The organism is Pediococcus acidilactici DSM 20284 (assembly GCF_000146325.1).
GTDB lineage: Bacteria > Bacillota > Bacilli > Lactobacillales > Lactobacillaceae > Pediococcus > Pediococcus acidilactici.
Window position 1 is genome coordinate 1,749,545 of sequence record NZ_GL397067.1, and the last position, 115,343, is coordinate 1,864,887.

A 115,343-nucleotide genomic window follows, 5' to 3' on the forward strand; every position below is an offset into this window, starting at 1 on the left:
TTAATAAATCCCTTTTGGGCGTATTTACTGATATTATCCGGATCGGTAATTAAGTTATTATATTTTCGTTTGGAAATCATTCCGTTATCCAGCAAGTACCGCCAAAATGAGCCCATTTTTTTGCCAAACATTTTAGCCGGTACATTATCACTTTTTCCGTTGTTAACCGCCCGAATCGTCAATACCCGGTTGTCCAAACTATCATCCTTAATAAAGGATTGTGGCAAAATGTGGTCAACATCGTAATCGTTCAACTTATCTAGACTAATAGTGTCGCCAGTATAAACATCCCGGCCTAATTGGGTAAAGTACAGGTAGTACTTATCCGATAAAACGTGCTTATTTTCCTTGAATTCAGCTAGTTCAGCAGTTAACCCCGCGTCTACAACTTCTTCGGCGCTTTCATAAAGTTTTTCCAAGGTCCGCAAACGGCTTTGCGTCCGTTGGGGGTTCGCCGCGGCTTCACGGGTAAACTCAATCGCAATTTTTTCAGGTGGGTTACCCACTGCTTTTTCAATATCTTGGACAACCTTCACCACTTGACGGATTGCCTTCTTATTTTGTGGTGAAGTGTACGCATCCCCCAAAATGTTTTCAATATTCTCCCAAACATTATCCGGGTCGTTGCCCTCAAATTGCTTTTCGTTGGCCTGTTGAATCAGTGCCGCAAATTCTGGACGACTTTGAATTTGCATGAAGTTTCCGGTCGAACGCCACATTTCGTCTAAAATTGAGTATCCTTCCGCGTTCTTTAGCCCAGTTAAGAGCTTCTTGGAAAGCCGACCCCATCCTTTGTAACGTTTAGCCACCAGTTGTTGAATCTGCTTTTCAGATAGCCAACCCAGGGCTTGTAATTTTGCCTTGAAGATTCCCCGATCCTCAAAAATTGTCGACCATTCCACGATTTGTTCTAAGTCCTCTTGAAATTGCGGATCATTTACCCGCTCCCCAAACATATTTTTGAAATCAATATAAGTTGATAGACTTGATAAAAATTTCTTTGGATCGGCTAATCCGCCCACGGTAGGCGCGGTTGCGGCTTTCTTCTTGGTAACGTAGTAATTTTGGAGCGCTTTAATGGAAACCGTTTTTTGTTGCTTAAACAAGTCATTATAAACGTCTTGCTTATCCTTAAGTGACAAATGCCGCCCATTAATTTTCAAATTGTTCAGTTCATTAAGCACCACAAATTTTTGATAAATCATACTTTCCGCAGGTAAGACATCTTCGCCAAAAAGATACGTATCTTTGGTAGTCATCCGCCGAATAAATCGGTTTGCGGATTCCATCCGGTCAACTTTTTCATCAAAATTCCATGGTGTAATTGGACCGGCAGCCTTTCGCTTCATCCACGCAAACACGTTTTCTCCGTTTTGTGCTTGTTCTTCCGGCGTTACCAACGGGCCCACGTAATACGGGATCTTAAAGGCAATCAATTCGTCTAGTTTGTAAGGAGCATCTTTACGGCGCTTAACGTTTGGATTCGGCTCCGCCAAAAATGGATAGTATTTAGATTGCTTTTCAATAATTTGGTCGAGCTCCTGTTGATGCAGTTGATGAGGGATTGCCCCATTTTGCCCAGTCCGTTGCTTAGGCATGAACTGGTCTAGCTGAATTAAACGTTTAATTTCTTTTGCATCCGGCGAATCATCTAAGTTCTTTTCCACAGCCTTATAGAAATCATCTTGGTTCTGGGTCTTATCGTCCGTTTTACCGACGTAGGCCGTGTACGTTTCCTTCAGTGCTTTTGCTTTCTTAGCATCCGGATGATTCTCAATCACCTTTTTCAATAATCCTAAATGGTGATGGTGGTTTTCATATTTTTCAACCATCGCCGCGGACAACGAATTACCATCCTTCGTAATTTCATTTAGTGAAAACCAGTTATGTAGTCTTTGCAAAAGATCAATAATTTCCAAACGATTTTCATCTAAATCACCCGTGAATTCTTCTAATTTATCATCCGCCCCCTCGTCGTTTAACTTCAAGGACCAGTCCGCGTCCGTTTCAACTTGGAGGAGCACGTCAAGCTTGAACTTATAGTTCAAAATCGCGTTAACAAACTGCGTAACGATCTTCTTGTTTTCGCTCTGTAACGCCTTGTTGCTTGCGGGAAGCAGCATCATCTTCACTAGTTGCTTTTTCTTATCCATTTTATAGATGGTTGTGCTGCTAAGAACATCCTTAACATCCGCCACTTGTGCTAAATCAAAGGCCAGCTCATTATCAGGAACAATTTCCGCGTAAAGTTGGTTTAACTGGTCAAACAAAGTATCCAGTTCGATGTTTTCTACTTTAAACGACCGCATCGGCGTTCCGTTTAAGAAGTTTCCACGGTATTTAATAATGTGATGGACTGCTAAATAAATTTCCCGAAAATCAAACTTCCGATCTTTCTCCATCAATGCTTTTCGCAAATGGTAAATCGTGGGATATTCCTCATAGAATTGATAATCTTTCCGTTCTGGGAATAAAAGTGAGCCTTGAAAAGACTTCTTTGGATCCAAATTTGACCGGTTCGATTCTTTTAACCGGGCCAAAAAGGTGGGGTCCACCTCGGCAAGGTGCGCATCAAAAATTTCATTTAATAAATTGATCCGCCACCGGCGCCGGGATAACCTCCGCCGCGTAGTCCGAAAACCACGCCGATCCGCCGCCGTTTTGCCCTCTTCAAAGAGGCGTACCCCAATTGCCGTCTTTCCTTTAACTCGAATGGGTTGGTTATTTTCGTCAACTGCCGCAAAGCCAATTGATGACGTCCCGATATCGAGACCAAGGTTATACTTTCTGTCACCCATGTAAAATTCCTCCTCAACGTTATTAATCTCACTATATCGTTTTTCCCCCGATTACTCAACGCATTTTAAGCGGTTTCAACGTTATTAAATTAAACTTTTGCGTACCTTGCAGTTTTGCTTGAGTATGCTAGAATTAACTAAATTATTAGCACTAAATTCATCAATCCGGGGGGAGGATTTTACCATGAAAAAAATTGCGTCAATCGCTATCTTAGCAGTCTTACCATTAACCTTGGCAAGTTGTGGCAACCATTCTACTTCTAACTCTGATACATCTTCTAATTCTAGCAAGACCGAAAAGGTGGCCAAGTCATCAAGTAAGTCGTCTGCTAGCAAGGACGCTAAATCAAGTTCAGCTGATAAAGCAACTAGCTCATCAGCTAGCGCAAACTCTTCAAAAGACTCGACTAACTCTAACTCTAGCTCTAATTCTAATTCCGCTTCTTCTTCAACAAGTTCGGCTACCGACTCAAGTAGTTCTGCAGATAATCAAATGTCCCGCAGCGACTTAACGAAGGCAGAAAAGAAGAATGGCAACCGGCCCCTTGCTGACGAGAAAATTCAAAACGAACAAGCAGCAGTTGCCCTTCTAACTGAAAAATATGGTAATCAAAATTGGAAAGTGGCCTTTAGTTCCATTGGCAAGTCTTCACCAATTTATTTCCACATTACCTCCCCTAAACACGGTTCTTACTACGTTTACGCAAATGGTGACGTGCAAAGCGCGGACGGGGACCTTTCCAACCACCAAATCGTTAACAAATAACTAACACCGCACTTTAGGCAAATTAAAAACGAGCGCATTGGCCAAAAGTTGGGGAGTTTGCAAGCACTAACCTAAAAGCGACCATTATTATGTCTAAATTTGGCATAATAATGGTCGCTTTTAGGTTAAGCGGGACAAACTAGCTTTTGGTGTGTCGACCCTAGTAGAATCAACCCGCCAAAAGGAGCTTTCCGTTTTTTCGCAGTCTCTCGCTTTATTTATCACGTTACTTAATTGCTTGGGCTACCGCAGCTTGTACAGCATCCCTTTCTATTTCAATTAGTGCGACCCGGGTTTCAATTACCTTAATATCCATCGTAATTTCCCGAGTTAATCCTGGAGTTGCTAGTTTTGGTTCAAAGAATGCTTTGAATTCGGCTAGGCGCGTCGAGGTTTGGAAAATCCCCGCAATCACCGTAATGTAGGTGGCAAATTCCATGTCACCGCCCACCGTGTCTTCGAGCCATTGCCATTCGTCACGAATCCAGTTCCATGCCGAGCCTTGCCCTTGAGGGTTAGCCAATACGCCACGGAACCACGCTCGCAAGTCTTGCGGCTTAATTACTTGCGCATTTTCAAACTGTTGAACTAGTTGTTGAATCAATGGTAAGGATGGTGTGGCCGTAAGCGCCTGGCAAAGGTCACTCTTGTAGCTCGCATCGCTTGTCCGTTGATATTCTTTAAGCAACCGGGCAAAAAGCTCAGGGCTACCGAAATGTTCGACTTCATTCCGAATTACTAAGGAACGAATTGCGGCCGGTAGTTTTGGCAGCTGTGCTTCGTTTTCTTCAAATAGCTGATGGGCTTGTGCGGTAACTGCTGGATTTTCAGCGTACAAAGCCGCCTTCAATACCATCGGACGCATCAACTGGTCGTCGTTGGTTTCACTAGCCGCCGCTTGCCAGCCTAACCGTTGGGCCGGTGCTTGACTTAATTCACCAAAGAACTTCTTAAGTTGCTTTTCTGCTGAGCTTTGCGGAGCAACGAACTTCTTTAAATCATTTGCCACCCGGTATAACATTTCCGTTACGAGCGCAGAATCGGTTTTCGCAAATCGTGGTAATAAGGGCACAATCTCCGCGTAGGAAATTTGCTTGCCTTCCGCCAACAAACGCAGGTCTTGCAATAGTTGAAGCTGGTCGATCGCGGTCAATTGCTCCCAATCAGCTAAAATATCATCTAATAACCGTTGGTCGTAGCGCACGATGAAATGCGAACTGTTGCCCACGTTCAAACGGAACGGTTGTTGGTTTCGATCCCGTAAGTCTTGGTAATTTCCTAAATTCAAGGTCTTCGTCTGTAGTAAGGCCGGAACCTCTGCGTAGTTCCCGTTCAACGGAATCTGCCATTGGCGTTGTTGAGCTTGTCCTTCACCAATGAAGAATTGTTGTTGTTCAAGTACCAGGTCACCATTTTCAACTTGGACGGTCACCACTGGGTATCCCGGTTGATCTAGCCACGTATGCATGATGTCACCAATTGGCATGTTCGCAGCTTCCCCGAGGGCTTGCCACAAATCGTTTCCGATAGCATTTCCGTACTGGTGGCTTGCAAAGTATTTTTGCAAGCCTTGACGGAGAGCGTCGTCGCCAATCAAAGCGCGGACCATTACCAGCATCCGGGCTCCCTTTGCATAAACGATGGCTCCGTCAAAGAGGGCGTCAATTTCGGCTGGATCGTTAACTTGGACGTGCACGGATTGCACTCCGTCCGTAGCATCCCGTTGTAAAGCTGCGCCTGCTTCAGAATTTTGGAACAATTCCCAAATTTGCCAATCGGGTTCCAAAGCGTCAACGGCCACGTATTCCATCATGTTGGCAAAACTTTCGTTTAACCAAAGGTCGTCCCACCATTGCATGGTTACTAAGTCACCAAACCACTGGTGCGCTAATTCGTGAGCAATTACCGTAGCCACCACCTGTTTAGTACGTAGAGTGGTGTTCTTTGGATCGAGCAAAAGGTAAGCTTCCCGGTAAGTTACCAAGCCCCAGTTTTCCATTGCTCCGGCTGAAAAGTCTGGCAAGGCTAGTTGCCATGAATGCGGTAATGGATACGGAGTTTGGTAGAAGTCTTCGTAAAATTCAATCGCTCGTTTGGCAATATCCAAAGCAAAATCTAACTCTTGCGGCTGATGAGCCTTGGTGGCGAAAACGCCCACTTGGACGCCGCTCTTAGTTTTAGTTTGCTTACTTTGCAAATCACCAAAGGCAAACGCGATTAAGTACGTAGACATTTTTACCGTACGTTCAAAATAATGATAGCCATCCTCGACCTTAGTTTCTGGCATGTTGCTCAATACCACTTCGCCAGGATGTTCGTCGAACTTAATGGCTAAATCAAAGGTGGCCTTGGCTTCCGGCTCGTCCACGCACGGAAAGGCTTGCCGCGCAAAGGTGGTCTCAAACTGGGTGCCCACTAAATGCTTGGTTTCCCCATTCACTTCGTAATATGACGGATAAATCCCCATCATCGTGTCGGTTAACTTGGTGGTGTATTTGATTTCCAAAGTTACCGTTCCGGTGTGCGGTAATTTAACGTGAATTGCTTCCGCGGCTTGATCAATGGTAAAATCGCCTGCCGTACCATCTACCCGTAGTTCTTCGATTTGTAGATCCTTTTGATGGATGTCAATTTGGGAACTTAACGCCTCCCCGGTAATAGTGGTCGTTCCCTTAATTTCCTTTGTTTCCCGACTAATTGCTAATTTAATTTGGTAATTAGTTGGGTGAAATTTAGTGTAAAATCGTTCAATATTCGCCATGCTGCTCCTCCTATTTTGCCCAGCGCTTATAAATCAACGCCCTTATCTTCTGGCAAATTCTTTAAATTAACCAAATGGTGGAAAAACACAAAGATTACGCAACCGAAAATTACTAGCAAAATAAATGCTAACTGACTCCCCGCACTTACGTTTTGCGCGTGGGTGTAGCCTGGGCGTTTAACCGATCCCATCAATAGCGCTAAGACAGTCGTTCCGATTGCTCCGGTAACCTGTTGTCCCGTATTATACAACGCGTTAGCATCGTTTTGAAATTCTTTGTCAATATGTTTTAGCCCGTATGCGACCGAATTTCCAAACGCCATCGAGCGGCCAATCGCGAAAATTAAGTAAGCAATCGTGATTCCAACCACTCCTAATTGAGGTCCCCAGCACATTAAGCCAACCAACGCCAACGTAAACAAAATGTCTCCGATATACAAGGGCACTTTTCCGCCAAACCGATCCAACAGCCAGCCGTACAATGGTTGTCCAAATCCGTTAAATAAACTCCCCGGCAGTAAGATTAGCCCACCAACTAGCGAAGTCGCTTGAAAAACATCCTGCACGTAATTAGGTAACAGGAAGTTAATCCCTACGTTTGCAAATTGCAACATTATATATGGTAGAAAACTGTATAAAAAGGCTGGTTGCTTAAAAACTTGTAGTGAAAATAAAGCTTTCGTTGCAGTGTGCGAGCGTTTAACAAATAGTATAGTTAAGCCAATGCTGACGATCAGCAACCCTACAAAAGTACCCAATTGCATTTCTCCGAGGGCGTTCAATCCAACAATTAAACTAACTAACGCTATCCCCAACAAAAGAAACCGGGTCCAGTCAAATGCGTAGTGCTGGTCAGTAGGCGCGTACTGCTTGATGACTTTCATGCCAAGCAACATCAGCACTAACGCAACGGGTAAAGTTGACCAAAAAATCATTCGCCAACTATTAAAAGCAACTACCGCCCCGCCAAACGTGGGCCCGAGTGCCGGTGCAATCAAAATAATCAAGTTTGCCATTCCAATGTAAGTCCCCAATTTATGCTGGGGCACTACGTCTAGAATAATGTTGACCATCAGGGGCGTGCATAGTCCCACACATCCTGCCTGAATTAACCGCCCGGCTAACAAAACCCAAAAGTTAGTCGCTAGCCCACAAATCAAGTCACCGCTGCTAAATAAGATTGCCGCGGCGGTAAACAACTGCCGGTTGGTAAACCGACGTTTCATGTAAGCCGACGTTAACATTACTAAGGCAGCCATCAATAAGTATCCGGCGGTCACCCACTGAACCGTGTTGAGGGGGACGTGAAACTCCTTCATTAAAGCTGGGAAAGTTACGTTCATTGAGGTTTCCGTCAAAATTCCCATAAAGGACATCAACGCCACTACCGCCACCACAATCATCGGGTTGGTGTGCCGCGTATTTTGTGCTTCCATATTTTTCTTCCTCTCTTATTTTCATCAAACGTGCTTCTACCATAATGAAAATAATTCAGGAAAATGTCAAATCCGTAATGAAAAATCCAGTTCGTTTTCACAAACAAAATATTTTACTCATAAAATATAAAACGCCAAGAATCATGTTAATGAATTCTTGGCGTACTGGGGGACATTCTAGTTGGTTAAAATTTATACGTTAGCCAACGCTTGGTCGATTGCTTGACTACCGCTGCTCATCATAAATACTTTTTTAACAGTATTCGGCTGTTTCAAAACGTCTGCTAGAACCCTTGCCACGTCTGGAATTGGGTTAGTCTTTTGTGGGAGCTCTTTTCCGATGTAAATTTGGCCGGTTCCCGCTTCTTCAGTCAAACTAGTTGGCTGAACAATGGTGTAATCCAAATCGGTGTCATGAACGAGGTAGTTGTCCGCAAAGAACTTAGCGGTTGTGTAATCCAAGAGGTCTGCCAAACCGCCTTCGTGCCACTTACGTTCCGATTCCAATGTGTATAGCGAACTCAGCATGACGTAACGCTTAATGCCTAATTTTTCGGCCGCTTGCATAGTTTTAACCGCGCCCATCGCATCAGTTTGCAACAAGTCGGCGCCTCGCGAACCAGCAGTGAAGTAAACGGCGTCGCTCCCCTTCATTAAGTCGGCGATCGCGTCTACCCCGTCATGCAAATCAAGCTTTACCGCGTTCACGTGATCCATCTCAACAACGTTTTCAGGATGCCGCGCTCCAGCAACCACTTCGTTACCATCCGCAACTAAATTCTTAATTAAGGCGGTAGCAACCCGTCCAGAGCCGCCCGCAATAAATATCTTTGCCATTCTCCGTTCCTCCTAGCTAATGTAAATAAACTTTTTGGCCCTTAGCCCTATACTAACTGACTTTTTGTAAGCGTTCAAGAGTTATCACTTATCTATTAATTTCCTTTGTAATATTTTTGCACGGTAAATATTGAGGAATTTATTACCGAACTAGCATAGAAATATTATTTCGGTGGTACATGTACCGCATTCGTATCAATTCAATAATCCACCTTATCTCCTTTTAAAAAATACAAAAAAACCACCTATCATCCGGATTAACCGGGATAAGGTGGTTTTCGTTTATATTCAGTTTATTCCCATTCCACAGTTGCCGGCGGCTTGGACGTAATGTCGTACACTACACGGTTAACGTGGTCAACTTCGTTTACGATTCGCACCGAAATTTTTTGGAGTACATCCCATGGGATCCGCGCGAAGTCGGCGGTCATTCCATCAATTGAGTTAACTGCACGAATTCCGACTGTATAGTCGTAAGTCCGGCCGTCACCCATTACCCCAACGCTGCGAATTCCTGGTAAGACGGTGAAGTATTGCCAAATGTCACGATCTAAGCCAGCGTTTTTGATTTCTTCACGTAAAATCAAGTCACTATCGCGAACGATTTGCAATTTATCTTCGGTAATTTCACCTAGCACCCGAATTCCTAGACCAGGGCCAGGGAAAGGTTGCCGCCAAACTAAATCTTCTGGCATTCCCAACTTTTCACCTAAGTCACGCGCTTCATCCTTGAACAAGGTCCGAAGTGGTTCGATTAGTTCAAAGTGCATGTCTTCTGGCAATCCACCCACGTTATGATGGGATTTGATTGTTTGCGCAGTATCCGTTCCACTTTCGATTACGTCAGTGTAAAGGGTACCTTGAGCCAAGAAATCAATCCCCTTAAGTTTTTGAGCTTCGTCATTGAAGACTTCGATAAATTCGTTACCGATGATCTTCCGTTTTTGTTCAGGATCAGTAACTCCGGCTAACTTGCTCAAGAAGCGGTCTTGTGCGTCAACCTTGATAATGTTCAAGCCGAATTTGCCTTCTAGGCTATCCATAACTTGCTTTGCTTCACCTTTACGTAACAAACCATGATCCACAAAGATACATACTAGTTGATCACCAATTGCTTTGTTCAGCAATACGCCGACAACGCTTGAGTCGACCCCACCAGAAAGTCCTAAGAGTACTTTACGGTCGCCAACTTCTTCGCGAATCTTTTCCACTTGCATGTCAATGAAGTCGTTCATTGACCAATTTGCTTGAGCTTGACAAACATCAAAGGCAAAGTGCCGTAAAATATCGTTACCATATTGCGTATTCCGCACTTCCGCGTGGAATTGAACGCCGTAAAATTTCCGGTCGTCATCCGCCATGGAAGCGATTGGGCAATTTGCGCTAGTAGCTACCGTCTTAAAACCGGCTGGAACTTCACGAACCAAGTCACCGTGGCTCATCCAAACCGTTTGAGTAGCTGGCAAGCCTTTAAACAATGCCGCCTGGTCATCAGTTACGTTAATGTCTGCGTGGCCGTATTCCCGGTTATCCGCAGATTCAACCCGACCGCCCAAATTGTAGGCCATCAATTGCATTCCGTAACAAATCCCCAAAATTGGAATTCCTAATTGATAAATTTCAGGATCAACTCGAAAAGCATCGTCATCATAAACACTGTTCGGTCCCCCGGAGAAAATAATTCCCTTAGGATTAATCTGCTTAATTTCTTCCGCAGTGATTTTATGAGAAAGAAGCTCTGAGTAAACCCCAAATTCACGGATTCTGCGCGTAATCAATTGGTTGTATTGACTACCAAAATCCAAAACAATGATTTTATCAAAATTTGATAAATCTGTGTTCGCCAAGTCCTTCACCTCATCTTTTCATTCTTATCCTCTATCATACAGGAAAATTGTGAAAAACCATAGCCCTATCACTTAGATAGTTTTACTGGAAGGGCTCTCACCGCCAGTTTTTGTGGAAAAATTTTCCCAGGCGGGACGTTTTAGTTTCAGTAATCGCATGGCGTTAAAAATCACCACCAGGATACTAACTTCGTGGAAAAACATCCCGCTTGCCATATTTACCCAGCCTAAACTAACTCCTAACATCAGCAGCGCCACCGTACCAACCGCAATTCCCACGTTTTCCATCATGTTACGCAGCGTTGCTTGAGCAATTTGCCGCGCAAAAACGACGTTCTTAAAATCAGGATTAATCAGCACCACGTCCGAAGTTTCAATCGCGACGTCGGTGCCGCTCCCCATCGCGATTCCAACCGCTGCTTGGGCGATTGCGGGACTATCGTTAATTCCATCGCCAACGAATAGCACTGGTTGACCGCTTGCTTGGAGTTCCTTCAAAAACTGGGCCTTTTCGTTAGGCAACTGACCTGCTTTAACCTGGGTGATTCCCACGGTATGCGCAACGGACTGGGCAACCTTTAGTTGATCACCGGTCACCATCCACTGGTTCGTCACTCCGGTTTGGCGAAGTTGTTTAAGTGCGCTAGCTACGCCGGGTCGGACTTGGTCGGATAAGCCCATTGTCAACACTAAAGCACCGTCTACGATCATTAAAATTACCGATTGCCCATTTTCCCGCAGTTTTTGTAAATCAGCAGTCTGTTTATTAGAAAGTTTTTGGGCACTTGGTTCTAAAATCCGCGGGCTTCCCAATTTCACTTGGTGACCATGCCAAGTGGCGGTAACCCCGATTCCTTTAACGGTGGTGATTGCGATATCATGGTTTTGCACAGGCTGACCCGTTCGTTGTTCATAAAATTCCACAACGGCCACTGCCAAAGGGTGGTTAGTTTGCTTTTCTAATTGGGCCGCCACTGCTAGCCAATCTTGTTGTGAATACTGATAGAAGCTCTGGACGGTCGGTTTACCAGTGGTAATCGTCCCGGTTTTATCCATGAGGATGGTACGCACCTTGGCCAGTTGATCAATGACCTGACCGCCCTTAATCAAGATGCCGCTTTGCGCTCCCCGGCCAATTCCCGCGACGTTGGATACCGGTGTCCCAATTACTAACGCTCCCGGACACGCCAGCACCAAAATTGTAATCGCCAACCGGAAGTCTTGCGTAACTAACTGTGTTAAGAGCGCTAACACTAAAACCAGTGGCGTGTAGTACCGGGCAAACTGATCAATAAAACGGCTTACCGGCGCCTGATTGTCTTGAGCTTCCTCCACGAGCTCAATTATTTTGCCAAACGTGGTTTCTTCCCCAACTTTTTGGGCTTCAACCACCATTTGTCCGTTTTCCACAATTGTACCTGTGTATACTTGATCCGTGGGCGTTTTATTAACCACCCGCGCTTCACCAGTAATGGCCGCTTCGTCGACGGCAGCCGTCCCGGTAACCACCCGCCCGTCAACTGGAACTTGGTCACCAATCCGCACTAATAACTGGTCGCCTACCTCAACATCGTCAATTGCTACCGTGCGGGTTTGTCCTTCGCTCACTAAGAGTGCTTGTGTCGGCTGCATTTCCGTTAGGTTAGCTAACGCCCGGTGAGTCTGCTTTAAAGTACGGCGCTCTAAGTAATTACCTAGACCAAATAAAAAAGTGACCATCGCCGCTTCTTCTAGTTCCCCAATGATTAAAGCTCCTAGCACGGCAATGCTTACTAACAATTCAATGCTGGCCATCCGGGCACGTAACGCGCCGATTGCTTTCAACAGGATCGGCATCCCCGCTACCAACGTTGCTATGCCATACGCCATCCCAGCTGCTTCTGGGAAACTTCCACTATGATGCAGCAGCCATCCCACGGCGGTTAATAGCGCAGCCACCCCGAGCAGAGGGTTAGCAAACCTTGTGAACCAGCGTTGCATTTTAATCATCTTCATCGTCCTCTTCCAAACCTTCGCGCGGTTCTTTTCCCAAACGAGCCTGTAATTTTTGTGAAGCCCGGTCAAATTGTCCGTTAAGCTCAATTAAGTAGTTCGCTAAGGGAAACTTACTTTCTTGGTTAGCCAGCGCAACGGCGCGTTGAATAAACATCAAACTAGTTTGGCAATCTGCTACTAACCCCGCCAATATAGCTTCCGTCGAGTAATACTTAATCCGCGGATCTTCAGTAAGCATACTGTATTCGCTAAATTCTGCGGTGACGGAAGCGGGCTTTTCCCCTACCGCACGAAGCTGGTCGCCTAATTGCACGATATCATGGTTTAACGTTGCCTGTAACTGTAGCAAATATTCCCGGTCGGCAAAGTAGCTTGGCCCCTTAACGTACCAAGCAGCTTGCACCAATTTATTGGTCAACACGCGTAAATTTGCCAAAACATGGTCCGCCATCGCCCCCGCGGTTGGTTGGTGGTGGTCGATTTCAGCTTGCTTTTGCTCTGCTAAATAACGTTCCTCAATTGATTTTGCCATTACTCAATAACCTCCTTGGTTTTCACGCTTTTTACCTGATATCCTAGTTCTTCAACGGTCCGTTTTAAATCCGCACTATCTAACCGATCATCAACGAGCGCCTTAACTTTGCTAGCGTTAAAAAGTACTTTAACGTTTTGGACCCCCGCCAATTTAGTGAGGGCGCCTTGAATTTTCGTCATGCAACTTGGGCAAGTTAACGTATCTAATTGCAGAATAACCTTAGTCATTTTATATTTCCTCCTTGCTTTGATATATTAAGCATAGAAGTACCCGACCTTTTTGAAATTGACCTTGGTCAAGTTTTGACAAAAAAATTTGCACTTCACTAATGAAACAAAGGAGAAACATAATGGCCACCCTCGTTAATGCGCACCATTGCGTGCCCTTAGTACCGATTTTTAAAAACTTAACCCCCGCTCAAAGCCAGCAAATTGAGGCAATCGTTCGCCATCGTCACGTCCCGGCCCAACAAATTCTTTATCAAGCCGGGGACGCTGTTGACGCCTTGACCATCGTTGCCAAGGGACAAGTTAAGGTGGTTCGACTCGCAGAAAACGGTAAGGAACATCTGCTTTACCTGCTCCAAAGCGGTGACATCAACGGGGAAGCAGCCCTTTTCAACCAACTTGAGCACCATTCCACGGCGACAACTTTAACCCCGACCACCGTGTGCACGATTGCGCGGGCGGATTTTCAACAGCTTCTAACCCGCAATCCTCAAATTGCCGTGAACGTGATGAACACCCTGGGCAACCGGATATTGTCGCTCGAAGCTCAAGCCACCAAGACTAATACAGAATCGGTTGCTGAACGACTTGCCGATTACCTCGTCGAAACTTCTGCTAGTTTGCAAGCCAATCCTTTCACCCTGCCGCTCAAAAATAAGGACTTAGCCACCTTGTTAGGAACCACGCCGGAAACCATTAGCCGTTATCTAAAACGTTGGGAAAGCCACCATTTGGTTAAAAAGCTTCCTGGACACCAGTTACAAATTCTTGATGCCGCCGGCTTAACGCTAATTGAATAAGTTATTTTTAGTTATCCAATCACCAATTCATCAAACTAGCGCTTAAAAGATGACGTTTTTAATTAAAATAAAAAAGGACCATTTCAGAATCTAAAATTCCTGAAACGGTCCTTTAATTTAAAACACCAAAAACTAATTCATCTCACTCAATTAAGCTTGTTCAATTTTTTCTTTCCCGTTAAAAACATCTTCATTGAACATGTCACTTCGTTTGGCAGTCACCAATCCGGCTAGGATACTATCGTTAACGTTCACTAACGTCCGACCCATATCGATAATCGGATCAATTGCCAAAACAATTCCCATGATGCCAACCGGTAAATTCAACGTTCCTAAGACAATTAGGGCGGCAAAGGTCGCGCCGCCACCTGAGCCAGCCACCCCAAAGGATGAAATGGTGACGATAATAATCAACGTTAAAATAAATTTAACCGATACGATGTTGATTCCCACTACCGGAGCCGTGATCGACGCAATCATGGCTGGGTAAATTCCTGCACATCCGTTTTGTCCAATACTGAGCCCTAAACTAGCAGAAAAATCTGCGATGGCCTTATTAATCCCCAGTTGCTTAGTTTGTACTTCGACGTTCATTGGCAACGTTCCCGCGCTGTTACGCGAAGTAAACGCAAAGATCAGAGTTGGCCACACTTTTTTGTAGTACTCAATCGGGTTGGTATGCGTTAATAATAAAATAACGGTATGGACTACCAACACCAACAACAATGCCACGTAGACCGCCACAATAAAGTACGCTAAACTTACGATGGTTTTAATACTATTCACCGCAATTGTCTTTGCCATCAAAGAAAAGATTCCGTACGGAGTTAAATTGATGACGAGACGAACCATTCTGGATATTAATTTATCTAGAATATCGGTGCCCCGTTCGAAGGCAAGTGCGTCGTTGGGATAGTGTTCTTTTAACCATATATACGCTAACCCAACAATTAGTGAAAAAATCACTACCGCAATCGTGCTGGTTGCCCGCGTTCCGGCAAGGTCTTCAAAAATGTTTTGTGGTAAGAAACTTACAATTTTTTGCGGAACCGTTAATTCTGATAATGCGTGTTGGTGTTGTTGTAAAAAGGCCAGATTGTCTTTAGAGGCGGTCCCCTTTACAAACGACGCTCCTTGCAAGTTAAAAGCGATCACGGTAATTACCCCAATAAATGCCGCAATTGCCGTAGTTGTTAATAACACCGTTAGCACGTTTCTCGCGATCTTCCCCAGATTCTTAGTGTCTCCTAGCTTGGTGAACGCGCTGATTAACGATATTACGATTAGTGGAATTACCAGCATTTGTAATAACGAAATGTAGCCATTCCCCACAATTCCAATCCAATCAACTGCTGTAGCAACAACTTTACTTGTTGATCCAAAAATTGCTTGGGTGATTGCTCCAAAACTTAATCCTAAAACCAAGCCAATCAAAACTAACTTATTGAAGCTTACGTTCTTTCGTTGTAATAAAGCTAAAACAAGCAGGATCACGCCAGCAATCCCCACGGTTGCCCAAATCATCAAATCATTCATAAATCTTCATTCCCTCTTATTAATTATGGTATTACATGCATTTTTATCACTAACCATCATTAACAAGATTGACCACCACGATGTTTACCTAGTAGTTTAACTAATCTTTCATTCACCATAATTTTTCTTCCTAACTAAAAAGAGTTGGGATCTATTCAAATAGACCCCAACCCCTTTTGCACGTCAAAAAAATTATATAGAAGGTGTGTTGATGATCAATATGAATTGCCCTTAAGATCCAAATAAGCTGGTTCGCTAACAAATAAGGGAATCCATAATTTGATCACTTATTCATTAGACTGATATCAAACAACAACACATCTTCATAATAGTTAACTCCTCGTGGTATTTTTAGTAAGTGTATCACCATCATTCCAAAAAGAAAAGCATTTAGTACTGCCTTATTTACTATCCGTACTTGATTAGCTTTCCCATTTGCTAACATAAGCCTTTATCCATTGGTCGTATTAAGGCATTAGCAACTAAGCTAATCAGCCTTTCCTAGTCCAAGCCATCCTCTTGTTCTTCCGGACTTTTAGACAACTCAATTTATGCGCCTTAACTAAAAATCGACCAGTATGCCAAATTCAGGCACACTGATCAATTGGGGTTAAGCAAAACTAACTTTTTAGCACACGTTTGAGCTCTATTAAAGCCAATCGCAACAAGTTAGCCTCCTAATTTTTTAAAACGAATTTTTCCTTCGTTTCTTACGTAGAACGGCGCCTACACGCGCACTAAGATGTTGTCCATCACGTGCCCCTCCGTTTTGTGTAGAATCATATCGGCTCTAAAACGGGTTGGCAAAATGTATTCTTTTAAATTTTTCAAATCGATATCGCGCCAAATTTTTTTAGCGTAGGCAAAGGCTTCTTCCCGTGGCATCTGGGCGTACTGGTAGTAATAATTGCTCGGATCGTGGAATGCCGTATCCAATAACACGCCGAACCGTTCCAGGAACCATTTTTCAATCAAGTCCGCTTCCGCATCCACGTAAATCGACCAATCGAAAAAGTCGCTAACGTAAATCGTTTCGTTAGCCGGTAATTGGAGTACGTTAATGCCTTCCACAATTAAAATATCTGGCTGATCAATTACGTCATATTCATCCTTGATGACGTCATAAACTTGGTGTGAATACTTCGGCACCTTGATCTGTTTTTGGCCCGTTTTCACCGCGTTTAAAAAGTGGATTAATTCCTTCATGTTGTAACTTTCAGGAAATCCCTTCCGACTCATTAAATGACGCCGCTTTAATTCAGCATTAGGGTATAAAAAGCCATCCGTAGTAATCAACTGGGTCTTTAAATCGCTAAACCAGTTGCTTAACAACACTTGCAATAGGCGCGCAGTGGTGCTTTTACCTACCGCTACGCTTCCCGAAATTCCTACAATAAACGGCGTTTTTTTAACTGGAATCTGTAAAAAGTCCAGTTTATCGCGGTTCCATTTTTCAAAATCAGCGTACTTCTTCTGCAGTAACCGTACCAGTGGAACGTAAACGTCCTGGACGTCCTCTAAGGAAATCCGGTCGTTAAGCGCCTTAATGTCGGCTAATTGCTGCTGAGTCAGCGGTAATTCTGCCCGATTTGATAAATTTTGCCACGCGGTGCGGTCAAACGTGAAATATCCTTGTGCCTGCATGATTACTAAATCCTCGTCTTCGATTAATTCCTTAACTATTCCGATTCAGCGATGGACTGTTGAATATCTCGCACGTCACTAGCTTGATGTTTCATAAATTCGGAGTCCTTAATCGGTAAACTCAAGTCAATCCCGTCCAGTATCTGCCAGGAAAGTTTCACTTGATCAGCCCTAAAATCTAATAAATGACCGCCGAATTGGTGTTGGTCGTCGATGAAATGCAAATGCATTCCGGCCACGCTCGCTCCGTGGAATAGTTTCGGACTATAGTATCCCACAACGGTTCCCTTAATGTTTTGTGCATCAAAGATTTGTTGCTTCGCAGCGGTCTCGCTCAACGTTGGGTAAGGGCGCTGTTGGCCTTTAACCACCCGGGTTTGCACCCGGGAGAAGAGTCCGCTAATTTTAATTGCCACAAATGTATTTTGGTATGACAATTCTTTAGCTAATGTCGCATCTACTTCGGCCATTTCGATTTCTGGTAAAACCACGTGTCCCTCAAAATCCGCTTGGTTAACGTCGGCAAAGGGTAACATGGCTTCGGGTTCTAAAATGCGAACACTCCCGTCAGCTAGGGCTTGGTAAGCAACCCCATCTAAAATAATGACTTCGCCATCAAGACCTTCCGCAGTCCCAATCCCAAAATCACCGTGTTCTAATAATGCTTCGGCAGTCAAAGTTCCGCCGAAAAGACCGTCTACTAACATTGCTAACGTGCCGTGTTGAAATAATTTTGCCATCTGCAATCCCCCCTTTTTTACAAATATTTTATAGTTGATCTGGTAGCAAGGATTGGCCCAACTTAACGTTATCTCGATAATCAACCGGAATGTCGACCACTACCGGTCCCTTCGTTTGAAACGCTTCGTCCAGTTTCTTTCCTAGATCTGCTGGTCCATCAACTCGCAAGCCCTTGGCACCATAACTTTCAGCCAGTTTAACAAAGTCAACCGGACCAAAGTTTACTCCCGCAGCTTTGCCATATTTCAATTCTTCTTGGAACTTAACCATGTCATAATGCCCATCGTTCCAGATAATGTGCACAATATCTAGATTTTCCCGAACGGCCGTTTCCAATTCTTGCGCGGAGAACAGGAAGCCCCCGTCTCCAGAAACGGAAACTGATTTGTGACCCGGACGTAACAACGCCGCTGAAATTGCCCATGGCAAGGCAACTCCAAGGGTTTGCATTCCGTTACTAAATAAGAGGTGCCGTGGTTGGTAACTTCTAAAGTGCCGTGCCATCCAAATATAAAAGCTTCCCACGTCAACTGAAACGGTCATTTCATCGTCGACCCGGTACTGCAGCGCTGAAATTAGTGATAACGGATGAATTCGTTGGGTATCCGATTCCGCTTCGGGCGGTAAGTCCTGTTGATTTTGTTGTTCGCGTAACTGCTCTAAGTACTGCTCTCCGTCGTTACTAATTTGGTAACCCGCGAGGTGCGGTGTTAAGAGGTTAATGGTTTGGGCAATGTCGCCCACTAGTTCTTTTTCGGGTTCAAAGTTGTGGTCGATTTCGGATGGTGAATCGTCGATTACGAGAATCTTGCCATCCCCTTCCGCATTCCAGTTCCGCGGTTCGTATTCGATGGCATCGTATCCGACCGTAATAACCAAATCACTGTGTTTCAACAACTTATCCCCAGGTTGGTTGCGGAAAAGTCCGACCCGCCCGTAGAAATGGTCTTCTAAATCATGGGAAATAATTCCCGCGCCTTGGAAAGTTTCCACAACTGGCAAATCAGATTCCTTAACTAACTGCCGTACCGCTTGGGTAACTTCTGGCGATGACGCCCGCATCCCTAGCAATAGTACGGGAAGTTGGGCGTTTTTAATGGCTTCCGCCAGTTTCTTAATTTCATCAGGGCTTGCTGGCCCTAAAATGGGCTTCTTCAAGGGTTGAATTGGCCGGGTGCTAACTGGTGCGTTCACCACGTCTTGTGGAAAACTCACAAAACTTGCCCCTTGTTTAGAAGATTCCGCAGCCCGGTAGGCATTTGCCAAAACTTCTGAAATGTTTTCTGGTTCCTGCACTTCCACACTGTACTTGGTAATTGGTTCAAACAAATCCGCGTTGCGCATGCTTTGGTGCGTTAGTCTCAAAAGGTCGTTACGGGGAACTTGCCCACCGATAGCTAATACCGGATCCCCTTCCGCCGTCGCGGTAACTAATCCGGTAGCTAAATTTCCCACTCCGGGGCCGGAGGTGGTTAAAACCACCCCCGGTTTTCCGGTAATCCGGCCAACCGCTGCCGCCATAAAGGCCGCATTTTGTTCGTGCCGGGTAATAATTAACCGGGGCTTCCGGGCCCGATTAGAATGCTCTAACTGTTCGAATAACAAGTCAATTTTGGCACCTGGAATCCCAAAAATATATTCCACATCATGGTTAATGAGACTGTCCAGAATCGAATCCGCTCCCGTGTAACTGCTTTGAATCATCTTTTTCCTCCTTAGGGGATCTTGAAAGTGTTTACATAACTACTATATCAGAATTTAACTACCATGGATCGGGTAAATATTACTTTTTGCACTCCTTGCAACTTGATTCCCATTATCCATCGTTTGCTGTGCATAACTTAATTAATTGTTTGGTATAACGACTCGGGGATTTTAGCAATTAACGGACTAAGTTGTCCCTTGGCTACTACTAATAAACGATGCATTGCCCGTGAACAAATGGTGTATAACAACTGTTCGTCGCGGTGACTTTGATAATTTTCCACGTTGGCATCCCAAACAATCACTGAATCAAATTCCAGTCCCTTAGCTAGGAAGGATGGCACTACTAAAGTTCCTTCCACAAGTCGTTGATTTTCCGTGCGAATTAAAGTTACCTTTTCTCCAGCGGCCTGTAACTGCTCCGTGATTTGCTCACATTCTGCTAAACTACGACCAATAATTGCGGTAGTTTCGTGGTCTTGGCGGTCCCGTTCTAACTGGGCTTGGACCGTCTTAAGCATGGTAGCTTGATCTTGGGTAACGGCAACCCGGGGTAATTCGCCTTGGCGGTTGAACGCTTCGATTGCTTCGCCCTCTTCCAAAATCTCCTTCGTGAAGTCCGTAATTGGTTGCGTCGAACGGTACGACTTCGCCAACTGAACTACCTTAGTCTTTTCTGGATCAAACATGGTCGAAAGTTCTGCCAAAAGGGTTTTACTGGTTTCGTTTGCGTAAATTGATTGGTTCAAATCCCCTAGCAAAGTAAACTTAGCCTTCGGGAAGTTATACCGCAGATAAGCTAGTTGAAAGGCATTGTAATCTTGGATTTCATCGATAAACACGTAGCGCATCGAACGGTCGCCCCGTTTACCAGTAATTAAATCATAGAGGTACAGGTACGCTGACGTATCCACCATCGTTAATTGCCGATTTTTAAGATTTTCCACTAGTTTTTCCACATGGGCCTGCCACTGTGCTTCGGTAACCCCGATTTTTTCTAACTTATACCACTTTGGCAAAGTCCGAAGCATGTGGACGTACTGCGCGTTAATACTCAAGAAGCGGTTCCGCATAATTGCGTTCCGAACCGGTTTTAACTCTTTAACCACAATTTGCCGAGCTAAAAACTTAAATTCTTCGTCATTGTCCTTGAATTCGCGAGGTTTATTCTTAAACAACTCGTGAATTTCTTCTTGGCTTAAGTTTTGCACCGCTTCTTCTACCCATTTCGTCCGTAGTTCGCTCCCAACCTTTTGGTTAAGCATGCGAATTAAGGTCTCTCGAGTTCCGTCGATCCGGTTACTTAAGCTATAAGTGTCGTTAAACGAATAGTAGATTTCCTTAATCTTTTCCCTGCTAGCGAACGGTTTTTCCTTGAACATGATATTTCTAAACCGCATGCCGCCCTTCCCAAGGTGCTGTGCATAACGGGTTAGGGCTTTAAAGAATTGCAAACTACCTTTAAATTGGTCGATTTTTCGTTCTGCGTCAGTAAGCTGCTTATCAAACCGTTGTTGTAAGTTTTCCACATCTAAGTTAGGAATCCGCCGCCGGGCAAATTGGTAATAGGTCATCTGCACCATGTTTTGTTCCCCTAATTCAGGTAACACTTGGTCCACATAGTCGTTAAACAACTGGTTTGGCGAGAACATAATCACTTGTCCTGCCGTCAATTTTCCCCGATAACGGTATAACAAGAACGCAACTCGTTGTAAAATTGCCGCCGTTTTTCCTGAACCAGCCGCCCCTTGCACAAATAAAAGGTCCGCGGACGTATTCCGGATAATTTGGTTTTGTTCGCGTTGAATGGTGGAAACGATGCTCTTCATCTTTACGTCCGACTGTGAACCTAAAGCGTTCAATAACATTTGATCGCCAATCGTTTCGTCAGTATCGTAAACCGAAATCAACTTACCGTCTTCAATCGTAAACTGGCGCTTCAACTTTAAATCCACGGATTGTTGCCCATCTGGGGTTGCGTACTCCACGTGGCCCATTTTGCCATCGTAGTAAACACTTGAAATTGGCGCACGCCAATCGTAAATCAAAAAGTGGTCCGGAGTATCCGAAAAAGAGCCCAGTCCGATGTAGATGGTCTCGTCATTTTTCTCGCCCTCTTCGTGGAAGTCAATCCGGGCGAAGTAAGGCCGTTTTTGCATTTGTTTAAGTGTTTTAATTCGTTTGGTTGCGTGTTGCCAACTATTCTCGCGCTCTTCGAGCAACTGCTGTTGTTGGCGAATTGAAATTGCCGTGTCCATCATTCCTGAATAACTGGAAGTATTGATTCGGACATCGTTATAAAAATTATCTTGGATTGCTCCGCGATCATTTTCGGCATTCTTAGCATCTTTTTGGGCCTTATCCATAGCAATGTCTACCTTATCTAAGACCTCTGCTAAATGTTTTTCTTCATATTTAAAAATTTCGTCTGCCAATATGTTTCACCTCTCGGTTTTGTTAGACATAAATTTTACTCCTTTTTATGCGTTTTCACAAAGATTTAAGTCATTTTGGAAATTTAATTTATGATAGAATGGTTGAGGTTTTACAAAAAATAAGGAAGGACAGAAGCTGATGAAACAACTAAAGCTGTACTTTGTTCGTCACGGACAAACCATTTTTAATAAGTACAATCGGATGCAAGGCTGGTCCGACTCACCCTTAACTGAAAAAGGGTACGCAGACGCCCACCAAGCTGGCGTTCGACTAAGCGATACTAAGTTCGACGCGGTGTACGCTTCGGATACCACCCGAGCAATGAACACTGCCCGCGCCATTTTAGCTGAAAACAAGCACACTACCGCTGAAATCCAAGCAAAAACCGAATTTCGAGAAGAATTTTACGGTTATTTTGAAGGCAACGATTCTGCCCAAACTTGGTTTGAAGTTTTGATGCCGATTTCTGGAAAACGCTCGTTCCACGAATTTCTCGAAGAACGCCCGATTGCGGAAACTAAAGACGCTATTAAAGCGGCCGATCCTTTCCACGATGCGGAAAATAACGCCGAATTTTGGGAAAGAATCAACCGTGGATTTAACGACTTGCTAGCGACCGCTAACGATGGCGATCAAATCCTCATCGTCAGTCACGGAACGACAATCCGTTCCATCGCAGCTAAAGCAGATCCTGAACTAGACATCACTTGGGGTCCTAAAAATGGCAGCATTACCCGTTTTACCCTTGATGAAGATGGAATTCATTTAATCGAATATAACAATTAAGATAGTAGAATTGAGATTTAAAATTTACATAGGAGAGACGTAAGAATGGAAAATTCACCTTTAGATGCAAAAAAAAGGTACATTAGCTGGCCGGTCGTTGCTCTGATGGACTTTGTTACCGTAATTGGCTTTGACGATTTAATTTACAATTTTCATAACCAAGGTTTAGCAATTGTTTCTACCTGGGTTTTGATGATTCTGCTTTTTGTTTGGCCATATGAAATGATGGTTGGCCAACTAGGCGGAACTTTCAACGAAGACGGTGGCGGATTAGCTTCCTGGGTTCGCGCAACTAACGGGGACCTTGCCGGATACATCGTGGCCTTCTTCTACTGGATTGCGGGATTACCATACGTAGTCGACGTTGCTAACTCCGTGGTAGTTTCAATTAGTTGGTTAGTTAAGGGTAACGGGGATTTACAATCCTACATGCCCACGATTGCCTTTGCCCTCTTCACCGCGGTGGTCTTTTTAGTTTTCATTTGGTTCCAGCACTTTTTCCGCAACCGCTCGTTGGAGATTCTCAGTACTTTAGGCGGCGGGGCCATGTTTGTAATGACGATTCTTTTCGTGGTAATGACGGTTGCCGCCCTAATGCATGGTCGTCACATTGCTACCCAGCCCTTTAATGCGAGGGCCTTCATCCCTAAAATTGATGGACACTTCCTATCTACCTTTGGGTTATTAATTTTCGCGATTAACGGTGCCGAACTTGCCGCACCATACGTTAAGGAAATGAAAGACGGTAAACGGGACTTTCCGAAAGCCATGATGATGCTCCTATTAATGACGATTTTTCTCACCGTCTTTGGTTCGTTCTCGTTGGCGGTGTTCTTTAACGCCCACCATCTTCCTTACGATTTGAAAATGAACGGTTCCTACTACGCCTTCCAAGCGTTAGGGAAGGAATTTGGAATTGGGGACACCCTCATGTACATCTTTGCGGTGAGTCAAGCCCTTTACATGTTTGCCCAATTGGCGGTTATTTTAGACGCCAGCACCCGGATTTTCTTGTCTGACGTCGCAATGAAGTACTTGCCTAAATCACTAGGTAAACTAAATAGCGACGGTTTGCCAATCAATGGGTACTGGTTAACCACTGGAATCGTTTCGCTGGTACTCTTCCTCAGTAACTGGCTACCAAGTATTAACGACATGTTCAACTGGCTTTTGAACATCAACGGGATTGTTTCGCCATTCGTAACTAGTTTTGTCTTCTTTGCCTTCATGCGCATTCGGCAAAAGAGTAAAGAATTCCATAGTGATTACGTCTTCATTAAAAACGACGTTCTTGCTTGGTTAGTGGGAGCATGGTGCTTTGTAATCACCATCGTATTTTCACTGTTAGGGGTTCGTCCAACCGACGCGACGCCAGGAACTGCTTTATACGACAAGGAATTAGCGTTGAACATCATCATTCCGGTAATTTTCATTGCCCTATCCGCGTTGCTTCCTTACATGGCGTGGGTAGAACGTAACCACTTGAAGAAGACTTCCCGGGCTTCCTACCCATTTGCAATCTTAACTTTCATTGTGGGCGCTTATCTAGTAATTAAGGGCCACTACAGTGCTGACGTTTGGTCTGGCGTGATTGCTTGGGGAATTATCGTGGTCGCTACCTTAGCGGTTTACTTCCTCTTCTTTAACATCTTTAGAAAATCATTTAAGAAAGCATAGATTCATGAAAACAGTTAACTATTACTTTGTACGGCACGGGCAAACCCTCTTCAATCGGTACCGCCATTTACAGGGTTGGTCTGATTCGCCGCTTACCGAAAAAGGGGTGCACGACGCCCAACAAGCAGGCGACTTCTTAGCGGACGTGGATTTTGCCCACGCGTATTGTTCAGATACTACTCGGGCAATCAAAACGGCCCGGTTCATTAACCAGCGAAATCACCACCCGTTACCCGAAAAAACCATCGAACCAATCGCAGCTTTTCGGGAACAATTCTTTGGTTATTTCGAAGGTGCTAATTCGGTAGAAACTGAATTTAAACTTTATCAACAACATTCCACAATTGAACCAACCCTTAACGCCATGACCGCTTTACATGGCATTAAGGCAGCCATCGACGTGTGGAAAAACGTGGATCCGTTCCACGATGCCGAAAGCTACACGGAAATCACCACCCGTTTGCAACAAGGTTTGGATTACACCTTTGACCAAGCTAACGATGGTGATAACGTGTTGGTGGTATCGCACGGAACTTTGATTCGAATTTTGACGTCCATGTTCAACCCAGAAATTGACGTGTCCCATAGCCCCCGCAACGGGAGTGTTACCAAATTAAAATTGAGGGGCCAAGATGGAGTGGTGGAATATTTTGGCAGAGTGTCCCCAGCCCCGGGTAACTCGTGAGGATTAATTGAGAAGTAGACCTAATTGTCTCGACAATTAGGTCTACTTTTTAGTTAACCGGAACGAGTTGGGGCTGGGTACACATTTCGACTAGGTTGCATATCCAACTTTTGTCCCACTCTCATTTTCTTATTACGACAGAGAAATTCGCGTGGTTCACCCCATAAAATGCTTATTTTTCTACCCCCGCCTAATCCATGATATAATTATATAAACGTTTTCAATAATTTGGAGGCCATTCTTATATGAACGAAGAAATCAATGAAGAACCAATTATTATTGCCGGTCTAGAACTTCCTGGCGTTAACCTGGATTACGCCATGGCAGAACTTAAGTCGTTAGCATCTGCTAACCACATGAGGGTGATGGACCAGCTTACCCAAAAATTAGAACGGCCTAATGCCGCAACCTATTTTGGAAAAGGAAAAATTGAAGAACTGACCCAAGTAGCTGCGGCTCGCGAAGTCGAAACCCTGGTGGTTAATGACGAATTAACCCCCAGTCAGCTTAGTAACTTAGAAAAGGAAACCCAGTTACGAGTCATCGACCGCACCGGTTTGATTTTAGAAATCTTTGCTAACCGGGCTCGTTCAAAAGAGGCCCGTCTCCAAGTTGAACTTGCCAAGTTGCAATATCAGCTTCCCCGCTTGCGGACTAGCGCTACCCAGCGACTTGACCAACAAACTGCCGGAAATACCGGCGGTGGATTTACTAACCGGGGTGCCGGTGAAACTAAGCTAGAATTAAACCGGCGGACGATTCGTAACCGAATCAACCACATCAACCAGGAACTTAAGGAAATGTCCACTTCGGCCAACGTGCAACGCCAGCGTCGGGATAAAAAGGACATCCCTAGCGTAGCCTTGGTTGGGTACACCAATACTGGAAAGTCAACCACGATGAATGGTTTAATCAGTATGTACGGCCGCAATGAAGACAAGCAAGTTTTCGAAAAAGACATGCTGTTTGCCACCTTGGACACTAGTGTGCGCAAACTAACCTTCCCAGACCAAAAAGAACTGATTCTTAGCGATACGGTTGGGTTTGTCAGCAATTTGCCACACCAGTTGGTAAAGGCCTTTCGTTCCACCCTATCGGAAGCTGCTAAAGCGGACCTCCTTGTACAAGTTGTGGACGTATCCGACCCGCATTACCGGGATACGATAACCCGTTCGCCCGAGCGCCTTCCATCTGGCCTTTATCGATCGAAACAATCCCGCCCCGAATAATTTCCGCAATCATGGCTGATTCAAACACCGTTAGCGCCAAAATTGAAGATGGCAAGATTCCCAACCGAATTCCCAAGTTAGGCAATCCAAAGTAAACGAAGAAGAACATTAACAAGAGGGGCAAGTTTCGGATTACGTCAATCACCACTCCCACCAACGCTGACAAGTAGCGTACGTTAAGGTAACGGATTAGTCCCAGTATTCCACCGAGCACGTAGCTAAAAATAATCGAAATCACCGAAACTTCAATAGTTATCCACAGTCCCTTTAACAAGAACGCTAAATTTACCGCGGAATAGGCTTCCATAAATGCGTGCATTAGGCGACACCTCGATTCGTCCGTTTTTCTAGGTACCGCATGTAGTAACTTAGCGGCATCGTGATAATGAGATACAATACTCCCACTACTAGATAAGAGTTAATCGTGTCAAAGGTGGTGGAGGCAATGTCGTTACCCACATACATCAGGTCAAATCCAGCCACGAAAGCTAACACTGACGAATTCTTAACTAGGTTAATAAATTGGTTTCCTAAAGGTGGAATCACAATCTTAAAGGCCTGGGGCAAAACAATGTAACGCATCGCTTGGCTAAACGTCATTCCGTTTGACCGGGCCGCTTCCATTTGCCCCCCGCTTACCGATTGGATTCCCGCCCGCACCGTTTCGGCAATGAAAGCCGAAGTGTAGATGGTCAATCCAATGGTACCAGCGGTAAAACCGTTTACCGCGGGGACATACCGTGGAATCACAATGTAAAAGAACATGGTCACTACCAGTAGCGGAATGTTTCGAACCACTTCCACATAAATGCGGCCAATGGTCCGTGCTAACCGACTAGGCAAAACTTCCATGATGGCAAACAGCGATCCGATTACTAAACTAAAAAATAACGCAATCAAACTACAAAGTAGCGTCTGTCCCAGTCCGCTAAAGAGCTCCGCACTATGATTAGTTAAAATATTAATCATCGTTCCACCTCCCGGTAATTAAATCCAGGAATATCGCCAAACCATTTCTTGATGAGTCGGTTATACTCCCCGTTTGCGATAATCTCTTCCAACGCTTGGTTAAGGTGTTTTTTCAACGCCGGTTGGTTTTGGTTAATGGCAATTCCGTAAGGTTCCTTAGTGAACGCCTTTCCGACCACTTTAAATTGGGGATTATCAACCGCCATTCCAAATAAAATACCGTTATCCGTAGTTAAAGCCGCTCCCTGCCCGGATTTTAGTGCCGTAAGGGCTTGAGCATAGTCTTGCAACTGAATTACCTGTGCTTTAGGGGCAAATTTTTTAACGTTGCTGACCGAATTAGCACCAACCACCCCAATCACTTTGGTACCCGGATGGTTTAGATCCTTTACGCTATGAATCTTACTATCTTTAGGAACTAACAGGGATTGTCCGGCATCAAAATAGGAGTCTGAAAAATCAACTACTTTTTGCCGGTCCTTAGTGATCGTCATCGTCGCAATCACTGCATCCAAATTGCCATTCTTCAGCAGTGGAATCCGCGTTTGGCTAGTTACTTGAACAAACTCGGCCCGCGCATCCTTTCCCAACATCTGCTTCGTCAGCGCTTTAGCAATGTCAATATCAAACCCCTTAATCTGGGAGTCCTTTACGTCCATTAACCCAAACAACTTGGTATCGGCCTTTACCCCCCAAGTGAGGGTTTTAGTTTGCTGGGCGGTTTGCCAAGCGTCACGTTGTTTAGCTTCTTGCTTTGTACAACCACCTAGAATGCCCAGAAAAAGTACGGCTGTCAGTCCCAAGAAAAGCATTTTAAACCTTCTACGCATGGGGACCACCTCCTAGTGTTTGATAATCTTGCTGAGAAATTGGCGTGCCCGTTCGTTAGATGGTTGCCCGTCAAAGAATTCTTCCTTGCGGTCGTCTTCGAGGATCCGACCACCATCCATGAAAATCACCCGGTCCCCCACTTCACGAGCAAAGCCCATTTCGTGAGTCACCACTACCATGGTCATGGCGGAATCGCGGGCAATTTGCTTCATAACGTTTAAAACATCATCGATCATTTCAGGATCGAGCGCGGACGTTGGCTCATCAAATAAAATACATTTAGGCTGCATCGCTAAACTACGGGCAATCGCAATACGTTGTTTTTGCCCCCCTGATAGCATGGCAGGCATGCTGTCTGCCTTTTCAGCTAGCCCAACCCGGTCCAGCAGTTCCATTGCTAGTTGGCGGTTCTGCTCTTCAGGTCGTTTAAGCACGACCCGGGGAGCTAGCATAATGTTCTCTAAAACAGACTTGTTATCGTACAAGTTAAAATGTTGGAAAACCATTCCCACTTCTCGGCGAATTTTGTTGATATTGGTTTGGCGGTTGGCCAAGTCAAATCCGTTGACAATTAATTGACCACCGTCAATACTTTCTAATCCGTTAATGGTTCGAATCAAGGTGCTTTTTCCTGAACCAGACGGTCCAATCAATACCACCGTTTCTCCCTTTTCGATCGTTAGATTAACGTCGGTTAGGGCATGAAACTTACCGTAATACTTTTCCACATTATGAAATTCGATCATCGACATCTTGATCCCTCCGTTTCCATTTACCCGATTACATTAACGAAAGATTAAAATTAGATAAATTTTTGGTTATATTGACTATACTGGACAAAAAAAGACCTGTCAAAGTAAATACATTGACAGGTCTTAATAATTTATCATCAAATCACTTCGAAAGTGAGGTTTGGCGCCGTTTATAAGCAATATTAATTTTTAAGCGGTATGGTTCATTTTCCACAATCATTCCAGAGCGACCGCGTACTTTCTTTTCGCCACCAATTAAAAACGCGTTTGCTAAATACAAGTGGTTTTCAGCTTTAGCGGCTTGGTAACTGGATAAGCCCACCTTGGTAATTTCGCCCACTGGAACGGCCTCCATTTGGTTCATTCCAGCTACCACAGTGGGTTTGCCAGCAACGAGTTGGACTTCCGCATACGGGATCGCCACTCCCAAGTCGCCGATTGCGTACGTTTCGGTTTGCTGAGCAGGCATTTCTGCCCGTAATTCTTCGTCAGTCCGGCCCCCATAATCCATGAAGACCATCCCTGATTGAATCATCTTTTCCGCAATTTGTTCAATATTTTTTTGTTGGCGCGCAGATGAAACGATCGTGGCGGGTAACAGGGCCTTCTGGTCGAAAACTCCGCCTGGACTAGCAACTTGGCGGCTTTGTCGTTCTACCCGCGTAAGGCGGCGTCGGAATTCTTCTTTTTCCCGCACTTCTTCTGGCGTGCCCCCAATGTATTTTTCTAAAATTGGGGAAATATCAAACGGAGCCTGCTTATTAGTGAAATAGTAATAAATGTTCATAATTGAGAAATACAAGAAAATCAAAAAGATTGCTAATAGCAGTAATCCTCTTGTATATGCGCCATTTTGGATAAAGCGAATCCCAATGTATAACAAATACCAATTCCCTACAAAGGCTGTGATAGTGTAAATTTGGTTCTTCAACTTACTCTTAACACTAATCATGCCCATGTAATGACTTACTAATGTTAGAAATGAAATCACGTTTATCCCCCCTTATTGACCTGTATTAGTATCAGTGGTCGTGGCCTTTTGGACGGCAGCCTGTTGGTTAGTATCCTGCTGCGAACTTGCTTGCCCTTGCGATGCAGCAGCTCCTGATCCTGAACTTGCATCTCCGGAACTATCCGTCGTGGTCTGGTCCTCATCATTTGCCCCACTAGAGGCCTTATCATTGCCAGTCGAATCCTTAGTCGTTTTCGAAGAAGAATTGTCTTGAGTTTGATCATCAGTTGGTTGTGAAGTTTCCCCACTGCTTGAAGTATCTTCACTCGGCTTGCTGCTTTCTTCAGAACTCGATGACGACTCTTCCGATTTATCTTTAGAATGTTCATCGTCGCTTGAAGGTTTCTTTTCTGGTTCACTGCTTTCAACTACTTTTGAAGAACGCACCGGCGCTCCTTCAGAAGTGTTGGTAGCTTTATTAACAATTACGTTTGTCGCACTTAGCGCAATTATCATCGTCACGATGGCAATCGGCGTTAAAAAAGGTGGTGTTCTGTATGCCATTCTATCTCCCTCCATATTTCCAAACGTTAGCATACCAAAAAAACGCGCTCAGGTAAGCAAAACTCCCCCAAGTTTGCAATAACTTTAATATTTTATCTGATAAAGTTAACATTTAACTTATCCACACTATGCGTGAACTTTTTTTGCACACTCTGCACAGATCCCATATAACTCAAAATGGTGTCCGGTAATCTCAGCACCCGGTAACTGGTCGCTAAAAAAACTCAACGGACACATTTTTAATTCCTGCACTTTTCCACACTGGTTGCAAATAAAGTGATGGTGATGTGCATGCTGCTCGTTACAGTCCAGTTTTACTTCTGTTTTTCCGTCATTTTCGTTTTGATTTTCTTCCACAATTCCTAGTGCCGCAAATTCCTTAACGTTTCGGTAAATCGTGTTATGACTCATCTTAGGAAATTGTAGCCGCATCAAGCGGTCTAATTCGGTTAATTCCAAATACCGATCACCGCTTTGCGCAAGCAACTCTAATAAACTCTGCCGCTGACGCGTAATTTTATAGCCGTTCGCTTTTAAAATTTTAACCGCAATTGCAATTGGACTTTTATCCACAGTTTGCCACCTCGTAAATAGTAATTATTACGCTTTACATTAACATATTTAGGGGCGCATTTAAACGTCCAAAGTTTGCTTTTTGACCTGCAAATAAAATGCGTCAAGTTTTTGCTTAGTAGCCTGCCAATCGTCGTTATCAATCACGGTTGCCTTTCCTTGTAGTTCACTTGGCAATTCCATATCTCGGCGATACTCAGGGCTGTTAATTCTTTTAGTGATTGAATCCATACTATCCCCACGCTTTAACAGCCTTTGCTTCAATGTAGCTTCTTTTTGCACCCGCAAAAACAAAATTTCCACTTGGTCACCCAATTTTTGCTGGTAAGTAATTGCCCCGGCCGTGTCTAACACAATGCAAGCAATCGGGTTCTTTTGCCACGCCTGGGTGAGCCCTTCGTAGGAAGAGCCGTACCGGTAGTGAGCGTACTGAACTTGTTCCAAATAATGATTTTGGTCGAACGAATCCGCCGTTTCAAAATAATAGTCCACCCCTTGCTTTTCATTAGTCCTTTGGGGGCGGGTGGTGTGCGTGATCACCTTCACAACGCCATAACGTTGGTTAAGATAGTCTGCTACCGTGGTTTTCCCCGAACCCGTAGGCCCCGCTATTACAATAATCTTATTCATTTCCCTTACTCCAAGCTTAAATATTTGCATTTTTGTTTAAAATGTTGTAAATTAAGGTATCGTATCAATTGGAAGCGCTTTTCCCGCTTCTAAAATTCATGATTTAGGAGGTTTATCATTATGCAATTTAAAAAGTACAGCACAGCTTGGTACAGTATCGCACTTGATACTGAAAAGCAGGTTTTTATCGCTAATGATAAAGCCCAACCAGAGTTTCAAGCTACAGGCGTAACGATTGAAGAAGCAATTCAAAATCTTCAAAGCCTCGAAGAAAATTCATTCAGCAAGTTAGCATAACTTAACTCTTAAAAAGCTTTATCAAATGCAAGTAAGGAGGCCATGACCCGCGATGTCATGGCCTCTTTTTTGTTTGCTTTGCGCGCGCCCAATTTTTATTACTATTGTTCTGCTTTCCGAATATATTGGTCCGCGTTATCTAACGCCTGCTTTAAGTTTAGGTAGGTTAGCCGCTTTCTAGCAGCTGCGTAATCAAGCCACGCCGCCATGCTAATTTCTTCCTTCTGCAATCGAACTACCGTATCTTCAGGAACCTTTGCCGTAAATAGGGTCACTTTCTTGTCATTTTCGCCAACTCGATAATTTAAAACGTCGTAAAAACGATCGTCGACCGTGGCGATAATCCCAGTCTCCTCCCTAATCTCCCGCTCGGCGGCTTCAAGAGCCGATTCCGTATTTTCTAAATGTCCTTTAGGGAATCCCCAAAAACCGCTCGTAGCGCTTTTTAGCAATAAGTAATACGGCTCTTTTGCCCGCATTTGGTAAACTACTGCTCCGCCATCCAATTCTAAAGCCATCGTCATTCCTCCGTTTTTTGCTTACTTTTTTAATTATACCAGTCTCTAATTGCACTAGTTTAGCAAATTTAATCTAGGTGGATTTCTTGATTTTCGTTGACAGTATTAACTTCATCCCGTATTATTAGAAAAACATTAGAGAGGAAGTGGCGTATGCAACTAAAACATAATATTTTTCGTAAAGAATCACTAGCTAATTATCTGAAGGTAGATTCTCAATTTGAAAAAACGCTGGGTGCTAAAGACCTCTTAGCCCTCGGAATCGGGGCAGTAATCGGTACCGGAATTTTCATTCTCCCCGGCACCGTGGCAGCGTTAAAAGCTGGTCCCTCAATCACCCTATCATTTGTGATTGCCGCCTTGGTTTGTGCTCTAGCAGGAATGTGTTACGCAGAGTTTGCCGCCTCGATTCCCGTGGCGGGCAGCGCCTACTCCTACGGAACCATTATTTACGGGGAACTGCTCGGCTGGTTATTAGGTTGGGCGTTAATTCTAGAGTACGTACTGGCCGTCGCGGCGGTTTCCACCGGGTGGTCTGCTTACTTTGGTTCCTTAATTAAGGGATTTGGCGGCCACCTCCCTGCAGCAATTGCCGGGCCATTTGATCCCCAGCATGGGACTTATATTAATTTGTTTGCGGTAATCATTGTGCTTTTAATTGGCTTTCTATTAAACCGTGGTTTTAAGTCTTCAATCCGCATTAACAACTTAATGGTTTTCGTTAAAATTGCAATTATTTTAATTTTTATCGGCGTGGGTATTTTTTACGTTAAACCCAGCAACTGGCAACCATACTTTCCATTTGGGATTCATGGAACCTTAGCTGGCGCATCCACCGTCTTCTTTGCTTATTTAGGATTCGACACCGTTTCGGCATCTGCAGCGGAAGTAAAAAATCCGGCTAAGAACATGCCTATTGGAATCATCGGTACGCTGATCGTTGCCACCATCTTTTACGTGGCGGTGGCAGTGGTACTAACTGGGATGGTGCCTTATAACGAGCTTAACGTGGCAAACCCCGTATCCTTTGCTTTACAATTAGTTCACCAGAACTGGATTGCGGGATTGCTATCCGTGGGTGCCCTAGCAGGGATGACCACCATGATGATTTCCATGATTTACGGTAGTTCTCGTTTAGTTTACGCAACCGGGCGGGACGGACTCCTGCCACGCTTGTTAGGCCAACTAGAAGGGCCGCACCGTTCACCCAAAAACGCTTTGATCGTCGTTACGATTTTTATCGCGTTACTTGGCGGATTCGTACCCCTTGATCAACTTACCAACCTAGTAAACATGGGAACCCTGTTTGCCTTCGGACTAATCTCGTTAGGGGTAATCCCCCTTCGTCGCCGCACCGACATCCCGGGGAACGGCTTTAAGGTACCTGGTTATCCAGTGATTCCGATCATTTCAGTTATCGCCTGTGTTTACTTGATTTCGACCCTTTCCTTAGAAACTTGGATTGGTTCAGCAATCTGGTTTGCAATCGGCTTAATCATTTACTTTAGCTATGGGATGCGGCATAGTAAACTGGCTGAATAAAAATTATTCACCAATCTCCAGTTAATTTATGAACCTTAATTACCTTTGCTTGATTCTAAAAAAATAATTTACGTATAAAAAATTGGAGCCTCTGGAAATTTATCTAGAGGCTCCAATTTTTTATTTGCTACTTTGTAAGGTCAAGAATAGGATCAAAGTATTCTAATTTCGTGTAATCAACGTTTCCGCCATCCGTAATTGCTAAATCTGGGATGGCCGTGATTGGCAAGAAGGACAGGTAAAATAATGGATCCGGAAGTTTACATCCTAATTGATTAGCAGCATTTTTTAACTCTACTTCTTTTCGAGCTAATTCGTTTGGCTGCAAATCAGTTACTATTCCAGCAACCGGCAATTCCAACAAGGCGAGCACTTCGCCCTTATTAACCACGACTTGTCCTCCGCCGTGTTTAACTAATTCGTTGACTGCTAACGCCATATCCGCTTCATCCATCCCCGCCACGACAATGTTATTATCATCTGGCGAAGCAGAAGTAGCTATTGCTCCGGACTGCAATCCCCATCCCGAGATAAATCCCCGAGAGTGTTGGTGGTTAATGCCATATCTTTCAACCACAGACACTAACGCAACGTCCCGTTTGGCATCGGGAAGGATGCACCCGTCCTTAATTTTTAAATCAACTTTTCTCGATTTACGGACAAACGGCCCCACGCTCTTGATGCTTCGAACCGTCGCCATTCCCGTTGGCTGATCAACTTGGTATTTAAAACTCTCAGCCGTTATTTCCGCACATTTAACCGAATTCGTAATCTCTACAGATCTTTTTGGTGGCACAAATTCCAACTGTTCCGCTTGTCGTTCAACTACCACCACGCCCTTACTGATCACCGTTTCAATATTAAAGGTTCCTGGCTGGTCAATTAGCAAAATATCCGCTTCCTTGCCAGGCGCAATCGAACCCACTTGGTCGTCAATATGGTACGCTTCGGCACTGTTTAAAGTTGCCATCTGAATGGCGGTCATGGGCGAAATTCCTGCCTTAATCGCTAACCGAACCAGATGATCAACATGTCCTTTTTCCAAAATATCACGCGCCGTTATGTCGTCCGTACAAAAACTAGTGTGGCGGGCTACACCCGGAGCACCTTCCGTAATGGCTTTAACGTTTTCAGCTAAAAATTTGGTAACCGAAGATTCCCGAATTATCGTGTGGATTCCTTTCCGAGCTTTTTCTAAAAATTCTTCATGAGAATAACTTTCGTGATCAACCCGCACCCTAGTCATTAAGAATTGATTTAGATCTTTCCCCTTGGCCATCGGAGAACAGCCAAAAATCGGCTTATGCAATTTTTGTGCCGTTAAAACAGCTGACAAGGTATCTTTATCTTTGGTTTGGACCGCTTCTCGGACGGTTTCCCAAACACCGTAACTACGCTCCTGAGGTTGAAACTTTTGGTGATCTTGCGCGTTGACGTTATAAGCTACCGTTGACTGCGGGATTGTGTATGGCGTTTTATACGGAACCCCCCAGAAAACTTTTAGGGGAAGCTGATCAATTTCCGCAAAAATTTCGTCTAGCCCGGCTAATCCAATCACTGAAATATATTCATCCAATCCAGAGACAATGCTAGTCGTTCCTTTGGGCACCACTGCTCGAGCAAAGCGCGTCATTGACATTTTGCTGCATTCAACGTGAATATGTCCGTCAATCAAACCAGGGGCTAGATATTGGTCGGTCGCATCTACGTGTCGGGTATGCTCTCCGACATAGTCCGAGACGTCTTTATCAACTGCCACAATTCTACCCTTGTAGATTGCTACGTCTGCACGATAATATTCGGCCGTATCCACATTAATTAACGTACCATTTTCAATAACCAGGTCTGCTGGAATTTCAGCTGCCCCCGCATCAATATATTTTTCTAACTCCGTCGTAGTATCCATGTCTGCTCCCGTCTGCTTAAGCTTTAGGTACAATATTTAAAATGTATAGCAATACAATGAAGATTACTAACATTGCCCACATAATGTAGTTAATTTCTTTTCGCCGCCCGGCAGCCACCATGAGGATGGGATAGGTTAGGAAACCAAAGGCAATTCCGTACGAGATGTTATACGTTAATGGCATGCCAATCACGGTTAAGAAGGCTGGCATTGCAATTTCAAATTTATCCCATTCAATTTCACGTAATGCTGACGCCATTAATACCCCCACCACAATTAGTGCTGGTGCAGTAACTTGGTTAGTAACTACGGTTAGGAGCGGCGAAAATAGCATACTAAACCCAAACAATACCGCAACTGTTAAAGAAGTTAACCCCGTCTTTCCTCCAACCGCAATTCCTGCTGAAGACTCTACGTAAGCTGCGGTAGGTGTCGTTCCCATTACTGATCCAGCTAACATTGAAACCGAATCCGCTACTAATGCTTGCCCAATTCTAGGCATTTTATTATCCTTCATAATTCCAGCTTGTTGCGCTAACCCAATCAAGGTTCCTGCGGTATCAAAGAAGGCGACTAACAGGAAGATTAAAACTACCGCCCACATTTGAGGGTCCATCATTGAAGATAAATGATAAACTCCGACCCCAAAAGTCGGCTTCATGCTTGGTGCAAGAGAGATGATGCTCGCCGGCATTTTGATTAGCCCAGTGATCAATCCTAACAAGGCGGTCGACACTAAACCAATAAAAATGGAGCCCGGCACCCTTTTTGCCATTAAAATGGCAATCACAAAGATTCCAAAAATTGTTAGCCAAGTGGTTGGAACGGTCAAAGAGCCAATTTCAACCAACGAAGTTTTGCTAGCGGTAACTAGTCCGCCACCTTGGAGACCAACAAAAGCGATGAAAATACCGATTCCCGCCGCCATTGCTAGTTTCAAATCTTTTGGAATTGCATTAATTACCACTTCCCGAACTTTAAGAAACGAAAGGATGGTAAAAAGGACCGAAGCGACAAATACACCCGCCATTGCTTTTTGCCAAGAAATTCCCATTCCCAAAACTACTGAGAAAGTAAAGAAAGCGTTGTCGCCTAACCCAGGGGCTACAGCAATTGGATAATTTGCTAAAAATGCCATTAAAGCACTTCCTAAAATTGCCGATAAAGCAGTTGCCGTAAAGACCGCTCCCTTATCCATTCCAGCTGCTCCTAAAATGCTAGGATTAACAAACAAAATGTAGGCCATTGAAACAAACGTTGTTAGGCCTGCTAACATTTCCCTCTTAATCGTGGTTCCATGACCGCTTAAATGAAATACTTTTTCTAACATATTGTCATCCGCCAAAATTTGATCGTTCGCCTTTTGCATGGTAAGTACCGTCCTCCAAATATTTTTTAGCTTTCTCCACTAATTATTCCATACTTTATTTCAATTTACAATCGAAAATATTCGTATTTAGCTTTAACAATAACTCAAAAAATGCTAAAATAGCCCTCACAAGGCCCTAATGACGAACTACCTACCAGAAAGGAAACAGATTATGGATAAAATAACCAAGGAGTTTATTCAGGGACTCCCCAAAGCTGAACTACACTTACATATCGAAGGAACCCTCGAACCTCAGTTGAAGTTAAAATTAGCCAAACGAAACCACGTGGATATCGGACAAAATACGGTTGAAGAGGTCCAAAAGACCTACCAATACGATGATTTGGCCTCGTTTTTAGCCGTTTACTACCCCGCAATGAACGTCTTACAAACGGAAGCGGACTTTTATGACTTAGCTTTTGATTACTTAAAACGTGCCGCCCAAAATAACGTCCGCCACGTTGAAATCTTTTTTGATCCCCAAGCGCACACTAGTCGTGGGATTAGTTTTGCGACCGTAATTAACGGATTATATCGGGCAACGGTTGACGCGCGAGCCCTAAATATCGATGCCGGATTAATTATGTGTTTCCTGCGTGATTTCTCAAAAGAATCCGCACGAAAAACTTTAGCGGAAGCTTTGAAATATCAAGATAAGATTATTGGAATCGGCTTAGATTCAGACGAACACAATAATCCACCATTAAAATTTGCACGCCAGTTTGAAGATGCAGCTGCTGCCGGTTTACATCGCACCGTTCACTGCGACATCGACCAAAAAGATTCCATTGAGCATATTCGTCAAGCACTTGAAATTATGGAAGTTGAACGCATCGACCATGGTACCAACATCGTTGAAGACCCCGATCTGGTTGATTTGGTTGCTAAACGAGGAATCGGTCTAACTTCGTGTCCGCTTTCTAATTCTTTCGTATCTCCAGAAATGAAGGGTCAAGAGGTTTTAGAACTCCTATCAAAAAACGTCAAAGTTTCAATTCACTCTGACGATCCTGCCTATTTTGGTGGCTACATCAGTGACAACTACACCGCGATTGCTAGCCAATTCAAATTAACTAAACCACAAATTATCCAATTAGCTAGAAATTCATTTGAAAGCTCTTGGATCAGCGATCAACAAAAAGAAATTTATCTCAACGAATTAAACAACTACGTAAATAGTAATTAAACTTAAAAATCCTTCCACGGCGGTAAATGTTCGTATGCTTTAGGCGTATAATATGAACCATAAACCACTGTGGAGGATTTTTTATGAAAAACAACCAATTTGGTCGCATTGACGTTGACCAAGATGAAGAAATTACCGAATTGAAAGCAATTCATTTTATTGACCAGGACCTGATTGCCGATCCTAAGGCACAATTTGAGGATTTTCTCCGGCGTTCTTTTTTAATCAGCAATCAAGAGTCCACGTTTCAACAAAAGTTAGGCAACCTACTTGCGACGCCTAACCAAACTGCAGCAGACTTTTTTGCGAGCGCAGAGCCGCTAACCCTGGATATTTTTTATTTAATTGCCTTACAGCTATTACAATTTGAATCAGGAATTGATTTTTCTGTTATTGACCCGCAGGCTGCAACTGCCAAAATCAACTTACCGCGCCTTGCCCTTGACGCTCTTGAAACTAGCGCAGACGTGGCACACGCTTGGTATTCAATTTTGACGGCGCACACGAAAAATGGGGAAACTTACCTTGATCACCTTACCCAACAAGGCTACTTCACCCCGTTCTACGCGACCACAACCGCCCCGTTATTCTTCAACGGAAAAGCCCAAGCCGTCTTTGACCCGCATCAAATCATTCGGGAAGTCGTTTACGTAGAAGCTCCCTTAGATACTGATCACGATGGTAAACGCGACCTGTTAAAAGCAGAAATTTTACGTCCTGCCCAAACTGAGCAAGGATACAAGGCCCCCGTTTTGTACACTGCCAGTCCCTATAACCAAGGAACTAACGATCATTGGGGTGAACAAGTAACCCATAATGTCGACGTCCCGTTAACTGAAAAAACAGTTAACCACCTTACTCGCGAAGACGTGACGGCTAAACCGTATGATCCAGAACTACCACCCGAACGACAAGTTAAGGGTCAAGCTGAACACGCTTGCGAACACTTTGCCCGCGAACAACCCTACACCTTAAATAACTACTTCCTAACCCGTGGGTTTGCGGTAGTTTATGCGGCCGGAATCGGAACCCGGGATTCAGAAGGTTTGCGGGATACTGGTTCGGTGGCGGAAACCATTTCCACCACGGCAATTATTGAATGGCTCGCGGGAAATCGTCGCGCGTTTACTAACAAAACCGATAACATTGAAATCAAGGCCAACTGGAGTAACCATAAAATTGCCATGACCGGACGTTCCTACTTAGGTACGTTAGCCACTGCAGCAGCTACTACCGGGGTCGAAGGTCTTGAAACCATTATTTCGGAAGCGGCCATTTCCAGTTGGTACGATTATTATCGGGATGGCGGTTTAGTTGCCGCTCCGGACACCTTCCAGGGTGAAGACATGGACGTCCTCGCTGCCGAAGTCTTTAGTCGACAAAAAGACCTTGGGGATGCTTTAAAAGTTCGTAGTAAATTTGACCAAGTTTTAAACCGGATTAACCACGACCAAGACCGGCAAAGCGGCAACTATTCTCGCTACTGGGACAGCCGCAACTATCTCAACCAAGCCAAAAATATTAAGGCCGATCTAATTTTAGTGCACGGTTTGAACGATTGGAACGTCAAGCCCCGTAACGTCGCTAACTTGTGGAACGCGGTCCGTGACTTGCCAATTAACAAGAAGATTATTCTTCACCAAGGTCAGCACATTTACATTAATAATTTCCGTTCGATTGACTTTACCGACATGATGAACTTATGGCTAAGTTACAAGTTGTTTGGCGTGGAAAATAACGCTCCAGAAGTTTTACCAAACGTCATCATTCAAGATAACGTAGAACCCGAAACGTGGCATACCTACCCTGACTGGCAGGATGCTGATGATGAAGTACGGGAATTCACCCTCCAAGCCAAAACACTGGTGGACGCTGCTTTACCAACTAAAAACGAGGCCGCCTCGTTTAAAGACGTCCTCGATCCAGAAGTTTTTGAAATGTACAAAAATAACCTTACGCAGTGGCATACCGACCTGCTTAACACGGAACACGCCACCAATGGTAAAAACCAGATGCGTGATAACCGGTTAATCTTCAAGTCTGCCCAACTCGATCACGATTGGTATATTGATGGGGCTGCGGAAGTTAAGGTTAACGTGGCGGTTAATAAACCATTTGGAATGCTTAGTTTTCAACTAGTTGACTTTGGCGATGCCCGGCGCTTAAACGTCACCCCAAGCCTCATCCAACCTCGCTCGTTAAGCGGCAGTTACGATTGGCGCACCGACGACTTACGGGAATTTACGCAACAAAAGAGCGTTACCCCGTGGAAAATGATTAGTAAGGGTCACATTAATTTGCAAAATCGGACTAACAACTATCGCGTTGATAAAGTTGTGCCTAACCAATTCTACGACGTAACTTTACAGTTACAGCCGACGTTCTACCACCTTCCTGCAGGTCACCAATTAGGATTGGTAATTTACGCAACTGATTTTGAAACCACCATCCGGGGCAACCAGGATTTGCAATATTCATTGCAGCTTAATCAAAGTCATTTAAAGGTTCGGCTTGCCAACGTAATATCCGACCGTTCGTAACGGTTCGGAGCTGATGACCATCGTTGACAAGTAGTTCATTTTCAGGTGTGACCCCCGTTACTTTTCCGGTAAGCCGACTTGCGACCTGATCAATGATCACCCATTGGTCTTGTAAAATCGATAAATCTAAATACTTTGGATTAATTGCGTCAGACGCCAGTGTCTGGCGCTTTTTTTGGATAGCTTGGTTGATCTTAATCAACAGGTCGGTTACTTGCGTTGCGTTTGCTTGTTCGACAATCGGCCCTCCCGTCCGCAACATCGTTTGGGGAAAGGTCGTGGTTAAGATGTTCAACCCCATTCCCAGCACCAGCCCGATTAGTTGATTATCATCATTAGACACGGCTTCGCACAGAATGCCGCCCACCTTTTGATCATGTAAATATAAATCGTTCACCCATTTAATACCAAGCGGTTGTCCAAAAACGCGGTGCACCGCTTCGGCAACAATCACGCCCACGTTTGCCGTTACCCGTCCGGGATGTAAAACGGTGGCTGGGGCTAGAGGAAGGTAAATCGAACAGTAAATCCCCGAAGTCGGTGAATAAAACTGGCGCTGGTTAGTCCCTCGTCCAGCCGTTTGTTGATTGGCAACTACCATACCCGCTATTCCAGGATTTTGTTGCACGCGCGTAAAAGCTACGTCATTAGTAGAGCCAACTTGGTCAAAATATTCAATTTTTTCATCCGGAAATTCATTTTGTAATCGTGCGACATTAATTTGCATTAAAATTACTCCTTAATCAACTGCAGAAAATAATTAATTTTTTCTAATTTTTTAATTTAAGCACTAAGTCGGTTATACCAGTATTTTCGCGGAACTTTACTCCTAAACGCTTCTCATTTAATCTGGTCACTTTCTAATAAATCTGCTATTATAGGCTTAAATTTAAGAAACTAGGTGAAATATCTTGAAACAAGGTACAACAATTTTAACACTAGATAACGGATATCACTTATGGTCACATACGGATGGGACTAACGACTCCATCCACCTTTTGGCCCTTCATGGTGGTCCCGGTGGCAATCACGAATACTGGGAAAACTTCCACGATGAACTTTTAAAACAAGGTTTGGACGTCCAAGTTCACTACTACGACCAATTGGGTTCGTGGTATTCTGACCAACCCGACTACTCCGACCCTGAAATTGCTGAAAAGTACCTCAGCTACGACTACTTCCTTGACGAAGTGGAAGAAGTTCGTCAAAAACTCGGCATTGACCACTTCTACTTGATCGGTCAATCTTGGGGTGGCGCGTTGACCATGATGTACGCATTGAAGTATGGTGAACACTTAAAAGGTGCCATCATCTCTTCCATGGTTGATAATATCGATGAATACCTTGAACATCAAGACGCAATTCGAGACGAAGCCCTTGCTCCCGAAGATGCTCAGTTCATGCGTGACTGTGAAAAGTCCGGTGATTGGGATAACGAACGTTACCAAAAATTAGTCGACGTACTTAACGCTGGTTACGTAGATCGTAAACAACCAGTGGCAATTCGTCACTTGGTTCCAACTATGGCAACTCCCGTTTACAACGCTTTCCAAGGCGACAACGAATTCGTTGTTACTGGTAAGTTGAAGGAATGGGACGTTCGCGACCAAATCCATAACATCAAGGTCCCAACCTTGTTGACCTTCGGCGAACACGAAACCATGCCGTTGAAGTCGGCACAACGGATGGCTGAAGTAATCCCTAACGCTAAGTTAGTTACTACTCCAGATGGCGGTCACCACCACATGATCGACAACGCCCCCGTTTACTTCAAGCATCTTGCTGATTACCTTCGCGAAGTAGAAGCAGGCACTTTTAATAAATAATAGATTTCAAAATAGAGGTTAGGATTGCTCCTAGCCCCTATTTTTTTATCTCGGCCACCCTTTTCTTTACAAAACGCCTGACAAATTTTCGGGCTTATGGCTGGTTATTGCTAAAGAAAAAAGCTATCATATAGTAAGTAAGGTTAAATAAAGGAGGAATTTCTCATGAATAAACTCACCGATACCTATACATTAAATAACGGGGTTAAGATTCCCGTAATCGGTTTTGGAACTTGGCAATCTAAAGATGGTGAAGAAGCATACCAAGCAGTTAAGGCTGCCCTAGATGCTGGCTACCGTCATATCGATACTGCCGCAGCTTACGGTAACGAAGAAAGCGTGGGAAAAGCCATTAAAGACAGTGGCGTAGCTCGCGAAGACCTCTTTGTCACCTCTAAGCTATGGAACGAAGACCACGGTTACGAAGCAACGAAAAAAGCCCTTGATTTAAGTTTGCAAAAACTTGGTTTAGACTACCTCGACCTCTACTTAATTCACTGGCCAAATCCCGTTAAATTCCGTGACGAATGGCAACAAAAGAACGCAGAATCTTGGCGGGCAATGGAAGAAGCCCTAGAAGCCGGCAAAGTGCGGGCAATTGGGGTTTCCAACTTCCGGCCTCACCACCTAGACGAATTGTTGAAGACTGCTAAGGTAACTCCCGCAGTTAACCAAATTTTCCTCAATCCTAGCGATACTGAAGACGAAGTGGTTGCTTATAATAAAGAACACGGTATCCTCTCCGAAGCTTACAGCCCACTAGGAACTGGTAAAATCTTTAGCATTCCAGAACTTAAGGAAATTGCTGAAAAGTACCACAAGTCGGTCGCTCAAGTAGTTATTCGTTGGTCATTACAACACGGCTTCTTGCCACTACCTAAGTCTGTTCATGCAGAACGGATTCAACAAAACACCGAAGTATTTGATTTCGAGCTATCTGCTGACGACATGAAAACCATTGATGGTTTCCATGGCCAAGCAGGTGCCCCAACCGATCCCGATACAGCAACATTCTAATTAATATTACTAATCGCTAAACAAAACGGAGCCCAACATCTTATTGATGTTAGGCTCCGTTTTTGATTGTAATTAAGTTCTAGCGATCCAAACGTAATTTTTCCACGTTGATCACTTTATCAATCCAGCTGTTATAAAAACTACTTTCGTGAGATACCACGATTAAGTTTCCCTTAAAGCGTTGCAAAGCTTCACTTAGGGCTTGCTTGGTTTCGTCATCAAGATGATTGGTGGGTTCGTCCATGATCAAGAAGTTAGATTCAATCAATTCCATCAAGGCTAACTTGACTTTAGTTTGCTCGCCACCACTTAGTTGATGCATAGGTTTTTGGGTATCCGCCGCGTTAATCCCACACTTGGCTAACTTAGTCCGAATCGTTTTTGGTAACATGGTTGGATATTTTTCTTGAATTGTTTGTAATGGTGTTAGGTCGGGGTTATCCCAAACTAATTCTTGGCTAAAATAGTTTACCTTAGCTGATGGTGAGAAATGAGCTTCCCCACCTAAAGCCGGAATCAAGCCTAAGATACTCTTAATTAACGTCGACTTTCCGGCTCCGTTAAACCCAGAAAAGGCCACCTTTTCGCCCGCCACCATGGAGAACGTCACTGGTTCCAAAAGCTGCTTTTTACCATAACCAACGGCCAACTTATTAACCGCCACGGCGTTTTGTGAGCCCGTATCTAGGTAAGGAAAATCGAAATGCCCCTTCAAGTTTTCACTAGGCGGATCGATCTTGTCCATCCGATTAAGCATCTTTTCCCGGGATTTCGCCATTGTTGAACGTTGGCCAGCCTTATTCTTGCGGATAAAGTTTTCCGCCTTTTCAATGACTACTTGTTGCTTTTCGTAAGCCTTTAATTGTGCTTCTTGCCGCGCTTCCTTTTGTCGCATTGCGGATTGGAAATCGCCCCGGTACTTAGTAATTTTGTTAAATGAAACGTCGCAAATACAATTGGTTACCTTTTGCAAAAACTCATAGTCGTGAGAAACTACCATGAAAGCTCCCTCGAAGCCGTTAAGGTAGTCTGCCAACCAATTAATGTGCGCGGTATCCAAATAGTTGGTCGGTTCGTCTAGGATCAATACGTCAGGATCTTGTAGTAGGAGCTTTGCCAAAATGATTTTGGAACGCTGGCCCCCACTCATCTCGCTGACAATGTGATCCTTACCGATATCATCAAGTCCTAAACCGGTCATTACCCGGTTAATTTCGGTATCGATTTCGTAAAAATTGTTAGCGTCCAGATTTTCTTGGATCCGCCCCGCCTTTTCCAACAACTTATCATCCAAATTTTCGGCATATTCGGCATAGTATTTTTCCATTAAATCACGTTGCTTGAACAAATCTGCGTACGCAGTGGTTAAAAATTCGTACAACGTGTCATTTTGCGGAATATCCGCATACTGGTCTAAATAACCATAAGTGACCTTATTTTGCCAAACAATCCGGCCCTTATCTGGTAAAGTTTCGCCAGTCAAAATCTTAATTAGCGTACTTTTACCAGCACCATTTTGCCCGACAATTCCCATGTGATCTTCTTTATTCAGTTCGAAACTTGCATCTTCATACAGTTCTTTGTCCGCAAAACCGTGGCTCAGATGTTCAACTGATAGCAAACTCATTTTTTTCACCCTGTCTTTTTAAAATAACTAGTAACCACCGTAGCATGAATTACCACAAAACGTCAATTGAATTTACCTATGCTATACTTGTACAGGTTATAAGGAGGATTTATAGATTATGAATATTCGAGAAATTGATCATATTACCCTAACCGTGGCAGACGTTGCTCGTAGTGAACGTTTTTACCACGAGGTTTTTGATATGCCGATCCTAACCGACGCTCCGTATCCAGGTGTGCGTGCGGGGAAGCAGCGAATCTATTTTACAACTAAGGAGACCCAGCCGGCAATTGCTCCAGCGCAACCAACCTCCGGAAGCATTGCGTTGTCACTGGTTGCCAAAAATCCGATGAACGAAATTGTCAACCACTTAAAGAGCTACTTTGTGGAAATCGTCGATGAACCAAAGCAACGCCAAGGAACTCACGGAAAGGTCCAGTCGCTGTTGATAAAGGACCCGGACGGAAATGTGGTGGAAGTGGCGAATTATTAAAAAGTGTGGAAGCCCTCGGGCAGAGTTTGAGGAATAACTGGATTGGGTCCTTAACCGCGGGTCCCGCGGTTAAGAACCCAATCTGGTTATCCGCAGGACTCTGAGGGCTGGAGCACGTCTCGACTATCTCGCAACCCAACAGATCCACACCCATATTACAAAAATAGAGGCTGGGAACGCCAAATTCCCAGCCTCTTTTATTAATAATTAATCATTTTCATTAAAGGTACTTAGCGTCCCCCACTGGATCCTGTGAAGTTAAAATTTTAGGACCATCTGGCGTAACCACTAAAGTATGTTCGTATTGGCAAGATAAACTGCCGTCCATGGTGGTAACTGTCCAACCGTCTGGAGCAGAAGTATCACATTGCCAACTTCCGGTATTTACCATTGGTTCAATAGTGATGGTCATTCCGTTCCGGAGCCGCGGACCGTGACCAGCTTCACCATAGCCAGGAACCATGGGATCTTCGTGCATTGTTGGTTGAATACCATGACCAACAAATTCCCGGACGTCGCCATAACCCATTTCGTCTTCTACGTAAGTTTGGATTGCGTGACCGATGTCGCCGATTCGGTTTCCTTCAACGGCTTGATCAATTCCGAGGTACAAAGCTTTCTTAGTAACTTCCATTAATTTCTTAACTTCGTCACTAACTTCACCAACCGCAAATGCCCAGCAAGAATCGGCCATGTAACCATCCACACTGACTACGGTATCAACCTTAACCAAGTCGCCTTCCTTTAAAATCAAATCTTTCCGCGGAAAGCCGTGACATACTTCGTTGTTAACACTCACGCAAGTTGCGTATTCGTAACCTTCAAAGCCCTTTTCTTCAGGAACTGCGCCGTGTTCATCTAAATAACGAAGCGCGAATTTCTCGATATCCCAGCTAGAAATTCCTGGCTTAATAACATCGCGAAGTCCAATATGCATTCCTGCTAGAACTGCACCTGCTTTCCGCATTCCTTCAATTTCACGTTCTGATTTCAATGTAATCATTTTATCCACCCGTTTCTTAATTAACCTAACTACTATGGTATCACAACTTTGGTGACCAAATTAACCCAATTGCCTTGCTTCCCGTATAGGTTCCCACGTACGGACCAATTGGACAAGATTCTACGTGTAAGCCCGGGTATTGGACCTTCAGTTCACTTTGCCATTGCATGCTGCGATCCACATCGTCAGCATCGACCACCGTCACCGTCAGATGGCGATAATCAACCACTTGTTGCGCAAAAATTTCACTAATCGCTTCCATAGCGTTTTTTATCTTACGCTCTTTACCGACCATTTCTAAGCGGCCTTGCCGATTAATCGTTAAAATTGGGCGCATCCCAAAAAATGAGCTTACCAACGAAGTTCGACTGGCAATGTTCCCCGAAATCTGGAGTTCTTTAACGTTGTTGACCGCTAAGTACACTTCCGTTTGACTACGATACTTACGCAACTGCCGCAAAACTTCGTGGATGTCCACGCCACTATCTAACAGGTTGGCCGCCAAAATAGCTGCGTTGCTTTGCCCAGCCAAAATTGAGCCCGAATCATAAGGGTAAACTTGTAGTTCCTTAATTACCGGCACGGAAGCTGAAAGACTATTGATGAACCCGCTCAAGCCTCCCGACAACCCGATGCACAAGGCTGCTTTATAACCCTTCGCAGCAAGTTCAGCAAAAACCCTTTGCATTTCCTTAATCGGAATCTGCGAAGTGGTGGGGTGGTACTTTTCTAATTTCAACATGCGATAAAATTCATCCGCATCAATATCAACATTTTCGTGATAGACGTGCTTGCCAAACATAATTGGCTGGTTAACCACCGTAATGTTGTACTTCCGCGCTATCGCAGGATCAAGGTTAGCCGAACTATCGATCACAATTGCCGTTTTACTTTGATTCATTTTCATTAATCTTCTTCTCTATATATTTCGCTAATTTTGCTTCGGGATAAACGCCGGTAACCTTTTCGATTGCCTTGCCGTCCTTAAACAAAACTAATGAAGGAATACTCATTACCTTAAATGATTGGGCCAATTCTTGGTTATGGTCAACGTTAAGCTTGCCAAAATGAACTTGGTCCCCGTAACTTTGCTCCAGATTTTCTAAAATAGGTTCCATCATCTTGCAGGGTCCGCACCAAGGGGCCCAGAAATCAACGATGGTCAATCCATCTTTAGTTACTTCAGCTAAATTTTCACTTGTTACCGTAGCTGCCATGAGGAGTCTCCTTTTTATTTATAGTATATAGATTATAGCATTATTTGCGTACGCTTTTTCTGAGGTAGTGAATTGCGATCGTAATCAAGAATGCCAGCACTACGATTCCGGCAAAAATTCCCGAATTAATTTCAATATCAATCGCGGGAATCGACAAGAATAATTTAAGGGCAATAATCCCAATCAGCACGTAGGCCATTGTCTCTAGTTCAGGAATCCGGTGCATTAATTTCATAATCACCTCGGCAATTCCCCGCATCGCTAAGATTCCAATTAAGCCTCCCAGCAGCACAATGACCGGGTTAGAAGAAATCGCCAGCGAAGCCAATACCGAATCGATTGAAAAGACAATGTCCATAAATTCGATTTGGATTACCACCCGCCAAAAAAGCGAAATTTTACCCCGTGGTTTCACCAATTTACGGGTTCGACGCCCCCGTTTCCGTTTGTCAAAATAGCGAAACACTAGGTATGCTAGATAAAGTGCTCCAATGATTTTAATTTCCCATAGGTGAATGAGGTAAGTCCCAATTCCGATTACTAAAAATCGAAATAGGTACGCGCCCCACAAACCGTAAAATAAGGATTTTTCCCGTTCGACCTTATCCCCCAACACTTGGGTTTGGGTTGCAAGAACTACGGCATTATCCACCGATAGTAAACACTCGATCATCACCAGTGACAAAATCACTAACCAGTCCGAACTAGACTCTAATACCGTCTTCCAGTTGTTGAGATCGAAGAAGGGACCGTATAAATTTGTTAAAATATTCAATATAAATTTCTCCCCTTAAATTCCAAATAATATATTTTAAACGATTTAGTATATTTTTTCACCCATTAAGGGTTACACTTAGGTTAATACAAACAACGAGGTCCAGATTATGTTAAAAGTAAGCAAAACCGTGAATGATTTTTCGCTAATTCAAGTCTCGAACCCGAGTACTTTAGAATTACAGACCCTAGTAAAAACTTACCACGCCACTTCCGAAACGTTGAGTTACGCAATTGACCCTAACGAACGTGCTCGGGCAGAAATCGACGAAGAAAATAACAGCTTTTTGATTATTTTCCACGCTTTAAGCTCGCTATATAATGCCGGTATTCAGACCGAACCGGCCGCTTTTTTGTTTCTGCCTAAGGCGCTGGTAATTTTTACTCACGATTCTACCCACTACGTTAATAAAATTATGGATCGCAATTTAAAAACTTTATTACGTAAAACTTTAAATAAACCTGTCCAGTTAAATAGTTCGCTGATGGTTAACGCCGTTTTCAACACGATTTACGAACTTACAATGCGGTTTAACGACGCGGTCTCCCGAATTAATTATGATCGTCAGGCAATTCAGGATAAATTTAAAACCCGCCTGAACCACAGCGGCATCCAAAGCATGTTGCAATTAGAAACCAGTTTAATCTACTTACTGACTTCTCTAAAGTCGAATACGTCGTTGCTTAACAGCATGATGCGCCTCCCCAACCTAAACCTGACCAAGGCCCAACGTAATCGGCTTGAGGAGATCATTATTGAATCAGAGCAGAGTCAAGAAATGGCCCAGCTATCTTCAGACATTATCGAACAAGTTTCTAAATCCTATTCGGATATTCTAGACAATAACTTGAATAATACCATGAAATTCCTGACAATTCTTTCAATTGTTTTAGCAGTTCCTAACATTGTTTTTGGTTTCTTCGGTCAAAACGTTAAATTACCGCTTGCCGATCAAGGCTGGAGTTGGCTCGTTACCTTAGAAATTTCGTCCCTATTAATTCTAATTGTTTATCTAATCGTTAACTGGAGTAACTTTTTTAAAAAATAATCTCGCAAAAATACAGCATTTCAGACCGGCATTGAGTAAAACCGCGCCGGCTTGAAATACTGTATTTTTTATTATAGTTTGCTGTTGCCTGCCGAAACGTGCAAAAAACTCAATCTTCTCCGGCTAACCAAATTAAGGCATCAATCGCTCAAACCGCGATTAATGCCTTAATTCTGTGGGCCTTCTTTGCTGTGTAGTCAAAACGTGCTCCGAAACCCAAGACTCTCCGGCTAACCAAATTACGGGACCAATTGCTAAACCCGCAATTAGTCCCGTAATTCAGTGACGCTTCTTTGCTGCCTTGTCGAAACGTGCAAAAAAACTCAGTCTTCTCCGGCTAACCAAATTAAGGCATCAATCGCTCAAACCGCGATTAATGCCTTAATTCCGTTAGTCCTCAAAGACTACCCGAGTTTTTTCGCACTCTTAATTGCGTTACCCATGCCGTCAACGGCACCGCACTAATTACCCCGATGAAACCAATCAAAATCATCGAAAATTCTGCCGCAAATATCTTATTATTAAAGAATTCGCTAAAGCGGTAATTCAACTTCACGTACCAAATAAATAAACCTAGGAAACTTCCAAAGAAGCCAAAAAACAAGGTATTCAAAGCGGTCCCGATAATTTCTTTTCCAATTTCGTAACCGTGGCTAAAAAGCTTGGTCAAATCTAAATCCGGCGTTGTTTCAATCAGTTCCTGAATCCCCGTCGATACGGCAATCGAAGCTTCCGCAACCGCCCCCAACGAACTAATAATCATTGTCGACGTAATTACGTCACTAAACTTAATCCCAATTAACAACGACATCCCTTCAAGGTCCTCGTTATTCTCGTTACCGAATCCTTGAATCATTAAATGGGGATGAATGATCAGAATCAGCCCAATCAAAACTACTAATACTAATACCGAACTGTAAAAAGCATTCTGTGTAATCTGGTCGTCGTCACTGCCCATGAAAATTGTAATGGCTAAAATCACCAAACTGCTGATAATGGTCACCGTCAACGCCGGAAAGCCCCACGAAATTAAAGCAATGTTTACGAACAATACCGCAAAATTCAAAATTATGCTTAAAAAGGCCCGCAATCCGGTCGCTCCCCCCACGATAACCATTAAAACCGCCAAGATGATCATTAAAATTAACGTCGCGCTAACCATTAGTCGGTACCCCCTTATTTTTGAAAAAGACGCCCGTTAGCCAACTCGCAATCGGTACCGTCAACACGATTCCAATTCCACTGATTAAGCTTTGCACGAAACCTAACTGCATGTTCATTTCAAAGGCGTACTGCCAACTGTTCCCGTTGCGTAAATAAAGCACCATCATGGAAAAGGTATCGGCCATAAAAATCATGAACAACACGTTTAAAAGGGGACCCATAATGGTTTTACCGATGTTTCGTCCCGAAATCCACAGCTGTTTCATTGAAATCTGCGGGTTTTCTTTTCGCAGCTTAGCCAAACTGACAATGATGTCGGTAGACTCATCCATTACGGCCCCTAACGAACCTAGCACCGTTTCTGCTAAAAAGAGCGGCTCGGGATTTTGGGTCACGTACTCCATGGTTTCAAAATGAAGCCCACCGTTGCCCGTCAAACTAAATACAAGTCCGCCAATCAACATTGCGCTAAAAGTTCCTGCTAAAGTCGTTAACAGACTAACCATCATTTTCTTGTTCCAGCCTAAAACTAAGGCAAGGGTAATGGCGCTAAACAACACCGCAACTACGCTAAAAATTGCCAATACTGCATATCCAGATTCTTGCACGTCAATTTCCACGGCAATAAAAAAGAGCACCATGTTTAATAACACACTGACAATTGCGTGAATTCCGGTTCGTCGCATTAAAATCAACAGTCCTACGGCAATCACTACCAATATCGTGATGGCGACGTCCCGCTTCAAATCTAATATTGTCGCCCCCTTCACCCGCTGCCCGGTGCCATTAAAATGTAACAGTACCGTTTGGCCCGGGCGATATTTTAAATCGGTCGCTTGGGAACCACTATATTCGTTCTTCACGGACACCGTTTGCCCCCGGTGTTTTCCGTTTAAAATTTTAATCTGGAGGCGTTGCTTGGCACGATAATCGTGATTATTAAAATTGTCGGTTTGCGGAACCTTTTTTAAATTAGTAGCCCGTTCAATTCGACCTAACGGGGTCCGGTAAATCACGTCGTCATGCTGTACTAAGCCCACCACGAGTAGGCCAGTCAATATAACTACCAATATTAACCCAATTTGAGATTTCCAACGCATTAGAGTTTTTTCTCCATCCAATAATGTAATAGGCCCGCTTCCATTTCTGGACCGCCAGTGCGCTCGTAATTCAACGCAAAGTAGAAGGGTTCCGCAGTTGCTTGGGCGTGTAACCGAATCTTTTCAATGCCCGCTTGGCGTCCTTGGGTTTCAATGTATTCAAAAAGTTCTTGGGCAAGGCCGTGACGTCGCGATTCCTTGGCAGTTGCCACCCGTTGTACTGTCCAAGTATTGGGCTCCGTTCGCCGAGTCCGGGCCGTCACGACCGGCGTATCGTCTTCGTAGCCCACAAAGTATGTATAAAAATCTTCGTCAGCACCAAATTCAAGTGCGGGATCAATCCCCTGCTCCTCCACAAAAACTTGTCGCCGGAGTGCTAACGCGTCCATGTAAATTGGGCCTGTCGCTCCCTTAACCATTTTAGCTTCCATCGTGACCTTCCTTTCCAAATCCAAATTATTAAGCCCATCTTACAACAATTTCTTCCCAGATTTGAAAATTTATTAAAATTTTATTTTATTCTTTCTTTAGTACCGACCCCTTAAGATTTCTTTAAACAATCTATGGTAAAATTGCATTTATATTTGTAAAGAACGTACTTTTGAAAGGTCTTTGAAAATGAAATCTCTTAAATCAAGAATTGACACGCGGTTCGGGTTCTTTATCCTGATCAGCGTCCTATTTTGGTTAAAAACTTTATTCGCTTACTTTACCGACATTTCTTTAGGAGTGTCTGGTATTTTCCAGTGGATCATTTTATTAATCAACCCCATTGCCACCACTCTGCTAATCTTCGGGCTAGCCCTCTATGTCCGTCCTAAACGAGCTTTTTACTGGACGGCGATGCTTTTAGATTTAGCTAATACAGTTTTACTTTACTTAAACGTAATTTATTTTCGGGAATTTTCCGATTTTATGACCGTCAACACGATGCTCGGATATTCCAAGGTAAACCAAGGACTCAGCGCAAGTTCCATGTCGCTAACCAACTTTCACGACATCTTTTATTGGTTGGATCTACTGGTCATCTTTTTACTATTAGCCTTGAAAAAAATTAAGATGGATCCCCATCCGTTACCGAAAAAATTTGGTTTTCAAATTACTTCGGTAGGGATTTTATTCTTTGCGTTTAACCTCATGCTTGCCGAAATGGACCGTCCCCAATTAATCACCCGGACTTTTGACCGCTCCTACGTGGTTAAATACATGGGCATTGACGCCTTTACGGCTTACGACGGCGTTCAACTGGAACGCAACATTAAGATGCGTTCCGAAGCTAAAAAAAGTGAGCTTACCTCGATTGAAAAATACGTTAAACAACACTATGCTAAGCCATCCGACGTTAGTTTTGGGAAGGCTAAGGGCAAAAACGTCATTATTATTCATTTAGAAAGTTTCCAACAGTTTTTAATTGACGATAAGGTTGAAGGACAGACGGTAACCCCGTTCTTAAACAGTATTTACCATAGTAAATCAACCTATTCCTTCAGCAATTTCTTCCACCAAGTGGGCCAAGGAAAAACTAGCGACGCGGAAAACATGCTGGAAACCAGTACGTTTGGAACCCCGCAAGGTTCCCTGTTTGCCCAACTAGGTTCGGACCAAACTTTCCAAGCGGCTCCGGCAATTTTAAAACAGCACGGTAACTATACTTCCGCCGTTTTCCACGGAAACACCGCATCGTTCTGGAACCGCAATAACACTTATAAAAACATGGGTTATGAAAACTTCTTCTCCGCTAGCGACTTTGACGTTTCTGGGGATAAATCGACTACTTACGGACTAAAAGATAAGCTGTTGTTTAAAGACTCTGTGAAGTACTTACAACATCTGCAACAACCGTTTTACGCTAAGTACATTACCGTAAGTAATCACATTCCGTACACGTTGGACGCAGAAGACAGCGACTTCAAAACTCCCGACACTGGCGATGCAACCGTGGACGGTTACTTCAAAACCGCTAACTATCTCGACCAATCCATTGAAGAATTCTTCAACTTCTTAAAGAAATCGGGATTGTATGATAACTCAATGATTGTGCTGTATGGTGACCATTATGGGATTTCGAACTCGTCTAACAAAGCTTTAGCGAAAACTTTTGCTCAAGATCCAAATCACTTTAAACAGTTCGGCGATAATCCCACCGAAAACTGGAATAGTTGGGATAACGCCCAGTTACAACGGGTTCCCCTAATGATTCACATCCCAGGAATGAAAGATGGCGGAATTCAAAACCAATATGGGGGCGAAATTGACGTATTGCCAACCCTCCTTCATTTACTAGGGATTTCAAACAAGAACTATATTCAATTCGGTACCGACTTGTTGTCCAAACAACATAGCCAAATCGTAGCGTTCCGCAACAACGACTTCGTGACGCCTACGTATAGTTCGATTGGCAACACCCTGTACGACCAAAACGGTAACGAGATTACCGATCCTAGCGACGCTTTCTTAAAGAAGGTCAAGAAGGACCGTAAAGCCGCCCATAAACAATTAGAGATGTCGGATTCCTTGAACGAAAAGAACCTTTTACGCTTTTACAAGAATCCCGACTTTAAGAAGGTCAATTCCGCAGATTACAACTATTCTGACGGTTTAGACAAAGCTATCAAGATTGAGGACAAACTAAAATTAAAATCTACTTCAATGTATTCGCGTAATCAAGATAAGTCGTTGGAAGACCTTTATAAAACTGACGCGCCTGAAGTAAACCATAAGTCAACCAGTGAAAATCGGATTAAGATTACTAATCCGGATTCAAATGGTAGCTGATTTTAAAATTTAAAAGAGGATTTTCGTTGCGTGATGCAACTGAAAATCCTCTTTTTTGTGGTTTGATTTAGTTAATTTTGGCATTCTACTGCTATGTAGTTGAAACGCGTGAAAAAACTAGCTCTCTCCGGCTAACTAAATTAAGGCATCAATCGCTAAACCCGCGATTAATGCCTCTGCGTTCTGTTGCTATGTAGTCGAAACGTGTTTTCGGCCCCAACTTCCTCCGGTTAACCAAATTAAGGCACCAATTGCTAAACCCGCGATTAGTGCCTGGCGTGCTACTGATAGATAGGCGAAACGCGCGGAAATCCCCAGCTCTCTCCGGTTAACTAAATTAAGGCATCAATCGCTAAACCCGCGATTAATGCCTCTGCGTTCTGTTGCTAGGTAGTCGAAACGTGTTTTCGGCCCCAACTTCCTCCGGTTAACCAAATTAAGGCACCAATTGCTAAACCCGCAATTAGTGCCTGGCGTGCTACTGATAGATAGGCGAAACGCGCGGAAATCCCCAGCTCTCTCCGGTTAGCTAAATTAAGGCATCAATCGCTAAAACCGCGATTAATGCCTTAATTCTGTTAGTCCTCAAGAGCTACCCGGGGATTTCCACGCTCTATCATTTAAACATCGACGTACTATGTACCGGGCCCCTCTTTCCCGGATACAACTTTTTCATAATTTGATCTACCGCAATCGGCCCCTCTCCAAACGCCGTGGCTATCAATCTTAATTTTCCTTGATATTCAATTCCATCACCAATTGCATATACGTTCGGCAAATTTGTTTTCATCAAGTTGTCCACCGCGAACATCCGGTGCGCTTGTTCTAATTCTACATCCCATTGCTTAATAATCTTATTGCTCGACGTAAATCCGTAGTTAACCACTACTTGGTTAAACTTCCGGGTCGTTAGCTCCTCGGTACCGACTTCCTTTAAGTCCACCGTTACGCCCGCGGCTTCTTCCCGAACGTCATGAATCAAAAACGGCGTTAGGATTTCTACCGAAGACTCCTTCAATCTTTGCACACTTAGTTCAAGCCCGCGGAATTGTTCCCGCCGGTGAACTAGGCTAACTTGGTGTGCGACCTTCTCCAACATCAACGCCACGTCAATCGCGGAATCTCCGCCGCCAGCAACCAACACGTCTTGGTCCTTAAACTGAGCTAATTCCGGAACGTGGTAAAAAATCTTGTCGCCTTCCAATTTTTCAAGGCCCTTCACCGCTAGTTTACGCGGATTGAACGCTCCGTTTCCGGTGGCCAACAGAATTGCCCGCGACTGATACTTTGCCTTCGTGGTTTCCACGTCGTATAGTTCCCCGTTAGGCGTAATGTTCACAACCGTTTCGTTAAGCCGGATCGGTACGTTAACCAAGCGAGTCTGCTTTTCCAATGACTTTGCTAAATCAGCAGCCTTCACGCCTGCGTAACCGCCCACGTCGTAAATTACTTTTTCTGGGTATAAAGCAGCTGCTTGTCCACCCACTTGGGCCAAACTTTCAATAATCTGCGTTTTTGCAGTCCGCATTCCTGCGTAAAATCCTGCAAACAACCCCGCAGGACCGCCCCCCACAATCGTAATGTCGTATATTTCAGTCATGATTTCTGCATCCTCTTTAATACAATAATTTTTTAGTTTACTAAATATCTTAACAGTTTCTCCAGCAAAAAAGAAAGCCAAGCATTGTTTTTTAACAACGAGTTTCGTATGATTAATTTGTACTACAGTACATAAACGTTTATTTAACGGAGGGGTTCTTTTGGCAAGTAAAAAAATGATTCTAGATCTTGATACTGGTATTGACGACGCAATGGCCATAGCCTACGCGTTAGCTGCTCCAGACGTCGATTTGATTGGTATTATTTCCACATATGGTAACGTACTAACACCCGATGCAGGAATTAACAGCTTAAAAATTCTCGAATTGCTCGGGCACACCGACATCCCCGTTTTCTTGGGCGATGAACATTCGCAAACAACCGACCATTTTGAAGTAATGCCAATTAGCGCACAAATCCACGGAAAAAATGGGATTGGCGAAGTGGACCTACCTACTCCGCAACGTAAATTAGAAGAACAATCTGGGATCGACTTCCTAATCGAAGCTGCCCACCAATATAACTCAGATTTAATCTTAGTTCCTACTGGTCCACTGACTAACCTCGCGGCCGCAATTCGGAAGGATCCGGAAATTACGGACTTGATTGGCAAGGTAACGCTAATGGGAGGCGCCCTCACCGTACCAGGCAATGTGTCCCCAGTGGCTGAAGCTAACATTAACCAAGATCCGCACGCGGCTAACGAAGTCTTTACTCGTCAAAAGAACCTTACCATGGTTGGCCTAGACGTTACCCTAAGAACGTTGCTTACTAAAAAAGAAACCCAACAATGGCGTGATTTAGGCACCAACGCCGGACGGAAATTTGCTGACATCGTTGACTACTACATTGATGTTTATAAAATTACCAGTCCGCACTTAGGCGGCTGTGCGCTCCACGATCCGCTAGCAGTCGGCGTGGCCTTAGATCCTAGCCTAGTTCAAACGCTGGCCTTAAACATGTTTGTAGATACCACTGACGCCATGTGGGGCCGTACCATTGGTGATCCTGCTCGTCTAACCGATCCAGAACCCAACGTCAACGTAGCAATTAACGTAGACGCCGACCGTTATCTACAACGTTTCATGGAATATTTAACTAACTTATTCAGTAAATAACTAAATTACTATTAATAAAAACGCGAAAATCGATTTTTCCGCGTTTTTTTGTTACGCTAATTAACATAAAACAAAGAAAGGAGGACACGTATTGAACGTTTTATTTTTCATTTTAACTTTAATGTTGGCAGTTATTGTTGCTAACATTTTAGATTCTCGAATTAAGTTCCTACCTCGAGCAATTGTGCAAATCTTAGTGGGTTTGCTGCTATCATTTGTCCCGAACTTTAATCACTTTGTTTTGGAACCCGAAATATTCATGCTGGCAATCATTGCACCACTGATGTTTCATGACGGTGCCAATACCGATATTAACAAATTAAAGCTAACCCTCGGAAACACGTTCTCGTTAGCCGTCGGTTTAGCCTTAACCACCATCTTAGGTGTGGGTTACCTAAGTTACTTAATGCTTCCCCACATCCCGCTCGCACTAGCATTTGCTTTGGCAGCAATCATCACCCCAACTGATGCGGTTGCCGTTTCATCCGTAACCGACAACTTAGAAATCCCCCCGGACGCAATGCTTAACCTAAAAAATGAATCTCTTTTTAACGACGCTAGCGGAATCGTGGCCTTTGACTTAGCACTCACTGCTTTTCAAACTGGGCACTTTTCACCTTTAATAAGCATTTTCGACTACTTATACGTATTCTTAGGCGGGTTGATAATTGGTTGGATAATTGGCTGGGCATTTCTGCGACTCCAATTTTTACTGATTGAATCTAATATTGACGACGCTAACATTGTCGTCCCCATTAACTTGATCAAGCCCTTCGCCATCTATTTAGCTGCCGAACTTTGTGGTACTTCAGGAATTTTAGCCGCGGTTGCCGCTGGGCTAGTCCAGAGTACGCAAACCCCATTTTTACGCTTAACTTCCACTAAGATTCAAATCGTTTCTAAGACCACTACCGAAAATCTAAACGAACTGTTAAATGGTTTTGTTTTTATCCTTTTAGGAGTTTCGCTACCTACCGTAATTTACGACATTGTTAATAACAGTCGTCAGGTGGCCTCGTTAACGGATTTAGTATTGATCGGTATCGTGCTGTACGTCACCATGATCGTGATTCGTTACGTTTGGGTGAGCTTGCGACTTGCTAGCATCCGGATTCGTCCCCAAGAACGATTTCTCAACCGTTTCTTAATCGCCATCAATGGCATTCACGGGACGATTACCCTAGCAATGGCCTTCTCAATCCCTTTGGTCTTCAAAAAGGCCGCTTTTCCGTTTCGTAACGACCTAATTTTTATCGCCGCTACGGTAATTGTCCTCAGTCTATGCGTGCCTAGCATTATTTTGCCGCTCGTCTTGCCTAAAAAAACGGTTTCGTATAGCGCCGACGACATTAGCAAATACCGGCAGCAAATGATTAATTACGCTATTCAACAGGTTAAGGACGCTAACGAAGATCCGATTGAAACCCAAGCGGTCATTGCAACCTTACAAAGCCAAGAATCGATGTTCCAGCGTCCAAAGAGACGAACCATTTTTAAACTGTTGCAAAAGTGCTTCAGCTTAGAAGAACAACTGCTACAAGAAATGGTGGACCAAGGCGAAATTAGCTCCAAGTTGCAAACTTTGTACGAACGAATGACCTTTTTCCAAAGCTACCAGCTGCGTCAATCGCTGTTCTACCAAATTTTATACCGAATTAAGTACTCCTTAATACGTTTGAAACACCGGCTCCGACATAAGGCGGTTCACGTTAATAATCAAGCCATTAAACGCAAAATCAAAATTGCGCGAGATGACATTGCGAACGTGGAAGCTAAAATCATCCCCCGGATCCTAGAAGAATTGCACAACCAAATTACCGAAGAAAATCAAGCTGAAGTTCATTGGATTGAAAGCTATTACCGCGAACGTCACCGCCGTTTGCAGAATAATAAGCAGGCTAATCGGATTCAAGACGAACTCTTCATTAGCGCGTTTCAAAATGAATACAATTTTATTCAAAATCAATTAAGTAAGCAAAATATTTCTCGTGAGCTAGCTAACCTGCTATATGAACAGGTAGCTAACGACGAATGGATTTACATGCAAAACGATTACATTTACGCGTAAAAAAAGTCTTAAAAGGATTGTCGTTAAAACGATTCTTTTAAGACTTTTTTTCTTTTTACAAATTTATTCACACTTTGTCTGGGTGCGTAGTTTTCAACATTCCTTGTTGAAAAATCTGCTAAACGTTCTTTTCTAAAAATTGCTTAACTCGGTCGCGGTATTGCTGATAGTCCGTTTGCATAGCCTTCGCGTGCCCCGCGTCCTTCACCACGTACTTTTCTTTAGGCCCCTTCGTGGCAGCGTACAGCTGGTCAATCATTTTGGTAGGAACAAAGTCATCTTTTCCACCGTGAATGAACATCATCGGTTGATGATTTTTTGCCAATTGCTTCATGGCACTAGCTTCGCCATAACTGTAGCCCGCCCGAACCTTCGAAATTAAACTAACCGTCGGTACCAGTGGCCACTTCGGGAGGTGGTACATCGATTTGGCTTGGTAAGTAATTTCATCTTCCACGCTCGTATAACCACAATCCTCGATGTACGCCTTCACCTGGTGCGGAACGTCAGGCTCCCCACTGATCATCATCGTGGTTGCACCACCCATGCTAACCCCGTACATCACCAGCTTTTGATGTTCGCCCTTCTCACGCAATAGTTTGTTCATCCATTTGATATAGTCACGCCGGTCTAACCAACCGTATCCAATTAGCTTCCCCTCGCTATTACCGTGAGCCCGATCATCCGGAGCCAGTACGTTATAACCTAAATCATGAAACATGGCTGCCGGGGCGCCTTCACCGTCTTTATTTTGTAGAAAACCATGCGCTAAAATGACCGTTTTATTTGTGGGATGGGCCGCTGGAATGTAATAAGCTTCCAGCTTCAAGTTACCGGACGCCGATTTCATCGTCCACTTTTCCTTTTTTACCCGTTGATACCATAATTTTTGGGTCCGCAACGGATCGTTTTTAGTGATTTTTCCGTCGTTCTTAATAAAACTTTTGGTACCGCGAACTTCCGCAACGTGGAAAAAATACATCCCCGCGCCTAAGTCCACCACGAGCAAAACCGCTAGTACCACCAAAAGCCATTTCCAAAATTTTTTCATCGTATTCCTCCTAAACCAACTTTTTTAGTATAGCGTTTTTTTTACTGTCCTTGGCGGAAAATTACGCTAATCCCGAATTTGGCCCCAATTTGCTTGTGACATTTACTTTAATTTGTCGCATACCCTCGAACTGTATTAAAATAGGTCTAGAATATTATTCACAGGAGGACGGTCTATGTTTCCAGAACGTTTGCGCGCTTTACGCCACGGTAAGCACATCACTTTGGAGGTGCTTGCTCAAGAATTAAATGAATTATTTCCGGATGAAAATCCAAACACCGCTAATCAAATTGGGAATTGGGAACGGGGAATCCGCACCCCATCCTATCTGGAAGTGAAAAAATTAGCCGAATATTTCGACGTAAGCATGGACTATCTGTGTGGTCGCTCCGCGCTTAACGCCTATGATTTAAGCAAACTATTCCTATCTGGCCGTCAATTAAGCTTTGATCATAAAACGTTGAGTAGTGACGACCGCTACGAAGTTTTTCAATTAATCAACGGCTATTTCCACGGTAAGAAACGACGCCCAATTAACTCATCCACGGAACAAGAAGAGCTTGATTTAAATTGGCAGAAAAGGAACGATGACTAAGCAATGAACCCGAAAAAATTGAAAAAGCTTCGGCGACAATTAAAAAAGGCGCAAACAACGCAATCGTCTGATCGTTACCTTCGCCAATTAACCAATTATCGCAATTTATTTAAAGATTATGGTTCAATTGTTTTTTTGATTAACCAAGTATTGGAAAGCGAGCGTTTAATTCGACAAAATCTATTGCCCCAGCAATTGCCGCTTTTAGAATTGCCCGACGACGTTCAAGAACAAATTTTTAACCGCCTCAAAGAACGCTTTCCGTTAGGTGATCCGCGGGGAGATCGTCTTTGGGAAAAATTAACTCGCGAACTACCCAAGTTAGATAAACTTTTGCGTTCGTACCGGGATTTCTTGGAAGAAAGGTACGGAATGTGGGCTTACATTTCCGCACCGTTAATTAACGATCTTACCGCCTATTTAGCCGGACGTCCCACCCTAGAAATCATGGCTGGCAACGGCTATATTAGTCACGGATTGCGGATGAAAGACCAGCCCATAATTGCTACAGACTCGCTTGCGTGGCAATCCGAAAATGAAACTGGTCGACATTTGGTGACCGAAGTGGAGCCTTTGGATGCCCTCGCTGCCATCGAAAAGTATGGCCCGCAAGTTGATTACGTAATTATGGCTTGGGCTCCCGATGGGCTGGACATTGATGTCCAAGTTTTGAAAAAACTGCGTAGTTTGCCTAACCAGCCCCTATTAATCTGCATTGGCGAACAAAACGGCGCCACCAACAGTAACGAGTTTTGGCAAATTGCTCAATTGGTTGAACCACAAGCCGCTGCTAAGTTAAACCAACATTTTCAGCCGTTTGATTTAATTCATGACCAAGTATACCTAATCAAATAAACTAAAAAAGCGGACAAAAAAGACCATGACGTAACCGAAATTACGTCATGGTCTTTTATAAACCGGTCATCAGCAAAATTGCTGAATTGGTCGTTGAGTGGCTCACACACCCAAATTGACCCACACCTACAAAATCCGGTAGTTAATGTGTGCCGGTGAAATGGTCACTAGTCGCCGCAGCGAAACAGCCGAAGCTGCCTGACCCATCTCGACTCATCGCATGTAACTAATGTATCACAAAAATGGTTGCACAACAACCAGCTTGGACCTAAAAATTGCAATCTCGCCCAAAAAACTCTATCATGAGACTACCATAAAAACGATAAGGAGGTGTACGATGCTAAATTTAATTTGGGGATTTCTAATTCATCCGTTATCCTACCTAACCCCCTTAACAACCCAATTAAATCAGTGGGTTTACTTGATCTTGTTTATCTGGATATTCTTGGAAACTGCCTTTATTTTCTTCTCTTTTTTACCGGGGCAATCCGTTTTATTCTTAACTGGAACGATTGCTTCTACGGCCCCAGCACATTTAAATATTTTTCTGTTGCTGCTAACTTTCATCGCTGCCGCAACTACCGGAGCCATGGTTAAGTATTGGTACGGTGTGAATTTGGAATCGAAAAATAAAATCGCTCAAAAAATCAGCGATTCTCCGCAGTTAGATCAAACCCAAAAGCTGTTTGATAAGAACACTAAAAAATCGCTGGTCTTTTCCCGGTTCATCCCCTTCGTGGGATTGTTCGTTCCCATTATTGCGGGAACGACCCAGATGGATTGGCGCCGTTTCAATAAGCTCAACTTCGCCGGCGTGTTACTGTGGGTATTGACTTGCTGTTTTGCCGGTTACTTCTTCGGTCGCACCGCTTTTGTTCGCCAATACTTCACCTTAATTTTCCTAATGCTAATTTTCGTTCCGTTCATGATCGAATTAATTTGGCGCAAAATAAAAGGACGGGTTCAAACCGATGCCACCTAACAATTACTCAGGTGGTTCCGGGAACCCGTCTTTTTTATTTGCGTAATTTAATTTCTAAAGCACGTAAGCCAAAAATAATTACTAGGTAAAGTACCATCACGCCAAGGATGGTACCAAAGCCAATGAAGGTAGTGTGCAAAACTAAACGACCAATGATTTTCACCACTAACAGCAGTCCTAACAAAAGTCCTAGGCCCCACCCTACTTCTACAATAAAATGTCGGGGCCGGTGTAGCCATTCTTGAATCATCTTAATGTATTTCAACTTTCATACCCTCCGGAACGTTCTTATAAATCCATTTTGCATCTGGAACCGATAACCTTACACAGCCATGTGATTGAGCTTCCTTACCCAGTTGTTGCGCTTCTTTAGGGATAAATTTACCGTTCTTATCCGTCGGAACGGTGTGGAAAAGGTAAATCCCGTGATCCTTAAACGAAACCCAGTACTTAGCCCCTTCCTTAGAAGCCGCGTTATAGAAGAAGTCGCCCCGTTCTTTTTGGATGTGGAAAGTTCCGGTTGGGGTCGGACTATCCTTGGATCCGGTAGATGCGTACATGGTGTATAAGACATTTTTTCCGTCCATTACGTAAACCCGTTGCTTGGCAATGGAAACCTTCAAGTAAGCCTGGGGATGCTTATCTAAATCAGGGTATTCATTTTTTTGCGAGGACTTTTTCCAATTTACGGGGTTCATTTTCGTCTTGGTAGAAGCTTTCGCCGTTTCTGCCGTGGGGGCTTCATCCCCAGCTAGTCCGGTATCCTTGGCCGAACTTTTGGGTAAAGCCTTTTGCTTAGCTGATTTTTGTAGTTCAACTTTAGCATCGTGGCGAACTTGTTTTTGGTATGCTCGTGCGCTAGTAAAAACCGCCCCCACAAATAAGACGATTGCCAAACCAATAATCAATTCAAATCTTCTTTTCATAATCTCCCTCCTGCTATTCGGTAGTCGATTTTGCAGCTGGTTGATCTAAGCGTTCAAACTGTTCTTTAACCCAGTCCCGGAAATTTAAACGTAAGTCCGGGTTGTCATTTAGCAGATCATCCGCCGTTCCAATTTGATCAATTCGTAAATGTGAAGAATTAATCTTCTCAGCTTCGATGACTGCATATACGTTCAAATCGTATTCTTGGCCAGCCTCGGTTAATTTTTCGACGGCTGCGGGGTATAATAGCGGTAGGTTAATTACGTTTGATTGTAACTTAATCACCACGTCTTTGTTAACGTTGATGACCGCTTCGGCAATTCCGTGCTGGTTAACCGCCGTTTTTAAGTAGTTAAACGCCTCATCTGCACCGGTCCCGTCAGCTTTTTTAAGCGTTGCTTTTCCGATTTTAAACGTTTGACTGGCAAAGTCGCCCGCTTTTAAGGTTTGAATCACGTCGTTGGCTAGAATTTTCATTTTATCCCTCACTAGTTAAGTTTCTAAATAAAAGTTTAACATTCATAACTCGTTTTTTACATACATACATTGTTTTCCCATTGCGCTGATTTAATGCGCTTGATTTAAGACAGGAGGAAATTTACATGAAAATTGGATTTATCGGTACTGGAGTAATGGGTACGGGAATTATTAATAATTTGTTAAAGCACCATCATCAGGTATTTGTCTACAACCGGACTAAGGCTCACGCCCAAGAAGTAATTGACCACGGGGCAATTTGGGTTGACTCGCCCGCTCAGTTGACCACCCAAGCACCCATCGTCATTACCATGGTTGGTTTCCCGCAAGACGTTAAGGAAATTTACTTTGGGGAAAACGGTATTTTTACAACGTTGAAAGCCGACCAGTTAGTTGTTGATATGACCACCAGTTCACCAACCCTCGCTGAAGAAATTGGTCACCGGGCTGAAGAAATCGGGGCGTTGGCACTCGATGCTCCCGTTTCTGGCGGTGACATTGGTGCTAAAAACGCTACCTTAACCGTCATGGCTGGCGGGCACCAGGAGGCGTTTAAAAAAATGGAACCCCTCTTCCCCGAAATTTCACAAGCGGCGAATTACTTTGGGGACTTTGGTACCGGACAACACGCTAAGATGGCTAACCAAATCATGATTGCCGGCACGATGACCGGCTTAACTGAAATGCTGGTTTACGCGAAGGCCGCTAATTTAGATTTACAAAAAGTCTTAGATACCGTTTCCCACGGAAGCGCCGATAACTGGAGCCTGGATAATTACGTACCGCGGATTCTGAAGAATGATTACACGCCGGGATTCTTTGCTAAACACTTTTTAAAGGACCTCAACATCACCTTAACCGAAGCTAAGCGAATGCACATTGATTTACCAGCCACTCGTTTAGCCACCCAGCTTTACGACAATTTAGTTAATGCTCAAGGTCTTGGCGACGACGGTACCCAAGCTTTAATCAAACTATGGTGGAAATAACCCCGAGCTTCTTAAATTAAACAACCCTCACAACTAGGTGGACACCTTGCTGTGAGGGTTATTTTTTACCTGCTATTTTTTTGCTTGCTCAATTTCCCGTTTTGCAAAGTCCCAAAACAGATTAACCACTGGTGCAGTCCGGTCCCTTCTTTTTAAGAAGACTAGGCGACTACAGATTTCAGGAACCAGTGGTACGGCCTTGACGTTATCAAAACCCGTCAAATCAAACGACTTGTTCATCACTACCGAAACGCCCATCCCTTGGTTTAACATTTCTAAAATCAAATCAATTCGCTGTCCTTCATAAACAATCCGCGGAGTAACTAACGAACGTTTCAAAACTTCGTTTAAGGGGTTCGCAACGGTAATTGTGTTCCGGAGTAAAAGGAGCTGTTGGTCCTTGATCATCTCAATGCTTAGTTGTTTAGCTTGCGCCAACGGACTATTCTTCGGCACCAACACCACGTAATGGTCTGTTTCGTTAACGATTGTGTCATAGCGCGGATCGTTATCCTCGTAAATTCGAGTAAAAATCACGTCAACGTCCTGCCGTTTTAAATCTTCATTTAGGTCCGGCACCTCCGCTTCACTGAACTTCAGTTTTACGTTCGGATACTGGCTAGTAAATTTAGTAATGATGTTAAAAGCTTGGTACTGGGCAATGGAAGCAATTCCGTGAATAACTAGCGTCTGAGCGTGGTTGGCGTTTGCGATTGCCACCGTGGTTTGTAATTCTTTTTCCTGTCGCAATAATTGTTGAACCGCGGGCAAAATCTTTTTTCCTGCCGCGGTTAACTGTACTTGCCGGTGAGCGCGCGAAAAAAGCTTAACGTCCCATTCCTTTTCTAAAGTCATGATGTGTTTTGACACGGTTGATTGCGACAAAAATAACCTTTCCGCAGTCTCGCTGTAACTTTGGGTTTCTGCCAAGTCAACCAACGTCGTTAATTTTTTTGTATCCATTGCTTTCTCCCGACCTATTCCTATTTGGAATATTTTAGCACATAAAAAGGAATTGCGCTTTTCCGAGTCAATGACTAAACTAATCTTTTGTGAGTAAAAAAAGAGGGAGGATTTAATTTGCCAATTGGAATCATAGTTAACGTTTCAGCAATTTTCTTTGGGGGAATCATTGGGGCCTTAAGTGGCGGCGCGATGTCCGAACGGTTCAAAGAAGGTCTAAACATGGCCTTTGGGATTTGTTCCATGACCATGGGAATTTACGCAATTGCCCCCATGAAAAACTTAGCCGCGGTAATTTTCGCGGTAATCATCGGAACTGGATTGGGTCTCCTATTCCGACTCGGCGTGTTAATTAACCGGGGCGCAGAAAATATGCAACGTCTCATTTCACGCTTGCTCCCCTCCAATAAAACGGGTAACGGTAGTTGGGACAAGATCACTTACGACGCTAATTTGGTTACCGTAATCGTCCTTTTCTGTGCGAGCGGAACTGGTATTTACGGTTCTTTGATTGAAGGAATGAGTGGTGATCCGTCGATTTTAATTTCCAAAGCAATTTTGGATTTCTTTACGGCATTGATTTTTGCGGCCAATTTAGGATACGTGGTTTCCTTAATTGCGATCCCGCTTTTAATCATTCTAACTGCCCTATTCCTCGCTGCTCACGTGATCTTCCCCCTCACCACCCCAGATATGATTCTGGACTTTAAAGCTGGAGGCGGAGTTTTAATGTTAGCGAGCGGTTTCCGAATTATCCAAGTTAAGATGTTCCCAACTGCCGACATGATCCCGATTATGATCGTTATCATGCCAATTTCTTGGTTATGGACCAACGTGATTTTACCGCTGCTATAGGAAATTTTTGAACGATATCCCACACTCAGTACTAAAAAATAATAGTCGCCTAGCTACTGCACAACCAAGCAGTAGTTAAGCGACTATTTTTATTTCAAGTCCTTACGTTGCATTGTTTAAATCGTAAAACCAATTGAACAGTCTGTTTCTAGCAAAAAAGCTTATTAAACTTCTAATAATTTTTCAGCTAACGCAAAGTTACCCAGGGTGGCTGAACCATTATTGGCAACTTCCGGCATCACGAGGTACTTATCAAGATCCGGAACTTGTACGTAGCCATTCAAGAGTTCTTTAAATGATTTGCGAACCTTCTCCAAGAAATCCGGGTTGGTTACCCCGCCACCAAAAACGATCTTTCCCGGACGTAGCGTAAGGGTCGTTTGAATAGCGGCTTGTGCCGTATAGTAAGCCATAATGTCCCAGACGGGATCTGAATGCGGAACTTCTGCGCCCTTAACGCCTAAGCGAGCCTCAAACGTTGGCCCAGCAACCAATCCTTCTAAACAGTCCCCGTGGTACGGGCAAACACCCTTAAAATCTAGATCGTCAGGGTGCCGCTTTACTAAAACATGGCCCATTTCAGGATGACCGATTCCCCCGATCAAGTGGCCGTTCACGATTGCTCCCGCACCCACACCGGTACCAATTGTATAATACGTCAACGAATTGATTTTTTCGTTAGCGAGGGTAGCCATTACGTATTCCCCGTACGCCGAACCATTGACGTCGGTAGTCCAAAAAATCGGAATATCAAATTCCTTTTTAATGTACCCTACAAAATCCGTATCCGCCCAACCTGGCTTTGGCGTAGTGGTTACATAGCCATACTTTGGCGAACTGTGCCGAATTTCAATTGGTCCAAACGACGCAATGCTTAACGCCGCAATGTCAAATTTTTTAAAGTAATCGACCGTTCGTTGTAAGGTTTCCTCCGGAGTAGTCGTTGGAAATTGCGTTTGATCCTGTACTTGATAATTTTCATTTCCCACGGCACACACAAATTTGGTACCGCCGGCTTCAATACTACCCAATAACATTATGTATCGCTCCTAATTTAAATTAGCATGGGGAACCATTCCCCGTTGCCCGTTTACCATACCAATATACCACTGTTTCGGGCGTTGTAATAAACCGATTTCATTTTTTGTTTCTTTACCTTTGCCAAAGCGAAAATATCCAGAATTTAAAGGTAAAAAGGCTTACAATTCATTTTGAAAATGATATTATTAGTATAAGAAATGATGATTGGATGGTGGGAACATGCTACAACAATACAAAAATATCTTGGCACCTGTTGACGGTTCAAAAATGACAGAGGTTGTCGTTGACCGGGCAATTGAAGTTGCTAAACGGAATAACACTCATCTAGATATCCTAAATGTCTTAGAAGTTAACCAATTTAGTGACACCTATGGTGGAGCGGTTAGTGGAGATGTAATCTACAAGCTTTCTGAAGACGTCCAACATCGCTTAGAAGAACTAAAGAAAAGAGCTGAAGATGCTGGGGTTACCGACGTTAGCATTCATATCCGCTTTGGTAATCCTAAGCCGGTAATTGCTCGTGAATTTCCAAAGGATCACAAAAACGAATTGATTATGATTGGTTCTACTGGTTTAAACGCGCTAGAACGGCTAATGGTTGGTTCAGTTGCTACTTACGTAAGCCGGAACGCGGTTTGTGATGTGTTAGTAGTTAAACCCGAAAAGAAAGCCAAAAAATAATTAAGTATGTAAAAAAGCGGTCCATAATTTTATGGGTCGTTTTTTTATGGCAAAAAGGAGTTTTTATGACCTGGACGTACCATATTAAACTAGACCAATCTTATTCTCCCCAAACTTTACGAGAACTACTGCAAAAAACTTGGTGGCTTTCTCGGAAGGTCGTCCATTTTTTACGCACTGAACGCCGAGTTTTGGTAAACCAACGGTACCAACCGGTTAGCACCGTTGTCCGCACCGGAGACTTGATTTCGTTAACCTTCAAAGAAAGTGACTTTTCTACCCCGCTTCCGCCGTTTGACCCGGATTCTTCCCAAAGTCCTGACGTTTTGTTTGAAAATGACGACCTTCTTGTGGTTAATAAACCCGCGGGGATTAAAACACACGCTAACCAACCACACGAGTTGGGAAGCATGATTAACTTCTTACAGGCGTACTTTGCCAAGAAGGATTCCAACGCGTATAACGTTCATCGTTTGGACCAGTGGACTAGTGGCGCCCTTTTGGTAGCCAAAAATCCAGTTGTTGTCCCAATTCTTAGTCGGCAAATCAGTCAAAAATTAATTCAACGGACGTACTTGTGCATGGTAGAAGGTCACTTGAAAAGCCGTAGCGGAACCATCACGCTTCCCATTGGACTTGACCCTCACGACCAGCGTAAACGACAAATCAACGGTCCGGGAGCGCAACCGGCCACTACTCACTACCAAGTGGTTCGTGAATTTGTTGAACGGAGCCTACTACGCGTTCAGTTAGCAACCGGCCGTACCCACCAAATTCGGGTTCACCTTGCAGCCTTAGGACATCCTATCGTGGGAGACCCTTTGTATAATTCACTTGCTGACGGAGCTCCCATGCGGCTGCACTCTTGGCAAGTAAAATTTCCCTTACCCTTTAGCCAAAGTTGGCAAACGGTAACTGCACCGGTACCCAATTACTTTGGAATTTCGTTGGCTGAGCCAGCTTTTGATGTTGGAGATTAATTTGTAAGTAAAGGTGGCATCTATTTTGGAAGAACTTTTTTTCATTCGTCGAATATTAGCAATTAGCGAAGCTGGATTAGCTTACGCAAGCGATCGCTTTGATATCGAACGTTATCAAGATCTCCGTCAGCTTGCGATGCAACGTTTGAGTGAGCTTGGAAATGTGCAAGTAACCACCGTGGCGGAACTCTTTAAGGACGAGGCGGGGTATCCAACTCCCAAAGTGGACGTGCGAGCCTTTATTCGCCAAAAAAATCAGGTATTGCTCGTGGAAAACTCACACGGTGAATGGGCTCTCCCCGGCGGTTTTGCAGAAATTGGCTGGACCTTAAAAGAAAACGTCATTAAAGAAGTGCACGAAGAAACTGGGCTGACCGTAAACACGGCTACCCTTCGCGCTGTCTATGATACCTCCCTAAGAAAAGACGTCCCGCAAACTTTTCAGTATTATAAATTTATTTTCGCTTGTACAGTGGAAAGTGGTGAATTCGTTAAGAACAGTGAAACGGTTGCGATGCAATGGTTTGATAAAGACCAGCTTCCACCGCTTTCCATGAAGCGAACCACTCCTGAACAAATTGCACAATTATTTGACTCTGTAGATTTACACGTGGATTAACTTCTCTAAGCTCTTGTTTGCAATAGTTACTTCCATTATTACTACAACACAAAAAAGCTGAAAGCAGCCGCCCGTAAGGGCCTTTGCTTTCAGCTTTTATTGTTTAATCTTTAAGCTTTAATTATTTAACGTCTTTCCATACCCAGTCTTTAACTTCTGGAAGGTCGTCACCATGGTCACGAATGTATTCGTGATGGCGAGCAAGGATATTGTCCATTTCTTGGGCAAAGTCTGCACCCTTTTCGTTAAATTCTGAAATTGAGTTGATTACGTCTTGAGCCAAGTGGAAGCGGTCAAGTTCGTTAAGAACTCGCATATCAAACGGAGTAGTAATGTCCCCTTCTTCACGGTAACCATGAACGTGTAAGTTATGGTTGTGACGGTCAAAGAAGATTGAACGAATCAAGTCTTCGAAACCATGGAAGGCGAAGATTACTGGTTTGTCCTTAGTGAAGTAGCGATCGAATTCTTCGTCACTCAAGCCGTTAGGGTTAACCTTTGGACTTTGTAACTTCAATAGGTCAATAACATTGATAAAGCGAATCTTCAATTCTGGGAAGCGGTCGTGCAAGATGTTAATTGCAGCCAAGCTTTCCATGTTTGGTTCAGTACCAGCAGCAGCGATAACTACGTCTGGTTCTTCACCATTCGTGGTGCTTGCCCAGTCGATAATTCCCAAACCGTTGTTAGCAAGCATTTCTGCTTCAGCCATTGAGTAGAATTGTGGACGTGGTTGCTTAGATGCAATAATCAAGTTAACTTTACCACGATCGTTCATTACTAATGGGCTGATTGCTAACAATGAATTTGCGTCAGCTGGCAAGTATTCGCGAATGAATTCTGGTTTCTTTTCAGCTAAGTGAGTTAAGATACCTGGGTCTTGGTGAGTGTAACCATTATGATCTTGTTGGAAACTTGTTGAAGTTGAAACAATATTCAATGATGGGTAATCACGACGCCAGTCTAATTCAGAAGCCTTCCGTAACCACTTGAAGTGTTGGGTAAGCATTGAGTCAACTACCCGAAGGAATGCTTCATAACTAGTGAAGATTCCGTGACGACCAGTTAAGGTGTATGCTTCAAGCCAGCCTTCTGCAGAGTGTTCGGAAAGTTGTGCATCAAGAATGCGACCTTCTGGAGCAACTGCTTCATCCCAGTCCTTCTTAACTGAATCCATCCATTGACGGTTAGTTACTTCGAATAGGCCATAGAGACGGTTTGACATCGTTTCGTCAGGACCAAACATTCTGAAGTTCTTTGGATTCTTAGTAACCACGTCACGCAAGTAGTCGGACCATACCAACATATCTTGCTTCATGTTGAGACCACGCTTGCTTGTGTCAACCGCGTATTGACGGAAGTCAGGCAAGTTCAAGTCAGTTGGGTGAACCCCACCATTAGTGATTGGGTTAGCAGCCATCCGCTTGTCACCCTTTGGCACGAAGTCAAGAATGTCTTGGTCGATGTGACCATCTTCGTCAAACAATTCTTCTGGTTTGTATGACTTCATCCAGTCAACTAGTGCATCAACGTGTTCCATGTTGTTTTGGTCAACAGGAATTGGAATTTGGTGAGCACGGAAAGTACCTTCGATAACCTTACCGTCCCAAGTCTTTGGACCAGTCCAGCCCTTTGGTGAACGGAAGACGATTACTGGCCAGTATGGCAATGATTCGTCATGGTTTTCACGAGCATTCTTTTGAATTTCTTGGATCTTTTCGATTGCCTTGTCCATTACTTCAGCCATCTTAGGATCCATTGCTTCAGAATCGTCGCCTTCAACAAAGTATGGGTCCCAATGTTGACTGTGGAAGAATTCAGCTAATTCTTCATCCGTCATCCGGGAAGTAAGGGTTGGGTTACTCAACTTGTAACCGTTGATGTCCAAGATTGGCAATACCGCACCGTCAGTAATTGGGTTGATGAAACGGTTGTGGTTCCATGATGTTGCCAAAGGACCAGTTTCAGCTTCCCCATCACCAATTACTACTGCAGCAATTTGGTCTGGGTTATCTAAGATAGCACCCACACCGTGAGAAAGTGAGTAACCAAGTTCGCCACCTTCGTGGATTGAACCTGGTGTTACAGGAGCGGCATGAGAAGCAACCCCGCCTGGCCAAGAGAATTGTTTGAAGAGTTTCTTCATTCCTTCTTCGTCTTGGGTAATTGCTGGGTAAGCTTCAGTGTATGAACCGTCAAGGTATGAAGTAGAAACCATTACTTGTCCACCATGACCTGGTCCTTCGATATAGAACATGTTAACGCCGTACTTGTTAATAACCCGGTTCAAGTGAGCGTAAATGTAGTTTTGACCAGGAATCGTTCCCCAGTGTCCGATTGGGTGAACCTTAACGTCGGAGGCCTTAACGTCACGCTTCAATAATGGGTTGTCTTTTAAATACAATTGACCAACTGAGAGGTAGTTAGCTGCGCGCCAAAACTTTTCAAGTTTGTCAAAGTAAGCTTTAGATGAATAGTCTGTCATCGTAATCTTCCTTTCGTGAGCGAAAAACTGATTAATTAATTTACGAGATAAGTATAACCGCTTTCTCGAAAAAGGTCAATCATTTTATAAATTGATACGGTCCAATTTTTTGAAAATAAAAATAGCCGCGTACAAACAGCGCCGTTACAACGATTATGGAGGTTCTAAAAACCTCCTTTGTGCTGCATACTCGGTTAAAAATGGTAATTTACCGTTATTTATTTTAAAAAATTAAACCTAATCTACTGATACAAACGTGCTGTAATTCATATGCCGGTAATGAATTCGCATATTTGAAATTTCAAAGGGGGTTCCGTCATCCATGAAAAAAATTCCGGACATAATGCCGACCGGTTCGTTAGCAGTTAATCCTAGTAATTCTTGGTCCTCTTGGTTAGAAGGAGCTACTTGAATCGACATATATGAACGGGTTACTTGTTGTCCCTTCGCGTCTTCCAAGTAATTAAAAATTGATTTTTCCACAATGGCCTTGGATAATTCTGGCGCGATTTTAATGGGGATGTAGCCCGTTTCAATCATGATCGGCTCCTCATCTAATAAGCGCAGGCGCCGAATTTTATAGACAAAATCCCCGTCATTTAAGAACAGGTCGGTCTTCATGCTCTTAGTGGCTGGAATCACGGAAAAATCTAGCACCTTAATTCCCTGCTTTTTTCCGTTGGATTTCAAACTGTCGGTAATTCCGATGTTGGAACCTTCGTAATTAAACGATGACTGGCTCTTTAAGTACAGCGGATTGATAAAGGTTCCCGATCCCCGTTTTTTAAACACAATCCCCTCTTGCGCCATCGAGCTAAGCGCCCGCTTTACGGAACTACGGCTAACGTTATATTCTGCCGTTAAAGAGCGTTCGTCTGGCAAACGCATTGACGGAAATTCATTATTAAAGATACGTTTTTTCAAATCATGGATGATTTTTCGGTAAATCAGATCTTTCATTAAATTATCTCCTGTAGATTAGTTGCTATATCATTATAGCAAACTTACCACTTTCATTTTGTGAGGGATTCGCTCAATGTGCTAAAATACATTGCTGGGTGATAGATTATGTCGAAGAAAAAGAAAAAAGGAAAAATTTCCAAAACCTTAGTAGAACAAATTTTAGATAAACATAAAATTGAGTACCAACAATTCGTTTTTCCAACGTACCAAGATGGGGACGTTAAGCAACTCAACGTCGACCACATCGGAATCGACGATCACGTCATTTATAAAACCCTCGCTTTAACCGGTAGCCAAACCGGTCCGCTGGTTGGGGTAATCCCCGTGGACGAACACCTTAGCTATAAAAAATTAGCGAAGCTGTCCGGAAATAAAAAAGTCGGTATGATTCCGCTAAAGAACTTGGTGGCAACGACTGGGTACGAACACGGCGCCAACACCCCGATTGGCATTTACGAAACCAAGGGATTTCCAATTTACATTTCGGAAATCGCTAAGGAACAAGGGACTATTATCGTTTCTTCGGGTAAAATTGGCCGTTCCGTTCAGTTAAAAGCTACGGACCTCGCTGACTTGGTTCATGGTACCTTTGGTGATATTACTGAATAAAATAATCCCCCGAACCGTGGGCAAATTGCCATCTGGTTTGGGGGATTATTTTTTATTGGAGGGCCGCAGTAATGCTTTGTTGCAAGCGTTCCAAGCCATCTTGAACCTTCGTCTTCGGGCATCCGACGTTAAGCCGTAAAAACTGCTTACCATTTCCGCCATAAATGCCGCCACCCATAATGGCAACCTTTCCCACTTCTACACAATACTTTTGAATAGTTTCCATGGAAAGTGGCAGGTCGGTTACGTCTAACCACAACAGATACGTTGCTTCCGATTCTACCAGCTTAACTTGGGACAAGTGCTGTTTTAAATACGTACGAACCAGTTCCACGTTAGCTTCCACGTACTCATTTAACTCGTCCACCCACGCTGATCCATTTTTGTACGCAGCCATCGTAGCTTCCATTCCTAAAATACTACATGAAGACAGGCCGTCCTTATTTTTTAAGGCGTAGTTAAACTGGGTTCTTAATTCTGGATCTGGGATTAACAAATATGAAAAAATCAATCCTGGAAAGTTAAAAGTTTTAGTTCCCGAAGTAAGTAACGCGGCGTTTTGCTCCACATACTTTAGAATATTTTGGTGATGCACATTTTTTCGCACGACGTCCATGTGAATTTCATCCGCGATGATAAAAACGTGGTACTTTTCGCATAGTTGAACCATTTTTTGTAATTCTGTCGTGGTCCAGACGCGACCAGTGGGATTATGTGGCGAACAAAGCAACATAATTTGATTATTAGGGTCGGCTAGCTTTTCTTCCAAATCCGCAAAATCAATCGTGTACTGCCCATTTTGATACCGCAACGGATTTTCAACCAATTTTCGTTGGTTAGCATGAATAGTTTTAAAAAAAGCATCATACGCAGGAGTTTGCATTACCACTCCCTCACCTGGTTTTGACTTTATTTGTAATAGTTGGGAAATCGAATAAATTACCGACGGACTATACACAATCCACTCGCCATCCACTTTCAATCCAAAACGCTTTTGAAACCAATGCTGCGTGGCTTGTTTAAAATCACTGTGATTCCAACGGGTATAACCATAAATTGGATGTTGAATCCTCTTTTGAATCGCTTCATTTACGCTAGGCGGTACCGCAAAGTCCGTATCTGAGATGGTAAACGGCAATAAGTCCGCCTTGCCAAACCGGTCCTGCACATAATCCCATTGCGTGCAATAAGTACCTTTTCGATTAATCACTTTATCAAAATTCATCAAAATTTCACGACCTTCTCTTTTCAATCTCTGCTTTTACAACTTAGGCACTTTCAACCTCAATGATTGGCGTATTTTTTTCTACCATTCCCTTAGCAATCATCCCGACGTTAGTGTACTCAGCAAAATTAGTAACCACCACTGGCGTAACCGTAGCTAGCCCCGCATCCGCTACCATTTGCCAGTCTGCCGTAGCTAATAAATCACCGACCTTAACCTGTTCGTCAACGGCAACCTTGGTCTCAAACGGCTTTCCGTCTAGTTTGACAGTATCAATTCCCAAATGAATTAAAATTTCCATTCCGTTAGTTGCTTTAATTCCAATTGCGTGTTTAGTAGGAAAGACCGTTGTAACCACTCCGTCTACCGGAGAAACCACTTGTCCGTCCGTAGGCTGAATTGCCGCACCTTGCCCAATCATTCCAGTTGAAAAAAACGCATCCGGAACTTCCGTTAATGGCACCGCTTTTCCAGCTAATGGCGCTCCAATTTGGAACTTTTTAGCTTCGGGTTCGGCACCTTCTAAAAGGGCGTCTAATCCGTTGCGCACGGTAGTAACCTTAGTTCCAATAATCACCTGGACACTTGTATCATCTAAATGAACTACTCCTAAAGCACCTAATTTTTGAAGTTCCTCGTCATTGATGATTGAGCCGTCCTTAACAATCAATCTCAAACGGGTGATGCAGTTATCCAAAGTGACAATATTGCTTTTTCCACCAAGTGCTTTGAGAATTCCCGGAATGTCATATCCACCGGCGTTTCCACTCGTCCGAATTTCAGCATCCGTATATTCTGGTTCCGTAGCAACTTCCCGTCCCGGTGTTTTTAAATCACGCCAAAGGATAAATTTCTTAAAAGTGAAATAGTATGCCAAAAACCAAAAGATCCCTACAATTGGAATTAAATACCACTTAGTTTGGGTGCCTTGCATAACCCCAAAAATTAAGAAATCGAGGACTCCACCGTCAGTATTGCCAATGTTAACCCCTAACAAGCTGACCACTAAGGCTCCAAAACCAGTCATAAAGACGTGGAAAAGCCAGAGAAACGGACTGATGAAGAGGAACAAAAATTCAATTGGTTCCGTGATTCCAGTAATAAAGGTCGCAATGAACCCGGAAATTAATAGACCCTTTATTTTGGCCCGATTTTCGGGTTTGGCCGTGTGGTACATTGCCAACGCTGCGCCAGGGAGCCCAAACATAAAGGTCGGCATCTTTCCTTGAGATAAAAATTGGGTCGCACTATGCGAAATTGGCAAATGATTTTGTAATTCCGAGTAAAAAATGTTGAGGGCCCCCGAAACTTGGTGACCATCGATCAACATGGTGCCTCCTGCTTGGGTAAACCGGATGGTGGCAACGAGAATGTGATGTAGTCCAAATGGTAACAGCAATCGTTCACCCGAGAAGAACAACATTGGTCCAAATGGTCCGGCACCGTGAATCAAAGCTCCTACTTCGTTAATTAAAAAGGCAAATATCGGCCAGATAATTGGCAAAATGATCCCCACGACGGCCATCACTAACGACGTAATGATCGGTACGAAACGCGCACCGCCAAAGAAAGCAAAGCTATCTGGCAATTGAATCGTGCAATATTTTTTATTCAAGTTATACACAATTATTCCGGTTATAATTCCGCCCAGCACGCCCATTTCGATGGTTTGAACACCTAAAACTAGCGATTGCCCCGCCTTTTGCATTGCATCCGCGTCGGCAAGTTGGTTAGTTAAACCTAAATAAAAATTAATTGCTAAATTCATTACCATGTAACCAACGAACCCGGAAAATGCAGCAACTCCCTTTTCCTTTTTGGCAAGTCCCAGAGGAATCGCCATCGCAAACATTACCGCTAAGTTATTAAAAGCAAAACCGCCGATGGCCGACATGTACTTAAAAACCACTTGGAGAATGCTATTTCCTAAAAATGGAAATGCATCAATAGTGGTTGGACTCGAAAAAGAGCTTCCAAGTCCCAATAACAACCCCATAAATGCCATTAAAGCAACTGGCAGCATGAATGTTTTCCCCAGTTCTTGGAAAAAGCCTCCTAAAGCGATTCTTTTCTTTCCCTTTGACATAAAGGTAACCTCCTATGTAATCGTTTTATTGAGTTAAGGGTACCATTGCAACGGCGGTCAAACGGCAAAATTAGAAAAAAAGACCGAAACTACAACGTTTCGGTCTTTTTTGGTGTAATTTTACACAATTCTAAGTAACGCTGAAACAGGGATTGCAAAATCACAAACATCGGAGTTTTATCAGTAACTTCGATTCCCGCAATGTAAGTGACCTCCGTCAAGCAATAAATGGCAACGTCCGCGATTGCCGATAACGAATTATTTGATAGATTGGTTAAGCTAACCACCTGATGTCCCCGCTCCTTGGCTTTTTTAGCTAAATTAACGATCGCAGGTGTTTCTCCTGAAATTGAAATAAAGAAGAAGACGTCCCCCGCTCCATTGTTAATTCGGCTCAACACCTCTTTTTCATAACCTAAGAGCTGAAATTTACTGTCTAAAACTTGAAAACATTCTACCCCTAATTCAGCAATCAAATGGGTTTGATCTTGCGCATAAAAGTTAACCAAACGTGCTTTTTGAAGTAATTTAGCTAATTTTATTTCCCGCTTTTCATCAACTAATCCGAAATTTTCCTCAATTAAGGCCAGTTGTTGATTGCCAGTTTGCTTTTCGAGGAGTTCGTGGCGCAGTTCCACTTTTAATTCGGTAAACCCGCCATAACCTAACTTACGGCAAAATCTGGTAATGGTATTGGGTACGGTAAAAAAGCGTTCCGCCAAGGTAACGATTTTCATGTTAATTACCTCAGCTTGGTGTACCAAAATATACTCGACAATATTTTCTTCAGTTTCCGTGAGCTTATATTCCAGATTTTGCGCGCGAATGGCAAACTTCATTTCTTTAAACTTCCTTTGGGTAGATATTATTTACGTCCGCAAATATTGATGTCCTATTATTTCCAAAACTAATTTTACATGCTTTGGTTAGTTTAACAAGGTTCTGTGCAAACATTCACCCTAAAAAAATTATCCACCCAACTGACAGTTTTATATGCTGCGTAGTCGAAACGCGTTATGGACCCCAGCTCTCTGCGGCTAACTAAATTAGGGACCAATCGCCTAACCCGCGATCAGTCCCTAATTCCATTCTTTCTATGCTGCATTGTCGAAACGTGCTCCGTAACCCAAACCTTTCCGGTTAACCAAATCACGTCACCAATTGCCTAAACCGCAATTAGTGGCGTGATTCCGTTCTTTCTATGCTACGTAGTCAAAACGCGTTATGGACCCCAGCTCTCTGCGGCTAACCAAATCAGGGACCAATCGCCTAACCCGCGATCAGTTCCTAATTCTGTTAGTCCTCAAGAGCTACCCGGGCTCCAGAACGCTCTATTTTATTTTCGTCGGTTCGTGCGACTTTGAATTCTTTACTATTTTTACTAGTTGGTTGGTTTCCAACTGGTCCACCACCATATCTGATGCTGCTTCCAGTAGTTGGTCCGTTAGGTTTTCTGCATGGCGATCTGGTCTTGATTTACCAATCAAGCTAATCTTCTTATTTAGCAAATCAATAAATCGGTCATAGGCCTGCTTCGGATATTCACTTGCGGTTACCCGGTCAATTCCCGAACGAATCTCTTGAATCGAAAAGGATTGCTTTAGCAACGTCAACAAGAGGATATCCGCGATTTGCATTACCTGATACTTCTTCTTCGCTGGGGCGACAATCACTTTATTTTTCACGTAGTTGTTGATCATTGCCGGCGTCACTGCTTCCAAGCCTAAAGGTCCCGTGTATTCCGTCATCAACGCCACTACTTGGTCCATATACAAATCAAAATTTGGCAAATCATCCCAGTGTGGTAATTCCACCCGGCTGACTAATTCCAACCACCGTTGATATTCTTTATAATTACTCATTGCTAAAACCTCCTTATTTGTTTTCTTTTATTGTAACATCATTACCTAGTTTTATAAACTAGATTACCTCGTGTAATAAACAATAATTATCAAAAGTCATCTTTTATGGTAATCTATTCATATTATTCACAGGTGGAGGAAAGTAAAATGTTTGATCCAACTAAAAAAAGAAAAGTTGCTGAAGAAGTTAAGGAACAGTTCCCAAGCGAAGTAATTAAAGGCTTGTGGGATACGTTGAAACAAATGAAAAAGGACCAAATTGTGGTTACTCCCGTAATTGCGTTTGCCTTTAGCGACGATTTTACCGATGACGAAATTTACGTAATGGGCCTGCAAAATTCAGGTGCCGTTGCTAAGGAATACACTATTAAATACAGTGGTTCGAAAGACTTTCTTGGCAAAGGAACCATCGTGGTCGTCCAAGACAAGCCTAAAAACATTACCATGAAGATTAGTGACGTCAATAAGCAATAGTTCCTAAAAAAGTGTGTGGGACCAAAGTCGGATAGTTTGTGAGCACTAACTAAAAGCGACCATTATGCCTGAATTGGGCATGATGGTCGCTTTTGGGTTAAGCAGAACAAACTGACCTTTAACTTCATTAAAAGGCAAAATCCCAAAATGATTTTTTAGCTGCTTTTTTCATCGCCTATGGTAAATCATTACCCGCTGCGTAATAAATGTCGTACCATTCTTGTCCGGTAAGCTCCACGTCGCTACCAGCTGCCGATTCCTTAATCCGTTGCGGATTCATGGTACCTAATAATACTTGGAATTGAGCGGGATGACGTAAAATCCATGCCGTGGCAATGGCGTTCTTGGTTACCCCATAAATATCCGCAATTTCTTGCATTTTCTTATTCAACTCAGGGAACTTCGGATTATCAATGAACACCCCGTCGAAGAATCCGTATTGGTAAGGTGACCACGCTTGAATCGTCATGTCATGAATCCGGGAATATTCAAGAATCTGACCATCGTGGTTGACGCTCCGGTCGTCAGTCATGTTGGTGTGCATGCCAAAGTCAATCATCCCCGTATGCATAATGCCAAATTGGAGCTGGTTAATGATTAGCTTTTGTTGCAAATATTTTTGTAATAGTTCTATTTGCATCGGGTTAAAGTTGGACACCCCGAAATGCCGTACTTTTCCCGCCGTTTGTAATTCATCAAAGGCTTCCGCGATTTCTGCAGGTTCCATTAACGGATCTGGTCGGTGAAGTAAAAATGAATCTAAGTAATCCACTCCCAAGCGCTGTAATTCGCCATCTACCGCGGCAATCAAATGTTGCTTGCTAAAGTTGTAACGGTTGCCGTACGGAATGTCCCCATCATTTTCACTGACAATGCCACCCTTGGATTGGATGTATAGTTCATCGCGACTAGCCTTAGCTAGCTTAAGACCAGCCTTAAACTTTGCACTTGATGCTCCATGCCCGTATAAATCTGCCGAGTCAATATAGTTAATCCCCGCATCTACAGCCGCATCAATTACTTCCGCAGCCTTTTCGTCGGAGAGCGCATCCATCCGCATGATTCCTAACGCTACGTTGGAAGCGTGCATGCCGCCCACGTTAATTTGCTTCATTTCCATACCTCCAGATAAATTCTAAAGTTTCTTAAACAACATCATCATACCACCAATAAAAGCGATTACAATTGTTACAGCTAGTCAACGAATAAATTTTTTGGGAATGATTCCTTGAAATATCCCCTTAGTTTCGGTAAAGTACGGTTCTTGGCATACTAATTTGAATTTTAACGTTGTATAATATAACAATAACGAGAAAAAAGAAATGGGGAATTATTTTTGGATAGCGGTCAGATAGTCTCTAACCTGATTGTGATACTTATCACTTTTATATTAGCTTACTTCTTCGTTGCCGCCGAATTTGCCCTTGTGCAAACCCGGCCCAGTGCCTTAGAAGAAGCCGAAAAAGAAGCAACTAGCGCACGCAAGCGAAAGAAATATCGATTGGCAATGCGGATGGTTAGTCGCCTAAACGAATATCTTTCAACTACTCAGGTTGGTACCTCAATCTGTGGGATCATCCTCGGTTGGATTGGTGAATCAACGGTTGAATATTTCGTGGTCGAACTATTTGGGGCTACACACATGGTTAACAGTGCCTCGCTGCACATTGTGGGGGCAGTAATCGGGGTTCTACTACTAACTTACTTAGAAGTGGTAATCACCGAAATTGTTCCCAAGAACATCAGTATCGACATTCCGTTGAAGGTTTTGATGTGGGTGGTAACTCCGCTTCACTATTTCCACACTGCTTTTTATCCATTCGTGTGGTTACTGAACGCTTCGGCAAACGGAATTGTCCGGTTAATGGGAATGCAGCCTGCCGACGAGAACTCAGAAATCTTCTCCCAAGCAGAAATTTTAAACCTTTCTAAAAACGCGGTTAGCGGCGGAGAATTAGACAAAAACGACTACGTTTATATGCAACGGGCCTTTGATTTTAATGATAAGGTCGCCAAAGACATCATGATCGACCGAACTCAATTAGTAGTTTTAGATGTCGACAGCACGGTAGACGATGCGTTACGCCAATACTTACAAAGTCGCTTTAGCCGTTTCCCAGTAGTTGCTAATAACGATAAGGATAAGATCCTCGGTTACATCTACAACTACGACATCATTCGGCAAAGCCAAGTGGACGGTAATATTAAGGTCAGCAAGTTATTACGTAACATCATTACCGTTCCTGAAACGCTGGCGTTACAAGACGTCCTAGAACAAATGATTAAAAAACAAGTTCCGATTTCCGTAGTGGTTGACGAATACGGCGGAACAAGTGGAATCATCACCGATAAGGATATCTACGAAGAAGTTTTCGGCAACATCAACGACGAAATTGACGACGTTTCGGGAGACTACATTCATAAAGAAGCTGACGGTTACTTCAAGGTTAGCGGAAAAATGACGGTGTACGATTTTGAACGGTACTTTGGCATTGACGTGCCCGACTTTGAAGAAGAAGACGTGGTTACCCTTGGTGGTTACGTCATCGATCACAACCCGGAAATCAAAGTACATGAACACGTTCGAATTCAAAACTATGATTTCGAAGTGCTTGATAACGAAAACGCCCATATCGACTGGTTCTTGGTCCACAAACTAAAACCTGAAGAGCTCGCCGATGTGCCGCCGGTCGTTCCGGAAGTAGATCACTTTACCGATTAAGCTAGGTACACAAAAAGCAGGGACTATCTCCCTGCTTTTTATTTTGGCTAAAAATCGCTTTTAAGAGAGGTCGCGCCGATTAAATCCCCAATAACCAATGACCATTAAAAGTAACCCGAGCGCTATCAAAACAAACACATAACTGTAATTAACCTTGTCTAAAGGAACCATCTTGGTCCATCCTAATCCGGTAAGTTGCTTAGTCCAGGCTGGTAGTTTAAGTAGACCGCCAAGATAACTAGTAAAGAATGCGTACCCCAGATACAACCAGGTAATTCCGTTTAACTTCGGCGCAATTCCGTTAAAACAGACTGCCAGGCCAACGGTCAAGATAATTGTGGGAGCAAAGGCAATGAAAGTTTTTACGTATGCTGCAAAGCCAATGTCACCCTGGGTCAGCACCCAATTTCCCGCAACGTCAACTCCCAACAGTCCTACCGCAAAACCTAGAACACCAATTTCTACTCCGTTGGCCACGTACCCAGTCAACAAGCGGTTGCGCGAAACCGCCTTAGCATACACGTTTTCAAGATAACCGCGTTGTTGGTCACCATGGAGTTTATTAACGCTCATCACTGCTGGAATCGTTCCTAAAACAGCCATAATCATGCCAATAATTGAAATGAAATTAAGCAAAATTTGGTGATTAGCACTGTGGATTGCCGATTTTTGCATAACGAGTTGCATGGTCGGGTTAGATTTTAAAATATCTCCCACCGTATCAAAAATTGAACCGAGCATTCCGCCTAGGATAAATAGTGAAAATAACCAAATCCAATTACTATGACGTTGTAATTTTTCGATTAACGTAATGGGTCCTTGTAAGGTACGTGCTGCGCGGGCCCGTCCCACAGATCCCTGAAACATGCCCGCGCCCACGTCTCGGCTTTGGTTAACCGCCAAGACTGCTAAACCAATCAGCATCCCTAAGCTGAACGTTAGAAAAACGGGCGTCCAGTTATTGTCATGAAAAGCTTCAATTTTTTCAATCCATCCTAAGGGAACCCACCAAGTTTGGGCAGGATTTTTAAGGTCGGTAAACATCCGGGCAACGTACATCACCACCAAAATCATGTAACTAGCAATCGTCGCCGAACGAGCGTTATCAAAAACTTGAGCCATTAATAAACCAACCATGCCAAACAGTAATCCTCCGGCTGCTAAACTCAAGCCAATTAACCACGCTCCATTCGCGTTAACCCCCGCCATAGAACTAAATTGGATTGCTAAACTATATAGCACTCCCGTGACCGCATTGATTATGAATAGTTCCGTGAGCGCTGCCATAATTATCGACCAGTTACCAACGTCGTGAGCGACCACCAATTCCGTAAGACCTTGATCCTCCTCGCCACGAGTAGCACGAATTGCAAAATAAATGTTCATCGCAATCATCGCAATTGCCATAAATACCAACATCTCGGTTGCAAACAGGTCTCCGCTAGTTTTTAACGGGGTATCAAACGTCCCGAAAAAGGCTTGCATTGCCGGTGTATTGAGGGTTGCTTTGATGGACGAAATTGCTTGGCGAGTTCCGTACAGCGTTTCAAACTTGAACGCCACGCTAGCCATCAGCCCTGCTAATACTAAGACCCAAACGCCAATGTTTAAACGATCACGACGTAAATTTAACGCAGTCAACAGTCCGTAACCCTTCATTTTATTTTTCATGATCAATCACCTTACGTTGGTTTGCGTCCTGTTTGTAGTATCTGAGAAATAGATCTTCTAAAGTTGGCGGAGTGCTTTGGATCGCTAAAATATTTTTCACCGTCAAAATTCTCATCACTTTGCTAATCGCGTCCGTATCGACAGAAAAACTAATTTTTTTCGGGTTCCGTTGATCAACCTCAAATGCGTGCACCCCAGGTATATTTTTAACCGTTTCAGCAGCGTCTTTAGTAGCCACGGTAATTTGTGTGCGGGTTAAGTGCCGCATTTCATCTAACGTTCCCTGCTCAATAATGATCCCTTCACGAATAATGGCAATTCGATCGCACATCCGCTCCACTTCAGATAATATGTGGCTAGACAATAGAATCGCCTTTCCTTCGTTCTTAAGTTTTAACACTTCCTCCTGAAAAACCTCTTCCATCAGGGGATCTAGCCCCGAAGTGGGTTCATCAAAAATGTAACACTCCGCATTTTGGGAAAAAGCCGCGATTAACGCCACTTTTTGCCGATTTCCTTTTGAATAAGTTCGCGCCTTTTTCTTCGGGTCCAAATCAAAGCGTTCAATTAATTCATCAGTCCGCTTAGAATGCTTTTCTCCGTTCATTTTCAGGAATAAGTCAATAATTTCGCCACCAGTCAGATTAGGCCACAAATATACATCGCCTGGTACGTAAGCAAGCCTGCGATGAATTGCCACCCGATTTTGCCAAACATCTTGATCAAACATGGTGGCTTTTCCTGCACTTGCTTTAATAATCCCCAAAATCACCCGAATTGTCGTCGTTTTTCCCGCACCATTGGGCCCAATAAATCCGAAAACTTCACCACGGTTTACTTGAAAAGTAACGTTTCGCAATGCCTGAACTTTACCAAAGTTCTTTTGGATTTGTTGCACATCTAATACCTTTTTTGCATTCATCATCAGCGCCTCCCTGCTAGGACCTCTTTAATTCCAACACAGAATACGCTCTGCGGGTATATAAGTCAACGTAAATATATGGGGATTTTTCCTTTGAAGATCCCTTATTTTCGGGGTTCTTTGTTGCCTAGTCAAAACGTGCTATCAGGACCAGCTTCTTCCGGTTAACCAAATCAAGGGAACCAATCGCAAAGCTCGCAATTAATTCCCTTGATTCCGTTAAACCTCGAGGGTTCTCTGCTGCCTAGTCAAAACGAGTTCCAGCCCTAACTTCTTCCGGTTAACCAAATCTAAAGACCAATCGCCCAACCCGCGATTAGTCTTTAGATTTCGTTAATCCTCGGAAGCTACCCAGTCCTGAGAGCACTCTAATTAAAATACCTCTCCAAAAATTTTCCAATTCCATTTTCCAAATTACTTTCCGTCACCGCATCCGCTTCCTTTTTTAGCAGTTCCGGGCTATTCCCCATTGCTACCCCGGTTCCTACCGCGCGAATCATTTCCAAATCATTCATATCGTTACCGAATGCCAACGTTCTTTCCACCGGGATTTGATACTTATCCATAATCGCGCGAACCGCCGTAGCCTTTGAAATTCTTCTTGGAATCAATTCCAGATTGTTTGGCGACGATGACGATACCGCTAGTAATTTCGTTGCCATCAAGCGTTCCTTCGCCTCTTGCAAACGTGCGGAGGGCTCATCATCAATTGTGATCCCATTAATAATTTGGCTGCTCAATTGCTGGAGATGGTCCAAATCTTGAATCTTTTCAAATCCCCGATTTCCCATTTTATCCGCCATCACGCGAACCCGCGCTAAGCGACTTAGGCGCCACGGCTTTTTGTTAGTATAGTAGGTCATCTCGGTGGTGAAAAAGTTCGTTGAAAGTCCTAAGTCCATCGTAATTTGGTAAATTTCCTTCAACGCGTTCCATCCTAGATGCTCCTGATGAATATGGTTTCCTTTTTGGTATACCGATCCGTTTGACGCAATGATTTCAACATCATCGTTGATTTTTTTCTGAATTAACTTCGCTAGTGACAGCATCCGCCCCGTGGCAATGTAAAAAATTACGCCCTCTCGTTGAAGTCGTTCAATTACCTGTTTGGTTGCTGGTAAAACATTTTGGTGATTATCAATTAACGTTCCGTCAATGTCCATGAATACTAAATGTGGTTTCACTACCTTCACCCCTTACATTACTGCCTATTATTGTACTACATTCTGGTAGCGTTTCCATCTTTCTCGGCAGTTTAAGTGAGTTTGTTATTAACCCGTGGTATCATTTTATTTAAGAGGAGCGTAAAATTAACTGTAACAGCAAATATAGTAAGGAGTTCTAACCATGAAAAATGAAATTCACCTTTTGTACATCTCGATTGCGGGTAATACGCAATCTTTCGTCGACGATTTAAGTGACTACGCCGAAAAAATGCACCAACAAGACCCGAAAAATCCGTTAATTTTCGCCAAGGAAATCACGGACGAAACGGAATTTGCTGATGAAGAGATTCCTTATTTTGCCTTCGTTCCCACCTACTTGGACGGCGGGAACGGCATTGACAACGGTGTTAAGGAACTAATGACTAACGTGTTGGGTGAATACATTGCCTACCACCACAACCGCGAATTATGCCTCGGCGTGGTGGGGAGCGGCAACCGCAACTTTAACGAACAGTATTGTCTAACTGCGCGCCGCTACGCTCGGGATTATGGTTTTGAAATGATCGACGATTATGAACTCCGCGGAACTACCAAAGACTGTGAACGTATTTACGCTAACATGGCAGAACGTGTCGAAGAAGAAATTAACGTATAAAGAGAGGAATTAAGATGGAACGTGCAAGACTCTTACCAATCGCAACTGGATTAAACTTCCGCGAACTTGGCGGCTATAAAACCCTTGATGGCAAAACGATTAAGTGGAATAAAATCGTTCGTTCGGGACGTCTATCCGGTTTATCCCAAACGGACCTAGATTTTTTAGCTAACTACCCCATCAAATACGACGTGGACTTCCGTTCCCCGGAAGAAAAAAGTCAGGCACCTGACCAAGTCCCTGCTGGTGCAAAATACACTTTTGATCCGGTATTCCCGGTCGACGAAACCCAAAGTACTAAGCAAACTAGTGATCTACAACGTAAAATGAATTACGATCCCACCAGCGGACTAGTTGAAATGCGCCGAGTTTATCGTGACGTGATCAACCAATCCCACGCACAAAAGGCGTACCGGAAATTTTTTGATGTTTTACTAGCTAATAGCGACGAAGACTCCGCTTTACTTTTCCATTGTACGGCAGGAAAAGACCGGACCGGTATGGGCGCCATTTTCTTTCTTTCCGCTCTGAATGTTGACGAAGATACGATCCGGGCCGATTATTTACTTACTAATCGAGCAATTAAGCCGCGGATCGACAACCTAGTAATGGACTTGAAGTTACAAAATAAAAATTCGGCCTTCATTCAAAGTGCCAAGGCGCTCCAATCTGTGAACATCTCGTACTATAATTCCGCAATGGAAGCTATTAAGAAACTTTCTGGTTCCACCCAGAATTACCTTAAAGAATACCTTCATTTAACGGATCACGACTTAGCGGACCTTAGAAAAATTTATTTAGAGTAATTAACAAATCTTAATAAACTTTGATATTTTTAAAAGACTAAGTTAACAAAAAATTCACATTTACCATTTATGATATAGAACGTGGATGAGGAGGTAGGAATTACCATTTCTCATCCGAAAATTTATTCTGATTACTCCTCCAAAAAGTACAGAATGTAGTTTTCAATAACCTACTCCCCAAAGGGCGCCCTAAACGGCGTCCTTTTTTTGTTGATCCGGTAAATGTTTTCTGCTAGCTGCGTTATAATAGGCTTAAAACCACAGTTAGGAGTGCCCTCGAATTATGGAGCCTGAACGAATTTTAGACCTTCCCCACGCCGTGAATCTGCGAGAGCTCGGCGGTTACCAAAACATTAATAATCAAACTATCAAATGGCGAAAACTTTTGCGCTCTGGGGAGTTATCCCGCCTCAACGAGCACGATGGCGCTGTTTTAGCAGATTACGGGTTAAAGTATGATATTGACTTACGCTCGCCGTCCGAAGTGACCTGGAGCCCAGACCGCGTTCCTACAGACATCATCGTCCGTTCATACCCGGTTTATCCGATTCATGATGGTGAAACCTCGGATATCCCAGTTAACCAGCATTTGCAATACCAATCCCACGTAGAAGCCATGTACGATCCCTACTTGGTAATGGTACTTAACGAACACGCACGTCTAGCGTTCCGCCAAATGTTTATTGATTTATTAGCTAACGACCAAGAAAACGAGTCCCTTCTATTTCACTGTGCAGCTGGCAAAGACCGCACTGGGGTGGCAGGAATGCTAATTATGGCCGCACTTCAAGTGCCTTATAGTACCATCCGGGAAGATTATTTATTGACTAACTTAGTCTATAGCCGGCGCGATCCTGACGAATTGCGCAAACAAATTGCCAACCGGCATGCTAACCAACTAATCCAAAAGATGAACAGCGTCTTTTCCGTTGCCGCCTCTAGTTTGGACCGGACCCACCAGTTAATTATTGACCGATTTGGCAACTGGGACCACTACTTTAAGGAAGCCTTAGAGTTGAGTGAAACCGACTTACAGGATCTTCGACGGCTTTATCTCGAGTAAACTAATTCAGTTGCGGAAACGTTTCCAAGATGGTAGGATATGGGCAACAACGATAAGATAACGGGAAGGACCTGATACAATGGCAACACCAGTTGAAGCAATTTGGCAAGCATTTACCGAACAAAGCGGCGTTAAGGGGGATCGTTTTAAAACACGATGGTTTGGCCCCCAAGACCAGCCCGCAGAGATCGACCGCCTAAATAATTTGATTCTCAAAGGGCAAAAACGCGCAACCACTAAACCGTTAGCTTATTATTCCGCTGAACAGGAAGCCATTCCTCAAGCCGGAGACTATTTCGTACTGCTAGACGGTCAGATGAAACCCGTCGCGGTAATTAAGACCGTGGTTTCGGAATTGATTCCCTTCTTACGGGTTTCTGCTGAACACGCTTATAACGAAGGCGAAGGAGATCGCAGCCTCGAAGACTGGCGCGAGCGTAGTTTGCACAAATTTGAAAGATTAATGGCTAATTACGATAATCAATTTTCAACCGACGATCCGGTTGTAACCGAATTGTTCGAAGTGGTTTATCGTCGTTAAAGCATAGTTAAAAACAGTGTGGCAAGGGACAACTTTTACTCAAGTTGTTAACCTACTTTTCCACACTGTTTTTTATTTATGAATGTTAATTTTATATTTTCCAACCACTTTACGCAGACTTCCGGCAGTTTCGATGATTTTACCTTCGCGCAATTCTTGCCAAGTAGCATTTAGCACCCCGCCAAACATGATGATCATTGCCGAGAAATTAAGCCAGAACATGATGGCAATAAAGGTACCCAAAGTCTTGTAACTTGTAACAGATCGCGCGAAAATCCTTAAATAAAAGGAAAAGACTTGGGACAACACCATCGTGCCAATCGTTGCAAACACCGTCCCAGGGATTACATACTTGAACCGGATTTTAGCGTTAGGCACTAGGTAATAAAGCAATGATAGCCCCACGAACAGGCCCACAATGGTAACTGGCCACTTTAATTGACCGACCAACGCAAATAAATGGGTTGGTAAATTTAGAATAGGGGTCAAATAACTGACCAACGTTTGCCCAAAACTAAACAAGAAAACCAGCACCGCCATAATCGCAATAATCACCACCGTAAGGAAAAAGGAAACTACCCGGTTAATGATTGGATTTTGGTATTTGGCGACTCCATAAGCGCGGTTAACGGTTCGTTGAAACGCTGCGACCGCTTGACTAGCTGAAAAGACCGTCATTACCAAACTAAATGAAAACAGTTCGCCATTTCCAGAACCTAAAAAATCCTTGACGATTGGCTCGGTAATGTTATAAATGGTCTCAGGCACGGCGGTTTCTATGTACTCTAAAACGGTATTTACCCGGATTTGAAACAGTGGTAATAAAGTTCCTAACAGCATTACTAAAGGGAAAAATGAAAGCAGTAAATAATACGCTAACACGATCGAATTATTTACCACTTCCGCTTCATTGAATCGCTTCAGTAACGCTTTTAAGAAGGTTTCGCTTTTTCTTAAAAACACCTTAAAAGTCATTATTTTCTCCAACTACTTCACAATATGTTTACTTAAGTTATAATTCCGGCCCGCAATCATCGTGACCAGCCAACTCAAGATAGTAATGATAAGAAAGACTAAAAATGCTGCCCGGTATCCCGCTAACGAAGATAACTGCCCCGGGAGGCCTGAAAATGACCAACTTTCGGTCACGTTTTGTAAAACCACGGATAGCACCGTCAAAATCAAACTGGTTGCCATCAGTTTAAACTGTCCGGCAAAAATATCCGCCATGTTAATTAACCTCCGGGACCGCGGCCGTTGGTTAAGTTGCTTACCAACTTGAATCAATAAACCGTGTCCTGCCTCAATCAACATGGTTAAAATCACAAACAATAGCAGATTGAGGTACGTTGAAAAAATTGTCAAACATCCCCAGCCTAACATCATGATGCCCGTGGCCATTCGAATCCGTTTTATTGTAGAAACGTTTTTCAACAATGGAATGGTCCCGTGATGAACTAGCAACCGCACCACGATTCCTGGGATCAACGATACCCCAATGGCCCACGTTGCGTAGTGCAGGCCTTGCCGTAAGTATAGCACTCCAATTACCAATAAACTTGCAAAGGAAGCTGCTCCAATCCCCTGTAAGAGAACTGCTCGCAGATAACGCACGTCTAGTAGCCCTCTAAAATCAATTAACGGGTTCTTAACTTGCCACTCCCGCCGTACGTAAAGCGCTAAACAAATCAACGCGCTAAGCAAAAAGAACCACCGCCACCAGCTTGCCAAAGCTAAACCAGTTTTCGTAAGTAAAACCATCCCGCCAATCAGTAATAAAAAGCCCCCGGAAAGGCCGAAATTAACCCACTCTATGCTATACTTTTGCGCTTCTAAATCAATTTCAATTTCGTTTGCCATGCCATAGACAATTAAGCTGCCTAAGATTACTAACAAATTAGCCCATTGCCAAGCGTGTAAAATTAAAAAGCTCATCCCCGTTAACAGCAAAGCCGTAATTGTCGCCACCCCGGTAATAATATCTTCGAGTTGATTAAAATCACTAAAACGACTATCCTCAGGGAGGAGGGCGCTAACCAAGGTGGCAAACATCGGTAGCATCATTCCGCAACCGACCGCCTGAATAATCCTGCCCACTAACATGAGGGGCAACGTGTAAGCCAGTCCAATGATGACCGTTCCAATAATAAAAACTTTTAATGAATCCCTAAATAACGTGGTCACCGTTCGCTTCTGCAACCATACCGGCCCTAACGGATACATTAATGCTAAGATTGCTAAAGGCAAGATGTTCACTAGTTGCACGGTGGTACCGCCGCTATTAAAATTGCGTAAAATTTCCGCAATTGGCAAAGCAGTACTAAACTCCCCCACTAACATGGTTAGCATCCCTAAAATCAGGACGATAACGTGGTGATAGTCCGCACTGCTCAGCTGACTACGTAAACGCTGCAGTTCTTTCATAAGTGCACCTCTTTAAGCCAACTTAACTTTAATTTTATTAATTTAAAAACCTAAAGTAAAGCTTCCAAGCAAACTTTATTCAATCCTGTTTGAAACTAAGTAAAAAACGTGCTTCAATTAATTTAGTGACTCGATTATGACATAGGAGAAAATACGATGGCCAAAAATACAATCGATGAAGCAATTGAACATTTGAGAAAAAAGCATATTCGCATCACTCCTCAGCGTCGACTTGTTTTGGAATACCTAATCCAAAAAAGAAACCATCCGACTGTGGAAACTATTTTTCACGCATTAAATTCAAAAACCCCTAACTTAAGCTTAGCAACCATCTACAATACCCTGAAGTTGCTTGTTGACCAGGGATTAGTGATTGAATTGACCAGTGGAGAAGATGGTATTCATTATGATTATTATGGACACCCCCATTTCCACGTAATTTGTACCAATTGTGGCAAAATTATTGACGTCGATTATCCCGATTACGCCGCTGATTTGGCTAAGATCGACCGGGTCGCCGCTACTAAGACCGGTTTTGATATTATCGCTAATCACGTCGAAGTCGAGGGGCTGTGTCCCGATTGTAAAAAGCAAGGGACTATGGGTACCAAATAGCTTAACGCTTTCCGCAAATTAAGATTGCATAACCAAAAAAGTGCTTCTCAAGAATTTTTAAACTCATTCTTGAAAAGCACTTTTAATTTATTTTAAGAAAACCAAGCTGTAGGAAAGATTCAATTAGCCTACTCTGGTTTTACATATTTACTTTATGCTTGGGCCAAAGTTACGATAGAGACTTTATAAACGTCTTCTTCACTAGCACCCCGGGAAAGGTCCGAAATTGGTGCGTTCAAGCCTTGGAGTACTGGCCCTAATGCTTCAAAGCCACCTAATCGTTGGGCAATTTTGTATCCAATGTTTCCTGATTGAAGTTCAGGGAAGATAAAGACATTGGCGTGGCCCGCCACATCGGATTCCGGTGCCTTCGTGGCTCCTACTTCCGGAACGAAAGCTGCGTCAAATTGAAGTTCCCCGTCAATTGGGGTTTTCGGATCGCGTTCCTTAGCCAACTTGGTTGCTTCCACAACCTTATCAACCATTTCACCAGCGGCCGAGCCCTTTGTGGAAAAGCTTAGTAAAGCAACCTTAGGGTCAATTCCAATTGAACGTGCGGTTTCCGCACTTTGAATGGCAATTTCTGCCAACGTGTCCGCATCTGGATCGATGTTAATCGCGGAATCCCCAAAGACGTAGCGCTCATCACCACGTTGCATGAGGAAGGCTCCACTGATCCGCCGCATGCCTGGCTTAGTTTTGATAATTTGTAATGCTGGTCGTACCGTATCACTAGTTGCGTGAGCTGCTCCAGAAACCATTGCGTCTGCCTTACCAAGGTAAACCAACATGGTACCAAAGTAATTAACGTCTTCTAACATTTTAATCGCTTGTTCCGGCGTATTTTTACCCTTCCGACGTTCAACTAGTTTATCGACCATTACCTGCTTTTCATCAGCAGGATATTCAGCAGGATCAATAATTTGCAAGTTAGCTAAGTCAAGGTGATCTTTTTGGGCTAGAGCTTGGATGTTTTCCTTTGAGCCTAATACAATTACCTTAGCCAATTCTTCGTTAGCTAAACGAACTGCCGCACCAAGCACCCGTTGGTCTTCACCTTCGGGCAAAACTAGCGTCCGCTTTTGTTCTTTAACTTTATTTTTAAATGTTTCAAATAAATTCACAACTCAATCCTCCATCTTCTTAAAGCGTTCCACTTCACGTGCAATCGCTAATTCTTCATTGGTCGGGATTACCATAATTTTAATTGCTGAATCTGCTTGGTTGATAAACCGTTCACCGCGTTGTTGATTAAGCTCATCATCTAGTTTGGCGTTAAAAATCCCTAACCGGTTCACGACTTTTTGCCGAATTGGCACACTATTTTCACCAATTCCGGCAGTAAAGACGATCCCATCCAGGCCGCCCATTTCCGTTGCGTATGACCCAATGTACTTAACAATGTCGTTAACCAAAATGTCAACCGCCACTTCAGCACGGTGATTACCATCATCCGCAGCATCTAAAATATCGCGTAAATCAGGCGATAATTGTGACAAACCTAATAATCCTGACTTCTCATTGAGGATTTCTAGCATCTTTCGTGGATCTTTAATGTTAAGTTTTTCCATTAAATAAACTACCAAAGAAACGTCGATGTCTCCTGAACGGGTGGCCATCGTAATCCCAGCTAACGGAGTGAAGCCCATCGATGTATCAAAAGACTTTCCATCCTTAATCGCCGTAATTGAGCTTCCCGCACCTAAGTGCAACGTGATTAATTTCAAGTCTTCCAATGGCTTTTGCATTAATTTGGCCGCTTGTCCCGCAACGTACCGGTGGCTCGTTCCATGTGCGCCATATTTACGAGCACCGTATTTTTCATAGTATTCGTAAGGAATACTGTATAGATAATTTTTCTCGGGTAACGTACCGTGGAAAGACGTGTCAAAAACTGCCACACTGGTAATGTCTGGCAAAATTTTCTTGAATGCGCGAATTCCCGTAGCATTAGCTGGATTATGCAATGGCGCATATTCCTTTAGGTCCTCGATATCTTTTAAAACTTGATCATTAATTAACGCGGAATCTTGGAAAATTTCTCCTCCCGCAACCACTCGATGACCCACTCCGGTAATTTCGTGGTAATCCTTAATGATGTCTAGTTTTAGAAGTTGTTGTAACAATAAGTCAACGGCTTCTTCATGATTCTTAATTGGTTGTTCAATTTTAGTTTTATGTCCATCGGCCGTCTTGATTGTAAAATTAGAACCCGGAATCCCGATTCGATCTACCGCTCCAGATGAAATCACCTTTTCTTCAGGCATTTCGAAAAGCTTAAACTTCAATGTTGAACTACCAGCATTGATTGCAATTATTTTTTCCACTTTGTGATTGCTCCCTTACAATAAGACTTATTTTATCAGAATTAATCCGTATTTTCCCATTAAAGTTATTGTTTAGATAACTAATAACTATTAAATAGGTGTGCTACCCCACTTTACGGTAAATTCTTTATATTAAAAATAACAAAATTAGTGACGTTTGGGGACTATTTATCCCAATACCTATAAAAACATCTTATTCCAAACGGGAAACGTTTTCAATCCTTTGAGGATTTTTTGTTCGAAAACTGCGGGAAATAAAAAGGAGATTAAGAAAAAAACTTCTTAATCTCCTGATTAGAATTAACATTTTACATTTCTTCGGCTAACTTGTCTAAAAAAATACCCTTTTTAGTTTTTGACTTCACAAAGTTTTCTACAGCTTCTGTTCGTTTTTTAGTACTTACCACTCAATTTGCTTGCAGCTGCTTCATCAACGATTACGGTAACATTATCATGGTTTTGCAATAAGCTTGCTGGTAAATCAGTGGTTACTGGTCCTTCAATCATTCCCTTAATTGCATCAGCCTTGTCTTCACCGTATGCTTCCATCAAAATGTGCTTGCTTTGCATAATTGAAGCCAATCCCATTGAAATCGCAAAACGCGGAACGTCTTCTTCATGTTCAAAGAAACGAGCGTTAGCATCGATAGTCGATTGAGTTAATGCTACCTTATGAGTAGTACTATCTGCAGGAGTTCCTGGTTCGTTAAAACCAATGTGTCCGTTGCGCCCAATTCCTAAGATTTGTAAATCAATTGGGTTTTCCGCAATAATCTCATCATAATGTTTTGCTTCTGCTTCAATATCTTTTGCGCGACCATTTGGTAAATATGAGTGCTTGAATGGCTTTGCATCAAATAAGTTCTTGTGCATGAAGTAGTTGTAGCTTTGGTCGCTATCGGCAGGAAGTCCCACGTATTCGTCCAAGTTAATTGAAATTGAGTCTGAAAAATCTAAATCACTTTTAATAATTTCTTGATAAGTGGTAATTGGAGTACTTCCGGTAGCTAAACCGAACGTTTTTGCCCCGTTCTTCTTTGCGTCAGCAAAAACTTTGTAACCTTCTTTTCCGCCTTCAACATCATTTTTTACGATAATTACCTTCATAGTCAGCGCTCCTTTTTTGTTTTTGGTATAGTCCAATTATAAAATGGTCTAAACCAAAATGCAATAGATAAGCCAATAAAACACAAAAAAATACCAAATTTAGTTTTAATTGTCCAACTTTAAGCTACGCAACCCCGTCCAATTTGGGATCATGGCGTAATTGTTGAAAACGCGTACATTTTCAATTATAGTTAAGGTAATCGTAGGAGGTGGATACCATGAGTGAAACAATTTTCTTTAACCCCGGTGATTCAATCGGTAATTTTCACGACTATAACGAAGCGGTGCGTAAGGGACACCTCTATAAGCAAAAACAGCGGCTAGATGATGAACTAGTAGTCGTTAATAATAAGGATAAAAATGAGGAATACGCCATTTTTTACGTAAGGGATCGCCAACCTAATCAAGATAAAAATAATGCGTCGTATGATGTGCGGAAAAAAATTTAGAGTGTGGAAGTCCTCGGGCAGAGTTTGAGGATTAATTAGATTTTAGCCTTAATTGCGGGGTTAGCGATTAAGGCTAAAATTTTATTAACCGCAGAACTTTGAGAGCTGGAACACGTTTTGACTTTATCGCAGTAAAACTCTAGAACGGCAGAATATCGGTCTTAATTGCTTTAGCGATTAAGGCCGATATTTGGTTAGCCGGAAGAAACTAGGGCTGGGTGCACGTTTTGACTTTATTGCGTAATTCTCCACATCCTTAATCACCAAGCAAAAAAACGAGGCTGGGAAAAAATACTTTTCAAGGATGAAAAGGTCCTAAAAAGTTATTTTGGGGTTTTGACTTCAATAAAGCCAAAACGTGTGCCAAAAGTCAGTTGGTTCCGCTTAACCCAAAATTGACCATCATGCCCAATTCAAGCATCATGGTCAATTTTCAGTTAATGCTCGCAAACTACCCGACTTTTGTCCCACGCTCATTTTTATTCCACCAACACTGTGGAAAAGTTTATTCGTGTAACTCAATTGGCAAATCGTCCGGATCAAAGAAAAAGGTCATTTTACGCTGATTGAGCTCATCTTCTCGGATAGGTTCCACTCGAATCCCCTTTGCCTTTAACTCGGCAACGTCGGCAGCAATATCCTCCGTTTTAAAGCATAGGTGGCGTAATCCTGCTGCTTCAGGATACGTCAGGCGTTTAGGCGCCGTTGGTTTAATGAATAACTCTACCATTAAATCCCCAAAACGCAGATCTAACTTAACGTCTTGCTTATCGCTTCGTTTGGTTTCTTGCACTACTTGCATTCCCAACTGCTCCACGTAAAAATTCCGCGCAGCTTCGTAATCAGTACAAATAATCGCAATATGGTCAATTTTTTTTGGTGACATTAATTTACCTGCTTTCCATGTTTTTCCTATATTTTATCGGGAAAATCGTTTTTTTAACAGCCTAGATAGTTTATAGCTCGAAAAGATTGACATTTCCCATGATAACGGGAAAATATGTAGTTGTACAAATTATTTACAGGAGGAAGAATTGAATGAAGCAGTCACAAGCGCCTTCAAAAACAAATAAAACGCTGATCTTAATTGCGTTGGGTATTTTTACCTTTATGTCCACCCTTGATGGCTCGATTGTCAACATTGCCATGCCAATCATGTCAAAGGAGATGAACATCAGTTTAAGTCGCATTGAATGGGTTGTTTCCATTTACTTAATCGTCATCAGCGCCCTCTTAATGTTTTTTGGTCGTTTGGGAGACGTAATTGGTAAATCAAAGGTATTTCGGATTGGGACGGCCATATTTATCTTAGGGTCCCTCCTTGCCGGAATCAATCTAGGTCTGGCATTTTTGCTATTTGCGCGTGCCGTTCAGGCTATCGGAGCCGCGATGACCATGTCTAACAGCTTTGGGATTACCACGAGTACCTTTCCCATTGAACAACGTGGACGTGCAATGGGGGTAATTGGAACCTTCGTTGCTTTGGGCGCCGTTGCCGGACCCGCTATTGGGGGACTTATCTTAAATTATTTGACTTGGAACTACATTTTCTGGATTAACGTTCCCATTGGAATTATAGCCGTTTTAATTGGCATAAAGAGTTTGCCTCACGACCAGCCCCTCGCAGCCAACGCCCCAATTGACTGGACCGGAGCAATTGAATTTGCAATATGCATTATCACCTTTTTCTTCGCAATTCTTCGCGGACAAGAACGAGGTTATCTAAACCCGTTAATTCTTGGAGCTTTATTAATTGCCATAATTTCATTTATTTTGTTTATTCATACCGAAAATCATCGGCGTCATCCGCTGTTGGACTTATCGATTTTTCAATATGCTGACTTCACGTTAGGGCTCATTGCTGCTCTCCTCGTGTTTATCAATGGTTTCTTCTACAACGTCTTAATGCCCTATTACCTAGTTAACGCCCGCGGTTTGTCTTCAGGACTGGCCGGGACCCTCTTGTCGATCATTCCGTTGACCATGGTAATTTTCGGACCGGTAGGAGGCTTTTTATCTGACAAATTTGGTGGCGCTAAAATCACCGTAATCGGCGTAACGCTGCTGTTGATTTCTCAATTTTTAATTATGGGATTCAACTTGCAAACGCCGTACTGGTTCTTCATTTTTGCATCCATCGTTACTGGAATGGGGACCGGATTATTTCAATCGCCTAACAACGCTTCCGTAATGTCGGCGGTGCCGCATAACCGCTTGGGAATTGCTGGTAGCGTCAACGCCCTAGCGCGGAACCTTGGAATGATTTTAGGGGTAACGATATCCACATCCGCATTGTTCTTGTTAATGAGTGCCAAGGCCCACACTAGTTTAACTACCTATCCACACGGAAATGATCAACTATTCATTTTCGGAATGCATTTTTCATTCGCGATTTCTGCGGGATTACTCGCAATTGCCGACATTATTGTAATTCGGCGATGGTTGATTACCCGGCGAAAAACTTTAGAAGCATAATCACAAGCATAATTTTTAACTTCCGCTCCTTCTTGCGCTAGGATTAGCTCGTAGGTAAGAGACATGCAGTCAATTTTATTGGGAGGCCACACTATGGAAATCAACATTACTCAATCAGCACAAGAATATTTAAGTACTAAAAACATTGGTCAACGTCACGTCTTCTTGGCGTTAGACGACGGCTCAAGTAAATTCTCTAAGTTAGGCGGTTCGTGTTCAATTGGCAACAAGTTCCAACTAGTGGTTGCGGACAACGAAGACGCTGACTATGCTGAACCAGTTGAAAACAATGCCGGGTTGCAACTTACTACCGGACATGACGAGCCCACTTATTTAGGCGAAGGCCTTACCCTTGATTACAAGATGGGGCTGCTTTCACTTCGCGACAATAGTGGGATTATTGACAACGCCGTTACGGTAACGAACTTTGTTCCCCAAGACGACGGAGACGGTAAGCAACTTAAGAAAGATATGCAAGAACTAGGCAACCGAATTTGCTAATTAAACATAGTTAAGAAGAAGCAAACAGGACAAAAGTCAGATAGTTTGCAAGTACTAACCAAAAATCGACTGTTATACCAAATTTAGGTATGACAGTCGATTTTTAATTAAACCTGGTGATTTTCAATCTGACGAGCGGCCGCTAGTCCAAAGACTACTGTTTCCGCAATCGAGTTACCCCCGAGCCGGTTATTGCCATGTAAGCCGCCCACGGTTTCTCCAGCCGCATATAATCCCGCAATCGGTTGTTGTTGGTCATCTAAAACTTGGGTTTCTACGTTAACTTTTACGCCGCCCATTGTATAGTGCACAGCTGGAGCTACCGGAATTGCCGCAAAAGGCCCGGTTGCAAAGTCATCTACTAAGCCGGTGGTGCGGCCAAATTCTGCATCATGCTGTTGGTGAACCACCGTTTGCCAAGTTGCCATCGTAGTATCCAATGCAGCTTGGGGAATTTCCAATTGGTCGGCTAATTCTGCAAGGGTTGCGCCATGGGTGACCAGGCCAATTTGGTCGTAAAATTGGACGGCAACCACCCGGTTAATCAACGCTTGGTTAAAAATTAAAAAAGCGTTGGCCGGAGTTTGTGCGTTAATCGCCGCCGTAACTTCTTTGCGGGTGGCCAGTTCGTTAACGAACCTGCTTCCTTGATGATTAACGAGAATCGCGCCCTCGCCACGAACTGTTTCGCCAATTAAAAAGGTTCTTGCTGAATCTTGATAGACGGTGGGATGCACTTGAACTTCCGCCATATCGATTAATTGGGCCCCTAATTGTTGTGCTAAACGTAGACCATCACCGGTCGCTCCTGGTTGGTTCGTAGTGCGGTAATGCAGCAAATCAGGTCGGTAATAAGCAATTAAATCTTGGCTAGCCGAAAAGCCTCCGGTTGCCAAAATTACCGTCGCACTCCGTAACGTTTGTCGGTCACCAGCTTGGTTTTCAGCAATTAACTGAAAATCTCCAGATTCCATTCGCATAATATTCATTACCTTAGTTTGACAAAGGATCGGAACTTGTTTTTGGGTCAAATCATCTACTAAGTGATGAATCAAGTATCCCCCAATTGCCGGAGCGCTACTTGGTCGGTGGGCTCGTTTAACTGACATCCCACCAGTTAAGGTCAAATCGTCTAAAACAATCCCATGTTCTTTCAACCAGTCCACTGCTTCAGCTGCGTGACTAGTAAAGTAGCGTAACATGTCCACGTCATTTTTCCGCCCGCCGCCCCGGTAGGTATCTTCAAAAAAGGATTCGTAAGTATCCTTAATCCCCGCGTGCTCTTGAACAACCGTCTTAGCAGCGTTCATCCCTGAAGAAGCCCGAATAGAATTCCCTCCAGGCTTAGCCATTTTTTCTAAAACAATTACCCGTTTTCCCGCTTCGGCCAACGCGAGCGCACTTACTAAACCAGCGCTGCCAGCACCTACAATCACGGTATCAAATTGCTTTTCAGCGGCTATCGATTGAATTGATTGGGATTGTGTCATTACTCCGCCTCCGTTAATTTTTCACCTTAAAATCTGCAATCCGTTCAAACCCGTATCGATCCATTGCGGTAGGCAATTCCGTGATGACGTCGTGACACGCCCGCGGATTGCCGTAGCTTGCGGATCCAATTTGAATTGCTTGGGCTCCTGCTACCATCAATTCTAACGCATCTGCGGGAGTAAAAACGCCCCCCACGCCAATAATTGGTAAATCGGTTACTTGCCGTGCTTGGTGAACCATTCGCACGGCTAGGGGATGAATCGCCTTTCCAGAAAGCCCCCCAGTACCGTTTGATAAGTGCGGTTTGCGAGTGTGTAGATCAATCTCCATTCCCATCAACGTATTAATCATGACCAGTCCATCCGCTCCGCCCGCTTCGGCAGCAAGCACGAGGGGTTCGATGGCGGTCACCGCAGGAGTTAGTTTAACTAACACCGGACAGTCCACCTGGGCCTTAATTGCTTGGGTTAGTTCTCGCACCATTTGCGGTTCCGTTCCAAAGGCGATTCCGCCTTCCTTTACGTTCGGGCAGGAGACGTTTACTTCAATTAATTTAACGTTCGGTGCGCTAGCCATACGGTGTGCGACCGTCACGTACTCTTCAAAAGTACTTCCCGCGACGCTCCCCACAATCGGTAGTGTTGCAAAATTATTGGCTAACCAGGGAAGTTCTTCACTTAATACGTGGTCGATCCCCGGATTCTTTAACCCAACCGCGTTCAGCCAGCCCGCGCTGGTTTCCGCCGTTGTGGGCCATGGATTGCCCGCTCGGGGAGTTTGGGTGGTCGATTTAATCACTAAGGCCCCCAATTCGTTTAAATCCATTTTCTCCGCCAGGGACTGACCATACGCGGCAGTACCACTCGCATTCATAACCGGATTTTTTAACGTTACTCCCGCAATTTCCGTTTCTAAGCGTTGCATAATCTTCCTCCTTATAGGTGAACCGTAGTAAAGGCTTGGGCTTCTAACACTTGTAAAATGGCATCCACCGTATCCAAGGCGGTAAACAATGGCACTCCGTAGGTTAGCGCGGTTTGTCGGATTTTAATTCCGTCGTTGGCGCTATCCGGATCGTCAGCAATGGTGTTAATCACCGTTCTAATTTCATGTTGTTTGATTTCATTTAAAATTTGGGTCGATTCCGTCAGTTTTTCCACCGTTTCCACAGGTAAACCGTTTTGTTTCAAGACTGCCGCGGTCCCTTCAGTAGCCACTAGTTGATAACCTAGATCCCAGAAGCGTTTAGCTAAACCAACCACTTCTTCCTTATCCGTGTTGCGGACCGTTAACAAAACTTTGCCGTGGTCTGGTAAATGAAGTTTTGCACCCTCCAACGCTTTATACAGTGCCTTAGCTAAAGTACGGTCACTTCCCATCACTTCGCCAGTGGATTTCATTTCTGGTCCTAACAAACTATCCACATCGTTTAGTTTGGTGAAGGAGAAGACCGGCGCCTTCACGTGAATTAACTTACCCGGTCGGTGAAGCCCCGGAGTTAGCCCTTGTTCCCGAATACTTTGGCCAAGGATGGCCTTCGTTGCGATCCGGGCCAGTGGTAAATCCGTGACCTTGCTAATCAATGGAATCGTCCGACTAGCGCGTGGGTTAACTTCAATCACGTAAACCTGTTCGTCGTGGACGATAAATTGAACGTTCATTAGCCCAACGCACCGTAGACAACGGGCCAATTTAGTCGCGATTTCCACAATTTGGTTCTGCACGGTTGTTGAAAGGGTTTGAGCCGGATAAACCGCCATTGAATCTCCCGAATGCACACCCGAACGTTCAATATGTTCCATAATGCCCGGGATTACCACGTCATGTCCGTCGCTGACCACGTCAACTTCACATTCCGTCCCCACTAGGTACTGGTCGATCAAAACTGGATGCTGGTGGGAAACCTGGACCGCAGTGTGCATGTAGTTTTCCAATTCAGCCTGGTTGTGGACAATTTCCATCGCCCGGCCCCCTAAAACGTAACTTGGACGAACGACCACCGGATAGCCGATTTGATTAGCCGCCGTAATCGCCGCTGGAACCGTGGTAGCGGTTCGTCCTTCGGGTTGCCGGAACTGGTTTTCCGTGATTAACTGATTAAACTCGTCCCGATCTTCGGCACGGTTCACGTCTTCCACCGCGGTGCCTAAAACGGGAACTCCGTGGTCCGCTAAGGCTTCGGCTAAATTAATCGCGGTTTGGCCGCCAAATTGAACGATTACGCCCTTAGGTTGCTCTAACTCGATTACGTTAAGCACCTCTTCGACAGTTAACGGCTCAAAATATAGTTTGTCAGACATTGAAAAGTCGGTCGAAACGGTTTCCGGGTTGTTATTTACCACGATGGCTTCGTAACCCATTTGACGAATTGCTTGAATCGAGTGGACCGTGGCGTAGTCAAATTCAACCCCCTGCCCAATCCGAATCGGACCCGACCCCAACACTAGGATGGAGGGCTTTTCTGAAACCTGACTTTCGTTTTCAAATTCGTAGGTGCTGTAATAATACGGCGTACTGGAAGCAAACTCCCCTGCGCAAGTATCAATCATCTTGTATACTGGTTGAATTCCAGTTTGGTGCCGATATTCACGCACCCGATCCGCAGTGGTTTGCCAAAGCCGGGCAATCGTAGTATCCGCAAAACCGTAATGTTTAGCATCGGTTAGCCATTCGGTTGCAAAGGGATGGTCCTGCAGCGCCGTTTCAATTTCATAAATATGTAGTAATTTATCCAAAAAATAAACGCTAATCTTAGTTAATTGCGCTAATTTAGTCAACGATTCGCCACGACGCAACGCTTCGTAAAGGTAGAATAGTCGGTCGTCTCGAGCTACTTTGATTCCAGCAAGTAACTCTGTGTCACTTAAGTTAGCTAAGCGTTCATCATGGAGCTCCGCCACGTCAATGTCGAGGGAGCGCACCGCCTTTTGGGTGGCTTCCTCAACGGTGCGACCAACCGCCATTACTTCTCCAGTTGCCTTCATTTGGGTACCCAAACGGCGATCGGCGTTGGCAAATTTATCGAACGGCCACCGGGGAATTTTGCAAACCACGTAATCTAGCGCTGGTTCAAATTCCGCGTAAGTCGAGCCGGTTACCGGATTCAAAATTTCGTCGAGTTGTAATCCAACGGCGATTTTCGCCGCCACCTTGGCAATTGGATAGCCGGTTGCCTTAGAAGCTAGCGCGCTTGATCGACTTACCCGCGGATTGACTTCAATCACGTAATACCGATTCTGGACTGGGTCAAGGGCAAACTGAACGTTGCAACCTCCTTCAATTTTTAGCGCCCGAATAATCAGCAGCGCCGCGTCCCGCAACTCCTGAACTTCCCGGTCGCTTAAGGTTTGAACCGGTGCGTAAACAATTGAATCTCCGGTATGAATCCCTACCGGATCAAAGTTTTCCATGTTGCAGACCACAATCGCGTTATCGGCGTGGTCCCGCATTACTTCAAACTCAATTTCCTTCATTCCGGCAATGCTTTGTTCGATCAACACTTGGGTCACTGGCGAAAGGGTGAGTCCGTTGGCGGCAATTTTCCGAAGTTCCGTTTCGTCATTAACGATTCCGCCGCCGGTACCGCCCATTGTAAACGCAGGCCGGACAATTACGGGGAAGCCACTTTGTTTAGCGAAGTCGACCGCTTCGGCAACCGTGGTCGCAATTGCGGAATCAGGAACTGGTTCACCAAGTTCCTTCATTAACGACCGGAACCGTTCCCGGTCTTCTGCTTGGTCGATTGCATCCAATTTAGTTCCTAATAGTTCAATATTTAGTTCCTTTAAAATTCCTGATTCGGCTAATTCCATCGCCATGTTAAGCCCTTGCTGACCTCCAAGAGTTGGCAAAATGGCATCCGGACGCTCTTTGCGAATGATTTGGGATACGAATTGCCGGGTGAGTGGTTCAATATAGACCTTATCCGCCACGTCCGTATCAGTCATGATGGTCGCTGGATTTGAGTTGACCAACACCGTTTGGTAGCCGAGTTCTTTTAACGACAGGCACGCTTGGGTACCGGAGTAGTCAAATTCGGCCGCCTGACCAATAATGATCGGTCCTGATCCAATCACCAAAATTTTATTTAAATCCGTTCGCTTAGGCATGATTAGCGCACCTCCATTATTTTTTTCCGTTGGTCAATTAACCGCATAAATTGGTCGAAAAGACCGACCGCATCGTGTGGCCCAGGTGCCGCGTCTGGGTGAAATTGTACTGAAAAAGCTGGGTACTTTTCGTGGCGTAAGCCCTCCACCGATTCATCGTTAATTTCTTCGTGGGTAATCGTCAAATCGGTCGCGGCAACCGAAGCGCGGTCTACCGCATAGCCGTGGTTTTGCGAAGTTAAGTCGATTCGCCCAGTAGCTAAATTGCGCACCGGATGGTTAAATCCCCGATGACCAAACTTTAATTTCATCGTCCGGGCGCCGTTCGCCCGGGCAAAGAGCTGGTGTCCCATACAAATGCCAAACACGGGCACTTGTTTTTCCACCGTGCGAATCATTTGTAACACGCCGTCTGGAACTGCTTCGGGGTCCCCCGGTCCGTTGCTTAAAAGCACCCCGTCCGGATTATTTGCTAAGACCGTTTGGGCGTCCGCATCGTAGGGCAGCACCATTACGTTGCAATTCCGCCGCGCAAGTTCCCTTAAGATGGAATACTTGAGGCCAAAGTCCACCACGACCACCTTCCGACCCGTTGCTGGATTAGGGTACGGCCGGGGCGTCGCGCTTTGTTCGATTGGGTGCGCGTTCGATTTGAATTGCTGAATTTGTTCCACCAAGCCATCGCGGACTTCGTTGACTAACGCCGCCTTCATCGCCCCATGCTCGCGAATGTGCCGGGTTACCACCCGGGTATCAATTCCGCTGATTCCGGGGAGTTCCTGTTGAATTAAAAACTCCTCAAAAGTCATTTTCATTTGCCAGTGACTAGCCCGTCGCGCAACTTCGTGAACCACCACTCCCGCGCAACTAGAACGGATCGATTCCCAATCGTCGCGGTTAATTCCGTAATTGCCAATCAACGGGTACGTAAACATTAAAATTTCTCCGTTATAGGATTGGTCGGTTAAGGACTCTTGGTATCCGCTCATTCCGGTATTAAAAACCAGTTCGCCGATGCGTTCCTGATTGGCGCCGATTGCCGTGCCCGGATAAACCGTGCCGTCTTCTAAAACTAAATAACGCTTCATTTTGAAATGCCCCTTCGTTCAAACTTGATTTGTCCCGCAACCATGGTGAGCTGGGATTGACCATAAACTCGTTGGCCAATCAACGGACTGTTGTGCCCCTTCGATGCCATCGCCGCAGCGTCAATTTCATATTCGTGATCCACGTCCACAATCGTCAAATCCGCCACCGCGCCTACCGTTAAATTGCCCGCCTTCCTTAACTGAAAGGCTTGGGCGGGATTGGTACTCATCCAGTTGATCAATTGGCCGACCGAACAAATTCCCGGTTTAACTAGCTTGGTGTAAAGCAAGGCAAAGGCGGTTTCCAATCCGGTAATTCCAAAGGCCGCCGTTTTCATCGAACCCGCCTTATCCGCGTCCGTATGGGGGGCGTGGTCGGTAGCCACCATGCTAATCGTGCCGTCCAGCAATCCCGCAAGTAATGCTTGGCGGTCCGCTAACCGGCGCAACGGGGGGTTCATCTTTAACATGGGGTTGTCCTTAGTGATCATCTGTTCATCCAAGAAGAGGTGGTGTGGGGCGACTTCGGCAGTCACCCACACTCCGTCACGTTGGGCTCGCCGAATCAGCTCCACGCTCCGTGCTGTAGAAACGTGGCAAACGTGGTAGTGTACGCCCGTTTTTCGCGCGATTTCTAAATCCCGGGCTAATTGTGCCGTTTCTGCCAGCTCATCAATGCCAGGTAAACCTAGTTCTTGGGCACGCGCCCCGGCATTCATCACCCCGTGCTGCATAAGGGATTCGTCTTCCACGTGGGCCGCAAGCGGCAAATCAATTTTTTGCAAAGCTTGCATGGCCCGGTACATCGTTTGTGCGCTTTGGACCCCGTTGCCATCGTTACTGAAGGCCACCGCCCCCGCTTCTTTAAGAGCTGCAAAGTCTACCAACTGATCGCTGGTCCGGTTCTTAGTTACCGCTGCGTATTGCCCAATGTGCACGCGGCCGACTTGTTGATTATGCGCAATCATTTTAGCTAACCGGGTCGGGTCATCGGGAACCGGATTTACGTTGGGCATCGTCAGCACGGTGGTGTATCCGCCCCGTAACGCCGCTTGGCTGCCGGTAGTTACGTCTTCTTTTTCGGTTAATCCGGGGTCCCGGAAATGAACGTGCACGTCCACCAATCCCGGAAGTACCAGTTGATTTTGGGCATCAATGACCCGTTCAGCAACCGTCGTCTCTGCAAGTTGGGGAGCAATTGCGCTAATTTGTTGATCTTCCACTAGGACGTCCGCCTTTTGTAGATGGCCGTTAGAGACTACCCGGCCGTTTTTAATCAAGGTTCGCATTTATTTACGCCCCCATCACCAAATTTTTCGCGTTTAACACGTCGGTCAAAATTGCCATCCGCATGTACATCCCGTTGGTCATTTGTTTAAAGATCCGTGAACGTTGGCATTCCACCAGTTTGCTTTCAATTTCAATTCCGCGGTTAACCGGAGCGGGGTGCATGATAATCGCGTGTGGTTGCATCCGTTCTGCCCGTTGCTTAGTCAAACCGTAGTTGGTCAAGTAATCCTGAACTTCCATTCGTAAATTATCGCGATCCTGGATCCGTTCTTTTTGAATTCGCAACAACATCATGACGTCGACTTGGTCAACCAGTTCATCAATCGGCCGATAAGTACCGTAGTCAGCTAGGTCTTCAGCCATCCATTCTTCAGGCCCCGCAAAGTAGACTTGAGCGCCCAGCTTATTTAGTAGCATTGCGTTAGAACGCGCGACCCGGGAATGGGCGATATCGCCGGTAATGGCCACCTTCAAGCCCGCAAAACGACCGAATTCTTCGTAAATCGTCATCATGTCTAGTAACGATTGGGATGGGTGTTGTCCGCTACCGTCGCCCGCGTTGACGATGCTGATGTCTAAATTTTCGTCCAAAATTGGCTCATAGTAATCGTTTTGGGGATGCCGAATTACCGCCACGTCCGTTCGAATCGCGTCAATGGTTTTCACCGTATCCAACAGTGTTTCACCTTTGGAAACCGAACTAGTTTGTACCTCAAATTCCAACATTTTCATACCTAAGCGTTGTTCAGCCATTTCAAAGCTGGTGTGGGTCCGGGTGCTATTTTCGAAGAAGAGGTTCATCGCGTAAACCGGGCGCTTTAATTGCACCTTCTTACCCTTCTTGAATTCTTCTGCTAATTTAATTTTGTGTAATACGTCCGCTTCGTTAAAGTTTTCTACCGTAGTCAAGTCATGCATATTCATTATTTTTTCCTCCTTAAGTTATCAAAAAAGGCTACCTGCCAATTGAATTTGCTTGGAAGGTAGCCTAAAAAAGCCGATTCAATTGGTTCCTCTCGGGAAACCGATTTAATTGAAACTAAATCTTATTTAATTGTTGTAGTTGCGTCCCATTGCCAAGGATCCTGATGCCAGGTGCGGGCCGAATCTAGCTGGGCCGGAGTTAGTTGTTGTTGCGTAGCTAAATAATCAATTAATTGGTGATAATCGATCAAACTATGTAACTGAGTCTCCTCAGCCGTGAAGTTTTGCCGAGCGTCCGGAAGCTGGTAACTAAAGATACTCGCGACCCCTAGTAATTGAGCGGGGGTTTGGCGAACCGCTTTGCCAGCCTTAAGCACGCTGCCGCCGGTTGAAATCAAATCGTCAATCAATACCACCTGGTCAGCGGCTTGTAAAGTCCCCTCAATCTGCTTACCTGCTCCGTGATCCTTGGGTTTAGAACGGACGTAGATCAATGGTAATTCGAGTTCCTCAGCAACCCACGCTGCGTGCGGAATCCCAGCCGTTGCCACCCCGCCGATCACCGTTGCCGTCGGATAAAATTGCCGAATTAGTTCGCTGAGCCCCGTGGCAATTTGTTTACGTAACGCGGGTTTGCTAATTGTCATTCGCAAGTCGGTATAGATTGGCGACTTGATTCCACTGGCGTACGTAAACGGTGCGTCAGGCTTTACCTGAATTGCTTGCAATTCCAGTAACTGCTGAATAATTGCTGCTTGAGTTTGTGTTTCCGTCATGTTTGAACCCCTTTATTTGGATTTCGAAATCGCTAATTTTGGGTACAAAAAAACCACCAGTAAGTAAAATGGCCGGCGCTAACCGCGTCCATTCCACCTACTGATGGCGACTCCGTTAGCTTGTTGACCTCTCGGGATCAACTTAAAGCGACTCGATTAATTTTTACCAATGATACACCCCTGAAATTAAATGTCAAGCCACGTTATGGTAAAAAATAGAGTGTGGGGCAAAAGTTGGGTAGTTTATGAGCATTAACTAAAAAGCGACCATTGTGCTTGAATTTAGCATAAATAGTCGCTTTAGGATTAACCAAAGCAGTCTGAATTTTGGTGTAGGTATGGCTCTATTAAAGTCAATATACCAAAATAATTTCAGTTCCTTCTCAGCTTCCATTTTACTTGTATTTTGAAGGATTCGCGTAGTTACCTACTTAATCTCCCCGGTCAACAACCGCTCAATCATGTCTAAAACGCCACTGTGGTTGTTGTCCAATTTTGTGATTAGCTTCGTTGCTTTTTTAGCTTCTGGTTCCGCGTTTTTCATTGCATAACCTAGTCGCGCGTGCTGTAACATGGCTTCGTCATTTTGCGTGTCGCCGAAGGCCATGGTCTCGTCCATGGAAATTTGCCACAAGTTCTGCAATTGGGTCAGTCCATAAGCCTTAGTCACGTGCGGCATGGTGACGTCCATGCCCCCCAGCCCACTCATCACGCAACCAAGGTCATCCCCCAGCGCGTTTTGTAACTGTTCGGCTTGGGGGCGCACGTCCGTTAGCCCACTCCAATGAATATCAATCTTGTAAATCGGCTCGTTTACCGCCGTTAGTTTTGCTACCGGCGTAAGGTGTTGATAAAAATATGCACTGTCTTTCCAATCGGCGTCACTAGGCACCATGTTGGTGAACGCTTGTTGACGGGTCGACAAAATTAGTTTTGCTTCGGCAAACTCCGGAGTGCTCATTAAATAATCCAACGCATCATGCAGTAAAGCCGGTTTAATGGGATTATCATCCAAAACTTTCCCTTGCTCAACGGTCAGGGCACCGTCTTCAGCGACAAAAGTCAGGTCACCTTCAATTCCTTCAAAAACTTCTTGGCAGTGCGCTAGTTGATTCCCACTAGCTACCACAAATTTAATTTGTCGGCGACTAAGTTCGTCTAGTTGGGCCTGAAAACGTGATCGGTCAAACTCCCGTTGGTCATTTAAAAAAGTTCCGTCAATGTCACTTGCAATTAATCGAATCTCCGTCATAACATCCTCCTTGTTGAGTTACTAACGACCGCCAGCGATTTTACTTAGCTGTTTATCCAAGTAGTCCCAGAGACTATCCGCATCTTGTGTAAAATCCTCAGTAAAGCTAGTTCCGCGAGGTGCAACTTTACCAGTGGGCGCGTTAATCACATCATAGACTACCAACTCGTCATTTTCTAATTTACAAGTGAAGTAGTGCCCGTCCAAAATGTCGTCTAATAAGTGTTGGGCATTATCCTGGATTGCTTGTTCAATTAATTGTTCTTCAGCAACCGTTTGACCCTGTTCTTTTAATTGTTCTTTTTTAACCCGTACTTCGGTCAAATCGTGTGGTACTTGAATAATTGCCATGCGCTTTTCCCCCATTTAATTACTAATTAAATTCAATTTTACCATGGATATTGCGCTAAAATAGACTAGAAAACAAATTAGGGGTGAGTGAAATTTTATTACAAAGTATTCAAGGGGTACTGGTAATCATTATTATGGTTGCCGTGGGGTACTATTTAGCCTCTCGACACTGGTTTAACGAGGATTCTAAAAAATTACTTGCTAAGCTTGTTACCCAAGTGGCCCTGCCGCCTTACATGATCACTTCAATTACCAAAGATTTTACTAAAGCTGAACTTTTCAAGTTACTGCCCAACCTTTGGTATCCGGTTTTATCAATGTTCATTTTAATGGGGCTTGCTTGGTTAATTGTGCGTTTAATTCACGTTGACCCGCGCCATCAAGGCCTATTTACTTCCATGTTTTTTAACTCCAACACCGTTTTTGTCGGGTTGCCCATTAACCTAGCAGTCTTCGGAGAACGTAGCTTGCCATACGTGTTGGTTTATTACATGGCTAATACGACCATTTTTTGGACGTTAGGGGTTTACTTCATCCAACGTGACCAACAACGCCAAACCAAAATCAGTCTAAAAAGCACTTTACAAAAGATCTTCTCAGCCCCACTTTTAGGATTTATGATTGGGATTGTCCTGATTGTCCTAAACATTCACCTACCTAGTTTCTTATCGTCTAGCTTCACTTACTTAGGAGGCCTGACCATCCCGTTGTCCATGTTGTTTATTGGGGTTTCCGTTTACGATGCAGGCTTGCGCAATATGCGTTTTCAAAAAGACAATTTGGGAGTTTTACTTGGCCGGTTTGTTTTTGCGCCAAGTTTAATGGCTCTGTTAGTAATGCCAAGCTCCATGCCCCTAATCATGAAGCAAGTCTTCATTTTACAATCGTGCATGCCGGTAATGACGAATGCGCCGGTAGTCGCCAAGCTGTACGATGCGGATGCCGATTTTGCTTCAATTATGGTGACGGAATCCACGTTATTATCACTGATAATGGTGCCGGTGATGATGTGGATAATGGGATAGAGTGTGGAAGCCCACGGGTAGGGTTGGAGGATTAACTATATCTTGGGCTTAATCGCAAAACCCTGGGGGCTGGAACACGTTTCGGCTCAGCTGCAAAAAAACATCTAAGATTAATGGAATAAGGGACTTAATCGTGACTTTGACGATTGAGCCCCTTATTTGATTAACCGGAGAAAGTGGGGGCCAAAAGTACGTTTGGACTCAGTTGCAGAAAAACATTCCTAACAAAGAATGGGACTGAGAAGAAAATAAAAAATGTTTTTCAAGAATAGAAAATTCTCGAAAAACATTTTTGCGTGGACCTTAATAAAACCAAATGTGCGCCAAAAGCCATTTTTCCCGCTTAACAAAAAATGACTACTATACTCAATCCAAGCATAAGTTGATTTTCAGTTAATGCTCACAAACTTCCTGGCTTTTGTCCGACCCTCATTTTTTAATAACTGATGTCTTTAAATTCTAGAAGAACCACTTGCTTGCCATAATTACGAAAATTAATAACAATACCGAGCCGATCGTCGCTGCCGCAAACGGTCCCTTACCGCGTTTTAAGATTACCCGGAAGTTTACTGACATACCTAAAGCAGCCATTGCCATGCCCAAGAAAATGTAAGCCAGTTTAACTAATCCTGCTAAAACGCCTGCACCTAATGGTAAGAAAGTTCCGACAACACTAGCAAGGATAAAGCCACCCATAAACCAAGGAATTGGGAGCTTGCCCTTTGTTTGATTAGCAACGTTAACTTCATTCCGCCGCCGGTGCCAGAAACCGATAATCAAGGCTACCGGAGCCAACAAAAGCACCCGGGAAAGCTTGGTAATGATGGCCGTATCCAAACTAACCGGACCACCCGCACCACCGGTTGCCACCGCGTGGGCAATTTCATGGAGTGACCCGCCAGCAACGACCCCAAATTGGGTCGGCGTTAAATGCAACCATGATTTCAAACCAATTTCGATAAACGTAAAGACCGTTCCTAAAATCGCCACCACGGCAATTGCCATAACTTCGTCTTCCCGCTTTTGTTCCTCTTGGTCAGCCGGCACCTGGATCTGTGGAGAGATTCCCATTACTGCGGCCGCCCCACAAATTCCGGTCCCACTTGCCACGAGCATTGCTAAATTAGATTCCACGTTAAATTTTCGCGCTAAATTGTAAACCACTAAAATTGTCAGACCAACTATTAAAACCGCCAACAAAATCGTCTTTACTCCCGCATGTGCCAAATCAATTAAGTTCAACTTAAATCCCAAAAGGATGATTCCTAAACGTAAAAATTTGTTAGAAATAAACCCGGTACCTTTTTTGGATTTTTCCACGACCCGTGGACTAAACTGTACTAACATTCCTAAAACTAATGAAATTACTAAGGCGCCAATTAAACTAAAATATGGTAATTGGGCCAACAAGCTACCGGCTAACGCGCAGAGTAACGTTACTCCAATAGCTGTCCAAAAGCTTTTTTCTTTCACCAACTTTGCCATAATAATTCTCCTTTTCTCTTTGTTTATTTTGTAAACCCCTAGCGAATACTTTTGGGGTTACTCGTTTTCTAGCACATTAATTATCCTATCAAAGTTAGTGAATAAAATATAATTATAATATATAATCAGTCTATAGATATTACTTATAGGGAGAATTACGATGATTGATAACCGCTACGCCACGTTTGCTTTATTGTCGAAAAATAAATCCTACACGAAAACCGCTAAGGAATTATTTATTACCCAGCCTGCAGTTTCCCAACAGGTTAAGAGTTTAGAAAACGAACTCCAGCTAAAATTGGTGGAATACCGCCACCCGCATTTGAGCATCACCCCTGCCGGACAAGCTCTAGCGCGATTCATCGAAACTACCCAACATCAAGAAAACCAACTGGTACAACGGCTGCAACATCCTGCCAAAGCAACCACGCTTCGAGTGGGAGTAACTCATTCAGTAAGTATTTTTATGGCTCCGCAACTGTTGCGAAAGTGGCACGATCGCTACACCCATATTCAGTGTACGGTTGCTAATACCCGCACCATTTTGTCTCAGATTGATACCGGAAAGCTAAATATCGGAATTTTGGAAGGTAACTTTGACAAGTCCTTATACAGCAGTCAAACCATTACTACCGAAGACTTTGTGGCGGTTACCCGTGCTTCCTCGCCACTCGCCCAACGTTCTTCGCTTACGCTAACCGATTTATTGGACGAACCGCTATTGCTTCGGGAAAACGGTTCAGGAACCCGGAAAGTTTTCGAAGATTGGGCGAGTGCATTCAACGTCAAAAAAGACGACTTCGCTCAAGTAATTGAATTTGGAAGTTCCGGTGGGATCGTTAACTTGCTTCAAAGCTTGGGCGTGAGCTTTATGTACCGTTCCTTAGTTAATCCTCAACTTGCAGATCAATCCCTAGTGACGCTGCCCATTAAAGGACTTGATATTAGTCGGCCGATTGCCATGGTATACGCCAAAAATAGTTTCTTCGAAAACGAATACCGGCAACTCCTCTAAGCATTTATGGCGAAGAGCGTTATAATAAAGTTAGTCTTGATAAAAATCATCAGCTATTGATTTAGTTTGCTAGGTTTAACCCGGCAATTATGATAGGATTTATCATACATAGATGGAAACTTTATGGAGGGATTCTTTATGAATGGCGTAACAGAATTTGCGGAAAAAATTATCAATTTCCAAAAGAAAAATAACCTTACGGATGCTGACGTTGCCTTTGGAACACATCTATCCGTAGAAAAGATTCACCGAATCAAGGAAAACTCGTACACGCCGACCGACGATGACTTAAAGCGCATCACCGATTTTATGAAAACCAAGTAAGCTCGGCGGCCCGTTTCATAATTCAAAAAAGAACCCGCGTAACTTCTAGCAATTATTTACTAATCGCTAAAAACTACCGGGTTCTTTCGTACTATTTTGCAGGAGGGTACCATGAAAAAATTTGAATTTTATCACCCAATTTTGACTAACC

At 43.8% G+C, this 115,343-nt stretch carries 104 protein-coding genes and 2 pseudogenes (2 of these 106 running past the window's edge); 40 read left to right on the top strand and 66 right to left on the bottom strand.

The window, feature by feature from the left end; genetic code table 11:
• Positions 1-2,798: the 5' portion of a type II CRISPR RNA-guided endonuclease Cas9 gene (gene cas9 / locus HMPREF0623_RS08360; protein ID WP_004166700.1), read on the bottom strand. The gene continues 1,297 nt to the left of window position 1, outside the view; 2,798 of the gene's 4,095 nt are visible here — the first part of the coding sequence; it begins with the start codon at positions 2,796-2,798; its stop codon lies beyond the left edge, outside the window.
• 184 nt (positions 2,799-2,982) lie between these two features.
• Here cas9 and HMPREF0623_RS08365 point away from each other — a divergent pair, with 184 nt between their 5' ends.
• Positions 2,983-3,564, top strand: a complete 582-nt coding sequence (locus HMPREF0623_RS08365; RefSeq protein ID WP_036671447.1) for a hypothetical protein — start codon at positions 2,983-2,985, stop codon at positions 3,562-3,564.
• A gap of 226 nt (positions 3,565-3,790) precedes the next feature.
• Here the strand turns inward: HMPREF0623_RS08365 and HMPREF0623_RS08370 are convergent, their stop codons facing one another.
• From HMPREF0623_RS08370 to HMPREF0623_RS08400, 7 genes are all read right to left on the bottom strand, one after another.
• Entirely contained in the window at positions 3,791-6,325 is a 2,535-nt protein-coding gene (locus HMPREF0623_RS08370) for a M1 family metallopeptidase (RefSeq protein WP_004166703.1), read from the bottom strand.
• Positions 6,326-6,351: 26 nt separating this feature from the next.
• Positions 6,352-7,761 (bottom strand): MFS transporter, encoded by a 1,410-nt coding sequence (locus tag HMPREF0623_RS08375; protein WP_004166704.1) that lies wholly within the window; start codon positions 7,759-7,761, stop codon positions 6,352-6,354.
• Between the two features lie 192 nt (positions 7,762-7,953).
• Positions 7,954-8,598 (bottom strand): SDR family oxidoreductase, encoded by a 645-nt coding sequence (locus HMPREF0623_RS08380; protein WP_004166705.1) that lies wholly within the window; start codon positions 8,596-8,598, stop codon positions 7,954-7,956.
• A gap of 293 nt (positions 8,599-8,891) precedes the next feature.
• A complete protein-coding gene (gene guaA, locus HMPREF0623_RS08385) occupies positions 8,892-10,445 on the bottom strand; it encodes a glutamine-hydrolyzing GMP synthase (protein WP_002829982.1) in 1,554 nt (517 codons plus the stop codon).
• A 72-nt stretch (positions 10,446-10,517) separates the two neighbouring features.
• On the bottom strand, positions 10,518-12,440 hold the full coding sequence (locus HMPREF0623_RS08390; RefSeq protein WP_004166709.1) for a heavy metal translocating P-type ATPase: 1,923 nt from the start codon (positions 12,438-12,440) through the stop codon (positions 10,518-10,520).
• Positions 12,427-12,972: a ferritin-like domain-containing protein gene (locus tag HMPREF0623_RS08395; protein ID WP_002829985.1), complete on the bottom strand. Its 546-nt coding sequence runs from the start codon at positions 12,970-12,972 to the stop codon at positions 12,427-12,429. The genes HMPREF0623_RS08390 and HMPREF0623_RS08395 overlap by 14 nt, the downstream gene beginning before the upstream one ends.
• On the bottom strand, positions 12,972-13,202 hold the full coding sequence (locus tag HMPREF0623_RS08400) for a heavy-metal-associated domain-containing protein (protein ID WP_002829987.1): 231 nt from the start codon (positions 13,200-13,202) through the stop codon (positions 12,972-12,974). Before HMPREF0623_RS08400 ends, HMPREF0623_RS08395 begins: the two co-directional genes overlap by 1 nt.
• Positions 13,203-13,324: 122 nt before the next feature.
• Here HMPREF0623_RS08400 and HMPREF0623_RS08405 point away from each other — a divergent pair, with 122 nt between their 5' ends.
• A complete protein-coding gene (locus HMPREF0623_RS08405; protein WP_036671451.1) occupies positions 13,325-14,002 on the top strand; it encodes a Crp/Fnr family transcriptional regulator in 678 nt (225 codons plus the stop codon).
• A gap of 150 nt (positions 14,003-14,152) precedes the next feature.
• On the opposite strand, the gene HMPREF0623_RS08410 is transcribed toward HMPREF0623_RS08405, so the two are convergent.
• From HMPREF0623_RS08410 to helD, 5 genes are all read right to left on the bottom strand, one after another.
• Positions 14,153-15,538, bottom strand: coding sequence for a cation:dicarboxylate symporter family transporter (locus HMPREF0623_RS08410; RefSeq protein WP_002829990.1), 1,386 nt, complete (start codon positions 15,536-15,538; stop codon positions 14,153-14,155).
• Between the two features lie 726 nt (positions 15,539-16,264).
• Positions 16,265-17,185 carry a type I pantothenate kinase gene (coaA, locus tag HMPREF0623_RS08415; RefSeq protein ID WP_370647627.1) on the bottom strand — a complete coding sequence of 307 codons (921 nt, stop codon included), beginning with the start codon at positions 17,183-17,185 and terminating at the stop codon, positions 16,265-16,267.
• Between the two features lie 32 nt (positions 17,186-17,217).
• Positions 17,218-17,922: an acetolactate decarboxylase gene (gene budA, locus HMPREF0623_RS08420; RefSeq protein WP_002829992.1), complete on the bottom strand. Its 705-nt coding sequence runs from the start codon at positions 17,920-17,922 to the stop codon at positions 17,218-17,220.
• Between the two features lie 28 nt (positions 17,923-17,950).
• Positions 17,951-19,627 (bottom strand): acetolactate synthase AlsS, encoded by a 1,677-nt coding sequence (alsS, locus tag HMPREF0623_RS08425; RefSeq protein WP_002829993.1) that lies wholly within the window; start codon positions 19,625-19,627, stop codon positions 17,951-17,953.
• A gap of 137 nt (positions 19,628-19,764) precedes the next feature.
• Positions 19,765-22,062, bottom strand: coding sequence for an RNA polymerase recycling motor HelD (gene helD, locus HMPREF0623_RS08430; protein WP_004166711.1), 2,298 nt, complete (start codon positions 22,060-22,062; stop codon positions 19,765-19,767).
• A gap of 139 nt (positions 22,063-22,201) precedes the next feature.
• Between helD and HMPREF0623_RS08435 the strand changes: the two genes are divergently transcribed.
• The 4 genes and pseudogenes from HMPREF0623_RS08435 to hflX all read left to right on the top strand — a co-directional run.
• On the top strand, positions 22,202-22,849 hold the full coding sequence (locus HMPREF0623_RS08435) for a histidine phosphatase family protein (RefSeq protein ID WP_002829995.1): 648 nt from the start codon (positions 22,202-22,204) through the stop codon (positions 22,847-22,849).
• A 45-nt stretch (positions 22,850-22,894) separates the two neighbouring features.
• Positions 22,895-24,526, top strand: a complete 1,632-nt coding sequence (locus HMPREF0623_RS08440) for an APC family permease (RefSeq protein ID WP_002829996.1) — start codon at positions 22,895-22,897, stop codon at positions 24,524-24,526.
• A gap of 4 nt (positions 24,527-24,530) precedes the next feature.
• Positions 24,531-25,211 (top strand): histidine phosphatase family protein, encoded by a 681-nt coding sequence (locus tag HMPREF0623_RS08445; RefSeq protein ID WP_002831089.1) that lies wholly within the window; start codon positions 24,531-24,533, stop codon positions 25,209-25,211.
• 245 nt (positions 25,212-25,456) lie between these two features.
• Positions 25,457-26,398 (top strand): annotated as a pseudogene (gene hflX, locus HMPREF0623_RS08450) (GTPase HflX); the annotation flags it as partial.
• Here the strand turns inward: hflX and HMPREF0623_RS09500 are convergent.
• The 8 genes and pseudogenes from HMPREF0623_RS09500 to HMPREF0623_RS08485 form a co-directional block, all read right to left on the bottom strand.
• Positions 26,370-26,759: pseudogene (locus HMPREF0623_RS09500) on the bottom strand (ABC transporter permease subunit); the annotation flags it as partial. The pseudogenes hflX and HMPREF0623_RS09500 sit on opposite strands and share 29 nt — an antisense overlap.
• Entirely contained in the window at positions 26,759-27,409 is a 651-nt protein-coding gene (locus tag HMPREF0623_RS08455; protein WP_002831087.1) for an amino acid ABC transporter permease, read from the bottom strand. The gene HMPREF0623_RS08455 and the pseudogene HMPREF0623_RS09500, both read right to left, overlap by 1 nt.
• On the bottom strand, positions 27,406-28,239 hold the full coding sequence (locus HMPREF0623_RS08460; RefSeq protein WP_002831086.1) for a glutamate ABC transporter substrate-binding protein: 834 nt from the start codon (positions 28,237-28,239) through the stop codon (positions 27,406-27,408). Before HMPREF0623_RS08460 ends, HMPREF0623_RS08455 begins: the two co-directional genes overlap by 4 nt.
• A 12-nt stretch (positions 28,240-28,251) precedes the next feature.
• Positions 28,252-28,992, bottom strand: a complete 741-nt coding sequence (locus HMPREF0623_RS08465; protein WP_004166713.1) for an amino acid ABC transporter ATP-binding protein — start codon at positions 28,990-28,992, stop codon at positions 28,252-28,254.
• A 142-nt stretch (positions 28,993-29,134) separates the two neighbouring features.
• A complete protein-coding gene (locus HMPREF0623_RS08470) occupies positions 29,135-29,983 on the bottom strand; it encodes a DUF6681 family protein (RefSeq protein ID WP_002830005.1) in 849 nt (282 codons plus the stop codon).
• A 12-nt stretch (positions 29,984-29,995) separates the two neighbouring features.
• Positions 29,996-30,508 carry a hypothetical protein gene (locus HMPREF0623_RS08475; protein ID WP_036671452.1) on the bottom strand — a complete coding sequence of 171 codons (513 nt, stop codon included), beginning with the start codon at positions 30,506-30,508 and terminating at the stop codon, positions 29,996-29,998.
• A gap of 126 nt (positions 30,509-30,634) precedes the next feature.
• Entirely contained in the window at positions 30,635-31,081 is a 447-nt protein-coding gene (locus tag HMPREF0623_RS08480) for a Fur family transcriptional regulator (RefSeq protein ID WP_002830008.1), read from the bottom strand.
• Positions 31,082-31,141: 60 nt separating this feature from the next.
• On the bottom strand, positions 31,142-31,711 hold the full coding sequence (locus HMPREF0623_RS08485; RefSeq protein ID WP_002831082.1) for a guanylate kinase: 570 nt from the start codon (positions 31,709-31,711) through the stop codon (positions 31,142-31,144).
• A gap of 120 nt (positions 31,712-31,831) precedes the next feature.
• Here HMPREF0623_RS08485 and HMPREF0623_RS09595 point away from each other — a divergent pair, with 120 nt between their 5' ends.
• Positions 31,832-32,008 (top strand): hypothetical protein, encoded by a 177-nt coding sequence (locus HMPREF0623_RS09595; RefSeq protein WP_002830011.1) that lies wholly within the window; start codon positions 31,832-31,834, stop codon positions 32,006-32,008.
• 101 nt (positions 32,009-32,109) lie between these two features.
• On the opposite strand, the gene HMPREF0623_RS08490 is transcribed toward HMPREF0623_RS09595, so the two are convergent.
• Positions 32,110-32,526: an NUDIX domain-containing protein gene (locus HMPREF0623_RS08490; protein ID WP_002830013.1), complete on the bottom strand. Its 417-nt coding sequence runs from the start codon at positions 32,524-32,526 to the stop codon at positions 32,110-32,112.
• 153 nt (positions 32,527-32,679) lie between these two features.
• Here HMPREF0623_RS08490 and HMPREF0623_RS08495 point away from each other — a divergent pair, with 153 nt between their 5' ends.
• On the top strand, positions 32,680-34,068 hold the full coding sequence (locus HMPREF0623_RS08495; RefSeq protein WP_002830014.1) for an amino acid permease: 1,389 nt from the start codon (positions 32,680-32,682) through the stop codon (positions 34,066-34,068).
• 127 nt (positions 34,069-34,195) lie between these two features.
• Here HMPREF0623_RS08495 and HMPREF0623_RS08500 read toward each other — a convergent pair whose 3' ends face one another.
• Both HMPREF0623_RS08500 and HMPREF0623_RS08505 read right to left on the bottom strand, forming a co-directional pair.
• Positions 34,196-35,974, bottom strand: a complete 1,779-nt coding sequence (locus HMPREF0623_RS08500) for an adenine deaminase C-terminal domain-containing protein (protein ID WP_002830016.1) — start codon at positions 35,972-35,974, stop codon at positions 34,196-34,198.
• A 16-nt stretch (positions 35,975-35,990) separates the two neighbouring features.
• The gene (locus tag HMPREF0623_RS08505) at positions 35,991-37,343 is read right to left on the bottom strand and encodes an NCS2 family permease (RefSeq protein WP_002831076.1); all 1,353 of its coding nucleotides are present in this window, start codon (positions 37,341-37,343) and stop codon (positions 35,991-35,993) included.
• Between the two features lie 172 nt (positions 37,344-37,515).
• On the opposite strand from HMPREF0623_RS08505, the gene add reads away from it, so the two are divergent.
• Positions 37,516-38,529, top strand: coding sequence for an adenosine deaminase (add, locus tag HMPREF0623_RS08510; RefSeq protein WP_002830018.1), 1,014 nt, complete (start codon positions 37,516-37,518; stop codon positions 38,527-38,529).
• 83 nt (positions 38,530-38,612) lie between these two features.
• The gene (locus tag HMPREF0623_RS08515; protein WP_002830019.1) at positions 38,613-41,069 is read left to right on the top strand and encodes a Xaa-Pro dipeptidyl-peptidase; all 2,457 of its coding nucleotides are present in this window, start codon (positions 38,613-38,615) and stop codon (positions 41,067-41,069) included.
• Here HMPREF0623_RS08515 and HMPREF0623_RS08520 read toward each other — a convergent pair.
• On the bottom strand, positions 41,014-41,796 hold the full coding sequence (locus HMPREF0623_RS08520; protein ID WP_002830020.1) for a biotin--[acetyl-CoA-carboxylase] ligase: 783 nt from the start codon (positions 41,794-41,796) through the stop codon (positions 41,014-41,016). The two genes, HMPREF0623_RS08515 and HMPREF0623_RS08520, sit on opposite strands and share 56 nt — an antisense overlap.
• Positions 41,797-41,980: 184 nt before the next feature.
• Between HMPREF0623_RS08520 and HMPREF0623_RS08525 the strand changes: the two genes are divergently transcribed.
• Both HMPREF0623_RS08525 and HMPREF0623_RS08530 read left to right on the top strand, forming a co-directional pair.
• Positions 41,981-42,895 (top strand): proline-specific peptidase family protein, encoded by a 915-nt coding sequence (locus HMPREF0623_RS08525; RefSeq protein ID WP_002830021.1) that lies wholly within the window; start codon positions 41,981-41,983, stop codon positions 42,893-42,895.
• 165 nt (positions 42,896-43,060) lie between these two features.
• Entirely contained in the window at positions 43,061-43,912 is an 852-nt protein-coding gene (locus HMPREF0623_RS08530) for an aldo/keto reductase (protein WP_002830022.1), read from the top strand.
• Between the two features lie 79 nt (positions 43,913-43,991).
• On the opposite strand, the gene HMPREF0623_RS08535 is transcribed toward HMPREF0623_RS08530, so the two are convergent.
• A complete protein-coding gene (locus tag HMPREF0623_RS08535) occupies positions 43,992-45,539 on the bottom strand; it encodes an ABC-F family ATP-binding cassette domain-containing protein (protein ID WP_002830023.1) in 1,548 nt (515 codons plus the stop codon).
• A gap of 118 nt (positions 45,540-45,657) precedes the next feature.
• Between HMPREF0623_RS08535 and HMPREF0623_RS08540 the strand changes: the two genes are divergently transcribed.
• Positions 45,658-46,032, top strand: a complete 375-nt coding sequence (locus tag HMPREF0623_RS08540; RefSeq protein ID WP_004166721.1) for a VOC family protein — start codon at positions 45,658-45,660, stop codon at positions 46,030-46,032.
• Between the two features lie 220 nt (positions 46,033-46,252).
• On the opposite strand, the gene map is transcribed toward HMPREF0623_RS08540, so the two are convergent.
• From map to HMPREF0623_RS08560, 4 genes are read right to left on the bottom strand one after another with little or no spacing between them, the layout of a single operon-like run.
• Entirely contained in the window at positions 46,253-47,035 is a 783-nt protein-coding gene (map, locus tag HMPREF0623_RS08545) for a type I methionyl aminopeptidase (RefSeq protein ID WP_002830025.1), read from the bottom strand.
• Positions 47,036-47,075: 40 nt separating this feature from the next.
• Positions 47,076-47,942 carry a DegV family protein gene (locus HMPREF0623_RS08550; RefSeq protein ID WP_004166723.1) on the bottom strand — a complete coding sequence of 289 codons (867 nt, stop codon included), beginning with the start codon at positions 47,940-47,942 and terminating at the stop codon, positions 47,076-47,078.
• Complete coding sequence (gene trxA / locus HMPREF0623_RS08555; RefSeq protein WP_002830027.1) at positions 47,923-48,252, bottom strand: thioredoxin; 330 nt, start codon at positions 48,250-48,252, stop codon at positions 47,923-47,925. The genes HMPREF0623_RS08550 and trxA overlap by 20 nt, the downstream gene beginning before the upstream one ends.
• Before the next feature lie 40 nt (positions 48,253-48,292).
• The gene (locus HMPREF0623_RS08560; RefSeq protein WP_002830029.1) at positions 48,293-49,027 is read right to left on the bottom strand and encodes a TerC family protein; all 735 of its coding nucleotides are present in this window, start codon (positions 49,025-49,027) and stop codon (positions 48,293-48,295) included.
• A gap of 109 nt (positions 49,028-49,136) precedes the next feature.
• Here HMPREF0623_RS08560 and HMPREF0623_RS08565 point away from each other — a divergent pair, with 109 nt between their 5' ends.
• The gene (locus HMPREF0623_RS08565) at positions 49,137-50,075 is read left to right on the top strand and encodes a magnesium transporter CorA family protein (RefSeq protein WP_002830030.1); all 939 of its coding nucleotides are present in this window, start codon (positions 49,137-49,139) and stop codon (positions 50,073-50,075) included.
• Positions 50,076-50,472: 397 nt separating this feature from the next.
• Here the strand turns inward: HMPREF0623_RS08565 and HMPREF0623_RS08570 are convergent, their stop codons facing one another.
• The 3 genes from HMPREF0623_RS08570 to HMPREF0623_RS08580 are packed head-to-tail and all read right to left on the bottom strand — an operon-like array spanning position 50,473 to position 52,770.
• The gene (locus tag HMPREF0623_RS08570; RefSeq protein WP_002830031.1) at positions 50,473-51,237 is read right to left on the bottom strand and encodes a YibE/F family protein; all 765 of its coding nucleotides are present in this window, start codon (positions 51,235-51,237) and stop codon (positions 50,473-50,475) included.
• A complete protein-coding gene (locus tag HMPREF0623_RS08575; RefSeq protein ID WP_004166724.1) occupies positions 51,230-52,339 on the bottom strand; it encodes a YibE/F family protein in 1,110 nt (369 codons plus the stop codon). The genes HMPREF0623_RS08570 and HMPREF0623_RS08575 overlap by 8 nt, the downstream gene beginning before the upstream one ends.
• Positions 52,339-52,770 carry a GNAT family N-acetyltransferase gene (locus tag HMPREF0623_RS08580; protein ID WP_002831068.1) on the bottom strand — a complete coding sequence of 144 codons (432 nt, stop codon included), beginning with the start codon at positions 52,768-52,770 and terminating at the stop codon, positions 52,339-52,341. Before HMPREF0623_RS08580 ends, HMPREF0623_RS08575 begins: the two co-directional genes overlap by 1 nt.
• Before the next feature lie 187 nt (positions 52,771-52,957).
• On the opposite strand from HMPREF0623_RS08580, the gene HMPREF0623_RS08585 reads away from it, so the two are divergent.
• A complete protein-coding gene (locus tag HMPREF0623_RS08585) occupies positions 52,958-55,114 on the top strand; it encodes an LTA synthase family protein (protein ID WP_004166725.1) in 2,157 nt (718 codons plus the stop codon).
• 616 nt (positions 55,115-55,730) lie between these two features.
• On the opposite strand, the gene HMPREF0623_RS08590 is transcribed toward HMPREF0623_RS08585, so the two are convergent.
• On the bottom strand, positions 55,731-56,714 hold the full coding sequence (locus tag HMPREF0623_RS08590; RefSeq protein WP_036671456.1) for an NAD(P)/FAD-dependent oxidoreductase: 984 nt from the start codon (positions 56,712-56,714) through the stop codon (positions 55,731-55,733).
• Positions 56,715-56,874: 160 nt separating this feature from the next.
• On the opposite strand from HMPREF0623_RS08590, the gene HMPREF0623_RS08595 reads away from it, so the two are divergent.
• Together HMPREF0623_RS08595 and HMPREF0623_RS08600 are read left to right on the top strand one after the other, a co-directional pair.
• Complete coding sequence (locus tag HMPREF0623_RS08595) at positions 56,875-57,831, top strand: nucleoside hydrolase (RefSeq protein WP_002830036.1); 957 nt, start codon at positions 56,875-56,877, stop codon at positions 57,829-57,831.
• A 91-nt stretch (positions 57,832-57,922) separates the two neighbouring features.
• Positions 57,923-59,899 carry a cation:proton antiporter gene (locus HMPREF0623_RS08600; RefSeq protein ID WP_004166727.1) on the top strand — a complete coding sequence of 659 codons (1,977 nt, stop codon included), beginning with the start codon at positions 57,923-57,925 and terminating at the stop codon, positions 59,897-59,899.
• 118 nt (positions 59,900-60,017) lie between these two features.
• Here the strand turns inward: HMPREF0623_RS08600 and HMPREF0623_RS08605 are convergent, their stop codons facing one another.
• Positions 60,018-60,950, bottom strand: coding sequence for an alpha/beta hydrolase (locus HMPREF0623_RS08605; protein ID WP_004166728.1), 933 nt, complete (start codon positions 60,948-60,950; stop codon positions 60,018-60,020).
• A 175-nt stretch (positions 60,951-61,125) separates the two neighbouring features.
• Between HMPREF0623_RS08605 and HMPREF0623_RS08610 the strand changes: the two genes are divergently transcribed.
• The 3 genes from HMPREF0623_RS08610 (at position 61,126) to HMPREF0623_RS08620 (ending at position 63,382) form a co-directional block, all read left to right on the top strand.
• Positions 61,126-61,545: a helix-turn-helix domain-containing protein gene (locus HMPREF0623_RS08610; RefSeq protein ID WP_002830039.1), complete on the top strand. Its 420-nt coding sequence runs from the start codon at positions 61,126-61,128 to the stop codon at positions 61,543-61,545.
• 3 nt (positions 61,546-61,548) lie between these two features.
• Positions 61,549-62,400, top strand: coding sequence for a hypothetical protein (locus HMPREF0623_RS08615; RefSeq protein WP_004166729.1), 852 nt, complete (start codon positions 61,549-61,551; stop codon positions 62,398-62,400).
• Positions 62,401-62,737: 337 nt separating this feature from the next.
• Positions 62,738-63,382, top strand: coding sequence for a DedA family protein (locus HMPREF0623_RS08620; protein ID WP_002830041.1), 645 nt, complete (start codon positions 62,738-62,740; stop codon positions 63,380-63,382).
• 34 nt (positions 63,383-63,416) lie between these two features.
• On the opposite strand, the gene HMPREF0623_RS08625 is transcribed toward HMPREF0623_RS08620, so the two are convergent.
• Genes HMPREF0623_RS08625 through HMPREF0623_RS08635 form a run of 3 tightly spaced genes read right to left on the bottom strand, consistent with a single transcriptional unit; the run spans position 63,417 to position 64,786 of the window.
• Positions 63,417-63,647, bottom strand: coding sequence for a hypothetical protein (locus tag HMPREF0623_RS08625; RefSeq protein WP_002831060.1), 231 nt, complete (start codon positions 63,645-63,647; stop codon positions 63,417-63,419).
• Positions 63,634-64,308 (bottom strand): L,D-transpeptidase, encoded by a 675-nt coding sequence (locus tag HMPREF0623_RS08630; RefSeq protein WP_004166730.1) that lies wholly within the window; start codon positions 64,306-64,308, stop codon positions 63,634-63,636. Before HMPREF0623_RS08630 ends, HMPREF0623_RS08625 begins: the two co-directional genes overlap by 14 nt.
• A 13-nt stretch (positions 64,309-64,321) precedes the next feature.
• A complete protein-coding gene (locus tag HMPREF0623_RS08635; protein WP_004166731.1) occupies positions 64,322-64,786 on the bottom strand; it encodes a hypothetical protein in 465 nt (154 codons plus the stop codon).
• A 125-nt stretch (positions 64,787-64,911) separates the two neighbouring features.
• Here HMPREF0623_RS08635 and HMPREF0623_RS08640 point away from each other — a divergent pair, with 125 nt between their 5' ends.
• Positions 64,912-65,775 (top strand): NAD(P)-dependent oxidoreductase, encoded by an 864-nt coding sequence (locus tag HMPREF0623_RS08640; protein ID WP_004166732.1) that lies wholly within the window; start codon positions 64,912-64,914, stop codon positions 65,773-65,775.
• 72 nt (positions 65,776-65,847) lie between these two features.
• On the opposite strand, the gene HMPREF0623_RS08645 is transcribed toward HMPREF0623_RS08640, so the two are convergent.
• Positions 65,848-66,738, bottom strand: coding sequence for a LysR family transcriptional regulator (locus tag HMPREF0623_RS08645; RefSeq protein ID WP_004166733.1), 891 nt, complete (start codon positions 66,736-66,738; stop codon positions 65,848-65,850).
• A gap of 117 nt (positions 66,739-66,855) precedes the next feature.
• On the opposite strand from HMPREF0623_RS08645, the gene HMPREF0623_RS08650 reads away from it, so the two are divergent.
• Positions 66,856-67,593 carry a DUF554 domain-containing protein gene (locus tag HMPREF0623_RS08650; protein WP_004166734.1) on the top strand — a complete coding sequence of 246 codons (738 nt, stop codon included), beginning with the start codon at positions 66,856-66,858 and terminating at the stop codon, positions 67,591-67,593.
• 164 nt (positions 67,594-67,757) lie between these two features.
• On the opposite strand, the gene scrK is transcribed toward HMPREF0623_RS08650, so the two are convergent.
• On the bottom strand, positions 67,758-68,630 hold the full coding sequence (gene scrK / locus HMPREF0623_RS08655; RefSeq protein ID WP_002831050.1) for a fructokinase ScrK: 873 nt from the start codon (positions 68,628-68,630) through the stop codon (positions 67,758-67,760).
• Between the two features lie 223 nt (positions 68,631-68,853).
• Between scrK and HMPREF0623_RS08660 the strand changes: the two genes are divergently transcribed.
• The 3 genes from HMPREF0623_RS08660 to HMPREF0623_RS08670 all read left to right on the top strand — a co-directional run bounded on the left by HMPREF0623_RS08660 (position 68,854) and on the right by HMPREF0623_RS08670 (position 70,914).
• A complete protein-coding gene (locus HMPREF0623_RS08660; RefSeq protein ID WP_002830051.1) occupies positions 68,854-69,315 on the top strand; it encodes a universal stress protein in 462 nt (153 codons plus the stop codon).
• A gap of 65 nt (positions 69,316-69,380) precedes the next feature.
• A complete protein-coding gene (locus tag HMPREF0623_RS08665) occupies positions 69,381-70,295 on the top strand; it encodes an RluA family pseudouridine synthase (protein ID WP_004166735.1) in 915 nt (304 codons plus the stop codon).
• Positions 70,296-70,320: 25 nt separating this feature from the next.
• Positions 70,321-70,914, top strand: coding sequence for an NUDIX hydrolase N-terminal domain-containing protein (locus HMPREF0623_RS08670; protein ID WP_002831046.1), 594 nt, complete (start codon positions 70,321-70,323; stop codon positions 70,912-70,914).
• A 121-nt stretch (positions 70,915-71,035) separates the two neighbouring features.
• Here the strand turns inward: HMPREF0623_RS08670 and HMPREF0623_RS08675 are convergent, their stop codons facing one another.
• Positions 71,036-73,399, bottom strand: a complete 2,364-nt coding sequence (locus tag HMPREF0623_RS08675; RefSeq protein WP_004166737.1) for a phosphoketolase family protein — start codon at positions 73,397-73,399, stop codon at positions 71,036-71,038.
• Positions 73,400-73,636: 237 nt separating this feature from the next.
• Positions 73,637-74,359 (bottom strand): GntR family transcriptional regulator, encoded by a 723-nt coding sequence (locus HMPREF0623_RS08680; protein WP_002830056.1) that lies wholly within the window; start codon positions 74,357-74,359, stop codon positions 73,637-73,639.
• Positions 74,360-74,467: 108 nt separating this feature from the next.
• Between HMPREF0623_RS08680 and ybaK the strand changes: the two genes are divergently transcribed.
• On the top strand, positions 74,468-74,971 hold the full coding sequence (ybaK, locus tag HMPREF0623_RS08685; protein ID WP_002831043.1) for a Cys-tRNA(Pro) deacylase: 504 nt from the start codon (positions 74,468-74,470) through the stop codon (positions 74,969-74,971).
• A gap of 52 nt (positions 74,972-75,023) precedes the next feature.
• Here the strand turns inward: ybaK and HMPREF0623_RS08690 are convergent, their stop codons facing one another.
• The 4 genes from HMPREF0623_RS08690 to HMPREF0623_RS08705 all read right to left on the bottom strand — a co-directional run bounded on the left by HMPREF0623_RS08690 (position 75,024) and on the right by HMPREF0623_RS08705 (position 80,144).
• Complete coding sequence (locus HMPREF0623_RS08690; protein ID WP_036671457.1) at positions 75,024-76,196, bottom strand: MalY/PatB family protein; 1,173 nt, start codon at positions 76,194-76,196, stop codon at positions 75,024-75,026.
• Between the two features lie 43 nt (positions 76,197-76,239).
• Positions 76,240-78,282, bottom strand: a complete 2,043-nt coding sequence (gene malX / locus HMPREF0623_RS08695) for a maltose/glucose-specific PTS transporter subunit IIBC (protein WP_004166740.1) — start codon at positions 78,280-78,282, stop codon at positions 76,240-76,242.
• A gap of 89 nt (positions 78,283-78,371) precedes the next feature.
• A complete protein-coding gene (locus HMPREF0623_RS08700; protein WP_002830061.1) occupies positions 78,372-79,121 on the bottom strand; it encodes a MurR/RpiR family transcriptional regulator in 750 nt (249 codons plus the stop codon).
• 492 nt (positions 79,122-79,613) lie between these two features.
• Positions 79,614-80,144, bottom strand: a complete 531-nt coding sequence (locus HMPREF0623_RS08705) for a DUF1836 domain-containing protein (RefSeq protein ID WP_002830062.1) — start codon at positions 80,142-80,144, stop codon at positions 79,614-79,616.
• 147 nt (positions 80,145-80,291) lie between these two features.
• Here HMPREF0623_RS08705 and HMPREF0623_RS08710 point away from each other — a divergent pair, with 147 nt between their 5' ends.
• Positions 80,292-80,618, top strand: coding sequence for a hypothetical protein (locus HMPREF0623_RS08710; RefSeq protein ID WP_024862611.1), 327 nt, complete (start codon positions 80,292-80,294; stop codon positions 80,616-80,618).
• A 175-nt stretch (positions 80,619-80,793) separates the two neighbouring features.
• Here the strand turns inward: HMPREF0623_RS08710 and HMPREF0623_RS08715 are convergent, their stop codons facing one another.
• On the bottom strand, positions 80,794-81,732 hold the full coding sequence (locus HMPREF0623_RS08715; RefSeq protein WP_002830066.1) for an aldo/keto reductase: 939 nt from the start codon (positions 81,730-81,732) through the stop codon (positions 80,794-80,796).
• A 222-nt stretch (positions 81,733-81,954) separates the two neighbouring features.
• Between HMPREF0623_RS08715 and HMPREF0623_RS08720 the strand changes: the two genes are divergently transcribed.
• A complete protein-coding gene (locus HMPREF0623_RS08720) occupies positions 81,955-83,340 on the top strand; it encodes a hemolysin family protein (RefSeq protein ID WP_002830067.1) in 1,386 nt (461 codons plus the stop codon).
• A 60-nt stretch (positions 83,341-83,400) separates the two neighbouring features.
• Here HMPREF0623_RS08720 and HMPREF0623_RS08725 read toward each other — a convergent pair whose 3' ends face one another.
• From HMPREF0623_RS08725 to HMPREF0623_RS08735, 3 genes are all read right to left on the bottom strand, one after another.
• Entirely contained in the window at positions 83,401-85,011 is a 1,611-nt protein-coding gene (locus HMPREF0623_RS08725) for an ABC transporter permease (protein WP_004166743.1), read from the bottom strand.
• Positions 85,001-85,936, bottom strand: coding sequence for an ABC transporter ATP-binding protein (locus HMPREF0623_RS08730; protein WP_004166744.1), 936 nt, complete (start codon positions 85,934-85,936; stop codon positions 85,001-85,003). The genes HMPREF0623_RS08725 and HMPREF0623_RS08730 overlap by 11 nt, the downstream gene beginning before the upstream one ends.
• A 365-nt stretch (positions 85,937-86,301) precedes the next feature.
• The gene (locus HMPREF0623_RS08735; RefSeq protein ID WP_004166745.1) at positions 86,302-87,117 is read right to left on the bottom strand and encodes a Cof-type HAD-IIB family hydrolase; all 816 of its coding nucleotides are present in this window, start codon (positions 87,115-87,117) and stop codon (positions 86,302-86,304) included.
• Between the two features lie 163 nt (positions 87,118-87,280).
• Between HMPREF0623_RS08735 and nrdI the strand changes: the two genes are divergently transcribed.
• From nrdI to HMPREF0623_RS08755, 4 genes are all read left to right on the top strand, one after another.
• Entirely contained in the window at positions 87,281-87,754 is a 474-nt protein-coding gene (nrdI, locus tag HMPREF0623_RS08740; protein ID WP_002830072.1) for a class Ib ribonucleoside-diphosphate reductase assembly flavoprotein NrdI, read from the top strand.
• A 14-nt stretch (positions 87,755-87,768) separates the two neighbouring features.
• Complete coding sequence (locus tag HMPREF0623_RS08745; protein WP_002830073.1) at positions 87,769-88,560, top strand: tyrosine-protein phosphatase; 792 nt, start codon at positions 87,769-87,771, stop codon at positions 88,558-88,560.
• A gap of 283 nt (positions 88,561-88,843) precedes the next feature.
• Complete coding sequence (locus HMPREF0623_RS08750) at positions 88,844-89,623, top strand: tyrosine-protein phosphatase (protein ID WP_004166746.1); 780 nt, start codon at positions 88,844-88,846, stop codon at positions 89,621-89,623.
• A 79-nt stretch (positions 89,624-89,702) separates the two neighbouring features.
• On the top strand, positions 89,703-90,164 hold the full coding sequence (locus HMPREF0623_RS08755) for an ASCH domain-containing protein (RefSeq protein ID WP_004166747.1): 462 nt from the start codon (positions 89,703-89,705) through the stop codon (positions 90,162-90,164).
• A gap of 72 nt (positions 90,165-90,236) precedes the next feature.
• Here HMPREF0623_RS08755 and HMPREF0623_RS08760 read toward each other — a convergent pair whose 3' ends face one another.
• Positions 90,237-91,139 (bottom strand): YihY/virulence factor BrkB family protein, encoded by a 903-nt coding sequence (locus tag HMPREF0623_RS08760; RefSeq protein WP_002830078.1) that lies wholly within the window; start codon positions 91,137-91,139, stop codon positions 90,237-90,239.
• Positions 91,140-91,151: 12 nt separating this feature from the next.
• A complete protein-coding gene (locus HMPREF0623_RS08765; RefSeq protein WP_004166749.1) occupies positions 91,152-92,588 on the bottom strand; it encodes an MFS transporter in 1,437 nt (478 codons plus the stop codon).
• 156 nt (positions 92,589-92,744) lie between these two features.
• Here HMPREF0623_RS08765 and HMPREF0623_RS08770 point away from each other — a divergent pair, with 156 nt between their 5' ends.
• A complete protein-coding gene (locus tag HMPREF0623_RS08770; protein ID WP_002830081.1) occupies positions 92,745-93,203 on the top strand; it encodes a Fur family transcriptional regulator in 459 nt (152 codons plus the stop codon).
• Positions 93,204-93,355: 152 nt separating this feature from the next.
• Here the strand turns inward: HMPREF0623_RS08770 and pta are convergent, their stop codons facing one another.
• The 3 genes from pta to HMPREF0623_RS08785 all read right to left on the bottom strand — a co-directional run bounded on the left by pta (position 93,356) and on the right by HMPREF0623_RS08785 (position 96,637).
• On the bottom strand, positions 93,356-94,327 hold the full coding sequence (gene pta, locus HMPREF0623_RS08775; protein WP_002831030.1) for a phosphate acetyltransferase: 972 nt from the start codon (positions 94,325-94,327) through the stop codon (positions 93,356-93,358).
• A gap of 3 nt (positions 94,328-94,330) precedes the next feature.
• Complete coding sequence (locus HMPREF0623_RS08780; protein WP_002831028.1) at positions 94,331-95,530, bottom strand: acetate/propionate family kinase; 1,200 nt, start codon at positions 95,528-95,530, stop codon at positions 94,331-94,333.
• A 393-nt stretch (positions 95,531-95,923) separates the two neighbouring features.
• Positions 95,924-96,637: a glucosamine-6-phosphate deaminase gene (locus tag HMPREF0623_RS08785; protein WP_002830086.1), complete on the bottom strand. Its 714-nt coding sequence runs from the start codon at positions 96,635-96,637 to the stop codon at positions 95,924-95,926.
• A gap of 218 nt (positions 96,638-96,855) precedes the next feature.
• Here HMPREF0623_RS08785 and HMPREF0623_RS08790 point away from each other — a divergent pair, with 218 nt between their 5' ends.
• Positions 96,856-97,086, top strand: a complete 231-nt coding sequence (locus HMPREF0623_RS08790; protein ID WP_002830089.1) for a hypothetical protein — start codon at positions 96,856-96,858, stop codon at positions 97,084-97,086.
• Between the two features lie 505 nt (positions 97,087-97,591).
• Here HMPREF0623_RS08790 and gloA2 read toward each other — a convergent pair.
• Positions 97,592-97,972, bottom strand: a complete 381-nt coding sequence (gene gloA2 / locus HMPREF0623_RS08795) for an SMU1112c/YaeR family gloxylase I-like metalloprotein (RefSeq protein ID WP_002831027.1) — start codon at positions 97,970-97,972, stop codon at positions 97,592-97,594.
• Positions 97,973-98,124: 152 nt separating this feature from the next.
• Between gloA2 and HMPREF0623_RS08800 the strand changes: the two genes are divergently transcribed.
• Both HMPREF0623_RS08800 and HMPREF0623_RS08805 read left to right on the top strand, forming a co-directional pair.
• Positions 98,125-99,561: an MFS transporter gene (locus tag HMPREF0623_RS08800; protein WP_004166751.1), complete on the top strand. Its 1,437-nt coding sequence runs from the start codon at positions 98,125-98,127 to the stop codon at positions 99,559-99,561.
• A 93-nt stretch (positions 99,562-99,654) separates the two neighbouring features.
• On the top strand, positions 99,655-100,062 hold the full coding sequence (locus HMPREF0623_RS08805; protein WP_002830093.1) for an iron-sulfur cluster biosynthesis family protein: 408 nt from the start codon (positions 99,655-99,657) through the stop codon (positions 100,060-100,062).
• Between the two features lie 107 nt (positions 100,063-100,169).
• Here HMPREF0623_RS08805 and HMPREF0623_RS08810 read toward each other — a convergent pair whose 3' ends face one another.
• From HMPREF0623_RS08810 to HMPREF0623_RS08850, 9 genes are all read right to left on the bottom strand, one after another.
• Positions 100,170-101,552, bottom strand: a complete 1,383-nt coding sequence (locus HMPREF0623_RS08810) for a flavocytochrome c (protein WP_004166753.1) — start codon at positions 101,550-101,552, stop codon at positions 100,170-100,172.
• Positions 101,553-101,565: 13 nt separating this feature from the next.
• Positions 101,566-102,477 (bottom strand): dihydroorotate dehydrogenase, encoded by a 912-nt coding sequence (locus tag HMPREF0623_RS08815; RefSeq protein ID WP_004166754.1) that lies wholly within the window; start codon positions 102,475-102,477, stop codon positions 101,566-101,568.
• Between the two features lie 11 nt (positions 102,478-102,488).
• Positions 102,489-105,662 (bottom strand): carbamoyl-phosphate synthase large subunit, encoded by a 3,174-nt coding sequence (gene carB / locus HMPREF0623_RS08820; protein WP_004166755.1) that lies wholly within the window; start codon positions 105,660-105,662, stop codon positions 102,489-102,491.
• 2 nt (positions 105,663-105,664) lie between these two features.
• A complete protein-coding gene (locus HMPREF0623_RS08825) occupies positions 105,665-106,750 on the bottom strand; it encodes a carbamoyl phosphate synthase small subunit (protein WP_004166756.1) in 1,086 nt (361 codons plus the stop codon).
• Positions 106,747-108,039, bottom strand: a complete 1,293-nt coding sequence (locus tag HMPREF0623_RS08830) for a dihydroorotase (RefSeq protein WP_004166757.1) — start codon at positions 108,037-108,039, stop codon at positions 106,747-106,749. Before HMPREF0623_RS08830 ends, HMPREF0623_RS08825 begins: the two co-directional genes overlap by 4 nt.
• 4 nt (positions 108,040-108,043) lie before the next feature.
• Positions 108,044-108,964, bottom strand: coding sequence for an aspartate carbamoyltransferase catalytic subunit (locus HMPREF0623_RS08835; RefSeq protein WP_002830102.1), 921 nt, complete (start codon positions 108,962-108,964; stop codon positions 108,044-108,046).
• 122 nt (positions 108,965-109,086) lie between these two features.
• Positions 109,087-109,740 carry an orotate phosphoribosyltransferase gene (gene pyrE / locus HMPREF0623_RS08840; protein WP_004166759.1) on the bottom strand — a complete coding sequence of 218 codons (654 nt, stop codon included), beginning with the start codon at positions 109,738-109,740 and terminating at the stop codon, positions 109,087-109,089.
• Between the two features lie 427 nt (positions 109,741-110,167).
• Positions 110,168-110,992 carry a Cof-type HAD-IIB family hydrolase gene (locus HMPREF0623_RS08845; protein WP_004166761.1) on the bottom strand — a complete coding sequence of 275 codons (825 nt, stop codon included), beginning with the start codon at positions 110,990-110,992 and terminating at the stop codon, positions 110,168-110,170.
• Positions 110,993-111,013: 21 nt separating this feature from the next.
• Positions 111,014-111,343 (bottom strand): hypothetical protein, encoded by a 330-nt coding sequence (locus HMPREF0623_RS08850; protein ID WP_005919729.1) that lies wholly within the window; start codon positions 111,341-111,343, stop codon positions 111,014-111,016.
• 83 nt (positions 111,344-111,426) lie between these two features.
• Here HMPREF0623_RS08850 and HMPREF0623_RS08855 point away from each other — a divergent pair, with 83 nt between their 5' ends.
• Entirely contained in the window at positions 111,427-112,368 is a 942-nt protein-coding gene (locus tag HMPREF0623_RS08855) for an AEC family transporter (RefSeq protein WP_004166765.1), read from the top strand.
• 459 nt (positions 112,369-112,827) lie between these two features.
• Here the strand turns inward: HMPREF0623_RS08855 and HMPREF0623_RS08860 are convergent, their stop codons facing one another.
• Complete coding sequence (locus tag HMPREF0623_RS08860; protein ID WP_004166766.1) at positions 112,828-113,853, bottom strand: YeiH family protein; 1,026 nt, start codon at positions 113,851-113,853, stop codon at positions 112,828-112,830.
• Between the two features lie 160 nt (positions 113,854-114,013).
• Here HMPREF0623_RS08860 and HMPREF0623_RS08865 point away from each other — a divergent pair, with 160 nt between their 5' ends.
• The 3 genes from HMPREF0623_RS08865 to HMPREF0623_RS08875 form a co-directional block, all read left to right on the top strand.
• On the top strand, positions 114,014-114,868 hold the full coding sequence (locus HMPREF0623_RS08865; protein WP_002831010.1) for a LysR family transcriptional regulator: 855 nt from the start codon (positions 114,014-114,016) through the stop codon (positions 114,866-114,868).
• 138 nt (positions 114,869-115,006) lie between these two features.
• Entirely contained in the window at positions 115,007-115,192 is a 186-nt protein-coding gene (locus HMPREF0623_RS08870; RefSeq protein ID WP_002830110.1) for an LBP_cg2779 family protein, read from the top strand.
• A 111-nt stretch (positions 115,193-115,303) separates the two neighbouring features.
• Positions 115,304-115,343: the start of a GNAT family N-acetyltransferase gene (locus HMPREF0623_RS08875; RefSeq protein WP_004166768.1), read on the top strand. It continues 482 nt past the right edge of the window; only the first 40 of its 522 coding nucleotides appear in the window; its start codon is at positions 115,304-115,306; the stop codon falls past the right edge of the window.

What these genes read in the sequence shown, in the direction of transcription:
- HMPREF0623_RS08815 (WP_004166754.1), bottom strand. Translation starts at nt 102,477, where the DNA reads ATGCAACGCTTAGAAACGGAAATTGCGGGAGTAACGTTAAAAAATCCG.
- HMPREF0623_RS08810 (WP_004166753.1), bottom strand. Translation starts at nt 101,552, where the DNA reads ATGACACAATCCCAATCAATTCAATCGATAGCCGCTGAAAAGCAATTT.
- HMPREF0623_RS08800 (WP_004166751.1), top strand. Translation starts at nt 98,125, where the DNA reads ATGAAGCAGTCACAAGCGCCTTCAAAAACAAATAAAACGCTGATCTTA.
- map (WP_002830025.1), bottom strand. Translation starts at nt 47,035, where the DNA reads ATGATTACATTGAAATCAGAACGTGAAATTGAAGGAATGCGGAAAGCA.
- HMPREF0623_RS08475 (WP_036671452.1), bottom strand. Translation starts at nt 30,508, where the DNA reads ATGGCATACAGAACACCACCTTTTTTAACGCCGATTGCCATCGTGACG.
- trxA (WP_002830027.1), bottom strand. Translation starts at nt 48,252, where the DNA reads ATGGCAGCTACGGTAACAAGTGAAAATTTAGCTGAAGTAACTAAAGAT.
- HMPREF0623_RS08565 (WP_002830030.1), top strand. Translation starts at nt 49,137, where the DNA reads ATGTTAAAAGTAAGCAAAACCGTGAATGATTTTTCGCTAATTCAAGTC.
- HMPREF0623_RS08405 (WP_036671451.1), top strand. Translation starts at nt 13,325, where the DNA reads ATGGCCACCCTCGTTAATGCGCACCATTGCGTGCCCTTAGTACCGATT.
- HMPREF0623_RS08635 (WP_004166731.1), bottom strand. Translation starts at nt 64,786, where the DNA reads ATGAAAATTCTAGCCAACGACGTGATTCAAACCTTAAAAGCGGGCGAC.
- HMPREF0623_RS08850 (WP_005919729.1), bottom strand. Translation starts at nt 111,343, where the DNA reads ATGGCAATTATTCAAGTACCACACGATTTGACCGAAGTACGGGTTAAA.
- HMPREF0623_RS08825 (WP_004166756.1), bottom strand. Translation starts at nt 106,750, where the DNA reads ATGAAGCGTTATTTAGTTTTAGAAGACGGCACGGTTTATCCGGGCACG.
- HMPREF0623_RS08445 (WP_002831089.1), top strand. Translation starts at nt 24,531, where the DNA reads ATGAAAACAGTTAACTATTACTTTGTACGGCACGGGCAAACCCTCTTC.
- HMPREF0623_RS08770 (WP_002830081.1), top strand. Translation starts at nt 92,745, where the DNA reads ATGGCCAAAAATACAATCGATGAAGCAATTGAACATTTGAGAAAAAAG.
- HMPREF0623_RS08410 (WP_002829990.1), bottom strand. Translation starts at nt 15,538, where the DNA reads ATGAATGATTTGATGATTTGGGCAACCGTGGGGATTGCTGGCGTGATC.
- HMPREF0623_RS08500 (WP_002830016.1), bottom strand. Translation starts at nt 35,974, where the DNA reads ATGGATACTACGACGGAGTTAGAAAAATATATTGATGCGGGGGCAGCT.
- HMPREF0623_RS08750 (WP_004166746.1), top strand. Translation starts at nt 88,844, where the DNA reads ATGGAGCCTGAACGAATTTTAGACCTTCCCCACGCCGTGAATCTGCGA.
- malX (WP_004166740.1), bottom strand. Translation starts at nt 78,282, where the DNA reads ATGTCAAAGGGAAAGAAAAGAATCGCTTTAGGAGGCTTTTTCCAAGAA.
- HMPREF0623_RS08675 (WP_004166737.1), bottom strand. Translation starts at nt 73,399, where the DNA reads ATGACAGACTATTCATCTAAAGCTTACTTTGACAAACTTGAAAAGTTT.
- HMPREF0623_RS08830 (WP_004166757.1), bottom strand. Translation starts at nt 108,039, where the DNA reads ATGCGAACCTTGATTAAAAACGGCCGGGTAGTCTCTAACGGCCATCTA.
- HMPREF0623_RS08700 (WP_002830061.1), bottom strand. Translation starts at nt 79,121, where the DNA reads ATGAAGTTTGCCATTCGCGCGCAAAATCTGGAATATAAGCTCACGGAA.
- HMPREF0623_RS08485 (WP_002831082.1), bottom strand. Translation starts at nt 31,711, where the DNA reads ATGAATAAGATTATTGTAATAGCGGGGCCTACGGGTTCGGGGAAAACC.
- HMPREF0623_RS08390 (WP_004166709.1), bottom strand. Translation starts at nt 12,440, where the DNA reads ATGAAGATGATTAAAATGCAACGCTGGTTCACAAGGTTTGCTAACCCT.
- HMPREF0623_RS08710 (WP_024862611.1), top strand. Translation starts at nt 80,292, where the DNA reads ATGTTTGATCCAACTAAAAAAAGAAAAGTTGCTGAAGAAGTTAAGGAA.
- HMPREF0623_RS08745 (WP_002830073.1), top strand. Translation starts at nt 87,769, where the DNA reads ATGGAACGTGCAAGACTCTTACCAATCGCAACTGGATTAAACTTCCGC.
- HMPREF0623_RS08520 (WP_002830020.1), bottom strand. Translation starts at nt 41,796, where the DNA reads ATGCAAATTAATGTCGCACGATTACAAAATGAATTTCCGGATGAAAAA.
- HMPREF0623_RS08640 (WP_004166732.1), top strand. Translation starts at nt 64,912, where the DNA reads ATGAAAATTGGATTTATCGGTACTGGAGTAATGGGTACGGGAATTATT.
- HMPREF0623_RS08455 (WP_002831087.1), bottom strand. Translation starts at nt 27,409, where the DNA reads ATGATTAATATTTTAACTAATCATAGTGCGGAGCTCTTTAGCGGACTG.
- HMPREF0623_RS08370 (WP_004166703.1), bottom strand. Translation starts at nt 6,325, where the DNA reads ATGGCGAATATTGAACGATTTTACACTAAATTTCACCCAACTAATTAC.
- HMPREF0623_RS08730 (WP_004166744.1), bottom strand. Translation starts at nt 85,936, where the DNA reads ATGATGAATGCAAAAAAGGTATTAGATGTGCAACAAATCCAAAAGAAC.
- HMPREF0623_RS08515 (WP_002830019.1), top strand. Translation starts at nt 38,613, where the DNA reads ATGAAAAACAACCAATTTGGTCGCATTGACGTTGACCAAGATGAAGAA.
- HMPREF0623_RS08785 (WP_002830086.1), bottom strand. Translation starts at nt 96,637, where the DNA reads ATGAAGGTAATTATCGTAAAAAATGATGTTGAAGGCGGAAAAGAAGGT.
- HMPREF0623_RS08495 (WP_002830014.1), top strand. Translation starts at nt 32,680, where the DNA reads ATGCAACTAAAACATAATATTTTTCGTAAAGAATCACTAGCTAATTAT.
- HMPREF0623_RS08550 (WP_004166723.1), bottom strand. Translation starts at nt 47,942, where the DNA reads ATGAAAATGAATCAAAGTAAAACGGCAATTGTGATCGATAGTTCGGCT.
- HMPREF0623_RS08490 (WP_002830013.1), bottom strand. Translation starts at nt 32,526, where the DNA reads ATGGCTTTAGAATTGGATGGCGGAGCAGTAGTTTACCAAATGCGGGCA.
- HMPREF0623_RS08375 (WP_004166704.1), bottom strand. Translation starts at nt 7,761, where the DNA reads ATGGAAGCACAAAATACGCGGCACACCAACCCGATGATTGTGGTGGCG.
- HMPREF0623_RS08530 (WP_002830022.1), top strand. Translation starts at nt 43,061, where the DNA reads ATGAATAAACTCACCGATACCTATACATTAAATAACGGGGTTAAGATT.
- HMPREF0623_RS08465 (WP_004166713.1), bottom strand. Translation starts at nt 28,992, where the DNA reads ATGTCGATGATCGAATTTCATAATGTGGAAAAGTATTACGGTAAGTTT.
- HMPREF0623_RS08400 (WP_002829987.1), bottom strand. Translation starts at nt 13,202, where the DNA reads ATGACTAAGGTTATTCTGCAATTAGATACGTTAACTTGCCCAAGTTGC.
- HMPREF0623_RS08535 (WP_002830023.1), bottom strand. Translation starts at nt 45,539, where the DNA reads ATGAGTTTGCTATCAGTTGAACATCTGAGCCACGGTTTTGCGGACAAA.
- HMPREF0623_RS08570 (WP_002830031.1), bottom strand. Translation starts at nt 51,237, where the DNA reads ATGGTTAGCGCGACGTTAATTTTAATGATCATCTTGGCGGTTTTAATG.
- HMPREF0623_RS08580 (WP_002831068.1), bottom strand. Translation starts at nt 52,770, where the DNA reads ATGGAAGCTAAAATGGTTAAGGGAGCGACAGGCCCAATTTACATGGAC.
- alsS (WP_002829993.1), bottom strand. Translation starts at nt 19,627, where the DNA reads ATGATTCAAAGCAGTTACACGGGAGCGGATTCGATTCTGGACAGTCTC.
- HMPREF0623_RS08395 (WP_002829985.1), bottom strand. Translation starts at nt 12,972, where the DNA reads ATGGCAAAATCAATTGAGGAACGTTATTTAGCAGAGCAAAAGCAAGCT.
- carB (WP_004166755.1), bottom strand. Translation starts at nt 105,662, where the DNA reads ATGCCTAAGCGAACGGATTTAAATAAAATTTTGGTGATTGGATCAGGA.
- HMPREF0623_RS08860 (WP_004166766.1), bottom strand. Translation starts at nt 113,853, where the DNA reads ATGGCAAAGTTGGTGAAAGAAAAAAGCTTTTGGACAGCTATTGGAGTA.
- HMPREF0623_RS08590 (WP_036671456.1), bottom strand. Translation starts at nt 56,714, where the DNA reads ATGACTGAAATATACGACATTACGATTGTGGGGGGCGGTCCTGCGGGG.
- HMPREF0623_RS08765 (WP_004166749.1), bottom strand. Translation starts at nt 92,588, where the DNA reads ATGAAAGAACTGCAGCGTTTACGTAGTCAGCTGAGCAGTGCGGACTAT.
- HMPREF0623_RS08615 (WP_004166729.1), top strand. Translation starts at nt 61,549, where the DNA reads ATGAACCCGAAAAAATTGAAAAAGCTTCGGCGACAATTAAAAAAGGCG.
- HMPREF0623_RS08705 (WP_002830062.1), bottom strand. Translation starts at nt 80,144, where the DNA reads ATGAGTAATTATAAAGAATATCAACGGTGGTTGGAATTAGTCAGCCGG.
- HMPREF0623_RS08660 (WP_002830051.1), top strand. Translation starts at nt 68,854, where the DNA reads ATGCTACAACAATACAAAAATATCTTGGCACCTGTTGACGGTTCAAAA.
- HMPREF0623_RS08665 (WP_004166735.1), top strand. Translation starts at nt 69,381, where the DNA reads ATGACCTGGACGTACCATATTAAACTAGACCAATCTTATTCTCCCCAA.
- HMPREF0623_RS08435 (WP_002829995.1), top strand. Translation starts at nt 22,202, where the DNA reads ATGAAACAACTAAAGCTGTACTTTGTTCGTCACGGACAAACCATTTTT.
- HMPREF0623_RS08365 (WP_036671447.1), top strand. Translation starts at nt 2,983, where the DNA reads ATGAAAAAAATTGCGTCAATCGCTATCTTAGCAGTCTTACCATTAACC.
- HMPREF0623_RS08575 (WP_004166724.1), bottom strand. Translation starts at nt 52,339, where the DNA reads ATGCGTTGGAAATCTCAAATTGGGTTAATATTGGTAGTTATATTGACT.
- gloA2 (WP_002831027.1), bottom strand. Translation starts at nt 97,972, where the DNA reads ATGTCACCAAAAAAAATTGACCATATTGCGATTATTTGTACTGATTAC.
- budA (WP_002829992.1), bottom strand. Translation starts at nt 17,922, where the DNA reads ATGGCAAAATTATTTCAACACGGCACGTTAGCAATGTTAGTAGACGGT.
- HMPREF0623_RS08755 (WP_004166747.1), top strand. Translation starts at nt 89,703, where the DNA reads ATGGCAACACCAGTTGAAGCAATTTGGCAAGCATTTACCGAACAAAGC.
- HMPREF0623_RS08460 (WP_002831086.1), bottom strand. Translation starts at nt 28,239, where the DNA reads ATGCGTAGAAGGTTTAAAATGCTTTTCTTGGGACTGACAGCCGTACTT.
- HMPREF0623_RS08715 (WP_002830066.1), bottom strand. Translation starts at nt 81,732, where the DNA reads ATGAAGCAAATTAACGTGGGCGGCATGCACGCTTCCAACGTAGCGTTA.
- HMPREF0623_RS08760 (WP_002830078.1), bottom strand. Translation starts at nt 91,139, where the DNA reads ATGACTTTTAAGGTGTTTTTAAGAAAAAGCGAAACCTTCTTAAAAGCG.
- HMPREF0623_RS08645 (WP_004166733.1), bottom strand. Translation starts at nt 66,738, where the DNA reads ATGGATACAAAAAAATTAACGACGTTGGTTGACTTGGCAGAAACCCAA.
- HMPREF0623_RS08835 (WP_002830102.1), bottom strand. Translation starts at nt 108,964, where the DNA reads ATGAATATGCATGACTTGACTACGGTAGAAAACTTTAACGAAGCGGAC.
- scrK (WP_002831050.1), bottom strand. Translation starts at nt 68,630, where the DNA reads ATGTTATTGGGTAGTATTGAAGCCGGCGGTACCAAATTTGTGTGTGCC.
- HMPREF0623_RS08870 (WP_002830110.1), top strand. Translation starts at nt 115,007, where the DNA reads ATGAATGGCGTAACAGAATTTGCGGAAAAAATTATCAATTTCCAAAAG.
- HMPREF0623_RS08440 (WP_002829996.1), top strand. Translation starts at nt 22,895, where the DNA reads ATGGAAAATTCACCTTTAGATGCAAAAAAAAGGTACATTAGCTGGCCG.
- pyrE (WP_004166759.1), bottom strand. Translation starts at nt 109,740, where the DNA reads ATGACGGAAACACAAACTCAAGCAGCAATTATTCAGCAGTTACTGGAA.
- nrdI (WP_002830072.1), top strand. Translation starts at nt 87,281, where the DNA reads ATGAAAAATGAAATTCACCTTTTGTACATCTCGATTGCGGGTAATACG.
- HMPREF0623_RS08845 (WP_004166761.1), bottom strand. Translation starts at nt 110,992, where the DNA reads ATGACGGAGATTCGATTAATTGCAAGTGACATTGACGGAACTTTTTTA.
- HMPREF0623_RS08725 (WP_004166743.1), bottom strand. Translation starts at nt 85,011, where the DNA reads ATGAAAAATAAAATGAAGGGTTACGGACTGTTGACTGCGTTAAATTTA.
- HMPREF0623_RS08605 (WP_004166728.1), bottom strand. Translation starts at nt 60,950, where the DNA reads ATGAAAAAATTTTGGAAATGGCTTTTGGTGGTACTAGCGGTTTTGCTC.
- HMPREF0623_RS08585 (WP_004166725.1), top strand. Translation starts at nt 52,958, where the DNA reads ATGAAATCTCTTAAATCAAGAATTGACACGCGGTTCGGGTTCTTTATC.
- HMPREF0623_RS08380 (WP_004166705.1), bottom strand. Translation starts at nt 8,598, where the DNA reads ATGGCAAAGATATTTATTGCGGGCGGCTCTGGACGGGTTGCTACCGCC.
- HMPREF0623_RS08805 (WP_002830093.1), top strand. Translation starts at nt 99,655, where the DNA reads ATGGAAATCAACATTACTCAATCAGCACAAGAATATTTAAGTACTAAA.
- HMPREF0623_RS08790 (WP_002830089.1), top strand. Translation starts at nt 96,856, where the DNA reads ATGAGTGAAACAATTTTCTTTAACCCCGGTGATTCAATCGGTAATTTT.
- HMPREF0623_RS08540 (WP_004166721.1), top strand. Translation starts at nt 45,658, where the DNA reads ATGAATATTCGAGAAATTGATCATATTACCCTAACCGTGGCAGACGTT.
- HMPREF0623_RS08865 (WP_002831010.1), top strand. Translation starts at nt 114,014, where the DNA reads ATGATTGATAACCGCTACGCCACGTTTGCTTTATTGTCGAAAAATAAA.
- HMPREF0623_RS08630 (WP_004166730.1), bottom strand. Translation starts at nt 64,308, where the DNA reads ATGAAAAGAAGATTTGAATTGATTATTGGTTTGGCAATCGTCTTATTT.
- HMPREF0623_RS08620 (WP_002830041.1), top strand. Translation starts at nt 62,738, where the DNA reads ATGCTAAATTTAATTTGGGGATTTCTAATTCATCCGTTATCCTACCTA.
- HMPREF0623_RS08505 (WP_002831076.1), bottom strand. Translation starts at nt 37,343, where the DNA reads ATGCAAAAGGCGAACGATCAAATTTTGGCGGATGACAATATGTTAGAA.
- ybaK (WP_002831043.1), top strand. Translation starts at nt 74,468, where the DNA reads ATGTCGAAGAAAAAGAAAAAAGGAAAAATTTCCAAAACCTTAGTAGAA.
- HMPREF0623_RS08610 (WP_002830039.1), top strand. Translation starts at nt 61,126, where the DNA reads ATGTTTCCAGAACGTTTGCGCGCTTTACGCCACGGTAAGCACATCACT.
- HMPREF0623_RS08690 (WP_036671457.1), bottom strand. Translation starts at nt 76,196, where the DNA reads ATGAATTTTGATAAAGTGATTAATCGAAAAGGTACTTATTGCACGCAA.
- HMPREF0623_RS09595 (WP_002830011.1), top strand. Translation starts at nt 31,832, where the DNA reads ATGCAATTTAAAAAGTACAGCACAGCTTGGTACAGTATCGCACTTGAT.
- HMPREF0623_RS08680 (WP_002830056.1), bottom strand. Translation starts at nt 74,359, where the DNA reads ATGAAAGATCTGATTTACCGAAAAATCATCCATGATTTGAAAAAACGT.
- add (WP_002830018.1), top strand. Translation starts at nt 37,516, where the DNA reads ATGGATAAAATAACCAAGGAGTTTATTCAGGGACTCCCCAAAGCTGAA.